At 60.3% G+C, this 113,892-nt stretch carries 107 protein-coding genes and 1 pseudogene (1 of these 108 only partly in view); 63 read left to right on the forward strand and 45 right to left on the reverse strand.

Features of this window, described 5'->3' with window-relative positions; genetic code table 11:
* From BLQ55_RS32310 to BLQ55_RS21855, 11 genes and pseudogenes are all read left to right on the forward strand, one after another.
* A pseudogene (locus BLQ55_RS32310) lies at positions 1–265 on the forward strand (IS481 family transposase); the annotation flags it as partial.
* 19 nt (positions 266–284) lie between these two features.
* Entirely contained in the window at positions 285–623 is a 339-nt protein-coding gene (locus tag BLQ55_RS21805; RefSeq protein WP_092256933.1) for a DOPA 4,5-dioxygenase family protein, read from the forward strand.
* A gap of 449 nt (positions 624–1,072) precedes the next feature.
* On the forward strand, positions 1,073–2,380 hold the full coding sequence (locus BLQ55_RS21810) for a CitMHS family transporter (RefSeq protein ID WP_092200058.1): 1,308 nt from the start codon (positions 1,073–1,075) through the stop codon (positions 2,378–2,380).
* Positions 2,381–2,455: 75 nt separating this feature from the next.
* A complete protein-coding gene (locus BLQ55_RS21815; protein ID WP_092200061.1) occupies positions 2,456–3,223 on the forward strand; it encodes a TerC family protein in 768 nt (255 codons plus the stop codon).
* A 325-nt stretch (positions 3,224–3,548) separates the two neighbouring features.
* A complete protein-coding gene (locus BLQ55_RS21825) occupies positions 3,549–5,207 on the forward strand; it encodes a Na/Pi cotransporter family protein (protein WP_092256937.1) in 1,659 nt (552 codons plus the stop codon).
* 184 nt (positions 5,208–5,391) lie between these two features.
* Positions 5,392–6,774: a M16 family metallopeptidase gene (locus tag BLQ55_RS21830; RefSeq protein ID WP_092256940.1), complete on the forward strand. Its 1,383-nt coding sequence runs from the start codon at positions 5,392–5,394 to the stop codon at positions 6,772–6,774.
* 197 nt (positions 6,775–6,971) lie between these two features.
* Positions 6,972–7,997, forward strand: coding sequence for a DUF5924 family protein (locus BLQ55_RS21835; protein ID WP_092256943.1), 1,026 nt, complete (start codon positions 6,972–6,974; stop codon positions 7,995–7,997).
* Positions 7,998–8,049: 52 nt separating this feature from the next.
* Positions 8,050–9,198 carry an ABC transporter permease gene (locus BLQ55_RS21840; RefSeq protein ID WP_092256946.1) on the forward strand — a complete coding sequence of 383 codons (1,149 nt, stop codon included), beginning with the start codon at positions 8,050–8,052 and terminating at the stop codon, positions 9,196–9,198.
* A complete protein-coding gene (locus BLQ55_RS21845) occupies positions 9,192–9,998 on the forward strand; it encodes an ABC transporter ATP-binding protein (protein ID WP_092256950.1) in 807 nt (268 codons plus the stop codon). Before BLQ55_RS21840 ends, BLQ55_RS21845 begins: the two co-directional genes overlap by 7 nt.
* Position 9,999: 1 nt before the next feature.
* The gene (locus BLQ55_RS21850; RefSeq protein WP_092256953.1) at positions 10,000–10,938 is read left to right on the forward strand and encodes an MlaD family protein; all 939 of its coding nucleotides are present in this window, start codon (positions 10,000–10,002) and stop codon (positions 10,936–10,938) included.
* Positions 10,935–11,567, forward strand: coding sequence for an ABC-type transport auxiliary lipoprotein family protein (locus BLQ55_RS21855; protein ID WP_092256956.1), 633 nt, complete (start codon positions 10,935–10,937; stop codon positions 11,565–11,567). The genes BLQ55_RS21850 and BLQ55_RS21855 overlap by 4 nt, the downstream gene beginning before the upstream one ends.
* 5 nt (positions 11,568–11,572) lie before the next feature.
* Here the strand turns inward: BLQ55_RS21855 and BLQ55_RS21860 are convergent, their stop codons facing one another.
* From BLQ55_RS21860 to BLQ55_RS21880, 5 genes are all read right to left on the reverse strand, one after another.
* Positions 11,573–12,802 carry a nucleoside recognition domain-containing protein gene (locus BLQ55_RS21860; RefSeq protein WP_092167832.1) on the reverse strand — a complete coding sequence of 410 codons (1,230 nt, stop codon included), beginning with the start codon at positions 12,800–12,802 and terminating at the stop codon, positions 11,573–11,575.
* Between the two features lie 317 nt (positions 12,803–13,119).
* Positions 13,120–14,451, reverse strand: coding sequence for a glutamate/aspartate:proton symporter GltP (gltP, locus tag BLQ55_RS21865; RefSeq protein ID WP_060739872.1), 1,332 nt, complete (start codon positions 14,449–14,451; stop codon positions 13,120–13,122).
* Positions 14,452–15,153: 702 nt separating this feature from the next.
* Positions 15,154–15,618 (reverse strand): inhibitor of vertebrate lysozyme family protein, encoded by a 465-nt coding sequence (locus BLQ55_RS21870; RefSeq protein WP_092200082.1) that lies wholly within the window; start codon positions 15,616–15,618, stop codon positions 15,154–15,156.
* A 2-nt stretch (positions 15,619–15,620) separates the two neighbouring features.
* Complete coding sequence (locus BLQ55_RS21875; RefSeq protein WP_003177151.1) at positions 15,621–15,785, reverse strand: DUF1328 domain-containing protein; 165 nt, start codon at positions 15,783–15,785, stop codon at positions 15,621–15,623.
* 80 nt (positions 15,786–15,865) lie between these two features.
* Positions 15,866–16,150 carry a hypothetical protein gene (locus BLQ55_RS21880; RefSeq protein ID WP_092200085.1) on the reverse strand — a complete coding sequence of 95 codons (285 nt, stop codon included), beginning with the start codon at positions 16,148–16,150 and terminating at the stop codon, positions 15,866–15,868.
* A 438-nt stretch (positions 16,151–16,588) separates the two neighbouring features.
* Between BLQ55_RS21880 and algB the strand changes: the two genes are divergently transcribed.
* The gene (gene algB / locus BLQ55_RS21885; protein ID WP_053126909.1) at positions 16,589–17,935 is read left to right on the forward strand and encodes a sigma-54-dependent response regulator transcription factor AlgB; all 1,347 of its coding nucleotides are present in this window, start codon (positions 16,589–16,591) and stop codon (positions 17,933–17,935) included.
* A gap of 10 nt (positions 17,936–17,945) precedes the next feature.
* Complete coding sequence (locus BLQ55_RS21890; RefSeq protein WP_092200088.1) at positions 17,946–19,736, forward strand: ATP-binding protein; 1,791 nt, start codon at positions 17,946–17,948, stop codon at positions 19,734–19,736.
* Positions 19,737–19,754: 18 nt separating this feature from the next.
* Here the strand turns inward: BLQ55_RS21890 and BLQ55_RS21895 are convergent, their stop codons facing one another.
* The 7 genes from BLQ55_RS21895 to BLQ55_RS21925 form a co-directional block, all read right to left on the reverse strand.
* Positions 19,755–21,368 carry an EAL domain-containing protein gene (locus BLQ55_RS21895; protein WP_092200539.1) on the reverse strand — a complete coding sequence of 538 codons (1,614 nt, stop codon included), beginning with the start codon at positions 21,366–21,368 and terminating at the stop codon, positions 19,755–19,757.
* 75 nt (positions 21,369–21,443) lie between these two features.
* Entirely contained in the window at positions 21,444–22,223 is a 780-nt protein-coding gene (locus BLQ55_RS21900; RefSeq protein WP_092256958.1) for an N-acetylmuramoyl-L-alanine amidase, read from the reverse strand.
* Positions 22,224–22,326: 103 nt separating this feature from the next.
* Positions 22,327–24,411, reverse strand: coding sequence for a GGDEF domain-containing protein (locus tag BLQ55_RS21905; protein ID WP_092256960.1), 2,085 nt, complete (start codon positions 24,409–24,411; stop codon positions 22,327–22,329).
* Positions 24,408–25,286, reverse strand: a complete 879-nt coding sequence (locus BLQ55_RS21910; RefSeq protein ID WP_092200097.1) for an endonuclease/exonuclease/phosphatase family protein — start codon at positions 25,284–25,286, stop codon at positions 24,408–24,410. The genes BLQ55_RS21905 and BLQ55_RS21910 overlap by 4 nt, the downstream gene beginning before the upstream one ends.
* 15 nt (positions 25,287–25,301) lie before the next feature.
* Positions 25,302–25,943, reverse strand: a complete 642-nt coding sequence (locus tag BLQ55_RS21915) for a thiol:disulfide interchange protein DsbA/DsbL (RefSeq protein ID WP_092256963.1) — start codon at positions 25,941–25,943, stop codon at positions 25,302–25,304.
* A gap of 187 nt (positions 25,944–26,130) precedes the next feature.
* Positions 26,131–26,742, reverse strand: a complete 612-nt coding sequence (locus BLQ55_RS21920; RefSeq protein ID WP_092200103.1) for a c-type cytochrome — start codon at positions 26,740–26,742, stop codon at positions 26,131–26,133.
* A 46-nt stretch (positions 26,743–26,788) separates the two neighbouring features.
* Entirely contained in the window at positions 26,789–27,079 is a 291-nt protein-coding gene (locus tag BLQ55_RS21925; protein ID WP_038980343.1) for a c-type cytochrome, read from the reverse strand.
* Between the two features lie 191 nt (positions 27,080–27,270).
* On the opposite strand from BLQ55_RS21925, the gene yihA reads away from it, so the two are divergent.
* Positions 27,271–27,912 (forward strand): ribosome biogenesis GTP-binding protein YihA/YsxC, encoded by a 642-nt coding sequence (gene yihA, locus BLQ55_RS21930; protein WP_003196227.1) that lies wholly within the window; start codon positions 27,271–27,273, stop codon positions 27,910–27,912.
* 439 nt (positions 27,913–28,351) lie between these two features.
* Here yihA and polA read toward each other — a convergent pair whose 3' ends face one another.
* Positions 28,352–31,120 (reverse strand): DNA polymerase I, encoded by a 2,769-nt coding sequence (gene polA, locus BLQ55_RS21935; protein WP_092256995.1) that lies wholly within the window; start codon positions 31,118–31,120, stop codon positions 28,352–28,354.
* Positions 31,121–31,194: 74 nt separating this feature from the next.
* On the opposite strand from polA, the gene BLQ55_RS21940 reads away from it, so the two are divergent.
* Both BLQ55_RS21940 and BLQ55_RS21945 read left to right on the forward strand, forming a co-directional pair.
* Positions 31,195–31,482, forward strand: coding sequence for a DUF2782 domain-containing protein (locus BLQ55_RS21940; RefSeq protein WP_018602771.1), 288 nt, complete (start codon positions 31,195–31,197; stop codon positions 31,480–31,482).
* A gap of 59 nt (positions 31,483–31,541) precedes the next feature.
* Positions 31,542–32,492: a homoserine kinase gene (locus BLQ55_RS21945; RefSeq protein ID WP_092200109.1), complete on the forward strand. Its 951-nt coding sequence runs from the start codon at positions 31,542–31,544 to the stop codon at positions 32,490–32,492.
* Between the two features lie 175 nt (positions 32,493–32,667).
* Here the strand turns inward: BLQ55_RS21945 and znuA are convergent, their stop codons facing one another.
* The gene (gene znuA, locus BLQ55_RS21950; protein WP_092257135.1) at positions 32,668–33,597 is read right to left on the reverse strand and encodes a zinc ABC transporter substrate-binding protein ZnuA; all 930 of its coding nucleotides are present in this window, start codon (positions 33,595–33,597) and stop codon (positions 32,668–32,670) included.
* A 66-nt stretch (positions 33,598–33,663) separates the two neighbouring features.
* On the opposite strand from znuA, the gene zur reads away from it, so the two are divergent.
* From zur to BLQ55_RS21970, 4 genes are read left to right on the forward strand one after another with little or no spacing between them, the layout of a single operon-like run.
* Entirely contained in the window at positions 33,664–34,146 is a 483-nt protein-coding gene (gene zur, locus BLQ55_RS21955) for a zinc uptake transcriptional repressor Zur (RefSeq protein ID WP_092200115.1), read from the forward strand.
* A complete protein-coding gene (gene znuC, locus BLQ55_RS21960; protein ID WP_092256998.1) occupies positions 34,146–34,928 on the forward strand; it encodes a zinc ABC transporter ATP-binding protein ZnuC in 783 nt (260 codons plus the stop codon). Before zur ends, znuC begins: the two co-directional genes overlap by 1 nt.
* The gene (gene znuB / locus BLQ55_RS21965; protein ID WP_092200121.1) at positions 34,921–35,709 is read left to right on the forward strand and encodes a zinc ABC transporter permease subunit ZnuB; all 789 of its coding nucleotides are present in this window, start codon (positions 34,921–34,923) and stop codon (positions 35,707–35,709) included. Before znuC ends, znuB begins: the two co-directional genes overlap by 8 nt.
* Positions 35,710–35,746: 37 nt before the next feature.
* A complete protein-coding gene (locus tag BLQ55_RS21970; protein ID WP_092257001.1) occupies positions 35,747–36,460 on the forward strand; it encodes a PA5502 family lipoprotein in 714 nt (237 codons plus the stop codon).
* Between the two features lie 143 nt (positions 36,461–36,603).
* Here the strand turns inward: BLQ55_RS21970 and katE are convergent, their stop codons facing one another.
* Positions 36,604–38,820 carry a catalase HPII gene (gene katE, locus BLQ55_RS21975; protein WP_256326636.1) on the reverse strand — a complete coding sequence of 739 codons (2,217 nt, stop codon included), beginning with the start codon at positions 38,818–38,820 and terminating at the stop codon, positions 36,604–36,606.
* A gap of 186 nt (positions 38,821–39,006) precedes the next feature.
* Between katE and BLQ55_RS21980 the strand changes: the two genes are divergently transcribed.
* The 5 genes from BLQ55_RS21980 (at position 39,007) to BLQ55_RS22000 (ending at position 42,819) form a co-directional block, all read left to right on the forward strand.
* A complete protein-coding gene (locus BLQ55_RS21980; protein ID WP_092257008.1) occupies positions 39,007–40,014 on the forward strand; it encodes a methionine ABC transporter ATP-binding protein in 1,008 nt (335 codons plus the stop codon).
* A complete protein-coding gene (locus BLQ55_RS21985) occupies positions 40,014–40,688 on the forward strand; it encodes a methionine ABC transporter permease (RefSeq protein WP_003196204.1) in 675 nt (224 codons plus the stop codon). The genes BLQ55_RS21980 and BLQ55_RS21985 overlap by 1 nt, the downstream gene beginning before the upstream one ends.
* Positions 40,689–40,767: 79 nt before the next feature.
* The gene (locus BLQ55_RS21990; protein WP_092257011.1) at positions 40,768–41,541 is read left to right on the forward strand and encodes a MetQ/NlpA family ABC transporter substrate-binding protein; all 774 of its coding nucleotides are present in this window, start codon (positions 40,768–40,770) and stop codon (positions 41,539–41,541) included.
* Between the two features lie 218 nt (positions 41,542–41,759).
* Positions 41,760–42,317 (forward strand): hypothetical protein, encoded by a 558-nt coding sequence (locus BLQ55_RS21995; RefSeq protein WP_143011768.1) that lies wholly within the window; start codon positions 41,760–41,762, stop codon positions 42,315–42,317.
* 127 nt (positions 42,318–42,444) lie between these two features.
* A complete protein-coding gene (locus BLQ55_RS22000; RefSeq protein ID WP_083569132.1) occupies positions 42,445–42,819 on the forward strand; it encodes a lysozyme inhibitor LprI family protein in 375 nt (124 codons plus the stop codon).
* 148 nt (positions 42,820–42,967) lie between these two features.
* Here BLQ55_RS22000 and BLQ55_RS22005 read toward each other — a convergent pair whose 3' ends face one another.
* Complete coding sequence (locus BLQ55_RS22005; protein ID WP_092257017.1) at positions 42,968–43,663, reverse strand: glutathione S-transferase; 696 nt, start codon at positions 43,661–43,663, stop codon at positions 42,968–42,970.
* Positions 43,664–43,813: 150 nt separating this feature from the next.
* Between BLQ55_RS22005 and BLQ55_RS22010 the strand changes: the two genes are divergently transcribed.
* The 3 genes from BLQ55_RS22010 to BLQ55_RS22025 all read left to right on the forward strand — a co-directional run bounded on the left by BLQ55_RS22010 (position 43,814) and on the right by BLQ55_RS22025 (position 46,473).
* Positions 43,814–44,377 carry a TetR/AcrR family transcriptional regulator gene (locus BLQ55_RS22010; protein ID WP_092200139.1) on the forward strand — a complete coding sequence of 188 codons (564 nt, stop codon included), beginning with the start codon at positions 43,814–43,816 and terminating at the stop codon, positions 44,375–44,377.
* Positions 44,378–44,541: 164 nt separating this feature from the next.
* Positions 44,542–45,666, forward strand: a complete 1,125-nt coding sequence (locus tag BLQ55_RS22015; protein ID WP_092257020.1) for a GGDEF domain-containing protein — start codon at positions 44,542–44,544, stop codon at positions 45,664–45,666.
* Positions 45,667–46,053: 387 nt separating this feature from the next.
* The gene (locus tag BLQ55_RS22025; protein ID WP_003196182.1) at positions 46,054–46,473 is read left to right on the forward strand and encodes an organic hydroperoxide resistance protein; all 420 of its coding nucleotides are present in this window, start codon (positions 46,054–46,056) and stop codon (positions 46,471–46,473) included.
* Positions 46,474–46,546: 73 nt separating this feature from the next.
* Here the strand turns inward: BLQ55_RS22025 and BLQ55_RS22030 are convergent, their stop codons facing one another.
* From BLQ55_RS22030 to BLQ55_RS22055, 6 genes are all read right to left on the reverse strand, one after another.
* Positions 46,547–47,335 carry an SDR family NAD(P)-dependent oxidoreductase gene (locus BLQ55_RS22030; protein WP_092200148.1) on the reverse strand — a complete coding sequence of 263 codons (789 nt, stop codon included), beginning with the start codon at positions 47,333–47,335 and terminating at the stop codon, positions 46,547–46,549.
* Positions 47,336–47,536: 201 nt separating this feature from the next.
* Positions 47,537–48,079, reverse strand: a complete 543-nt coding sequence (locus tag BLQ55_RS22035) for a 3-demethoxyubiquinol 3-hydroxylase (protein ID WP_256326637.1) — start codon at positions 48,077–48,079, stop codon at positions 47,537–47,539.
* 100 nt (positions 48,080–48,179) lie between these two features.
* Positions 48,180–48,863 (reverse strand): hypothetical protein, encoded by a 684-nt coding sequence (locus BLQ55_RS22040; RefSeq protein WP_256326638.1) that lies wholly within the window; start codon positions 48,861–48,863, stop codon positions 48,180–48,182.
* A 318-nt stretch (positions 48,864–49,181) separates the two neighbouring features.
* Positions 49,182–49,907, reverse strand: coding sequence for a hypothetical protein (locus tag BLQ55_RS22045; RefSeq protein WP_092200154.1), 726 nt, complete (start codon positions 49,905–49,907; stop codon positions 49,182–49,184).
* 348 nt (positions 49,908–50,255) lie between these two features.
* Positions 50,256–51,143 (reverse strand): lysophospholipid acyltransferase, encoded by an 888-nt coding sequence (locus tag BLQ55_RS22050; protein WP_092200157.1) that lies wholly within the window; start codon positions 51,141–51,143, stop codon positions 50,256–50,258.
* A 43-nt stretch (positions 51,144–51,186) separates the two neighbouring features.
* On the reverse strand, positions 51,187–51,744 hold the full coding sequence (locus tag BLQ55_RS22055; RefSeq protein WP_060739899.1) for a DNA-3-methyladenine glycosylase I: 558 nt from the start codon (positions 51,742–51,744) through the stop codon (positions 51,187–51,189).
* An 81-nt stretch (positions 51,745–51,825) separates the two neighbouring features.
* On the opposite strand from BLQ55_RS22055, the gene glyQ reads away from it, so the two are divergent.
* The 4 genes from glyQ to BLQ55_RS22075 all read left to right on the forward strand — a co-directional run bounded on the left by glyQ (position 51,826) and on the right by BLQ55_RS22075 (position 56,228).
* Positions 51,826–52,779, forward strand: coding sequence for a glycine--tRNA ligase subunit alpha (gene glyQ / locus BLQ55_RS22060; RefSeq protein WP_003177094.1), 954 nt, complete (start codon positions 51,826–51,828; stop codon positions 52,777–52,779).
* Positions 52,776–54,830: a glycine--tRNA ligase subunit beta gene (glyS, locus tag BLQ55_RS22065; RefSeq protein WP_092257027.1), complete on the forward strand. Its 2,055-nt coding sequence runs from the start codon at positions 52,776–52,778 to the stop codon at positions 54,828–54,830. The genes glyQ and glyS overlap by 4 nt, the downstream gene beginning before the upstream one ends.
* 3 nt (positions 54,831–54,833) lie before the next feature.
* Entirely contained in the window at positions 54,834–55,367 is a 534-nt protein-coding gene (gene gmhB / locus BLQ55_RS22070; RefSeq protein WP_060739901.1) for a D-glycero-beta-D-manno-heptose 1,7-bisphosphate 7-phosphatase, read from the forward strand.
* Positions 55,368–55,448: 81 nt separating this feature from the next.
* The gene (locus BLQ55_RS22075; protein WP_092200166.1) at positions 55,449–56,228 is read left to right on the forward strand and encodes a lysophospholipid acyltransferase family protein; all 780 of its coding nucleotides are present in this window, start codon (positions 55,449–55,451) and stop codon (positions 56,226–56,228) included.
* A 190-nt stretch (positions 56,229–56,418) separates the two neighbouring features.
* Here BLQ55_RS22075 and BLQ55_RS22080 read toward each other — a convergent pair whose 3' ends face one another.
* Entirely contained in the window at positions 56,419–57,933 is a 1,515-nt protein-coding gene (locus tag BLQ55_RS22080) for a sensor histidine kinase (protein WP_092257030.1), read from the reverse strand.
* A 233-nt stretch (positions 57,934–58,166) separates the two neighbouring features.
* Here BLQ55_RS22080 and BLQ55_RS22085 point away from each other — a divergent pair, with 233 nt between their 5' ends.
* A complete protein-coding gene (locus BLQ55_RS22085) occupies positions 58,167–58,901 on the forward strand; it encodes a response regulator transcription factor (RefSeq protein ID WP_092257033.1) in 735 nt (244 codons plus the stop codon).
* Positions 58,902–58,952: 51 nt separating this feature from the next.
* Here the strand turns inward: BLQ55_RS22085 and gabP are convergent, their stop codons facing one another.
* The 5 genes from gabP to dnaA all read right to left on the reverse strand — a co-directional run bounded on the left by gabP (position 58,953) and on the right by dnaA (position 66,859).
* Positions 58,953–60,347 carry a GABA permease gene (gabP, locus tag BLQ55_RS22090; protein ID WP_092200174.1) on the reverse strand — a complete coding sequence of 465 codons (1,395 nt, stop codon included), beginning with the start codon at positions 60,345–60,347 and terminating at the stop codon, positions 58,953–58,955.
* 305 nt (positions 60,348–60,652) lie between these two features.
* A complete protein-coding gene (gene gyrB, locus BLQ55_RS22095; protein ID WP_072407669.1) occupies positions 60,653–63,070 on the reverse strand; it encodes a DNA topoisomerase (ATP-hydrolyzing) subunit B in 2,418 nt (805 codons plus the stop codon).
* A gap of 5 nt (positions 63,071–63,075) precedes the next feature.
* The gene (gene recF / locus BLQ55_RS22100; RefSeq protein ID WP_003196148.1) at positions 63,076–64,179 is read right to left on the reverse strand and encodes a DNA replication/repair protein RecF; all 1,104 of its coding nucleotides are present in this window, start codon (positions 64,177–64,179) and stop codon (positions 63,076–63,078) included.
* A gap of 7 nt (positions 64,180–64,186) precedes the next feature.
* Positions 64,187–65,290 carry a DNA polymerase III subunit beta gene (gene dnaN, locus BLQ55_RS22105; RefSeq protein ID WP_003196145.1) on the reverse strand — a complete coding sequence of 368 codons (1,104 nt, stop codon included), beginning with the start codon at positions 65,288–65,290 and terminating at the stop codon, positions 64,187–64,189.
* Between the two features lie 39 nt (positions 65,291–65,329).
* Positions 65,330–66,859 (reverse strand): chromosomal replication initiator protein DnaA, encoded by a 1,530-nt coding sequence (gene dnaA / locus BLQ55_RS22110; RefSeq protein ID WP_092257036.1) that lies wholly within the window; start codon positions 66,857–66,859, stop codon positions 65,330–65,332.
* A gap of 567 nt (positions 66,860–67,426) precedes the next feature.
* Between dnaA and rpmH the strand changes: the two genes are divergently transcribed.
* The 5 genes from rpmH (at position 67,427) to mnmE (ending at position 71,352) form a co-directional block, all read left to right on the forward strand.
* On the forward strand, positions 67,427–67,561 hold the full coding sequence (rpmH, locus tag BLQ55_RS22115) for a 50S ribosomal protein L34 (protein ID WP_003213577.1): 135 nt from the start codon (positions 67,427–67,429) through the stop codon (positions 67,559–67,561).
* Between the two features lie 16 nt (positions 67,562–67,577).
* Complete coding sequence (rnpA, locus tag BLQ55_RS22120) at positions 67,578–67,979, forward strand: ribonuclease P protein component (RefSeq protein WP_218130119.1); 402 nt, start codon at positions 67,578–67,580, stop codon at positions 67,977–67,979.
* Entirely contained in the window at positions 67,972–68,217 is a 246-nt protein-coding gene (gene yidD / locus BLQ55_RS22125) for a membrane protein insertion efficiency factor YidD (RefSeq protein WP_010465488.1), read from the forward strand. Before rnpA ends, yidD begins: the two co-directional genes overlap by 8 nt.
* 2 nt (positions 68,218–68,219) lie before the next feature.
* Positions 68,220–69,902 (forward strand): membrane protein insertase YidC, encoded by a 1,683-nt coding sequence (yidC, locus tag BLQ55_RS22130; protein ID WP_092257039.1) that lies wholly within the window; start codon positions 68,220–68,222, stop codon positions 69,900–69,902.
* A gap of 79 nt (positions 69,903–69,981) precedes the next feature.
* Complete coding sequence (gene mnmE / locus BLQ55_RS22135) at positions 69,982–71,352, forward strand: tRNA uridine-5-carboxymethylaminomethyl(34) synthesis GTPase MnmE (protein WP_092257042.1); 1,371 nt, start codon at positions 69,982–69,984, stop codon at positions 71,350–71,352.
* Positions 71,353–71,388: 36 nt separating this feature from the next.
* On the opposite strand, the gene BLQ55_RS22140 is transcribed toward mnmE, so the two are convergent.
* The 3 genes from BLQ55_RS22140 to BLQ55_RS22150 all read right to left on the reverse strand — a co-directional run bounded on the left by BLQ55_RS22140 (position 71,389) and on the right by BLQ55_RS22150 (position 75,392).
* Positions 71,389–73,824 carry a TonB-dependent siderophore receptor gene (locus BLQ55_RS22140; RefSeq protein ID WP_092257045.1) on the reverse strand — a complete coding sequence of 812 codons (2,436 nt, stop codon included), beginning with the start codon at positions 73,822–73,824 and terminating at the stop codon, positions 71,389–71,391.
* 117 nt (positions 73,825–73,941) lie between these two features.
* Entirely contained in the window at positions 73,942–74,886 is a 945-nt protein-coding gene (locus tag BLQ55_RS22145) for a FecR domain-containing protein (RefSeq protein WP_092257048.1), read from the reverse strand.
* The gene (locus tag BLQ55_RS22150; RefSeq protein WP_092257052.1) at positions 74,886–75,392 is read right to left on the reverse strand and encodes a sigma-70 family RNA polymerase sigma factor; all 507 of its coding nucleotides are present in this window, start codon (positions 75,390–75,392) and stop codon (positions 74,886–74,888) included. The genes BLQ55_RS22145 and BLQ55_RS22150 overlap by 1 nt, the downstream gene beginning before the upstream one ends.
* A 552-nt stretch (positions 75,393–75,944) precedes the next feature.
* Here BLQ55_RS22150 and mnmG point away from each other — a divergent pair.
* The 18 genes from mnmG (at position 75,945) to BLQ55_RS22240 (ending at position 93,781) form a co-directional block, all read left to right on the forward strand.
* A complete protein-coding gene (gene mnmG, locus BLQ55_RS22155; protein WP_092257055.1) occupies positions 75,945–77,843 on the forward strand; it encodes a tRNA uridine-5-carboxymethylaminomethyl(34) synthesis enzyme MnmG in 1,899 nt (632 codons plus the stop codon).
* Between the two features lie 5 nt (positions 77,844–77,848).
* The gene (gene rsmG, locus BLQ55_RS22160) at positions 77,849–78,484 is read left to right on the forward strand and encodes a 16S rRNA (guanine(527)-N(7))-methyltransferase RsmG (RefSeq protein ID WP_176814237.1); all 636 of its coding nucleotides are present in this window, start codon (positions 77,849–77,851) and stop codon (positions 78,482–78,484) included.
* A gap of 18 nt (positions 78,485–78,502) precedes the next feature.
* Positions 78,503–79,300: a ParA family protein gene (locus tag BLQ55_RS22165; protein ID WP_003207100.1), complete on the forward strand. Its 798-nt coding sequence runs from the start codon at positions 78,503–78,505 to the stop codon at positions 79,298–79,300.
* 9 nt (positions 79,301–79,309) lie between these two features.
* Complete coding sequence (locus BLQ55_RS22170) at positions 79,310–80,182, forward strand: ParB/RepB/Spo0J family partition protein (RefSeq protein ID WP_003187197.1); 873 nt, start codon at positions 79,310–79,312, stop codon at positions 80,180–80,182.
* Between the two features lie 148 nt (positions 80,183–80,330).
* Positions 80,331–80,738 (forward strand): F0F1 ATP synthase subunit I, encoded by a 408-nt coding sequence (locus tag BLQ55_RS22175; protein ID WP_053126821.1) that lies wholly within the window; start codon positions 80,331–80,333, stop codon positions 80,736–80,738.
* 16 nt (positions 80,739–80,754) lie between these two features.
* Positions 80,755–81,624 carry a F0F1 ATP synthase subunit A gene (gene atpB / locus BLQ55_RS22180; RefSeq protein WP_058542464.1) on the forward strand — a complete coding sequence of 290 codons (870 nt, stop codon included), beginning with the start codon at positions 80,755–80,757 and terminating at the stop codon, positions 81,622–81,624.
* A gap of 131 nt (positions 81,625–81,755) precedes the next feature.
* The gene (atpE, locus tag BLQ55_RS22185; RefSeq protein WP_003097235.1) at positions 81,756–82,013 is read left to right on the forward strand and encodes a F0F1 ATP synthase subunit C; all 258 of its coding nucleotides are present in this window, start codon (positions 81,756–81,758) and stop codon (positions 82,011–82,013) included.
* Between the two features lie 58 nt (positions 82,014–82,071).
* Entirely contained in the window at positions 82,072–82,542 is a 471-nt protein-coding gene (locus BLQ55_RS22190; RefSeq protein WP_047230097.1) for a F0F1 ATP synthase subunit B, read from the forward strand.
* A gap of 12 nt (positions 82,543–82,554) precedes the next feature.
* Positions 82,555–83,091, forward strand: coding sequence for a F0F1 ATP synthase subunit delta (locus BLQ55_RS22195; protein WP_060739913.1), 537 nt, complete (start codon positions 82,555–82,557; stop codon positions 83,089–83,091).
* A gap of 21 nt (positions 83,092–83,112) precedes the next feature.
* A complete protein-coding gene (gene atpA, locus BLQ55_RS22200) occupies positions 83,113–84,657 on the forward strand; it encodes a F0F1 ATP synthase subunit alpha (RefSeq protein ID WP_024777788.1) in 1,545 nt (514 codons plus the stop codon).
* A gap of 50 nt (positions 84,658–84,707) precedes the next feature.
* The gene (gene atpG, locus BLQ55_RS22205) at positions 84,708–85,568 is read left to right on the forward strand and encodes a F0F1 ATP synthase subunit gamma (protein ID WP_072343713.1); all 861 of its coding nucleotides are present in this window, start codon (positions 84,708–84,710) and stop codon (positions 85,566–85,568) included.
* Between the two features lie 27 nt (positions 85,569–85,595).
* The gene (gene atpD / locus BLQ55_RS22210) at positions 85,596–86,972 is read left to right on the forward strand and encodes a F0F1 ATP synthase subunit beta (protein ID WP_003187186.1); all 1,377 of its coding nucleotides are present in this window, start codon (positions 85,596–85,598) and stop codon (positions 86,970–86,972) included.
* A 45-nt stretch (positions 86,973–87,017) separates the two neighbouring features.
* Positions 87,018–87,443, forward strand: coding sequence for a F0F1 ATP synthase subunit epsilon (locus BLQ55_RS22215; protein ID WP_072407653.1), 426 nt, complete (start codon positions 87,018–87,020; stop codon positions 87,441–87,443).
* A gap of 114 nt (positions 87,444–87,557) precedes the next feature.
* Positions 87,558–88,925, forward strand: a complete 1,368-nt coding sequence (gene glmU, locus BLQ55_RS22220; protein WP_092200204.1) for a bifunctional UDP-N-acetylglucosamine diphosphorylase/glucosamine-1-phosphate N-acetyltransferase GlmU — start codon at positions 87,558–87,560, stop codon at positions 88,923–88,925.
* Between the two features lie 207 nt (positions 88,926–89,132).
* Positions 89,133–89,909, forward strand: a complete 777-nt coding sequence (locus BLQ55_RS22225; protein WP_060739917.1) for a DeoR/GlpR family DNA-binding transcription regulator — start codon at positions 89,133–89,135, stop codon at positions 89,907–89,909.
* A 1-nt stretch (position 89,910) separates the two neighbouring features.
* Positions 89,911–91,743, forward strand: a complete 1,833-nt coding sequence (gene glmS, locus BLQ55_RS22230) for a glutamine--fructose-6-phosphate transaminase (isomerizing) (protein ID WP_092200207.1) — start codon at positions 89,911–89,913, stop codon at positions 91,741–91,743.
* A gap of 330 nt (positions 91,744–92,073) precedes the next feature.
* Entirely contained in the window at positions 92,074–92,532 is a 459-nt protein-coding gene (locus BLQ55_RS22235) for a helix-turn-helix domain-containing protein (protein ID WP_092200210.1), read from the forward strand.
* Positions 92,525–93,781, forward strand: a complete 1,257-nt coding sequence (locus tag BLQ55_RS22240) for a type II toxin-antitoxin system HipA family toxin (RefSeq protein ID WP_092257061.1) — start codon at positions 92,525–92,527, stop codon at positions 93,779–93,781. The genes BLQ55_RS22235 and BLQ55_RS22240 overlap by 8 nt, the downstream gene beginning before the upstream one ends.
* A gap of 377 nt (positions 93,782–94,158) precedes the next feature.
* Here the strand turns inward: BLQ55_RS22240 and BLQ55_RS22245 are convergent, their stop codons facing one another.
* From BLQ55_RS22245 to BLQ55_RS22270, 7 genes are all read right to left on the reverse strand, one after another.
* Positions 94,159–94,587 carry a periplasmic heavy metal sensor gene (locus BLQ55_RS22245; RefSeq protein WP_170847581.1) on the reverse strand — a complete coding sequence of 143 codons (429 nt, stop codon included), beginning with the start codon at positions 94,585–94,587 and terminating at the stop codon, positions 94,159–94,161.
* Positions 94,584–94,877 (reverse strand): hypothetical protein, encoded by a 294-nt coding sequence (locus tag BLQ55_RS32235; RefSeq protein ID WP_170847582.1) that lies wholly within the window; start codon positions 94,875–94,877, stop codon positions 94,584–94,586. Before BLQ55_RS32235 ends, BLQ55_RS22245 begins: the two co-directional genes overlap by 4 nt.
* Complete coding sequence (locus BLQ55_RS22250) at positions 94,874–95,449, reverse strand: sigma-70 family RNA polymerase sigma factor (RefSeq protein WP_092257064.1); 576 nt, start codon at positions 95,447–95,449, stop codon at positions 94,874–94,876. Before BLQ55_RS22250 ends, BLQ55_RS32235 begins: the two co-directional genes overlap by 4 nt.
* A 15-nt stretch (positions 95,450–95,464) precedes the next feature.
* Entirely contained in the window at positions 95,465–96,019 is a 555-nt protein-coding gene (locus tag BLQ55_RS22255; protein ID WP_092257067.1) for a hypothetical protein, read from the reverse strand.
* 196 nt (positions 96,020–96,215) lie between these two features.
* On the reverse strand, positions 96,216–97,130 hold the full coding sequence (locus BLQ55_RS22260; protein WP_218130118.1) for an alpha/beta hydrolase: 915 nt from the start codon (positions 97,128–97,130) through the stop codon (positions 96,216–96,218).
* A 93-nt stretch (positions 97,131–97,223) separates the two neighbouring features.
* Positions 97,224–97,931 carry an NUDIX hydrolase gene (locus BLQ55_RS22265; protein ID WP_092257070.1) on the reverse strand — a complete coding sequence of 236 codons (708 nt, stop codon included), beginning with the start codon at positions 97,929–97,931 and terminating at the stop codon, positions 97,224–97,226.
* The gene (locus BLQ55_RS22270) at positions 97,921–98,478 is read right to left on the reverse strand and encodes an adenylyltransferase/cytidyltransferase family protein (RefSeq protein WP_092257073.1); all 558 of its coding nucleotides are present in this window, start codon (positions 98,476–98,478) and stop codon (positions 97,921–97,923) included. Before BLQ55_RS22270 ends, BLQ55_RS22265 begins: the two co-directional genes overlap by 11 nt.
* A 180-nt stretch (positions 98,479–98,658) precedes the next feature.
* Between BLQ55_RS22270 and BLQ55_RS22275 the strand changes: the two genes are divergently transcribed.
* The 4 genes from BLQ55_RS22275 to nudK are packed head-to-tail and all read left to right on the forward strand — an operon-like array spanning position 98,659 to position 102,019.
* Entirely contained in the window at positions 98,659–99,306 is a 648-nt protein-coding gene (locus BLQ55_RS22275; RefSeq protein ID WP_092257076.1) for a nicotinamidase, read from the forward strand.
* 9 nt (positions 99,307–99,315) lie between these two features.
* On the forward strand, positions 99,316–100,545 hold the full coding sequence (gene pncB, locus BLQ55_RS22280) for a nicotinate phosphoribosyltransferase (protein ID WP_092257079.1): 1,230 nt from the start codon (positions 99,316–99,318) through the stop codon (positions 100,543–100,545).
* Position 100,546: 1 nt separating this feature from the next.
* The gene (nadE, locus tag BLQ55_RS22285) at positions 100,547–101,380 is read left to right on the forward strand and encodes an ammonia-dependent NAD(+) synthetase (RefSeq protein WP_092257082.1); all 834 of its coding nucleotides are present in this window, start codon (positions 100,547–100,549) and stop codon (positions 101,378–101,380) included.
* 42 nt (positions 101,381–101,422) lie between these two features.
* The gene (gene nudK, locus BLQ55_RS22290; protein ID WP_092257085.1) at positions 101,423–102,019 is read left to right on the forward strand and encodes a GDP-mannose pyrophosphatase NudK; all 597 of its coding nucleotides are present in this window, start codon (positions 101,423–101,425) and stop codon (positions 102,017–102,019) included.
* On the opposite strand, the gene ftrA is transcribed toward nudK, so the two are convergent.
* Positions 101,976–103,001 carry a transcriptional regulator FtrA gene (gene ftrA, locus BLQ55_RS22295; protein WP_092257089.1) on the reverse strand — a complete coding sequence of 342 codons (1,026 nt, stop codon included), beginning with the start codon at positions 102,999–103,001 and terminating at the stop codon, positions 101,976–101,978. The two genes, nudK and ftrA, sit on opposite strands and share 44 nt — an antisense overlap.
* A 131-nt stretch (positions 103,002–103,132) precedes the next feature.
* On the opposite strand from ftrA, the gene BLQ55_RS22300 reads away from it, so the two are divergent.
* On the forward strand, positions 103,133–104,122 hold the full coding sequence (locus BLQ55_RS22300) for an aspartate-semialdehyde dehydrogenase (RefSeq protein ID WP_092257092.1): 990 nt from the start codon (positions 103,133–103,135) through the stop codon (positions 104,120–104,122).
* A gap of 53 nt (positions 104,123–104,175) precedes the next feature.
* Here BLQ55_RS22300 and BLQ55_RS22305 read toward each other — a convergent pair whose 3' ends face one another.
* A complete protein-coding gene (locus BLQ55_RS22305) occupies positions 104,176–106,389 on the reverse strand; it encodes an LTA synthase family protein (RefSeq protein ID WP_256326639.1) in 2,214 nt (737 codons plus the stop codon).
* Between the two features lie 274 nt (positions 106,390–106,663).
* On the opposite strand from BLQ55_RS22305, the gene BLQ55_RS22310 reads away from it, so the two are divergent.
* Together BLQ55_RS22310 and BLQ55_RS22315 are read left to right on the forward strand one after the other, a co-directional pair.
* Positions 106,664–107,566 (forward strand): LysR family transcriptional regulator, encoded by a 903-nt coding sequence (locus BLQ55_RS22310; protein ID WP_092200242.1) that lies wholly within the window; start codon positions 106,664–106,666, stop codon positions 107,564–107,566.
* Positions 107,567–107,691: 125 nt separating this feature from the next.
* Positions 107,692–108,318, forward strand: a complete 627-nt coding sequence (locus BLQ55_RS22315) for a glutathione S-transferase family protein (protein ID WP_092200245.1) — start codon at positions 107,692–107,694, stop codon at positions 108,316–108,318.
* Between the two features lie 161 nt (positions 108,319–108,479).
* On the opposite strand, the gene BLQ55_RS22320 is transcribed toward BLQ55_RS22315, so the two are convergent.
* The 5 genes in view from BLQ55_RS22320 to BLQ55_RS22340 are tightly spaced (each overlapping or abutting the next) and all read right to left on the reverse strand, a layout consistent with a single transcriptional unit that may run on beyond the window.
* Positions 108,480–109,610 (reverse strand): glycosyltransferase family 4 protein, encoded by a 1,131-nt coding sequence (locus BLQ55_RS22320; protein ID WP_092257099.1) that lies wholly within the window; start codon positions 109,608–109,610, stop codon positions 108,480–108,482.
* Entirely contained in the window at positions 109,611–110,741 is a 1,131-nt protein-coding gene (locus BLQ55_RS22325; RefSeq protein WP_092257105.1) for a glycosyltransferase family 4 protein, read from the reverse strand.
* Entirely contained in the window at positions 110,732–112,099 is a 1,368-nt protein-coding gene (locus tag BLQ55_RS22330) for a glycosyltransferase family 4 protein (protein ID WP_092257108.1), read from the reverse strand. The genes BLQ55_RS22325 and BLQ55_RS22330 overlap by 10 nt, the downstream gene beginning before the upstream one ends.
* Positions 112,096–113,361 (reverse strand): ABC transporter ATP-binding protein, encoded by a 1,266-nt coding sequence (locus BLQ55_RS22335; protein WP_092257111.1) that lies wholly within the window; start codon positions 113,359–113,361, stop codon positions 112,096–112,098. Before BLQ55_RS22335 ends, BLQ55_RS22330 begins: the two co-directional genes overlap by 4 nt.
* Positions 113,361–113,892: the 3' portion of an ABC transporter permease gene (locus tag BLQ55_RS22340; RefSeq protein ID WP_092257147.1), read on the reverse strand. It continues 266 nt past the right edge of the window; 532 of the gene's 798 nt are visible here — the last part of the coding sequence; the start codon falls outside the window, past its right edge; the stop codon is at positions 113,361–113,363. The genes BLQ55_RS22335 and BLQ55_RS22340 overlap by 1 nt, the downstream gene beginning before the upstream one ends.

The raw sequence follows: 113,892 nt of genomic DNA on the forward strand, positions 1-113,892 counted from the left end.
ACCCTCCACTCGAGCTTATCCGGAGAAGCTACCGGAAATGGGGTATGCGAGCCACATTGAGTGTTACCTGGCAGATGGTAGCGGAATTATTAATCGAGCCGGTCTGCGGATATACGTGGGGAATCTGCTCAGGCATCAGAACATTGGAATGGAGATGATCAAGGACGGGGTATGGAATGTGATCTTCGGTCCGGTGATCCTAGGTCACGTCAATGCCAGGGACGCAAAGAACGGCTATGTTTCAATAAAAGTGTCACCTATGTGAATGCACTTTTTTGTAACCCATGTGGTTGTCCCGTACATACCACGCCCACGTGTATTTCGACGCCAGCACACTCGACCAGGCGCGGGCCCTGTGCGAAGAAGCGGCGCGGCTGTTCCCGCTGAAAATGGGCCGTGTCCATCAACGCCCGGTCGGCCCGCACCCGGACTGGAGCTGTCAGTTGGCGTTCGATCCGCAGTACATCGGCGTGGTCCTGCCGTGGCTGGCGCTGAATCGCAAGGGTCTGGTGATTTTCCTGCACCCGGAGACCGGCGATGACCTGACGGACCACACCGAGCATGCGATCTGGATGGGCGCGGTACGGCCGTTGAATCTTTCAGCGTTCAAGGCAAGCACCTGATTGCTTTGCATGGACCAGAGACATGGTTCTGTGACGAGGGGATTTATCCCCGCTGGACTGCGCAGCAGGCCCAAAGGAACAGAATGCACTCTCCAGATAGTGCAGGATGACGGGTTTCGGGGCCGCTTCGCGCCCCAGCGGGGATAAATCTCCTCGCCACAGGAGTGCTGCTCGACAGGTCATCATCTACGGCTCGTCGCCCATTTACCCTGCGAAAGCTTGCTGAAAGCTAGCGCGATTAGGATCACCTCACTTCCGGCAAAAGACCGGTCGGCCAAAAGCGAGTTTTCAAGGCTCGTTCGGCCCTTTTAACAACAACAATGGTGATTCTGATGTCCGCTGCTACCCGTCCCGCCGCACCCACTCCATCCGTCCCCCTCGTGCTTTGCATTTCGCGCTGACCTGTCCGGTTCGTCTTTCATAGCCGCGCTACGCCTGGAGTATTCCCCATGCTGACTTTCCTTGGCTTCGCCATGGTCATCACGTTCATGTTCCTGATCATGACCAAGCGCCTGTCCGCGCTGATCGCCCTGATCATCATCCCGATCCTGTTCGCCCTGTTCGGTGGCTTCGCGCCGAAGATCGGCCCGATGATGCTCGAAGGCATCACCAAGCTCGCCCCGACCGGGGTGATGCTGATGTTCGCGATTCTGTATTTTGCCCTGATGATCGACTCCGGCCTGTTCGACCCGGCCGTGCGCAAGATCCTCAAGCTGGTCAAGGGCGACCCGTTGAAAGTTTCGGTCGGTACCGCCGTTCTGGCGCTCGTCGTTTCCCTCGATGGTGACGGCGCGACCACTTACATGATCTGCGTGGCCGCGATGCTGCCGCTCTACAGCCGCATCGGCATGAGCCCGCGCATCATGGCCGGCCTGATCATCCTCGCCGGTGGCGTGATGAACATGACCCCGTGGGGCGGCCCGACGGCCCGGGCGGCCAGTGCGCTGCATGTGGACCCGTCCGACATCTTCGTGCCGATGATTCCGGCGATGCTGGCCGGTGTCGTGGCGATCCTGGCGATCGCCTACATGTACGGCAAACGCGAACGCGCACGCCTGGGTGAACTGCACCTGGCCGGCGACGAGATCGACCACAGCGAAATCAGCGTGTCCCAGTTCCCGGATGCCCGTCGTCCGAAGCTGATCTGGTTCAACGGCGCGCTGACCCTGGCCCTGATGTGCACCCTGATCGCCGGCCTGTTGCCGCTGCCGGTGCTGTTCATGGTGGCCTTCAGTATCGCGATGATCGTCAACTACCCGTGCCTGCAACAGCAGAAAGACCGCGTCGCGGCGCACGCCGGCAGTGTGTTGGCGGTGGTCGGGCTGATTTTCGCCGCGGGGATCTTCACCGGCATCCTGTCCGGTACCGGCATGGTCGACGCCATGTCCAAGAGCCTGCTGGCGGTGATCCCGGATTTCCTCGGCCCTTACCTGGCGGTCATCACTGCGCTGGTGAGCATGCCCTTCACTTTCTTCATGTCTAACGACGCATTTTATTACGGGGTGTTACCGGTTCTCGCCGAGGCCGCCAGCCATTACGGCATCACCGCCGTCGAAATGGCCCGTGCCTCCATCGTCGGCCAGCCCGTCCACCTGTTGAGCCCGCTGGTTCCGTCGACCTACCTGCTGGTAGCCTTGGCCGGGATCGAGTTCGGCGATCACCAGCGCTTTACCTTGAAGTGGGCAGTACTGGTTTGCCTATGCATAATGTTTGCCGCCTTGCTGATGGGGATTTTTCCGCTGTTCAGCACTCTATAAAAGCAACGCTCGCTGTGCCGTGCCTGTCTGACAAGAAGGCGCGGCTCGGCCTAACACTCGCTCAAAGGAACTCACATGGAATGGCTGACCAACCCGGAAATCTGGGTTGCCTTCTTTACCTTGACCGCCCTGGAAATCGTCCTGGGCATCGACAACATCATCATGATCTCGATCCTGGTCAGCCGCATGCCCAAGCACATGCAGGCGCGCACCCGGATCTTCGGCCTGGCGCTGGCCATGGTCACGCGGATCCTGTTGCTGCTGTCCATCACCTGGGTCATGCGCCTGACGGCGGATTTGTTCGAAGTGTTCGGCCAGGGCATCTCAGGTCGCGACCTGATCCTGTTCTTCGGTGGCCTGTTCCTGCTGTGGAAAAGCTCCCAGGAGATGTACCACGCGCTGGAAGGCGAAGATGAAAGCAACGACGAACCTTCGGGCAAGGGCGGCAACTTCATCTACACCATCATCCAGATCGCGATCATCGACATCGTGTTCTCCCTGGACTCGGTCATTACCGCGGTTGGCATGGTCTCCCATGTACCGGTGATGGTTGCCGCCATCGTCGTTGCCGTACTGGTGATGATGCTGGCTTCGGGCACCATCAGCTCGTTCATCGACAAGCACCCGTCGCTGAAGATGCTGGCGCTGTCGTTCCTGCTGGTGGTCGGTACCGTGCTGATCGCCGAGTCGTTCGACGTGCACGTGCCAAAAGGCTACGTCTACTTCGCCATGGCGTTCTCCCTGGCGGTGGAAGCGGTCAACATCAAGATGCGCACCGCGATCGCACGCAAGCGCAAGCAGCAGGATCCGGTGAAACTGCGCAAGGACGTACCGGGTCAGTAACGGCACAGGGGCAATGAATGAAGGGGCTCTTTGGAGCCCCTTTTTCATGCCCCAAGAAAGGCCGGTGCGCACAACCCTGTGGGAGCGAGCTTGCTCGCGATAGCGGTCTGTCAGCCAAAGAAGATGTTGAATGTCAGGGCCCCATCGCGAGCAAGCTCCCTCCCACAGGGGCTGCGGGGTGTTTTTTATGACAGTTTTGTTTCAAACGATTCTTTAGCTGTGCAATGCTGGCGCCCGAACCATTCGCCAACTACAGCTTAAGTACAAGAAAGAAGCATGTGGCATCGTCAATTTGTTCCTTTGGAACGCTAACAGGGGGCCTCTCATGCTGACCCTGCTGAATTTGCTCTCCGCCGTGGCCCTGCTGATCTGGGGCACGCATATCGTGCGTACCGGCATCTTGCGGGTCTACGGCTCGAACCTGCGCCATGTCATTGGCCAGAACATGTCCCGGCGCTGGCTGGCGTTTATCGCAGGGATCATGGTCACGGCCATGGTCCAGAGCAGCAACGCCACGGCCATGCTCGTCACCTCGTTCGTTGGCCAGGGCCTGATGGCGCTGACGCCGGCCCTGGCGACCATGCTGGGCGCCGATGTCGGCACCGCACTGATGGCACGGGTGCTGACCCTCGACCTGTCGTGGCTGTCGCCGCTGCTGATTTTCCTCGGGGTGATTTTTTTCCTCTCGCGCAAACAGACCCGCGTCGGGCAAATGGGCCGGGTCAGTATCGGCCTGGGCCTGATCATCCTGGCCCTGCAATTGATCGTCGAAGCCGCCGCGCCCATCACCCATGCCCAAGGCGTGAAAGTGATCTTCGCCTCGCTGACCGGCGACATCCTGCTCGATGCGCTGGTCGGCGCGCTGTTCGCGATGATTTCCTATTCCAGCCTGGCCGCCGTGCTGCTGACCGCGACGCTGGCCGGTGCCGCGGTGATCAGTCTGCCGGTGGCCATCGGCCTGGTGATCGGCGCCAACATCGGCAGCGGCGTATTGGCGTTCCTCAGCACCAGCATGCAGAACACCGCCGGACGCCAGGTGGCGCTGGGCAGCCTGATGTACAAGCTGATCGGGCTGTTGTTGATCATTCCGGTGCTCGATCCGCTGGTGGGCTGGCTCGACAGCCTGGATTTCAGCCCCCAGGAAACGGTGATCGGTTTTCATCTGCTCTACAACACCGTGCGATGCCTGGTGCTGCTGCCCAGCGTCGACCCGATGGCCAGGCTCTGTAGCTGGCTGCTGCCGGAACGGCCCGAGACCAACGGCACGGCCAAGCCCCGCCACCTGGACCCCACGGCCCTCGCCACCCCGAGCCTGGCGCTAGCCAACGCGGCCCGTGAAACCCTGCGCATTGGCGACCTGATCGAAAACATGCTCGAAGCCATGCTGGACGTGCTGCGCGGCCAGCAGACCGCGGTGACCCAGGACGTGCGACGCATGAGCGATGACGTCGAGGCGCTGTGCAGTGCAATCAAGTTGTACATGGCGCAAATGCCCCGTGAAGACCTCAGCGAACAGGACAGCCGCCGCTGGGCCGAGATCATCGAACTGGCGATCAACCTCAAGCTGGCCAGCGACCTGATCGAGCGCATGTTGCGCAAGGTCCAGCAGCAGAAGACCTCGCAGCGCCGTTCCTTTTCCGATGTGGGCCTGGAAGAGTTGGCGGGGCTGCACAGCCACCTGATCGCCAACCTGCGGCTGGGGTTGTCGGTATTCCTCAGCGCCGACCGGGAAAGCGCCCGCCAGTTGCTGCGTGAGAAACGTCGTTTTCGGGCGCAGGAACGGCGCATGGCCCATGCCCATGTCAGCCGCCTGCAACGCAAAGTCGTCCAAAGCCTGGAGACCAGTTCCCTGCACCTGGAGCTGATTGCCGACATGAGGCGCCTCAATTCGCTGTTTTGCGGCAGCGCCTATGTGGTGCTGGAGACGGCCGAGATCGGTGCGCTGGCGGCGGATGAAATTTCCGACATTACCCATTCGCCTTGAACAACTGGCGCATTGGTCAGTCAGTAACAATGGCTCGGGCCTGAAACCGTTCAGCGGCCCGCCTGCTCCCGTTGTCATGAATACTGCGTAGATTCGATAGGGGGAGCGAGCCAACTCCGGGCGCGATCCGCCGATGACGCCTGCCCGGCACCATGGACCTTCACCCAGCCGCCAGGAAGCCCCTATGCGTTGTCTGTTGCTCGCCTTTCTTTTGCTCGGCTCGCTGCCCGTGGTTGCCCTGGACCGGTTCCAGGTCGAAGGCTATACGCTGCCCAACGGCATGCAGCTGATGCTCAAGCCCGGCACCGAACGCGGGCATGTGGCGATCCGGCTGGTGGTCGGCGTGGGCCTGGACGACTTCAGTTGCGCCGACAAGGAACTGCCGCACCTGCTCGAACACCTGCTGTTCAGCGGCGTCGACGACAGTGGCGAAGGCGGTCTGGAAGAGCGCATGCAGGCCTTGGGTGGCGAATGGAATGCCTTCACCAGCAACGCCGACACCACGTTCGTCATCGAGGCGCCGGCGCGCAATCAACGCAAGGTGCTGGACCTGCTGCTGACGCTGTTGACCCGCACCCGTATCGACGAAAAAGCCCTGGAGGCGGCCAAGCGGGTGGTGGAGCGCGAGGACGGTGGTCACTACACCCACCTGCAACGCTGGCTCGATCACCAGGACCTGGGCCACAAGGCCAGCAACCAACTGGCGGTCGAGTTGGGCCTGCGCTGCGCGGAACGGGCCGAGGTCCAGCGCCATACCCTCGCCCGCCTCGAACAAGTGCGCAAGGCCTGGTATGCGCCGAACAACATGACGCTGATCGTGGTCGGGGATCTCGACCGACTGCTGCCCGCCTACCTGGAACGCGCCTTTGGCGAACTCGAGCCGGTGGAGCCCAGTGCCCACGAGGCGCTGCCGCAGATCCGCTACAAGGCGGTCACCAAGCGCAACCTGATCCGTGGCCTGGCCGGCGACAGTGCCAAGCTCCACTGGCTGTTCCCGGAACCGGTGCTGGACGAGCAGCATGACGAAACCTTCGACCTGCTCAAGGACTACCTGGATTGGGCACTTTATCGCCAACTGCGCCTGGCCCGCGGCCTGTCCTACGGGCCGTGGACCGAGCGCGAAGTGTTCGGCGGCGTCGGCTTCTTCAGCCTGAATGCCGACCTGTCCCGCGAAGACCTGCCCGAAGCCGAACAGGCGCTGGAAGAACTGCGCCAGACCTTGCTCAAGGATGGCCTCGACCCCGCCAGTTTCGTGCGCATCAAACGCGCGGCCATCGCCCATCAGTCCTGGGCGGTTCAAGGTAACAGCGCGCTGGCCGACTACTACTGGGGCGCCTTGGGCGACTACGAAGACGGTCGCTTCGCCAACCCGGCCGTGCGCCTGCAGGAGGTGAGCCTGGAACAGGCCAACGTGGCCCTGCGCGAACTGCTCAAGGATCCGGGTTACCTGCGCATCGAGAAGCCGTTGCTCAGTGACGATGAGCTCGTCTGGGGGCTGGGCGGCTTGCTGGGGTTGTTGCTGCTCGGATTGGTGGTGTGGCAGGTACGCCGACAACGTAAGAGCTGACGAGTGCAACGAGGCTGCGATCTTTCCGCTGGCATTTGAGGTGCAAGCGAAAGATCAGAAGATCGCAGCCTTCGGCAGCTCCTACAGGGTAGTGCGGCGTTTCGCTAAATTCCCTCACCACAAGAGTGCTCGTCACATCGATGTCCTGGCGATACTCTGTCAGGGATATTTCCCACGACTTACTGTGAAACTACCGAATGCAAAACCTGACGGTGTATATCCAGCGCATCCTTGAATTGATGAAGCGCTATCCAGGGGTCATTGCGCTCGGTGGTTTCATCTCCGGGGTCGGCAGTTTCATGCTGGTGGACCGCCAGCAGGGCCTGGCGACCTGGATCGCCATCATGATGCTGGTGAGCTGGCTCTGGCTGATGGTCGAGAACAGCATGACCCGGCTGTTCACGCGGATTTTCAAACGGGAGATCCCCCAGCCGCTGTTGCGCTACGCCACGCAGATGATCCACCAGGAAAGCCTGTTTTTCGTCCTGCCGTTTTTCTTCATCACCACCACCTGGAACAGCAGCCAACTGATTTTCACCGGCCTGCTGAGCATCGCGGCGCTGATTTCGATCACCGATCCGCTGTACTACAAATGGCTTGCACCGCGGCGCTGGGCGTTCCTGGCGTTGCACACGCTGACGCTGTTCGCCGCCCTGCTCACCGCGTTGCCGGTCATCCTGCACCTGACCACCGACCAGAGCTTCAAGCTGGCCCTGGGCATTGCCATGCTGCTGTCGTTTCCCAGCCTGGCCTCGATCTTCCCGATCCGCACCGTACGCAACGCCCTGGCCATCCTGTGTATCACCGTCGGGATTGGCGCCGCCGGCTGGGTGCTGCGCTCCTGGGTGCCGCCAGCGACATTGTGGATGACCGAGGTGGCGATCAGCACCCAACTGGAAGACCGCACCCCCGGTGCCAGCCTCAAGGAAGTCAGCGCCGCCCAGATCCGCGGCAACGGCCTGTACGCCTACACCGCGATCAATGCGCCACGTGGGCTCGACGAGCGGATCTATCACGTCTGGCAGTTCAACGGTAAGGAAGTGGATCGCATCGCCCTGGACATCCATGGCGGGCGCAAGGAAGGCTATCGCGCCTGGACACACAAACAGAATTTCCCGGACGACCCGACCGGCAAATGGCAGGTGCGGGTGCTGACGGAAAATGGCCAGATGATCGGTGTGCTGCGTTTCAACGTGAGCGCCGCTGCACCCGAAGCAAAATGATGACGATTGTGCTATCAGGTAGCGCTGTTCAAGCCGAACGAGCATGGAGCTTATGACCCCCAGCCCCCACATGGGCAGTGCCCGACTCGACACGTCCGGCTCGCCGGCGCAGCTGTGGATCAGCGGCGACTGGACGCTGGCCCATTACCCCCAGCTCAAGCGCCTGGGTGAATCGCTGCGCGGCCAGTACGACGAAAACACCCGGATCGACCTCAACGGCCTCGGTGCCCTCGACACCGCCGGGGCCTCGTTACTGGTGGAACTGCTGGGCTCCGAACGGCTGGGCAAGACCACCGAACACCCGGACTGCAGTTTGCCGGCAGCCGAGCGCGCGTTGTTGCAGACGGTGTACTGCTCGCTGACGGATTTCTGCGTACCGGACAAAGAACCGAAAGTCAGCGTCGTGACCCAGTTGCTGACGCGCATCGGTCGCGCCGTGGAGAAGGTCTGGCAGGACACCCTGCAATTGCTCGGTTTTGTCGGCCTGATCCTGGAAACCCTGGCCCGCGGGCTGTTTCACCCGCGGCGCTGGCGCATTACGCCAATGGTCGTGCACATCGAGCAGACCGGCCTGGACGCGGCACCCATCGTGGCCTTGCTGACGTTCCTGGTGGGCGCAGTGGTGGCCTTTCTCGGGGCGACGGTGCTGGCGGATTTCGGCGCCAGTATCTTTACCGTGGACCTGGTGGCGTTCTCGTTCCTGCGGGAATTCGGCGTGTTGCTGACGGCGATTCTCATGGCGGGCCGCACCGCCAGCGCGTTCACCGCGCAGATCGGCTCGATGAAGGCCAACGAAGAAATCGACGCGATCCGCACCCTTGGCCTCGACCCCGTCGAGCTGCTGGTGTTGCCGCGGGTGCTGGCCCTGCTGGTGGCGCTGCCCATACTGACGTTCGTGGCCATGCTCTCGGGCATCATTGGCGGCGGTGTCGTGTGTGCGCTGTCGCTGGGCATCTCCCCGGCCATGTTCCTGTCACTGCTGCAATCGGACATCGGTGTGCAGCACTTCGTGGTGGGGATGGTCAAGGCGCCGATCTTCGCCTTCCTGATCGCTGCCGTGGGCTGCCTGGAAGGCTTCAAGGTCAGCGGCAGCGCCGAATCGGTCGGGGCCCACACCACCTCCAGCGTGGTGCAGTCGATTTTCGTGGTGATTGTGCTGGATGCCGTGGCCGCGCTGTTTTTCATGGAGATGCAATGGTGAGTCCGGCTTCCCGACCGCCCGCCGAGGCAGTGATCCAGGTGCGTGGCCTGTGCAATCGCTTTGGCCGCCAGAGCGTGCATGAAAACCTCGACCTGGACGTCTACAAGGGCGAGATCCTCGCCGTGGTGGGTGGCTCCGGCAGTGGCAAGTCGGTGCTGCTGCGCAGCATCGTCGGCTTGAACCAGCCCAGCGAGGGTTCGGTGCGGGTGTTCGGCCAGGACTTGCCGAGCCTGTCCCAGGAGCAGCGTTCGCGGGTGGAACGGCGCTTTGGCGTGCTGTTCCAGAAAGGCGCGCTGTTTTCGTCCCTGACCGTGACAGAAAACGTCGCCCTGCCCCTGATCGAGCACGCCGGCCTCAGTCGGGCCGATGCCGAACACCTGGCGGCGGTGAAACTCGCCCTGGCCGGGCTGCCGCTCTCGGCCGCGGACAAGTACCCCGCCTCGCTGTCCGGCGGCATGATCAAGCGCGCCGCCCTCGCCCGTGCGCTGGCCCTGGACCCGGACATCCTGTTTCTCGACGAACCCACCGCCGGCCTCGATCCCATTGGCGCGGCGGCGTTCGACCAGTTGATCCTGACGCTGCGCGACGCCCTGGGCCTGAGCGTATTCCTGGTCACCCATGACCTGGACACCCTCTACACCATCACCGACCGGGTGGCGGTGCTGGCGCAGAAAAAAGTGCTGGTGGCCGATGTCATCGACAAGGTGTCGGAAACCGACGACGCCTGGATTCATGAATACTTTCATGGCCCTCGCGGCCGCGCGGCTTTATCCGCCGCTACACAGTCCAACGAGGTTTGACATGGAAACCCGAGCCCATCATGTGCTGATCGGCCTGTTCACCGTCATTGTGGTGGTCAGCGCCCTGCTGTTCGGCCTCTGGCTGGCCAAGTCCAGCGTGGACAGCGAGTTCAAGGATTACGAAGTGGTGTTCAACGAGGCCGTCAGCGGCTTGTCCAGGGGCAGCTCGGTGGAGTACAGCGGCATCAAGGTCGGCGACGTGGTGAACCTGCGCCTGGACCCGAACGACCCGCGCCGGGTGCTGGCGCGGGTGCGCTTGAGCGGTGAGACCCCGATCAAGCAAGACACCCAGGCCAAGCTGGCGCTGACCGGCATCACCGGCACCTCAATCATCCAGCTCAGCGGCGGCACGCCCCAGAGCCCGCCATTGACCGGGCACGACGGCGAACCGCCGGTGATCATCGCCGCGCCCTCGCCGATCGCCCGCCTGTTGAACAACAGCGATGACTTGATGACCAGCATCAACCTGCTGCTGCACAACGCCAATGAGGTGTTTTCCTCGGACAACGTCCAGCGCCTGAGCAATACCCTCGATCATCTGGAGCAAACCACCGGGGTCATCGCCGATCAGCGTGGCGATATTCGCCAGGCCATGCAGCAATTGGCCTCCGTCGGCAAACAGGCCAGCGCCACACTGGAGCAGACCACGGCGTTGATGCGCAATGCCAATGGGCTGCTCAACGACCAGGGCAAACAGGCCTTCGGCAGTGCCGGCCAGGCCATGGATTCTCTGGCCCGCAGCACGGCGACCCTCGACAAACTGCTGAACGACAACCGCGATTCGCTGAACAACGGCATGCAGGGCCTCAATGCCCTGGCACCAGCCGTGCGCGAGCTGCGGGAAACCCTGAGTGCCCTGCGCGGTATATCCCGACGCCTGGATGCCAACCCCAGCGGCTATTTGCTGGGTAATGACAAGGACAAGGAATTCACGCCATGAAACCGTTCCATCGATTCGTCTGTCCGGGCCTGGTGCTGGCGGGGTTTATCCTGTTGGCCGGTTGTTCGATCCTGCCCAAGGCCGAGCCTTCGGACATCTATCGCTTGCCCGCCGCCCAGGCAGCGGCCTCCGCCGGCACGCCGGTGAGCTGGTCGTTGCGCCTGGCCAGCCCGCAGGCCAGCGAAGTGCTCAACAGCCCGAAAATCGCGGTCATTCCCCAAGGCAACCTGTTCAGCAGCTACGCCGCCTCGCGCTGGAGCGACCCCGCCCCGGTATTGGTGCGCAACCGCCTGCTCGACGGCTTTGCCCAGGACGGGCGGGTCCGGCTGTTGAGTGTCGCTGACAGCAACCTGCAAGCCGACCTGGAGCTGGGCGGGCAATTGCAGGCGTTCCAGACCGAGTACCAGGGCAGCGCCGCCAGCGTGGTGGTTCGCCTGGACGCGTTGCTGGTGCGAGGGTTCGACCAGCGCATCCTGGCCAGCCGCCGTTTCGAAGTGCGCCAGCCATTGAACGACGTGAAGGTGCCAGCGGTGGTGGACGGGTTTGGCCGGGCCAGCGACCGGCTGACCGTAGAGGTGGTGAACTGGACGTTGGAGCAGGGCCAGCGTTTCGCAACGCCGGCCCCCTGAAGGCCTCAGCCAAAGAACCAGTAGCAGACCCCGATCGCCGACAGGACGCCCGCCAGTTCGGCCAACAGCGCGCAACCCACGGCGTGGCGCGCCCGCTGGATGCCCACGGCGCCGAAGTACACCGCCAGCACGTAGAACGTGGTCTCGGTGCTGCCCTGGATAGTCGCCGCCACCAGGGCCGGGAAGCTGTCCACGCCGGAGGTCTTCATGGTCTCGATCAGCATTGCCCGGGCGGCGCTGCCGGAGAACGGCTTGACCATGGCGGTCGGCAAGGCATCGACGAACCGCGTATCCCAGCCGGCCCATTGCACCAGGTGCCGGATGCCGTCCAGGCCGAAATCCAGCGCCCCCGACGCCCGCAGCACGCCGACGGCGCAGAGCATCGCCACCAGATACGGCAGCAGGTTCTTGGCAACGTCGAACCCTTCTTTCGCGCCCTCGACGAAGGCCTCGTACACCTTGACCTTGCGCAGCGCGCCCACCACCAGGAACAGGATGATCAGGCCAAACAGGGTCAGGTTGCCGAGGATCGATGACAACCCCGCCAGGGCCGTGGCCGAGAGCGTCGCCAGCAGCGCCATGAAGCCGCCCAGCGCCAGCGCCCCCGGGATCAGGTAGGCCAGCACCACCGGGTCCCAGAGGCGCAGGCGCTGCATGAATGCCACGGACAACAACCCCATCAGGGTCGAGCCGCTGGTGGCGATCAGGATTGGCAGGAACACCAGGGTCGGGTCCGGCGCGCCTTGCTGGGCGCGGTACATGAAGATGGTCACCGGCAGCAGCGTCAGCGACGAGGCGTTGAGCACCAGGAACAGAATCTGCGCATTGCTGGCGATGGTCGGGCTGGGGTTGAGGTCTTGCAGGGCACGCATGGCCTTGAGGCCGATGGGGGTGGCCGCGTTGTCCAGCCCCAGGCCGTTGGCGGCGAAGTTGAGGGTGATCAGGCCGATGGCCGGATGGCCGGCCGGCACTTCCGGCATCAAGCGCAAAAACAGTGGGCCGAGGGCCTTGGCCAGCCAGTCGACGATGCCGGCCTTTTCGGCGATGCGCAGGAAGCCCAGCCAGAGGGTCAGGGTGCCGAACAGCAGGACCATGACCTCCACCGACAGCTTGGCCATGGCGAAAATGCTTTCCACCATGGCCGCGAAGATCCCGGCGTTGCCACCGATCAGCCACTGCGCCAGCGCCGACACGGCTGCCACGATAAAGAAGCCAAGCCACAGGCCATTGAGCATCGGTCAAATCCCCCGGAAGATGCGGCGAATGATAGCGGGGCTGGCAGAAACGACAAACCCCGGATTTCTCCGGGGTTCGCTTGGCGCTGCGCAGGGACTACCAAAAGTCCTATGGCAGAAAATCCTGTGGGAGCCAGGGTTGTTCAGAATCTCTGCGCCTGACAAAAATTCCTGTGGGAGCGAGCTTGCTCGCGATTGCGTCGGATCAGTCAGCATGGATGTTGGCTGACACTCCGCAATCGCGAGCAAGCTCGGCTCCCACAATGGCCGGGGTTGTTCAGGCACTTGGCTGCTGGCCCAAACTCCCACAATGGATCTCAATGGCTGGAAGGTTCTCCCGCCGGCAGCGGCTCCTTGCTGCGCCAGTGCGGCAAGGAGTTCCAGTAGCGCTGGCCCTTGGCATCGTCGTACATGCCTTCCCAACGGGCGATGACCAGCACGGCCAGGGCGTTGCCGATGACGTTCAGCGCGGTACGGGCCATGTCCATGATGCGGTCGACACCGGCGATGAAGGCCAGGCCTTCCAGGGGAATGCCCACGCTGCCCAGGGTGGCCAGCAACACCACGAACGACACGCCCGGTACGCCGGCGATGCCTTTGGAGGTGACCATCAGGGTCAGCACCAGCAGCAATTGTTGGCTGATGGACAGGTCGATACCGTACAACTGGGCGATGAAAATCGCCGCGATGCTCTGGTACAGGGTCGAGCCGTCGAGGTTGAACGAATAACCGGTGGGCACCACGAAGCTGCAGATGGCTTTCGGAGCGCCGTAGGCTTCCATCTTCTCGATCACCCGCGGCAGTACGGTTTCGGAGCTGGCGGTGGAGTAGGCCAGCACCAGCTCATCCTTGAAGATGCGCATCAGCTTGAGCACCGAGAAGCCGAACAGACGGGCGATCAGGCCCAGCACCACGAAGGCGAAGAAGGCGATGGCGACGTAAACCAGGATAACCAGTTTCGCCAGCGGCAGCAGGGATGCGAAGCCGAAGTTGGCGACTGTCACCGCGATCAGGGCGAACACACCGATTGGCGCATATTGCATGATCATGTGGGTGACCTTGAACATGCTTTCCGACACGCCCTGGAACATCTTCACCAGCGGTTCGCGCAGGTCCGATTGCAGGCTGGACAGGCCCAGGCCGAATAGTACGGAGAAGAAGATGATCGGCAGCATCTCGCCACGGGCGACCGCTGCGAAGATGTTCGACGGGATCAGGTTGAGAATGGTCTCGATGAACGCATGCTCATGCTGGACTTCAGCGGCGGTGGCCTGGTACTTGGAAATATCCACCGTGCCCAGGGTGCTCATGTCGATGCCGCTGCCCGGCTGGAAGAAATTGGCCAGCAGCAGGCCGACGACGATGGCGATGGTGGTGACGATTTCAAAATAGAGAATGGTCTTGAGGCCGATACGCCCGAGTTTCTTCGCGTCACCGACCCCGGCAATACCGACGATCAGCGAGGAAATCACGATCGGGATCACGATCATCTTGATCAGACGGATAAAGATGTCGCCCGCCGGTTGCAGCACATTGCTGATCCACCAGGCCTTTTCGGCACTGAAATGGTTGAGCAGCGCGCCCAATGCAATCCCGAGCACCAGACCGATGAGGATCTGCCAGGCGAGGCTTAGTCGTGCCTTCTTCATATCGTTACCCTTACTTCAGTTGGACTCGGGCAGTGGCGCGAACGGCTCGTCGCTGACGAAAAGACATTTGCGCCACCGCCCCCGTATAAGGTCACCCCGAGCGCATGAGCGGCTTACTGGCAGGCGAAAAAAGGCGCAACTATTGCGATGCCAGGGGGGCTCGTCTAATGCCGTAAACGCCTACCCTATGCCGAATCGGCATGAGAATTTCCAAACGAAACCCGCATTACGAGCGGTTCGAATGCGACATTCTTGCTGGCATAAGTGCCGTGAACCGGCCATTTCAGCGTAGCCGGGCTTTTTCTTCCAGGCGTGAGGAGTCGATGAAACGGCAACGGATCGAGACGCGACCCAGGAGTGAAATCGTCTCGGTATTCTCCGATATACGGTCAGGGAAAGGGCAATAAATTGGCCGAAGGAGACAAAATGCCGCATCGCGGCCTGCTTGCGACGCCAGCATCGAGCAACCGCTCTGGGCATGCATGGTGTGAGACGAAGCTCTACGCAAGTTCGCCAAGCCGTGAGGGCTTTGCGAACTTGCGTCGCAGCTTTTACCTGACCCGGCCCTTTCGCAGGCACCCCTTGTGCCCGTAGGTCACTCCGACGCCCATCCGCCAGAACGTCCCAGCCCCTTGGTCATGCACGGGCCCTCCTCGGGCTGTGCAACAGGGAAAAGCAAGGCTGCTTTTCCCATTTTCAAAATCAGTACCAGTTCGGGTCTTTCTTGAGTTGTTCCATTAACAGTTTTTGCATACCTTCATCGGGATCACCGAGAAAACGGTAGTCGGCATGACGGGTCGGCGACTTGTCAGCCGGCAGTCCGGCGGGGACTTCCACCAACATGGCGTAGGCCTCGTCCTTGTCGAAACTGAAGGCGACGATCAGCCGCTTGCTGCGACACGTGGCCTGGGTTTCGCACAGCGGCCCCACCAGGTACTTGTCGCCGTCCTCCTCGACAGCATTCATCTGTTCCGAATCGCCTGACAGGTTCATCACCCATTCGGGCAGGCGTTCTTCTTTTTTGACGACATGCTGCCAAGTCTCGCGGTATTGCGGGTCCGCCTCCAGCAACTGGTTGGCGCGCATTTGTCCGTCATTGGCAGCCATTGCCACGGCACTGCCGCCCAGCAACAGGGCGGCGGCCAGTCCTTTGAATGAAACGCTCATGGTCAGCCTCGGCCACGACGGCCAAAGAAGAAGGAAGCGATGAACATCACCAGGAACACGACAAAGAGAATCTTGGCGATACCCGTGGCGGTGCCTGCGATACCACCGAAGCCCAGTACGGCGGCGATGATGGCAATGATCAGGAAAGTAATTGCCCAGCTCAACATGGTGATTCTCCTTACGCTTTTCTATTTAGTGAGGGTCTCGCGGTGATGGTTCCGGCACAGTGGACGACCGGTACATCGAGTTAAAACACCCAACGCTCTTCACGCGGCATATCGGTCACTGGCTGAGCCTGATCGACATCCATCATGCGCATGGAAGCGGAGGCTTCTGCGACGCTGACGGCGGTGAAATGGGTTTGTGGGGCACGGTAAATGGACACCTGTGGCGCTTCTGGCTGTTGACGTTCATGCCAGAGCAACCATTGCTGGCCAATCACGAGCGTGACCAGTAAGGCCAGTGCAGCCCATAAGCCCTGCTGGACGTTCAAGGAAGAGAGTCGAAACTGCACGGCACATTGACGATTCATCCTGAAATTCCTCCCCACCCGGGTGTGGTGATCTGGTTGAGGCGCTCTCACGCCACGTTGACCAAAGCATTGCAGTCGGCGTGCCAGGATTTTTTAAGAGTTAAATCCCTTTAAAATCAATTAGTTAATAAATGATTGAGAGACATGGGGAACGCATCCTGCACGATGGCCCACGCGCACGTCGTGCGTATTGCACGAATGGGAAGGAAAAGGCGTAAGGTTGTTTTGGAATTTCCTGTCAGACGCAGCCGTCGGAATCAGCGATGCGAACCGTCCGACCCTTACGAACAAGAAAAAAAGGAACTCAAATCAGTCTTTTAGGAGTCACACGTCCACAGAGGCAGCTTCGATGGGTAATATCCCCTCAGAATCGACCATGCAACTTGCCCGATTTTTCTGACACTAACCCACATCATTCATTAAAGGAGCGTAGGAAAAATGGAATCTGCCACTGAGCACCAAGGCCGCATTCTGCTGGTAGACGATGAGTCCGCCATCCTGCGTACGTTCCGTTACTGCCTGGAAGACGAAGGGTATACCGTCGCCACCGCTAACAGCGCCGCCCAGGCCGACACACTGCTGCAACGCCAGGTGTTTGACCTGTGTTTTCTCGACCTGCGCCTGGGGGAGGACAACGGCCTGGATGTCCTGGCACAAATGCGCATCCAGGCGCCCTGGATGCGGGTCGTCATCGTCACCGCCCACTCGGCCGTCGACACCGCAGTCGATGCGATCCAGGCCGGGGCCGCCGACTACCTGGTCAAGCCTTGCAGCCCGGATCAACTGCGACTGGCCACCGCCAAGCAATTGGAAGTGCGCCAGCTGTCGGCAAGGCTCGAAGCCCTGGAAGGGGAAGTACGCAAACCCAAGGACGGTCTCGATTCCCATAGCCCGGCGATGAAGGTCGTCCTGGAGACCGCCCGCCAGGTCGCCAGCACCGACGCCAATATCCTGATCCTCGGCGAATCCGGTACCGGTAAAGGTGAGTTGGCCCGGGCGATCCATGGCTGGAGCAAACGCGCGAAGAAGTCCTGCGTCACCATCAATTGCCCGTCGCTGACCGCCGAATTGATGGAAAGCGAATTGTTCGGCCACAGCCGTGGGGCCTTCACCGGCGCCAGCGAAAGTACCCTGGGACGGGTCAACCAGGCCGACGGCGGTACGCTGTTTCTCGACGAGATCGGCGATTTTCCCCTGACGTTGCAGCCCAAGTTATTGCGCTTCATCCAGGACAAGGAATATGAGCGGGTAGGGGACCCGGTCACTCGCCGCGCCGACGTGCGGATTCTCGCCGCCACCAACCTCAACCTCGAGGACATGGTGCGCGACGGGCGCTTTCGCGAAGACCTGCTGTATCGCCTGAACGTCATCACCCTGCATCTGCCACCGTTGCGTGAGCGCGCCGAAGACATCCTGACCCTGGCCGACCGCTTCCTGGCCCGTTTCGTCAAGGAATACGCACGCCCGGCCCGGGGCTTCAGCGACGAGGCTCGCGAAGCGCTGCTAGGCTACCGATGGCCCGGCAACATTCGCGAACTGCGCAACGTGGTCGAGCGCGCCAGCATCATCTGCCCGCAGGAAAAAGTCGAAATCAGTCACCTGGGCATGGCCGAGCAGCCAGTCAACAATGCCCCGCGCATCGGTGCCGCACTGAGCCTCGACGAGTTGGAAAAGGCCCACATCGGGGCAGTACTGGCCACGGCTGACACGCTCGATCAGGCGGCCAAGACCTTGGGTATCGATGCCTCCACGCTGTATCGCAAACGCAAGCAGTACAACCTGTGAGCGACACCTTATGAAACTTGCGATGAAGCTGCGTACACGGCTGTTTCTCAGTATTTCGGCCCTGATCACCGTGGCATTGCTGGGATTGGTGCTTGGCTTGGTCAGCGTCATGCAAATGGCCAATACCCAGGAACAATCGGTACGCGACAACTTCATCCTGTTGGACCTGGGTCTCAAGCTGCGCCAGACCCTCGGCGATCAGTTGATCATCATGCTCGACGACAACCCCGACCTGGCCGCTCTGGAGGCGTCCGAGCGGCAATACCTGGCGTTGATCGACCAAGGGATCGCCCACGAAAGAAAGCTGGACAACACGGCCACCAGCTTCAGCAGGGCCAAGGCCGACTACGTTGAGTTTCTCGAGGCCTTCACCGCGTCTCGCCAGCAACCGAGACAGCTCACGGGCATCAAGGACCTCACCGAAAAATTCAACGTGCTGCGCAATGGACTGATCGAAGGTTATCGCCAGGCCCTGACCAAGATCGGTGAAACCCAGGACCGCGCGCGCGAACGCGCCTTGTGGATTTCCGGGCTGCTGGGGCTGGTGGGGTTTGCGGTCCTGGTCATCGGTTTTATCACGGCCCATGGCCTTGCCCGGCGTTTCGGCGCACCGATCGAGGCGCTGGCCGCAGCGGCGGATGACATCGGCCAGGGCAATTTCGAGGTCACGCTGCCCGTTTCTTCCGCCGCCGAGTTGAATTTGCTGACCCGTCGTTTCGGGGTCATGGCCCAGGCACTGCGCGAACATCAGGCCACCAATGTCGATGAACTGCTCGCCGGCCAGCAGCGTTTGCAAGCGGTGCTCGACAGTATCGACGACGGCTTGCTGATGATCGATCGCCAAGGCCAGCTGGAGCACCTCAACCCGGTGGCCCAGCGTCAATTGGGCTGGGATGAGGCGCGCCTGGGCCAAGGGCTCGGCGAGGCGCTGGGACGCCTGGAGCTGGATGAAGAATTGCACCTGGTGCTGCGCGGCGGAACCCTGGAGCGAGCGCCGGAAGACCTGACCATCGAGGTCGATGGCGAGTCGCGGGTGCTGACCTACAGCCTCACGCCGGTCAGCCACACCCAGGGCCACATCCTCGGCGCGGTCATGGTGCTGCATGACGTCACCGAACAGCGCGCCTTCGAACGGGTGCGCAGCGAGTTCGTCCTGCGTGCCTCCCATGAGCTGCGCACGCCAGTGACGGGCATGCACATGGCCTTCGGCCTGCTGCAGGAGCGCCTGCACTTCCCGCCGGAGTCCCGCGAGGCCGACCTGCTCAACACCGTCACGGAAGAAATGCAGCGGCTGATGCAACTGATCAACGACCTGCTGAATTTCTCTCGCTACCAGAACGGCCTGCAAAAGCTGACCCTGGCGCCTTGTTCCATCGACGACCTGTTGGAAGAGGCCCGGCTGCGGTTCGCCGAGCAGGCCCAAGCCAAGGGTATCGAGCTGCTGGTGGCGATCCAGGGCCCATTGCCGCGGCTGCATGCCGACGCTGCGCAACTGGACCGGGTGCTCGATAACCTGATCGACAACGCCATGCGCCACACCGGCGAAGACGGCCAGATACGCCTGCAGGCCCGACGCCACGGCGAGCGGGTGATCATCAGTGTCGAAGACAACGGTGAAGGCATTGCCTACGGCCAACAGGGAAGGATCTTCGAGCCTTTCGTCCAGGTCGGACGCAAGAAGGGTGGCGCCGGCCTCGGTCTGGCCCTGTGCAAGGAGATCGTCCAGCTCCACGGTGGACGCATGGGCGTTTATTCAAGGCCGGGGCAGGGCACGCAGTTCTACATGGCGCTGACGGTCTGAGCGCAAGGCCTGGGGAACCTAGGCTTCATCATCAAGGCGACGCCCACGCAGGCGTCGGCCACGGGTAATCAATTCGATGAGCTGGACCGCGCTGAGGGCATGGGCGAACAGCCAGCCCTGGCCGAACCTCACCCCTTCGCTGCTCAAATAAGAGGCCTGGGCTTCATGCTCGATGCCTTCGGCGATCACCTTGAGCCGCAGCGCGTGAGCCATGCGGATGATGTGCGGGGCCACGCCGCTGCTGGCGGCATCGTGACCCAAGGCGTCGATGAAGGCCTTGTCGATCTTCAGGCAGTCCACCGGCAGGGTTTGCAGGTAGGCCAGGCTGCAATAACCGGTGCCAAAATCGTCGATCAGCACCTGATGCCCAACGTCGCGCAGTGATTGCAGGTTATCCCGGGCAACCAACACATCGATCAGCCCGCGCTCGGTCACTTCGAAGGCAATCTGGTGCGCCGAGACCCGATGCAACGCCAGCAGGCGAGCTATCACTTCGCCAATACGCGGCACCATCACATCGCAGGCCGCCAGGTTCACCGAGATATACAGCTGCGGATTGGCCCGCAGCAACTGGCCCAATTGATCGAACAGCCGCTGCAGCACGAAATCGGTGATCTGGCGGATCTGCCCGGTGTTTTCGGCCATCGGGATAAACAAGTCCGGGCTGGTCAGGGTACCGTCCGGTCGTCGCCAGCGCAGCAAGGCTTCGGCACCGACGCAGTTGCGGCTGTCCAGGTCGAAAATCGGCTGGTACAGCACCTGCAATTCACCGCGCCGGATGGCCCCGTGCAGTTCGGCGTCCATGGACTGGCGATGGCGCGCCAGCAGAAACACCTGGAAACCAATCCCCAGGCCCAGCACCAGGCTGATGGGCAACATCCACCAGGCATAGGCCGGCACCTTGAAACCGTTGCGCTGGGCGATCAGCACCAATTGATATTCCGGGCTGTCGGTGGGCATCCGATAAATCAGCTGGGTCTGCGTCACCTGCAAGGCATTCTGGCTTTTCGGTGGCCAAGGCTTTGTGGGCGGCCAGTATTGTTGGGTACCCAACACGGGAATCGCCCGCGTGCCGTGATCCAGGACCACCAGCAGGCTGCTGCCCGGTGGCAGGTCGACCACGTCGGCCAAATGCCCCCGGGAGGTGGCGACTCGGAAATTGCCACGGCCCAGCATCAACGCAGCGCGGTCTTCGTTGGGTTCGGTGGTGGTATTGAGCCAATAGCTGTAGGTCGGACCTCGAAGATCGGGCGGACGGGCCACCGACAACCCGCTTTGGCGCGGACGATTGGAGCAGACGCCGCTGCCATCGATGTACACCGCCTCATAAACGAAACGGTAATTGAAGCTGACTTCTCGCAAGGTCGCGATCATGTCATCGTCGCAGCCGCGCAACGGCTGGTTTTGCAGGTCATCGAGGCTTTCACGCAATTGCCCGAAAAGCTGTTCCAGCCGTTGCAGAAAGCGCTCGCCCTGGGCATTCATCTGGTCGCTTTCCCGCTGCTGGATCTGCTCCACGACCACGAACAGACTGCCCGTCAGCAGTAGGAGCGTACTCAGGGCAGCCGCCATCATCGCCAGGAACAAGGGGCGATGAAGCCAGCTCTGTAAGGTTTCGCGCGCAGCCGTCATCATGGGTAATCCGAAAGTTACCAATGAGTTATAGCTTCTGATTTGAATTTGGCCCGATTCGTCGGACGGGCGTCATTATTTTGTCTGGTTGAGTACCTGCAGAATCGCCGCGCTTTGCGGGTCCGGCATGCCATCGAAGCGAGTCGGCCGATAGTGCATCTGAAAAGCGGCCATCACGTGGTGGGTGGCTACGTCCCATTCGCCGGTCTGGGGCGTCGGGTAGCCCAGACGGGCCAGCTCGGCCTGGAACCAACTGGCAGGGGGTAGCTGCGTGGCGAAGAAAACCTGCTGGCGTGCGACGGCCTGTTCATCCGGCCAAACCCCCAGGCCCGCTTGCGCCAGACGCTTCCAGGGGAACAGCGGCCCCGGATCGAGCTTGCGCAGAGGCGCGATGTCGCTGTGGCCGATGATGCTGCGCGGGCTGATCCCGTTGCGCTGGATGATGTCCTTGAGCAAGACGGTCAAGGCCTGGACCTGAGCTTCGCTGTAGGGATACCAGAGGCGCCCGGTGGGCGTGTCGACGAAACCCGGATTGACGATTTCGATGCCGATGGAACTGGAATTGAGCCAGGTCCGGCCTTCCCATTCACTTTCCCCGGCGTGCCAGGCGCGCCGGCTTTCATCCACCAGCTTGTAGATCGTCGCGTCTTTATCGTCGCCAATCAGGTAATGGGCACTGACTTCGCCATGGGTCAGCAGGGCCAGCGAACGCTCCAGGGACGCCGAGGTGTAATGCACCACCACGAATTGAATGCGGTTGTCATGGTTGACGGAGGGGTGACGGGTGTCGAACCGAGGGCCGCTGGTGCAGCCGGCCAGGATAAATATAGAAACAATAAGCGAGAAAAATTTCATGGCGGAAGGCATTACGCGCTGGAAGTAATGCAACAGTGTAACGTATCGCCCCGCGATGATCCGGTACGTGGGACGATATTAAACAAATTGGAACAATTAGCCCTCAGCCCAGCTCCACGCGGTTGCGTCCGGCATTTTTGGCCCGGTACAGCGCCTGATCGGCTCTTTTAAGCACCGAATCGCTGTGTTCGCCCGGCTTGAAGGCCGTCATGCCCACCGAGACCGTCACCGTCACCGGTTCGCCCTTGAAATGAAACGGGCAGGCTTCGATGGCCAGGCGCAGCGCCTCGGCCAGCTTGGCGCCAGCCGCCAGGGGGGTATCCGGCACCAGCAGGACAAACTCCTCGCCACCAAAACGCGCAATGAAATCGCCGCCACGCAGGCGTTTGCGCAGGACCGAGGCGATCAGTTTCAACACCCGGTCCCCGGCCAGATGGCCGTAGTTGTCATTGATGCGCTTGAAATGATCGAGATCGAGCATGGCCAGCAGCAAGCTGTTGCCGTGCTGCTGCCACTGGACGACTTCATGCTCCAGACGCTCGGACCAGGCGGCGCGGTTGGGCAACCCGGTGAGCGGATCGACCAGCGCTTTCTGCCGCTGTTCCTCGAGATTTTCCCGCACGACCTGGGCGTCCTGCTCCATCAGCGCGACGCGATCGGCCAGGCTTTTCAGGCGCGTCGAGACTTCCTGCTCGCGTTGATCACGTTGCCGGCGGTGCTGGTCCATTGTCCCGAGCAAGCCTTCGAGGTGATTCTCAAGCACCTGCTTGAGGCCTTCCAAGTCATCGGCTTGTTGCACGCTGCTTTGCAGGCCGTCCACCTGTTCGCGAATCTGGGTGTCCATTTCCCGGGAGGCCGAAAGGTTGTCGGCATGGTCTTCACTGGCGGCCTGCAGGCTGCTCTGGAAGGACTCGAGACGATCGTTGAGGCGTTGCAGGTACGCTTCGAACTCATGCTGGCCGGTGTCGGTGATGGCCAGCATCAATACCGCCAGATCATCGAGGATCGGTAGCAGTTCATACCAGTTCAAGCCATTTCGCAACCGCTCACGCATGGCTTCGGCTTGTGGCCGATGACGCTCTGGCAAGGTCAGGTCGCCCAACAGGCCCAGCAAAGTGTCTTCGATGTGCTTGGCGACCGAGCTGTAGGACGGTTCAGGCGAGTCGGGCAGGGCGTATTGGGCGTCAGCCACATCGGCGGCGGTCAAGGGCGCGGGCGCGTCAGGCTCGGCTTCTGCTGGAGGTGCCGAGGGGGCGGAGAGGGCCTGTGGCGCCTCCTCGGGCATCAGCTCGTCGGGATTTTCCAGGGTGGGTGCCGCTACCGGGAGCTCGTCGGCGACGACCAGCGCGGGCAAGGGGACTGGCTCGGCGGCTTCGTCCGGCTCGTCGATCGGCTGAGCCTCTTCGGCTGCTGGTGCCAGGGCGGGCGCCGGCGCGGGTTCGGCCTGCGGCGTAACCTGGCCGACCGGTTCGGGCGTTACCTCCAGCGTGGGTGCTTGCTCCGCTACCGACGGTGCTGGTGCTGGTGCTGGTGCTGGTGCTGGTGCTGGTGCGACGGATGCTGTGTGAACTGCCGGCTCAACGACTAGCGGCAGGGACGTGTCTGCCGCGGGCGCCACGCTGACCTGGGCAGGCTCGTGAGGCTGGGGCGGCGCGTCCTCATGGCCTTGGCCACCAAACAGCCGTTGCAGCAATCCAGGGCGGCTCGGTTCGACAGGGGCGTCCAGAACCCTCAGGGCCTTGCCTTGCAAACCGCTCAATTCGCTGAGCAGCAGCGGAATCTCCCGGGCCTGGCCGACCCGCTCTTCCAACTGCTTGGAAAATTTCTTCAGGGGCCGGCTGACTTCCTTCGGCAGCGGCAGGCTTTGCAATTGGGCCACCAGGGCCGTCAATGCAGTGCTCATCTGCTCGATGCGGGTTTCGCGGCGCTGCTCGGAATCGAGTACGGCTTTTTCCAGGCGCGGCAGCAGGGCGGCGAGGCCGGCGTCCATGTCATCGGTGCGCACCACCTCGCGCATCTCTTTCATGCATTGGTCGACGACCCGATCAGTGCCCTCGGCGGCCAGTGTGCTGCGCACCAGGCCACGACGCAGCAAGTCGAGCCGAGCATCCCAACGGCGTTCGAGCTTTTCCTGCTGCTCGATGCTCTTGAAGTATTTCTCTCTCCAGCGTTCGGCTTCGTCGCTCATTCATCGGATCCGCGAGGGGCAGTACTCAGCGCGGGGAATGCATCGACCGTGAGCGAACCCGGCAAACGAATTTCTACCGCGACCGGCAGGTGATCGGAAATAGGTTGGGCCAACACCTCGACGCGTTCGAGGGTCAGGGTCGGGCTCAACAGGATATGGTCCAGGCAACGCTGGGGACGCCAGCTGGGGAATGTCGCCTCCAGTTGTGGTGCGAGCAGACCGAGATCGCGCAGGGGCGAGGTCTGCAGCAGGTCGTTGGCGTGGGTGTTCATGTCACCCATCAGTATCTGGTGCTTGTAGCCGCCGATCAGCTCGCGAATGTACGCCAGCTGCATCGTCCGGGTACGCGCCCCGAGCGCCAGGTGCATCATGACCACAATCAGCGCTTCCGGACCTTCGCCGAAACGCGCGAGAATCGCCCCGCGTCCCTTGGGGCCCGGCAGCGGATGGTCCTCGATCGCCCAGGGACGCAAACGACTCAACACGCCATTGCTGTGCTGGCCGAGACGTCCGAGGTTGCGATTGAGTTGTTGGTACCAGTAGGGGAAGGCACCCAATTGGGCCAGGTGTTCCACCTGATTGACATAGCCTGACCGCAGGCTCCCGCCGTCGGCCTCTTGCAGGGCTACCAGGTCGAAGTCCTTGAGCAGGTCGCCGATTTTCTGCAAGTTGCCGGCACGCCCGGTGTGCGGCAGCAAGTGTTGCCAGCCGCGGGTCAGGTAATGCCGGTAGCGTTCGGTGCTGATGCCCACCTGGATATTGAAGCTGAGCAGCCGCAAGCGGCTGTCGCCAGGCAGGCCCGTGGACGTGACATGGTGCTCGTTGACCCGTGGTTCATGCAGGCCAACGATGCGTTCGCTACTCCAGCGGGCCATGGGCGTGGGCCGCGCTTAGTTGGCGGCAGCCTTGGTGGCCGCTCGCTCTTTGGCGATCAGTTGGTCGGCCAGTTGCAGCGCTTCATTGGCGCCGCCGGCGGAGCCGATGTCAAAGCGATATTTGCCGTTGACGATCATGGTCGGCACGCCCGTGATCTCGTACTTCTTCGCCAATTCCTTGGCCTTGTTGATCTGGCCCTTGATGGCGAAGGAGTCGAAGGTGGCCAGGAATTTATCCTTGTCCACGCCTTGGGTAGCCAGGAAGTCCGCCATGTCTTGTTTGTCGGTCAGCTTCTTGTGTTCTTTCTGGATCGCGTTGAAAACCGCTGCGTGAACCTGGTGCTCGACGCCCATGGCTTCGAGGGTCAGGAACATCTGGCCGTGAGCGTCCCATGGGCCACCGAACATGGCGGGGATGCGGACGAAGTTAACGTCCGACGGCAGCTTATCGACCCATGGGTTGATGACCGGTTCGAACGCGTAGCAATGCGGGCAGCCGTACCAGAACAACTCCACGACTTCGATCTTGCCAGGCTCTGCCACCGCAACGGGGTTGGTCAATTCGACATAGGGGGCGGCGGGCTTTTCAGCCGCTTGGGCAGTCATGCCGAACAGGCTGGCGGCGACGAGCGCGGCGCTGATGATCAGATTACGCATGCTTTACTCCTGGACAATGAGGGGGCCTCGCAAGACCTGCTTCTTAAGACAGACCGTAGCGGGTTCAGTTTCTCTAGTGTAACGGTAGCGGCCACAAAAAAGGGCGGCCAAAGCCACCCTTTTGATGCTCGCATCGACAGATTAATCGAGCGTTAACGTTGCAAGAGGTGTATCCCCTCCAACGCCCTTAGTGCAAGCCCTGGATGTAGCTGGAGAGGGCCGCGATATCTTCGTCACTCAGCTTTTTGGCAATGCTCTGCATGGGCTTGGTGTCGCCATCGTTGGTCCGGCCGCCTTCTTCTTTGCGGAAGTCGGTCAGTTGCTTGCCAACGTACTGGGCATGCTGGCCGCCCAGATGTGGGAAACCGGCAGCGGCGTTGCCTTTGCCATCCGGGGAATGGCAACCGGTGCAGGCTGGCAAGCCTTTGTCGAGGTTGCCGCCGCGGAACAGCGCTTCACCGCGAGCCACGAGTTTTGGATCGGCGGCGCCGACGCTGCCCTTCTGGCTGGCGAAATAGGCCGCGATGTCCGCCAGGTCCTGATCGCTCAGGTTGGTCAGCAGGCCGGTCATTTCCAACACCGTGCGCTTGCCGGACTTGATGTCGTGCAGTTGCTTGTTCAGGTAACGCTCGCCCTGGCCCGCCAGTTTCGGAAAGTTGGGCGCCATGCTATTGCCATCCGGGCCGTGGCAGGCCCCGCATACGGCCGCTTTCGCCTGACCGGCAGCGGCATCGCCAGCGGCGTGGGCTACGCCGGATATCCCCAAGGTCAACAGCAGACTCACGATCAGTTTGTTCATCAGCTAATCCAACTACGGCTAAGGGTTAAAGAGTTATGGACCGGGTTTACTCGCTCATCCAGTGGATGATGGCTCGGTAATCCTCGGCACTGCAGTCCATGCACAAACCACGCGGCGGCATCGCCTTGAAACCCTGGGTCACGTGTTGCACCAGCGTCTCCATACCTTTCGCCAACCTCGGCGTCCAAGCTTCCTGATCACCCTTGCGGGGCGCCATGGGGAGTTGGCCGGAATGACAGGCACCACAAACACGGTTGTACACAGCTTCCGGATCCTGTGTAGCCTGAGCGCTGTAAAGCGGCATCAAGACACCGGCAGCTAGCAGCCATTTCGTCATAAAACGACCTTTTCAGGGTTGGGAACGAGCTGCGTTCTAATGCGCAATTTCGGTCGGTCGCTCCCGTGAGCTTCATCCTACGCTGGGACAAAGCGCACACAAAATCTGCGGCATTATATACTGGCGTCACTGAAACGGAAACGACACAGCTTGCCGCGTCCATTCCCGACGCCGCCCACATCGGAAATCCCATGCAACTGAAGAACCCCATCCTTGGCCTGTGCCAACAGTCCACCTTCATGCTCAGCGCCGCCAAAGTCGATCAATGCCCAGACGACGAAGGCTTCGAAGTGGCTTTTGCCGGGCGTTCCAATGCCGGCAAATCCAGCGCGCTGAACACCTTGACCCATGCGAGCCTGGCGCGCACCTCGAAAACCCCGGGTCGCACGCAGCTCTTGAACTTCTTCAAGCTAGACGATGAACGGCGTTTGGTCGACCTGCCCGGCTACGGCTACGCGAAAGTGCCGATCCCGCTCAAGCAACACTGGCAGCGCCACCTGGAAGCGTACCTGGGCAGCCGCGAGAGTTTGAAAGGCCTGATCCTGATGATGGACATCCGCCATCCGATGACCGACTTCGACCTGTTGATGCTCGATTGGGCGGTCGCCAGCGGCATGCCGATGCACATCCTGCTGACCAAGGCCGACAAGCTCACCTACGGCGCGGCGAAAAATACCTTGCTCAAAGTTCAGTCGGAAATTCGCAAGGGCTGGGGCGACGCGATCACCATCCAGTTGTTCTCGGCGCCCAAGCGCATGGGCCTGGAGGAAGCCTACACAGTGCTGGCCGACTGGATGGAATTGGCGGACAAGGGCAGCGAAGAGGCCGAATAAGCCAAATCGCAAGCAAAAAAAACCCCGGACTTCTTATGGGGAGGGGGAAGTTCGGGGTTCAAGTTCCGGACCGCTAGGGCGGGGTCCAGATATCTGCCAACACTTAACACAACATAGGAGCATTGAAGGGCTTCACCAGCCATTCAAAGTCTCTGAGTGGCGATTCACGGGTTTAGTTCAGATTATTTTTGGAAATAGCCTTAGGAATTTTCCGAACTAAAGACATCGACCCTGGATTTTCAGTGAGCCAATGTGGCATGGGGTGGTTGGGCCGACGCTATCGCGAGCAAGCTCGCTCCCACAGGGAATGGGTGTCGGGCTCGGTATTCGGCTCGACACAAAACCCATTGCGGGAGCGAGCTTGCTCGCGATGACCATCTTTCATTCCCCCGCAGAGGCATCGGCCGCCAGAAGGGTCCTCGACCTCAGGGCTTGGGAATCAGTGCGCCTCGTCCCAGTTATTGCCCACGCCCACTTCCACCAACAGCGGCACGTCCAGCGTGGCCGCGGTGCTCATGTGCTGGCGGATTTCTTCGCGCACCTGATCGACCAGGTCTTCACGCACTTCCAGCACCAGTTCGTCGTGGACCTGCAGGATGACCTTCGCATCCAGCCCGGACGCCGTCAGCCAGCGATCCACGGCGACCATGGCTTTCTTGATGATGTCGGCCGCCGTGCCCTGCATCGGCGCGTTGATGGCGGTGCGCTCGGCGCCTTTGCGCAGGGCCGGGTTTTTCGCGTTGATGTCCGGCAGGTACAACCGGCGACCGAAAATGGTTTCGACAAAACCTTGCTCGGCCGCCTGGGCGCGGGTGCGTTCCATGTACGCCAGCACACCTGGGTAGCGGGTGAAGTAGCGGTCGATGTAGGCCTGGGACTGCTTGCGATCGACGCCGATCTGCTTGGCCAGGCCGAACGCGCTCATGCCGTAGATCAAACCGAAGTTGATCGCCTTGGCGCTGCGGCGCTGGTCATGGGTAACCGCGCCCAAGTCGACGCCGAACACCTCGGCCGCCGTGGCCCGGTGCACGTCCAGGTCATTACGAAACGCATGAAGCAACCCTTCGTCCTTGGCCAGGTGCGCCATGATCCGCAGTTCGATTTGCGAATAGTCCGCCGCCAGCAGCTTGTAGCCTTTCGGCGCGACGAACGCCTGGCGGATGCGTCGGCCTTCGGCCGTGCGAATCGGGATGTTCTGCAGGTTCGGGTCGATGGATGACAGGCGCCCGGTCGCGGCGACGGCCTGCTGGTAATTGGTGTGGACGCGGCCGGTGCGGCTGTTGATCTGTTCCGGCAGGCGATCGGTGTAGGTGCTCTTGAGCTTGCTCAGGGAGCGGTACTGCATCAGCACCTTGGGCAGCGGGTAATCCTGCTCCGCCAGCTCGGCGAGCACCGCTTCGGCGGTGGACGCCTGGCCCTTGGCGGTTTTGCTGAGCACCGGCAAGCCGAGCTTTTCGTACAGGATCACGCCCAATTGCTTCGGCGAACCCAGGTTGAATTCCTCGCCGGCGATGGCAAACGCCTCACGCTCCAGTGCCACCAGTTTCTCGCCCAACTCGACACTTTGCACGCCCAGCAGGTTGGCATCGACCAACGCCCCCTGGCGCTCGATGCGCGCCAGGACCGGCATCAGCGGCATTTCGATGTCATTAAGCACCGGGCCCAGGCTTGGCGTGGCGGCCAGCCTTTCCTGCAAGGCCTGGTGCAGGCGGAAGGTCACGTCGGCGTCTTCGGCGGCGTAAGGGCCGGCCAGTTCCAGGGAGATCTGGTCGAAGGTCAGTTGCTTGACCCCTTTGCCAGCGATGTCCTGGAAATCGGTCTTGCTCTGGCCCAGGTACTTGAGCGCCAGGCTGTCCATGTCGTGGCGGGTCGCGGTGGAGTCCAGCACGTAGGATTCGAGCATGGTGTCGAAGGCGATGCCCTGGACCAGGATGCCGTTGTTCTGGTCGCCGCCGATGGCGCAGTTGGCCAGGATGTTGGTTTCGAACTTGGCGTGCTGGCCGATCTTGAGCTTGTTCGGGTTTTCCAACAGCGGTTTGAGCGCCGTGAGCACCGTGTCGCGGTCCAGTTGCTCCGGCACGCCCATGTAGGAGTGGGTCAGCGGGATGTAGGCCGCCTCGAAAGGGGCCACGGCGAACGACAGGCCGACCAGTTGCGAATGCTGGGCATCACCGCCGTTGGTTTCAGTGACAAAAGCGAACAACGGCGCCTTCTCCAGTTTCGCCAGCCACGCCTCGAAGCGCGCCTGCTCGAGAATGACCTCATACTTGGCCTCGGCGGCACCGGGCTGTTCTTCGGCCACTTCGACGATCTCCTGGCCGGCACGCTTGGCGTCCCGCTGGTTTTCCTCGAACCAGCTCTTGAACTCCAGCAACGTGTACAGCTCGGCCAGCTTCTCGTGATCGGGTGCGCCCATTTGCAGGTCGTCAAGGCCGATGTCCAACGGCACGTCGGTCTTGATGGTCGCTAGCTCGTAGGAAAGAAACGCCATTTCCTTATGCTCTTCGAGCTTGGCGGCCAAGGTCTTGGCACCACGGATCGGCAAGGTGGCGACGATGTCCAGTTGCGCGTACAGCTCGGTCAGGCCGCCATTGACGCCCACCAGCAGGCCGGAAGCGGTCTTCGGTCCGATGCCCGGAACGCCCGGGATGTTGTCGGACGAATCGCCCATCAGCGCCAGGTAATCGATGATCTGCTCTGGAGCGACGCCAAACTTCTCCTTCACGCCAGCCACGTCCAGGGCGCTACCGGTCATGGTATTGACCAAGGTAATGTGCCCGTCGACCAACTGCGCCATGTCCTTGTCGCCGGTGGAGATCACCACCGGGCGGTCGGCCGCCGCGCTGCTGCGGGCCAGGGTGCCGATCACGTCATCGGCTTCGACGTTGTCCACGCACAGCAGCGGGAAGCCCAGGGCCTTGACGCTGGCATGCAGCGGCTCGATCTGCACGCGCATGTCGTCGGGCATGCTCGGGCGGTTGGCCTTGTATTCGGCGTACAGCGCATCGCGAAATGTCCCGCCCTTGGCGTCGAACACCACGGCGAACGGACTGTCCGGATACTGCTTGCGCAGGCTCTTGAGCATGTTCAACACGCCTTTGACCGCACCGGTCGGCAGGCCTTTGGACGTGGTCAGCGGTGGCAGCGCGTGAAAGGCGCGGTACAGATAAGAAGAACCGTCCACCAGGACGAGGGGGGCTTGGCTCATGAGCAGGATCAACCTTTTCGGCGGGTCCGGGGCTAGAATAGCGGGACCGTTGACGACAAAGGGACAAGGTTATCATGCGTACACTAAATCGCCTGTTACTGGCTGGCTTGTTTGCAATCACCCCGTTGGCCGTCATGGCAGCGGATGACGCACCCTCGGCGGACCCGGATGTCACCATCCGCACCGAAGGCGATAAAACCATTCAGGAGTATCGGCAAAACGGATTTTTGTACGCGATCAAGGTCACGCCCAAGAACGGCAAGCCTTATTTCCTGGTACGCGCCGATGGCACTGATGCAAACTTCATCCGCTCGGACCAGCCGGATATGCTGATCCCTTCGTGGAAAATCTTTGAGTGGTAGCCCCACTCTGCACTTCAACCGGCGCCCGCTGAAGGGCGCCCGTACTGGCAGTTTTAACCATGTCTGTGTTCACGCCCCTGGCTCGGCCCGAGCTGGAAACCTTTCTCGCCCCTTACGGGCTTGGCCGTCTGCTTGATTTCCAGGGGATCGCCGCCGGCAGCGAAAACACCAATTTCTTCATCAGCCTGGAGCAGGGCGAATTCGTCCTGACCCTGGTCGAGCGCGGCCCGGTGCAGGAAATGCCGTTCTTCATCGAACTGCTGGATGTGCTGCATGACGCCGACCTGCCGGTGCCTTACGCCTTGCGCACCACCGACGGCGTCGCGCTGCGGGAACTGGCGGGCAAGCCGGCGCTGTTGCAACCGCGCCTGGCGGGCAAGCACATCAAGCAGGCCAACGCCCAGCACTGCGCCCAGGTCGGGGAGTTGCTGGCGCATCTGCACTTGGCGACCCGCGACAATATGATCAAGCGCAAGACCGATCGCGGCCTGGACTGGATGCAGGAGGAGGGCGCCAAGCTGCTCTCGCACCTCGACGCCGAGCCGCGTCGGCTGCTCGAAACGGCGCTGGATGAAATCGCGCAGCAGAAGGTTGGCATCCTGGCGCTGCCGCGCGCCAACATCCATGCCGATCTGTTCCGCGACAATGCGATGTTCGAAGGCACGCACCTGACCGGCTTGATCGACTTCTACAACGCCTGCTCCGGACCGATGCTGTATGACGTCGCCATCGCCTTGAATGACTGGTGCTCGGATGACAGCGGTGTGCTCGATGGTCCCCGGGCGCGGGCTTTACTGGGTGCCTATGCGGCGCTGCGGCCGTTCACCGCCGCCGAGGCCCAGCTATGGCCAACCATGCTGCGCGTGGCGTGCGTGCGATTCTGGCTGTCGCGGTTGATCGCCGCCGAGTCGTTCGCCGGGCAGGATGTGTTGATTCACGATCCGATGGAGTTCCAGCAGCGCCTGGCGCAGCGGCAGACGGTTCATGCGTTGTTGCCGTTCGCCCTGTAACAGCAGGCAAGCGCGAAGCGGGCTGTTCTTGTGGCGAGGGGATTTATCCCCGCTGGGCTGCGAAGCAGCCCCATGCTTTGGATCTGGCGGACCGCGGTGGAAGATATTTCTTGGGGGCCGCTGCGCGCCCCAGCGGGGATAAATCCCCTCGCCACAGGTTTGTGCATCGACGGGGTTACAGCGACTCCAGGCACCCCGCCAGATCATTCCCCAACTTCTCCAACAACTGCTCATACCCTTGCGCCGTCGCCGGGGTATAGCCGCCCAGTGCATCCAGTTCCGCCAGTTTCACCGGCAACCCGGCCACCAGGGTTTCGGCCAGGCGCGGGCGCAACGGCGGTTCGCTGAAGACGCAGGTCTTGCCCACCGCTTGCAAGCGCGTGCGCATCGCTGCCACATGCTGGGCGCCAGGCTGGACTTCGGCGGCCACGGCGAACACCCCGGCGTGCTTGAGGCCGTAGTTGTCTTCGAAATAGTCGAACGCTTCGTGGAACACGAAATACGGTTTGCCGGCGACCCCGGCCAGACGCGTCTTGAGGCGCGCGTCCAAGGCGTCGAGACGCTGGTTGAAACCCGTGAGGTTGCTCTGGTAGCGGGCCGCATTCGCCGGATCCGCCGCGCTCAGGTCAGCCGCCATTTTCGCGGCGATCACCCGCGCATTGTGCGGAGATAGCCACAGGTGGGCATCCACGGTGCCGGGTCGGTGGTCGTGATCGTGCTCATCGCCGTCATGGTCGTCGTCCTCGTGGGACGCGCTGTCCTGGGCGAAGTGACGCAACTTGAGCCCCGGCAGCGCCTGCACCGCGACCGACGGCAGCGTACGACCGTTCAACACGCGCGGCAGGAAACCTTCCATGTCCGGTCCAATCCAGTACAGCAGGTCCACCGACTGCACCTTGCGCACGTCCGATGGCCGCAACGCATAGTGATGCGGCGAAGCCCCTGGCGGCAGCAACACTTCCGGGACGGCCACGCCGTCCTGCACGGCGGCGGCAATCAACTGCAACGGCTTGATGCTGGTGAGGACCTTGACGTCGGCCTGGGCCGGGCCGATCAGTAGAAAACCTGCGATAAAAGCGACAAAGAGCGAAAAAAATCGGGACACGATGACCACTCGAAGAGGCGAGAACGGGTAACATAATAACGTCTCTCACTAAACTCGTCGCTGCCCATGCCTATTACGCCCCTTGCCAGTCGTCCCCACGATCACTCCCACTGCGTGCACACCGCGCTGTCCGAGGCCGACGCCATCTGCGCGCGCCAAGGGTTGCGCCTGACCGCCCTGCGGCGGCGCGTGCTGGAATTGGTCTGGCAAAGCCACAAGCCGCTGGGCGCCTACGACATCCTCGCCGTACTCAGCGAACAGGACGGCCGCCGTGCCGCGCCGCCGACGGTCTACCGGGCGCTGGATTTCCTCTTGGAAAACGGCTTGGTGCATCGCATTTCGTCGCTGAACGCCTTTGTCGGCTGCAACCATCCGGAGCACGCCCACCAGGGCCAGTTCCTGATCTGCCGCGAATGCCACGCCGCCATCGAGCTGGAACAGAAGTCCATCAGCGATGCCATCATCGCCAGCGCCAAGGACGTCGGCTTCGTGGTCGACACCCAGACCGTCGAGGTGGTCGGTCTCTGCTCCGGCTGCCAGGGGGCCTGATGAGCCATCCGTTGATCCGCCTCGAGCAGGTGGCCGTGACGTTCGCCGGGCAGAACGTGCTGGACAACATTCACCTGAGCGTCGAGCCGGGGCAGATCGTCACCCTGATCGGCCCCAACGGCGCCGGCAAGACCACCCTGGTGCGCGCCGTGCTGGGTTTGCTCAAGCCCGACAGCGGCAGCGTCTGGCGCAAGCCCAGGTTGCGGGTCGGCTACATGCCGCAAAAACTTCACGTCGATCCGACGCTGCCGCTGTCCGTACTGCGCTTCCTGCGCCTGGTGCCGGGCGTGGACCGCGCACGGGCCTTGGCCGCGCTCAACGAAGTCGGCGCCGAACAGGTGATCGACAGCCCGGTGCAAAGTGTCTCCGGGGGCGAGATGCAACGCGTGCTGCTGGCCCGCGCCCTGCTGCGCGAGCCTGAATTGTTGGTGCTCGACGAGCCGGTGCAAGGGGTCGATGTGGCGGGGCAGGCCGAGCTGTACAGCCTGATCACGCGCCTGCGCGACCGCCATGGCTGCGGCGTGCTGATGGTGTCCCACGACTTGCACCTGGTGATGAGCACCACCGACCAGGTGGTCTGCCTCAACCGCCACGTCTGCTGTTCCGGGCATCCCGAGCAGGTCAGCGGCGACCCGGCCTTTGTCGAGCTGTTCGGAAAAAACGCACAAAGCCTGGCGATTTATCACCACCACCATGACCACGCCCATGACCTGCATGGCTCGGTGGTCAGCGCCCCTTCCGCTTCCAATCATGTTCATGGAGATGGCTGCAAGCATGGCTGATTTTCTGTTGTACGCCCTGCTCGCAGGCCTGGCACTCGCCTTGGTCGCCGGCCCCCTGGGTTCGTTCGTGGTCTGGCGGCGCATGGCCTATTTCGGCGACACCTTGTCCCACGCCGCATTGCTCGGCGTGGCCTTGGGGTTCCTGCTGGATGTCAGCCCGGCGGTAGCCGTGACCGTCGGTTGCCTGCTGCTGGCGGTGGTCCTGGTGACCCTGCAACACCGCCAGCCGCTGGCGTCCGACACGTTGTTGGGCATTCTCGCGCCGAGCACCTTGTCCCTCGGGCTGGTGGTGCTGAGCTTCATGCATGACGTGCGCATCGACCTGATGGCCTATCTGTTCGGCGACCTGCTGGCGATCAGTCCGACAGACCTGTCGTGGATCCTGGGCGGTAGCGCGGCGGTGCTGCTGTTGCTGGTGGCGCTCTGGCGGCCATTGCTGGCCGTCACCGTGCATGAAGAGCTGGCCCGGGTCGAAGGCTTGCCTGTACTGGGTTTGCGACTGGCGCTGATGCTACTGATTGCGGTGGTCATCGCCGTGGCGATGAAAATCGTCGGTGTGTTGCTGATTACGTCTTTGCTGATCATCCCGGCGGCTGCGGCACAGCGTCACGCCCGCTCGCCCGAGCAGATGGCGCTCGGCGCGAGCGTGCTGGGCATGCTCGCGGTGTGTGGCGGCTTGGCACTTTCCTGGTTCAAGGACACCCCGGCCGGACCATCGATCGTGGTCAGCGCCGCTGCGTTGTTTCTGCTGAGTTTTGTCCTGCCTCGTCGAGGGGTGTAGACTTGCTCGCTTTTTGCGCAAATAGAGAGTCGCAGGAATGAAGCCGTTCGCCTCCCGTTATCTGCTCCTTGTCGCATTTTCCCTGCTGCTGGGCGCTTGCCAGAGTACACCGCCGGTCACCCAGGCTCCCGATACGCGGGGCCCGGCCATCGCGCAGCTCGAGCAAAGCCTGGCCAGCAATGAATTGGCCACCGCTGAAGACCAGATGGCCGCCTTGCAAGCCCAGTCGCCCGAAGACCGGTCGCTGGAACCCTACCAGCGGCAGCTGGCCGAGGCGTACTTGCGCCGCAGCCAGATCGATTTGCAAAAAGGCGACGTAAACGCCGCAGCCACCGCCCTGAGCCGTGCCCGGGCATTGATGCCCAAGGCCCCGGCCCTCACCGGCGAGGTCAACAGCGCCATTGCCGAAGCTCGCAAGGCCGACCTGGAAAAAGCCGAGGCCGACCTCAAGGCCGCCGAAGCCAAGCCGGTCGCCAAAGTGATCGACCCGAGCGCCGAGAGCACCACCGTTGCGCTTAATATCGGCGATATCCAGAAAATGCGGCGCCAACTGGACGCCATTGCCGCTGATGTGGTGAATTATCAGTGTGACGTCAGCATCCAGGCGCCGCGCACCGATGATTATCCTTGGCTGGCGACTTTGCTGACCAAGCGGGTTAAAAAGCTTGATCCGGGGTTTGAACTGAATCTACGCAAGCAGACCCTGCGCAATGTGCCGGCGCAGATGGTGCTGACACCGCGCAAGCCTTAACAGCATCGTCGGAACGCCGCCCGGAGCAAGCTCGCTCCCACATTGGAGCTAGGGTGATCACAGTTTAGTGATCGACACCTAACCCTGTGGGAGCGAGCTCGCTCGCGATAGCGTCCTACCGGCAACCAGCCTCTTTCAGACACTCAAGCTGGAATCGCCTTCGCCTTAGGTTCCCGCGCCCACACCCGATGCTGGGCAATCGCATCGAAGAACGCCTGGAACTTGCCAGCATCCGCGTCAGGAATCAGCCCCGCATCCGCCTCCAGTTTCAACAACACCAGTAACTGCCGCGCTTCGCCATTCAGCGCGATGGCCTTCAGGTGCTTGTAGGCTTCCAGCAGGTAATGCAACGCCACACCATCGCCGCTCAAGGCCTTGATCGATTCCGCGCCACCCGGTACGAACACCGCGTCGAAGGCAATCGACGGCAACCCTTCCATGGACGCATCCACCGCCAGTTCCTGCCCATCGGCCGTCGTGACCGGTGCCGAGGTCGGCCCCAGCACTTTGGCGTGGGCGCCTTCGGCCTCCAGGGCCTGCTTGAGGGCATCGATGATCGCCCCATCGACACCGTTGGCCACCAACACCGCCACTTTGCGCGTCTTGATGTCGCCGGACAGCAGGTTCGCCTGGCTCAAGGCCGGGGACTCCTCCAGCGAGGGTTTCGGCACATCGACGGTGCCGGCGGTAGGCGCCGGTAACCCCAGGTTCTTGGCGACCCGCCCGGCCAGTTCCAGGTCGATGTTGGCGAGAATCTCATTGACCTGCCGCGCCCGGATGAACTCCCGCTCCACCTTGCCCAACTCAAAGCTGTAGGCGGCGATGATGTGCTCTTTTTCGTGGGGGCTCATGCTCTTGTAGAACAACCGCGCCTGGGAGAAATGGTCGGCGAACGAATCGCTGCGTTGGCGGATCTTGTGGGCGTCGATACGCTCTGGATAACTTTCGAAGCCGCCGTCTTCCGGGCCGGGCGGGGTTTCCTTCGGCCAACCGCCGTCGATGGAGTTCGGCTCGTAGGACGCGCGTCCCTTGTCGATAGTGGTGCGGTGCATCGCATCGCGCTGACCGTTGTGCACAGGCGTGATGGCCCGGTTGATCGGCAGCTCATGGAAATTCGGCCCACCGAGTCGGCTGATCTGCGTATCGGTGTAGGAAAACAGCCGACCTTGCAGCAATGGGTCGTTGGAAAAGTCGATGCCCGGCACGATATGCCCGGGGCAGAACGCAACCTGCTCGACTTCGGCGAAGAAGTTGTCCGGGTTACGGTTGAGCACCATCTTGCCCAAGGGCGTGATGGGCACCAGCTCTTCAGGGATGATCTTGGTCGGGTCGAGCAGGTCGAAGTCGAACTTATGCTCGTCTTCCTCGGCGACGATCTGCACGCCGAACTCCCATTCCGGGTAGTCGCCCATCTCGATCGACTCCCAGAGATCGCGACGGTGGTAGTCGGTGTCTTTACCCGCCAGCTTCTGGGCTTCGTCCCACACCAATGAACACGTCCCGGCTGTAGGGCGCCAGTGGAATTTGACGAAGCTGCTTTTGCCTTCGGCGTTGATCATGCGGAAGGTGTGCACCCCAAAACCCTGCATGGTGCGTAGGCTTTTTGGAATGGCCCGGTCAGACATCGCCCAGATCACCATATGAGCCGATTCCGGCACCAGCGAGACAAAATCCCAGAACGTGTCGTGGGCCGAGCCGCCTGTAGGAATTTCGTTATGGGGCTCGGGTTTTACCGCGTGGACAAAGTCCGGAAACTTCACCGCGTCCTGAATGAAAAACACCGGCATGTTGTTGCCCACCAGGTCGAAGTTGCCTTCGTCGGTGAAGAACTTCACCGCGAAGCCGCGCACGTCCCGCACGGTGTCGCCGGAACCCCGCGGACCTTGCACGGTGGAAAAGCGCACGAACACCGGGGTTTTCTTGCTCGGGTCCTGTAGAAAACCAGCCTTGGTCAGCGCCGAATGCGCTTCATAGCTCTGGAAGTAGCCATGGGCGCCGGTCCCGCGGGCGTGAACGATGCGTTCAGGGATGCGTTCATGGTCAAAATGCGTGATTTTTTCACGCATGATGAAGTCTTCCAGCAGCGAAGGCCCACGGGGGCCGGCGCGCAGGGTGTTCTGGTTATCGGCGATCTTCACCCCCTGATTGGTGCGCAACGCCTGTTCGGTGGCGTCGGAACGGAACTGTTCCAGGCTTTCGAGCTTGGCGTTGGTGTTGCCGCGATCCAGGGTGTCGGTCCCGGCCAGTTGGCTCTTGTTGACCGTGGGCTTCTTGGTACTCATCAGGCATGACTCCTCTTTACGTTCCTCGCCGTGGCCAGGACTCTTGAGTTCGACGCCGCAGGCACATGACCTCGGCATTTCGAGTGGCTTAATGAGTGACCGACGCCGTTTGGCCGTGTTCCTTTTTTATGTCCTTTGATCGCGTTATTGCCAAATGACTGGTCCGATCGCAAATAAATGCTAAGAACCTCTATACGGACAGGCTAAAATGCGCGCCCGGCTAACCGCTGATCCTTTTCCAACGCGCCCCACAAGGTTCGCTACGTGATCGAGTTTCAAGACGTCCATAAAACCTACCGAGTCGCCGGTAGGGATATCCCCGCCCTGCATCCGACCAGTCTGACGATTGAGAACGGTCAGGTCTTCGGCCTGATTGGCCATTCCGGTGCGGGAAAAAGTACCCTGCTGCGCCTGATCAATCGCCTGGAAGACTCCACTGGCGGCAAGATCATCGTCGACGGCGAAGAAGTCACCGCCCTGGACGCCAGCGGCCTGCGGCGTTTCCGTCAACAGGTCGGAATGATCTTCCAGCACTTCAACCTGCTGGCGTCCAAGACCGTGGCCGACAACGTGGCGCTGCCGCTGACGCTGGCGGGTGAATTGTCCCGCAGTGAAATCGACCAGCGCGTCGCCGAGCTGCTCGCCCGCGTCGGCTTGTCCGACCACGCCAAGAAGTACCCGGCGCAGCTGTCCGGCGGCCAGAAGCAGCGCGTCGGCATCGCCCGCGCCCTGGCGACCAAACCCAAGATCCTGCTGTGCGACGAGGCCACCAGCGCCCTCGACCCGCAGACCACCGCCTCGGTCCTGCAACTGCTGGCGGAAATCAACCGCGAGCTGAAGCTGACCATCGTGCTGATCACCCATGAAATGGACGTGATCCGCCGCGTTTGCGATCAAGTGGCGGTGATGGACGCTGGTGTGATCGTCGAGCAAGGCCCGGTGGCCGAGGTGTTCCTGCACCCCAAGCACCCGACCACCAAGCGTTTTGTCCAGGAAGACGAGCAGATCGACGAAAGCGAACAGCGCGACGACTTCGCCCACGTGCCTGGACGCATCGTGCGTCTGACGTTCCAGGGCGACGCGACCTACGCGCCATTGCTCGGCACCGTCGCCCGGGAAACCGGTGTGGACTACAGCATCCTGGCCGGTCGCATCGACCGCATCAAAGACACCCCCTACGGGCAACTGACCCTCGCCATCACCGGCGGTAACATGGAGGCGGCGTTCGCCCGCTTCACCGCGGCCGATGTCCACATGGAGGTGCTGCGCTAATGGAACTGTTGAGTTCGTTCTTCTCCAACATTGACTGGCTGGAAATCTGGCTGGCCACCGGCGACACCTTCCTGATGCTGTTCGGTTCGCTGCTGTTCACCGTGCTGCTCGGCTTGCCCCTGGGTGTGTTGCTGTTCCTCTGCAGCCCGCGCCAGTTGCTTGAGGCCCGCGGTGTGTACGCGCTGCTGTCGCTGATCGTGAACATCCTGCGTTCGCTGCCGTTCATCATCCTGTTGATCGTGATGATCCCGTTCACGGTATTGATCACCGGCACCTCCCTGGGCGTGGCCGGCGCGATCCCACCGCTGGTGGTCGGCGCGACACCGTTCTTCGCCCGCCTGGTGGAAACGGCCCTGCGCGAAGTCGACCGCGGCATCATCGAAGCGACCCAGGCCATGGGCGCCACCACGCGGCAGATCATCGTCAATGCCTTGCTGCCGGAAGCCCGTCCAGGCATTTTTGCCGCGATTACGGTGACAGCGATTACGCTGGTGTCCTACACGGCCATGGCCGGTGTGGTCGGCGCCGGTGGTTTGGGCGACCTGGCGATCCGCTTCGGCTACCAGCGTTTCCAGACCGATGTGATGGTGGTCACGGTGGTGTTGCTGCTGGTGCTGGTCCAGGTGCTGCAAACCGTGGGCGACAAACTGGTTGTGCATTTTTCTAGAAAATAAGGCCTCGCGGCCAATAAACCATGAGCCGGCCATTCGCTGGCAGGCGCCAAGAGCAGGCGCCTCACAAGGAGTTAGCTGAATGAAAAAACTACTGGTTGCCTTCGCTGCCGCCGCAGCGTTTTCCGCCCACGCCGCCGACACCCTGACCGTCGCGGCCACACCGGTGCCGCACGCGGAAATCCTCGAATTCGTCAAACCGGCCCTGGCCAAAGAAGGCGTCGACCTGAAGGTCAAGGTCTTCACCGACTACATCCAGCCGAACGTACAGGTCGCGGAAAAGCGCCTGGACGCCAACTTCTTCCAGCACCAGCCGTACCTGGATGAGTTCAACAAGGCCAAGGGCACCCACCTGGTGAGCGTGGCCGGTGTGCACCTGGAACCCCTGGGCGCGTACTCCAGCAAGTACAAGAAGCTCGACGAACTGCCAGGCGGCGCCAACGTGGTGATCCCGAACGACGCCACCAACGGCGGCCGTGCGCTGTTGCTGCTGGCGAAGGCTGGGGTGATCAAGTTGAAGGATTCGAACAACATCCTGTCGACCACCAAGGACATCGTTGAGAACCCGAAGGATCTCAAATTCCGTGAGCTGGAAGCGGCGACCATTCCGCGAGTGCTGACCCAGGTGGATCTGGCGTTGATCAATACCAACTATGCGCTGGAAGCCAAGCTTGATCCTTCCAAGGATGCGCTGGTTATCGAAGGTAGCGACTCACCGTATGTGAACATCCTGGTGGCTCGTGAGGATGACAAGGACAGTGAGGCGATGAAGAAGCTGGTTGCGGCGCTGCACACGCCGGAAGTGAAGGCTTTTATTCTTGAGAAGTACAAAGGCGCGGTTTTGCCGGCGTTTTGAGCTGATTAGGTGGTGAAAAAACGGGGCTGCGTGGGAATGCAGGCCCGTTTTTTTTGCTCGGAGGTATGCGGCATTAAGGAAAGCCCAGCGGGAGCAAGCTCCCTCGCCACGAATGTTTGACCGGCCCCCGCTCAATGCCTGTTAACTGCTTGTCTTTCGGTCCGTAAAGGGGGACGGAAGGCAGAGTAAACTTGCCCCTTTCTTATCCGACTGCACTCATGAATTCATTACGCGAAGACAATCGAAAGCGCTTGATACGACTCATCGACCAGATCCCTGTCGATGAGAACCCCGAGGGTTGGACTCATATTACTTCGATAGCCGTCGGTGGGCTGCTATCGGTTGGGTTTTCGCAAAAAGGTCCCTACTTGCTGGTCGTCTCAAGCTCGGGGCGGAGTGTTGTGCACTGCGACACAGGAGAAAAAATTGAGCGCGACTATGAAGAATATGCAGGCTTGAGCGAGCTCGGCTTGCATTGTCAGGGCATTGGCGTGATCGCCGATGAAGTCATACCGCTGTGTGGCATTCAGGGCGGTGGCTTGCCAACCGGCAACATCGCCGGGGAAGGACTGGAGTTGGTTTCCCCGGATTGGCCTGAAAACAGTCTTATTCTGAGCAAACCCTTCAAAAATGCGCTGATTGAAGGTCATCAAGCGGATTGCACGGTGATCTACAGGGACCACGTGAGGGCGTTCGGATTCTCCTGGTGTGGGAACTACATCGTTGCGGCGTGCAGCAGCGACTTCGATCTTTGGTCGAGAAAGTCAAAGTTGTGACGAAAGGCCGTCGCCGGCAGCGCGGCGGCCAAGGGCGTTGCAGTTCTGCTTCATTGTTCAACAACCCCCATGATAAATTCCCCGCCGCGACCTCTAATCAATAGAGGGCATTCAGGGAGAGAAGTAAGTGATCAAGTCTTTGTTGGTTGGGACATTGCTGGCAATGGCATCAGCATCGGCATCTGCGATGAGTTGCGATAATCCTAGAAACGCCTATGACAGGACCTATTGCGCGTCGCTGAAAATGGTTCAGTCGGATCAGGAAATCAACGAGCAGTACAAGAAGACGATGAGTGCCCTGAACCCGGATCAAAAGAAAAAAGTGAAAGCCGCTCAGATCCAGTGGATCAAAAATCGTGACAGCGCCTGTTCCAACGATGGCCTGCTCTACCTGGACTGTGCCAATGAGAAGACCGAGGCGCGTATCGTCATACTCAAAGCTGTCGAGCGCGAGTGCCGTGCTGCCGGTTGCGACGACGCCAAGCTGTCGCAAGTCGAGTAACCCGTAAACAACGTCGGGCTTGCAGTCGTATCCCTCGAAAACCCGACGTAAAGCGTCGGGTTTTTCTTTGGTGGGTTCACCTGCTATCGCGGCTCAACTCGCCCTTGCCCCTTCTTTCATGCCTGACGCAGGCTGGTCATGATCAGTGCTACGCAGCACCACGCTCGACCATGGCACGCCATGCCTGGACGCTAGAGCGTTCCTGCATCCTGGCGTGCCAGGCTCGCAGTGCGGCACATTCTTCAGGCACGGGGAGTTGCACCAGCGAGGCGAAGATCATGCCGCCCAGTACCGCAATGTCGGCCATCGAAAACTTATCGCCCGCCACAAAGGCCTGGTCCTTGAGAAGGTTGTCGAAATAGCGCATGCCCCTGATCGCCTTATCGCGCATCCGGGCGCCCCACTCGGCATTCTGGTACAGCTCGACATCGGGGCCGAGGCCCGGCGTGGCATGGTGGAAGTACACGCTGACGGCGTCGAGAAACTCGATCTCGGCACGTTTGGTCATCATATGGATGATGCCTTTTTCAACAGGCGTTTCGCCCGTCAGCGTCGGATGACCGTCCAGGCTATCCAGATACTGGGTAATCGCCGTGCACTCCGCGATCCGCGTCCCATCGTCCAGCTCCAGCACGGGCAGTGTCCCGGAGTAATTGATGGCCAGGAACTCGGGGTTCTTGTGCTCACCGGCCCAGAGATTCACCGGTATGAATTCGATGTTCGGCAGCAATCCTTTTTCCGCCAGCGCAATGCGCACTCGGGCGGGGTATGGGCCGTTGAACCAATCGTAGATTTTCATCGTAGGAACAGTGGGAACATCAACGCGCTGTTGTGAAGAAGTCATGACTCGAGTACCTGCCTGTCAATTGGTAGGTAAATACTGAGCCGCCAATTCAGTGCTGTCAATCCCCTACCTGACAATTGGCAGGTATACACATCTGCGCGTAGAATCGCGGTTACCTGAGTGAGTCGAATTTCGAAATGAGGCCGCAACGTGAACGAAAATGCTCGAGAAGCCATCTTGGCGGCAGCGAAAGCCGCTGCCCAACTGCACGGTTACAGCGGAATCAATTTCCGTAGCATTGCCGACCAGGTGGGCATCAAGAACGCCAGCATTTACTACCACTTTCCGAGCAAGGCAGGCCTGGCTGCGGCGGTTGCCGAACGCTACTGGCAGGATGCGCTGCGCATGCTCGAAGAGATACGCGCCGCCCATACCGATCCAAAGGCGTGTGTACGGCTGTACCCCTCCATTTTTCGAAAGTCGCTTGAGGACGGCAACAGGCTTTGTCTGTCCAGCTTCATGGCAGCCGAATACGAAGACCTTCCCGATGAAGTGTCGCGAGAGGTCAGGGCTTTTGCGGACGTTAACGTGACGTGGCTCGCCCAGGTGCTGGCGGATGCGGGAACAGGCAGCGCAGAAGAATGTGAACGCCGAGCCCGCGCCATTTACACCGCTGTTGCGGGTGCTCAGTTAATCGCGCGGACTCGGGCGGATGTCGGCCTGTTCGATGATCTGATTTTGAGCTACCGGGAAGCAGGATTGATTCCAGCCTGATCCTGTAAAGCAGATGATGCCGTTTGACTGTAGGAATGGTGGGAGCAAGCTCCCTCGCCACGGGGTTTTGGTTCAATCGGGGCCGTAGGTGTAATTCAGTTGTTTGCGTTGGTGGCAGGGTGCCACAATCGCCATTTTAGTTGCATCACGATCAGGTGGATCAAATGGATGGCCCAAGATCTCGGAACGGCCAAGCTTTTTTCATAGCCGAGCAGGTGCGAACTGATCGACTGCAGCAACTGTTTCGCCAATCCGTTTCTGCGGTTTTCGGCAGTTACCTGGCTGCCATCATGCTGAGTGGGCTGTGTTGGGATCGGTTTGAGCACAGCGCTATTCTTTGGTGGTTGGGCATCCTGACCGCATCGACGTTGTTGCGTATCGCGATGTTCGTCGCCTATTTTCGCAGCGCCGAAAGTGAGCGTACGCCTCAGCGCTGGGAGCGCAGATACTGGGTCACGCTGGTGTTATCCGCCAGCATCTGGGGCGGCGGTGCATTTGTGGTCATGCCGGCGGGCGATCTGCTGTCCCAGGCGTTGGTCATGCTGTTTACCGTCGGCATGACCGTCAGCGCGGTGTCATGCTACTCGGCCTACCGCGATATGACGCTGGCCTCCATTGGCCTGGTGCTGTTTCCATGCACCGTCTGGCTGCTGTTTCAACCGTCCCCGATCCAAGTTGGCATGGCCCTTTCGATCTTGGTGTTCGCGGCATTTGCGGCCCGCGCCACGCACAAAATGTCCCAGGCACTGGAAATCGCCTTTCGTCTTACCCGTGAAATGGAGCAGGCGAACAGCATTTCAACCCGCGCCGCACAAACCGATGAACTGACCGGCCTGAAGAGTCGGCGGGCTTTTTTCGAGCATGCCCAGCGGCTTTATGACGAATGCAAGAGCAACCGGTTAGGGTTGTGCGCCGTCATGTTGGACATGGATCACTTCAAGCACATCAACGACACCTACGGCCATCAGGTCGGGGATCAGGTTTTGCGCGAGATGGGGATGGTCATCAGTTCGTCGTTTCGGGCGACGGACATTCACGGCCGGCTGGGTGGGGAAGAGTTCGCCATTCTGCTTCCGGACACGTCCATCGAGGTCGCCACCCAGATTGCGGAACAGCTCATCGATACGATTGCGGGTTTGATGATCGAGCCTGTTCACTGCATAACCGCCAGCCTTGGCGTCGCGTCGACGGAGGCCTGTAACAAGGATCTTCATAGCTTGATGAACGATGCGGATAAAGCCCTGTATCGGGCGAAGGCGTTGGGGCGCAATCGAGTGGCTGTTGCTTAGTCGGGTTGGCTCTGCATCATTGGCCAGAATTTGATCAACCCCACCTTTACGTCATATTCCAGAAGCGGAACGCGGAGCGTCCCCCGGCGGCGTTCCCACTCGGGAGCGTGGGAACCCTGAACGCCCTCTCTCCAAAGGCCTGCAATCGCCTGGGCATTGATCCCTCTGGCTTCTCCTTGGTTCACCTCGCGGCGAGTGTTCTTGCCCTGTACTGAAAATAATTTCCTTTTAATATCAATCGGTTAATTAAAAGTTGATCATTTCTTGAAAATTTATCTTGCGCGCAAAGTATTTGAGCGTTAATTTTATCACAACTGATTAGCGCACAAACATTTAGCGCAAAGCAAAACAAACACTCGATCAGCCCATTCAGCAAGAGGAAACACCATGAACGTTCTCTATACCGCAGTCGCAACTTCCACCGGTGGCCGTGATGGCCGTGCTGTTTCCAGCGACAAGATTCTCGACGTAAAACTGGCCACGCCAAAAGCCTTGGGTGGTGCCGGTGGTGAAGCCACCAACCCTGAGCAGCTATTCGCTGCCGGCTACTCGGCCTGCTTCATCGGTGCACTGAAGTTTGTCGCCAGCCAGAGCAAACGCAGCATTCCTGCCGACGCTTCGATCACCGCACACGTTGGCATCGGCCAGATCCCTGGCGGTTTCGGTCTGGACATCGACTTGCACATCAACCTGCCAGGTCTGGATCAAGCCGATGCTCAGGCGCTGGTCGACGCGGCTCACCAGGTTTGCCCGTACTCCAACGCGACACGCGGCAACGTTGACGTCCGATTGCACGTCACCGTCTAACTCACTTCACCCACGAATAAAAAACGCCGCTTATCTCTCATGAGGAAGCGGCGTTTTTTTGCGTCACAGGTTCCTAAACGATGCTATCCACCACACCCCCATCAACACGCAACGCCGCCCCCGTGGTGGCCGAGGCCTGCTCCGAGCTGGCGTAGATAATCATGTTGGCGACCTCCTCGACGCGCGCCGCGCGCTGGATGATCGAGGTGCTGCGGTGCTGGTTGACGAAATCCGCCGCCACCTTTTCCAGGCTTTCCCCGCTGCGCTCCACATCTGCCTGGAGCATCTGGGCAACCCCTTCGGAAAGCGTCGGCCCAGGCAACACCGAGTTCACCGTCACGCCCGTGCCGGCGAGTCGCTTGGCCAGGCCGCGAGCGATGGACAGTTGGGCGGTCTTGGTGAAGCCGTAATGGATCATGTCGGCAGGAATGTTCACGCCCGATTCCGACGAGATAAACACGATCCGTCCCCAACCGCGCTCGACCATGCCTTGCGCGTAAGCCCTGGAAACCCGCACGCCCGACATCACGTTGGTTTCGAAGAAGCGCTGCCATTCGCTGTCCGGCGTTTCGAAAAAGTCTTGTTGTTTGAAAATGCCCAGGTTGTTGATGACGATATCGAAGCTGGGGTATTTGGCGATCAGTGCCTGGCAGCCTGCCTCGTTGCTGAGGTCGCCAACAAAGCCTTCGGCTTTGGAAGCGAGGCCGCCCAGGCGCTGCAACGCATCCTGCACGCTGCTGTCGCTGCGGCCATTGAGGACCACGTTGGCACCGGCTTCGAGGAAGCCTTTGGCGGTGGCAAAACCGATGCCGCTGGTGGAACCGGTGACTAAAACGTGACGGCCAGTGAAGTCGATTTTCATGGGAGGAACTCCTTGAGTCATGGACCAGAGGGCTGTGCGATGTTTTTGGCTGACGGTCGTTCGACCAAGGGCTTAATCATGGACGCGATTTAGACTTTGCGCCTCCTTGTGGGCATTAACGGCTGACCGCTTTCGCTCAGAAGGGAGCAGTCGTCTATCTACTTGCTGGTGGGGGAAGGCCAGTCGATCTTTGCGCCTTTGCTAAGAACGCATACCCATCCATATCACGGCTTCAGTCCAAGCGATCACCATCGGTGCCAGCGCTCTGAACCAAGGATCGTTTGCATCAATCTGCGCTGCCGAATGGTCATGATGGTGTTGTTCTTCTTCCACGATCGAAGCGATGGCCGCCACTGCGTACGGATCGATATCGCCCAGAACCTGAAGTTGGTGGGCCAGGTGTTTAAGCACCACACTTTCAACCGCGACGGTGGTGGCAAGAATGGCTTTACGGCCGCAGAGGCCAGTGATCAGTCCCAACGCCAAGCCGCCCATCCCGCACAGCCAGTAACTGCGGCAGCGGGGATAGTTGCGACGTTGCAGTTCCGCGAAGAAGACGGCCCGGTGACGGCGCTCGTGGGAAAGAAACTCCCTGAGCTCACCCACCATATCCGGGAAGAAAAGCCGGGCCATGGTCAACTGACCGCTGTAGATACAGATCGCGCCATGCTCACCTGCATGGTCAACCTTCATCATGCAATTGCCGAGGTCTGTTTCGTTCGCCAGGACGTCTGGTGCATTCACAATGGACTTGCCTTGTTCGAGTGGATGGGCTTTTAGCCGGTCATTGGATCAGGGGCTGAAAGAAACTCACTGGGCGCCGTCAAGCAGGCTCTTACAGAACCTAGGGGTAGCGGTACGATTTGCCAGACGAAGGCTGCGTTCCTTTGATGGCAACGACTGGAGCACGTAGTTCGGGTCGCGTGATGTCATAGACCTGAAGTTCACACCCTTCGCCCCGATCAACAAAGACGAACTCCACCAGATAGACTTTTTGCTTCTCGGGAATAAAGGTAATAGCGATCGGCCCACAGCTGTAATACGACGAGACCGTCGGATTGGCGTTTACCTTTTTCTCGTACTTGTTCTTCGACTGGTTGAAAACGTGGTCTTCGTTGTAAAGCGTCCGATAACCCGGTGCCGGAATCTGATGACTGATCGTCGACGACCCGACCACTTGCAAAGTCTGGCCAGGATCAGCCTGCATTTCCAACTGGGGAAAATGCTTGAAGACCGCGCTGTTAAGACGGTTGAACCATCCACCGGCTTTACTGTGAAACGGTTCGACCACTGTTCCGAGTTGATCCGGACGTGTATCCGGGTCATTGCCTCGGACCACTTCAAAATCTATTGGATAGGCCACATCGCCAAATGCCTGCATGATCACTTTGGCGTGTTGATCATCCACGGTGGCCTTCTTCTGCTCCAGCATGATGCCATCTGTCCAGAGTGTCGGCGCAGAGCTGCGAGAATCGAAAACGCAGCCGCATAACCCCAAAGATAGAACCATCGTGACAACTGTCTTCACTGCGCTTCCTTGCATCTTGTCACCCAGGGCTTGTACGAAAAGTCGCCGAGCGGCGATCAGGCAAGGCGAAAACAGGCGAGGAAGCGGAGTTTACTGGTTGTAAATGAGCATTCCGAGCCTGTTTTCAACGCAGCATGATCGTCGCGCAGGCACTTTACGTACAAGGCCTAGGAAAGGGGTCGACGAAGTTATTAGGGGCCAGGTAGGGCGGCGTGGCTACTTTAAGAACTTACAGACCCGCAGAATTCCAGATAAATGGTCAGGGTTAGAGCGCTCGTTGCAGTTGTATTGGATTTCGGCAGCAAACTCCCTCGCCATTCAGGCCTGCGCGCTGAATCGCTGTGCAGCACGCCGTTCAAGCATCGCGGCTTCCGTCTCTTGGGTCGCCAGTTCGCCTTTGTGCGCCAGTTGATTGAAGAACAGCCCGTCCGAAAACTCCTGGGGCGGCACCGAGCCGGAGCGCTTGAGCAGCGGTGCCAGGTCGATGGTGCTGGCGAAGTTTTCCTTGGTCAGGTTGTAGCGGCCCAGGTAGCTGCCAGACCAGGGCGAGTCGGCATCCACCATGTCGATGGAAGCGTCGCGGAAGGCGCTGGCTGCGGTTTTCAAGTCATTGGATTCATTGAGCAGATCGGTGAGGCGCTGGGTCTCCGAGGTGCTGAGCTGCCCGGCGGTGTTGAGCACTTTCAGCTTGCCATCGGCCTCGACGGTGAAGCCGTATTTCTTGCTGGCCAAATCCGGGTGGGTCGCCGACAGCTGTGACTGGAATGCCTCGAAGGAGGTTTTCAACGTGTTTTTCGCGCTCTCGGTGATCGCGACATAGCGAGGAAAATCTGGCGATTGGGAGCGACCGACCCAGGTGGTAATGGCCACCAGCGGTTGCTCCACGGTCTGGGTTTCTTCACTGGGATGGTAGATGGCCGCTGGGCCAGCGCTTGCCAGTTCTTTTACAGAGCCTGTTGGTGGATGAGTGACCAACGTCTGATCGGAGCGGGTGAGGTGGGTGTTGGCGGGTGCAATAGAGGCAGCGCTAAGGGAGAGTTCCATTTCATCGGTCCATGATTGGCGGATACATCGGGTTATCGACAGCCGGGGACCGAGCTTTAGGATGAGAGATGGCGTGGGGTGAGGTCAGTTAGTTATGTGGCGGCTGTTAGGGCGCTATCACGAGCAAGCTCGCTCCCACAGGAATTTATGTTGGACGCAATGTCTGTAAACAGCCCGGCAAACGGTGGGAGCGAGCTTGCTCGCGATAGCGGTGGGTCTGCTTGCAGCGATGGCGAGTGTGCCGTCGTCATCGCGAGCAAACTCGGCTCCCACATAGGGACTTGGGTGCTCACAGATCCTGCATTCACCACAAATCCCAAACCCCCGCTCATATGAAGCAACAGATTTTCAGTACCACCGCGCCTCGCCCGGCGGGCGCTTCTTGAAGCGTTTCATGCTCCACATGTACTGGCTCGGGTAGGCCCGCACGTAGCGCTCCACCACTTGGCTCATGGCGGCGCAGGCGGTTTCGGTGTCGGTGCTGTACATGGCCTCTGGCGCGGCTTCGAGGATGACTTTGTAGCCGGAGCCGTCCGGCAGGCGCAGGGCGTGAAGGAAGACGCCGACCGCCTTGCCGCCGGCGAGCATGTTCGGCACGAATTTGCTGGTCAGGGCCTGGGTGGCGAAGAAGGGCACGAAGATGCCGGCGGATTCGGCCGGTTCCGGGTCGGCGGGGATGCCCACCTGGCCGCCCTTGCGCACTTCCTTGATGACGCTCAGGATGCCTTCCTTGGTGGAGGCCGCGACTTTGTTGCCCAGTTGCACACGTTGCTTTTGCAGCAATTCATCCACCGCCTTGAGCTTGGGCGGGCGGTAGAAAATGATCGGTTTGCACTGGCTGCAATAAAAGTGGTTGAGCACTTCCCAGTTGCCCAGGTGGCTGGTGATACCCACCACGCCTTTACCGGAGGCCAGGGCTTCTTTCAGCACCTCCAGGCCTTCGACTTCGCGCACCAGGTCGATGGAGCGCTGGGCCGGCCAGATCCAGGCACAGGCGCTTTCGGTCAGGGATTTGCCGATGTCCTTGAGGCTCTGGCCCACCAGGCGTTCGCGCTCGGCCGGGTCCATCTCGGGAAAGCACTTGGCGAGGTTGATCCGCACCACGTCGCGGGAACGGTTGGGAAATTTCCACATGAGCCAGCCAATCGCCGAGCCCACCGCCTGCACCGCTCGCCAGGGCAGCAGCGCAAACAACCGCAGAGCGCCGACCAGCAAGGCGCCTTTCAACTTATCCACAGGTCACTCCTGAATGTATGGGCCGTGTTGCGAGCCGGCTATTCTAACCGCCGTTTACCAACTCGGCGTAGCGGTCGCAGTCCTGGGTGTGGTCCATGACCATGCCCGAGGCCTGCATCAAGGCGTAGCAAATGGTCGGCCCGACGAAAGTGAACCCGGCTTTTTTCAGGCCTTTGCTCATCGCCAGTGCCTCGGGCGTGATGGCCGGCACTTCGCTGCGGTCCTTGAAATGGTTGATGATGGGTTTGCCGCCCACGAACGACCAGAGGAACGCCACCGGATCTTCCAGCGCCAGCCAGGCCTGGGCATTGCGGCGGGCGGCCTTGAGCTTGAGGCGGTTGCGGATGATGCCCGGGTCGAGCATCAGCTCATCGATTTCCGCGTCGCTCATCTGCGCCACGCGCTGCACATCGAAGCCGTACAACACTTCCCGGTAGCGCTCGCGTTTGCGCAAAACGGTGATCCAGGACAGCCCGGCCTGGAACCCTTCGAGCAAAAGCAACTCGAACAAACCCTGCGCATCGCGCAGCGGCGTGCCCCACTCCTGATCGTGATAAGCCATGTACAACGGATCGTCAGAACACCAAAAGCAGCGTGGCATAAGGCTCCAGGGGGCGTGCGCACGAACGAATCGGGTATACTCCCGCTCTTTAAATCGCAGCCCAAGAAACAGGTGAATTTCGTGAGCCAGCCTACGCCAGCCGTGCGTACCTTCCAAGACTTGATCCTCGCCCTCCAGCAATACTGGGCCGAGCAAGGTTGCGTGGTACTTCAGCCCTACGATATGGAAGTAGGCGCCGGCACTTTCCACACTGCCACGTTTCTGCGTGCCATCGGCCCGGAAACCTGGAACGCCGCTTATGTGCAGCCCAGCCGCCGCCCGACTGACGGCCGCTACGGCGAAAACCCGAACCGCCTGCAGCACTACTACCAGTTCCAGGTGGTCCTGAAGCCGAACCCGGAAAACTTCCAGGAACTGTACCTGGGCTCCCTCAAGCACGTCGGCCTCGACCCGTTGGTGCACGACATTCGTTTCGTCGAAGACAACTGGGAATCGCCGACCCTGGGCGCCTGGGGCCTGGGCTGGGAAGTCTGGCTCAACGGCATGGAAGTGACCCAGTTCACCTACTTCCAGCAGGCGGGCGGCATCGAGTGCTACCCGGTCACCGGCGAGATCACCTACGGCCTCGAGCGCCTGGCGATGTACCTGCAGGGCGTGGATTCGGTCTACGACCTGGTGTGGGCCGACGGCCCGTTCGGCAAAGTGACCTATGGCGACGTGTTCCACCAGAACGAAGTGGAGCAGTCGACCTACAACTTCGAACACGCCAACGTCGAGAAGCTGTTCGAGCTGTTCGATTTCTACGAGAGCGAAGCCAAGCGCCTGATCGAGCTGGATCAGCCGCTGCCGTTGCCGAGCTATGAAATGGTGTTGAAGGCGTCCCATACCTTCAACCTGCTGGACGCACGCCGGGCGATTTCCGTGACCGCGCGCCAGCAATACATCCTGCGTGTACGCACCCTGGCGCGTTCCGTTGCGCAAGCCTACCTGCTGGCCCGTGCCAAGCTGGGCTTCCCGATGGCGACCCCGGACCTGCGTGATGAAGTGTTGGCTAAGCTGGAGGCTGCACAATGAGTGCTCAAGATTTTCTGGTTGAACTGGGCACCGAAGAACTGCCACCCAAAGCCCTGAACACCCTGGCCGATGCGTTCCTGGCCGGTATCGACAAAGGCCTGCAAGCCGCCGGCCTGAGCTACGAAGCCAAACAGGTGTACGCCGCGCCGCGCCGCCTGGCCGTGCTGATCACCGCCCTGGCGACCCAACAGCCGGACCGCAACATCAACCTCGACGGCCCGCCACGCCAGGCCGCGTTCGATGCCGACGGCAACCCGACCCAGGCCGCCCTGGGCTTCGCCAAGAAGTGCGGCGTGGACCTGAGCGAAATCGACCAGAGCGGTCCGAAGCTGCGCTACAGCCAGAGCATCAAGGGCAAGCCGACCGCCAGCCTGTTGCCGACCATCGTCGAAGACTCCCTCAATGACTTGCCGATCCCCAAGCGCATGCGCTGGGCCGCGCGCAAGGAAGAATTCGTACGTCCAACCCAGTGGCTGGTGATGTTGCTCGGTGACCAGGTCATCGATTGCACGATCCTGGCCCAGAAGGCCGGTCGCGACTCCCGCGGTCACCGCTTCCATCATCCCCAGAGCGTGCGCATCACCTCGCCGGCCAACTACCTGGCCGACCTGCGTGCCGCCTACGTACTGGCCGACGCCAACGAGCGGCGCGAGCTGATCAGCAAGCGCACCGAAGAGCTGGCCACCCTGCAGGAAGGCACCGCCATCGTGCCGGCCAACCTGCTGGACGAAGTGACCGCGCTGGTGGAATGGCCAGTGCCGCTGGTGTGCTCGTTCGAGGAACGCTTCCTCGAAGTGCCGCAGGAAGCACTGATCACCACCATGCAGGACAACCAGAAGTACTTCTGCCTGCTGGACGCCGAAGGCAAGTTGCTGCCGCGCTTCATCACGGTTGCCAACATCGAAAGCAGGGACCCGCAGCAGATCATCGCCGGTAACGAAAAAGTCGTTCGCCCGCGCCTGACCGATGCCGAGTTCTTCTTCAAGCAAGACAAGAAACAGCCCCTGGAAAGCTTCAACGAGCGCCTGCGCAACGTGGTGTTCCAGGAAAAACTCGGCAGCGTCTACGACAAGGCCGAGCGCGTTTCGAAACTGGCGGCGTTCATCGCCCCACGCATCGGCGGCGACGCCCAGCGTGCGGCCCGTGCCGGCATCCTGTCCAAATGCGACCTGTCCACCGAGATGGTCGGTGAGTTCCCGGAGATGCAAGGCGTGGCCGGTTACTACTACGCCCTCAACGATGGCGAGCCGCAGGACGTGGCCCTGGCGCTGAACGAGCAGTACATGCCCCGCGGTGCCGGCGCTGAGCTGCCAACCACCCTGACCGGTGCGGCCGTGGCGATCGCCGACAAGCTCGACACCCTGGTTGGCATCTTCGGCATCGGCATGCTGCCCACCGGCAGCAAAGACCCGTATGCCTTGCGTCGTGCGGCCCTGGGCGTGTTGCGGATCCTGATCGACAAGCAATTGGACCTGGACCTGAACGACGCCGTGGCGTTCGCCGTCAACGCGTTCGGTGGCAAGGTCAAGGCTGCCGGCCTGGCCGATGCGGTGCTGGAATTCATCTTCGACCGCCTGCGTGCGCGTTATGAAGATGAAGGCGTCGACGTCGCCACCTACCTGTCGGTACGAGCCCTGAAACCGGGTTCGGCCCTGGACTTCGACCAGCGCGTACAAGCGGTGCAGGCCTTCCGCAAATTACCGGAAGCCGCCGCGCTGGCAGCGGTGAACAAGCGGGTATCGAACCTGTTGGGCAAGGCCGAAGGCAACATCGCGGCCACCGTCGAAGCCAAGTACTTCGACAACGCCAACGAGTTTTCCCTGTACTCGGCGATCCAGCAGGCGGACCAGGCGGTCCAGCCAATGGCGGCGGCGCGTCAGTACAGCGAAACCCTGGCACGCCTGGCGGCACTGCGCGAACCGGTGGATGCGTTTTTCGAGGCGGTGATGGTCAACGCCGAAGATGCCAAAGTACGGGCCAACCGTTACGCGCTGCTGGCGCGTCTGCGTGGGCTGTTCCTCGGCGTCGCCGATATTTCGTTGCTGGGGTAACGCTTGAAACTGCTGATTCTCGATCGGGACGGAGTGATCAATCACGACTCCGACGCTTACATCAAATCGGTGGAGGAGTGGTTGCCGCTGCCCGGTTCGATCGAAGCCATCGCGCAGTTGAGCAAGGCCGGCTGGACGGTGGCGGTCGCCACCAACCAGTCGGGCATTGCCCGCGGTTATTATGACCTCACCGTCCTGGACGCCATGCATGAGCGCCTGCGCGCCCTGGTGGCGGAACAGGGCGGGGAAGTCGGCTTGATCGTCTATTGCCCGCATGGGCCGGACGACGGCTGCGATTGCCGCAAGCCCAAGCCGGGCATGTTGAAAACCATTGCCGCGCATTACGATGTGGCCTTGGCAGGTGTGTGGTTTGTCGGTGACAGTCTCGGTGACCTGGAGGCGGCCAAGGCCGTCGATTGTCAGCCAGTTTTGGTAAAGACCGGGAAAGGCGAGAAGACCCTGGGCAAGACCCTGCCGGTGGGCACCTTGATTTTTGACGACCTGGCGGCGATTGCCGCTGAACTTATCCACAATTAGAGCTCCCAAGACAACCTGATCAAGGACTGTTCGGGAAGCGCTTGAACAAGGCGGGCATTGCCCGCAACGGTAAACGCCGCTATGTCGATATTGCAGGCCATCAGAAGCTTTCTCTTTTACCTGCTGCTGGGCACCAGCTCCTTGCTGTGGTGCACCCTGAGTTTTTTTATCGCGCCGTTCATGTCGTTCAAGGCGCGCTATCGTTTCATCAATGTGTACTGGTGCCGTTGCGCACTGTGGCTGAGCAAGGTGTTCCTGGGCATCCGCTATGAAGTGAAGGGTGCCGAGAACGTGCCGGACCGGCCCTGCGTGATCCAGTCCAACCACCAGAGCACCTGGGAGACGTTCTTTCTCTCGGCCTATTTCGAGCCGTTGAGTCAGGTCCTCAAGCGTGAGCTGCTGTTCGTACCGTTCTTTGGCTGGGCCATGGCCATGCTGCGCCCGATCGCCATCGATCGCGACAATCCCAAAGTGGCGCTCAAGCAAGTGGCGAAAAAGGGCGACGAACTGCTCAAGGACAACACTTGGGTGCTGATCTTCCCCGAGGGCACCCGTGTTCCTTACGGGACGATTGGCAAGTTTTCCCGCAGCGGTTCCGCATTGGCGGTGAACGCGAACCTGCCGGTGCTGCCGATTGCACACAATGCCGGCAAATTCTGGCCCAAGGCAGGTTGGATCAGAACACCAGGCGTCATCACCGTGGTGATCGGCGCGCCGATGTATGCCGAAGGCACTGGCCCCCGCGCCATCGCCGAGCTCAATGACCGCGTACAGGCCTGGAATGAACAGGCACAACGGGAGATGGGCTCGCTTCCTCCAGGCCCTGTCGCGGAAGTCTCCACGGAACAAGCCGCTGTTTGAGATCTGTGGATAACCTGTGTACCGTTTTTTCGAAATCCGTTGCTTTTATGTCGTAACCATATGTTTTTTATACATATTTCCTAAACACATAAAATCCACGTTCAGGTGCATAAGTTTTTATAGCAGCAAAAAATCCCAGCCTTCGGGGATTGGGTACATCCCGTAGGAGTTGCCGAAGGCTGCGATCTTCTCAACCTTCCAATAACGGGAAGCGCAGGCTGAACGTCGTGCCTTTACCCACCACGCTACGACACTCGATTTTCCCCTCGTGATGGTCAACCACGGCCTTGACCATCGATAATCCCAGGCCAATTCCATCGACCCCGTGGGCCGAGGAAAACCGTCGGTACTGACTGAACAGGTCCGGCAGTTCTTCGGCGCTGATGCCCTTACCTTGGTCGGCGACATTGCAGATCAACCAACCCGAGATGCAATGAACCTGCAGGGAAATGCAGGCGTCGGGGGGGCTGTACTTGATGGCATTTTCCAGCAGATTGAACAGGGCACGGGTCAATAACGATTGATCCGCCCTCACCATAGCGTCTTCATCCTCTATTTCGTGAACCAACTGGATACGCTTTGCCTGGGCGATGGGCAGCGCCTGATCGAGCACGTCCAACACCAGCATGGCGAACAGCGTCGGCTGGAATTGATAGGCCTCGGATTCGGCCTTGGCCAGCTGTACGAAACCCTCGGTCAGGTCCAGGGCCCGCCGTACCTGGCGTTCGATCTGGTCGAACAGTGGATGATCGCCACCGGCCTGATGCCGCTGCACATCGAGCAGCGCAAGGATTGCCGAGTGAGGGGCGCGCAAGTCATGGGAGAGGAACCGCAGCATGACACTGCGCTGCTCTTCCGCCTCACGTTCGGCGCTCAGGTCCGTGAGGCTCAGCAACCAGCCAATCGGCGCATCGCCATCCACCGGCAACAGCGCAGCCCGTTCCAGGCGCAAGCTACGCTCGCGAATGTCGCGAAACTCCACCAGGGGCAATGTGGATAAGCGGTGATGCGCCCCGTGCTCCAGCCCCGGATAACCCAGTTGCCCAAGGTGCTCCAGCACATCGCCGCCCGCCAGCCCATGGCCGAACAGCTCGCGGGCCTTTCGATTACCCAGCAGCAGCTTGCCGTGGGGATCGCTGATCATGGTTGCCACCGGCAAGTATTCCAGGCCGTCGGCAATGAAGCGCCGGGTGTCGCGGGTTCGGCTCATGGCTTGTTCCAGGGCCATGATCTGACCCTGTAAACGGTCACTACCGGTGTAGGAGGCGCGGCGACGCTCCGGGAAGACCTTGGGCTCGGCGTCCAGGCGTGCCAGTTCCCAACCGAAGTAGGCCAACACCACGCTCAGCCGTCGCCAGTTCCAGATCAGGTAGCCGAACATGATCCCCAGCACACTCGCCATGGGCGACCACCACCACCCTCGCGCGCCCAGCATGGCGCTGATCAACAGGGCCAGGCTCATACCACCCACCGTTGTCCACAGGGCCAGGCGCGGGCGCAACAGCAGCAAGCCCAACACACAACCCACCAGGCATACGGACAGCAACGCGGCGCCTGAATGACCTGTGGATTGGCTGCTCAATGACAACAAGGCCGTCAGCGGCAACAGCAGCAGACTTATCCACAACCACTCCCGCACCAACTGTCGAAACAACCGCTGAACCTGGGTAGGTTCACGACTTTCACGGCGACGCTGGTTACTCATAGGCCTCCTGGCCGAACTCAAGGACTGTGGATATTCTCACTGGCCTGCCTAAGTCGACAGGCTTGAAAGCCCACGACTATAACGGACTCGATGGGTGGCGCGCTGCTGCCTTTCCCTCTGTGTCGCGAGCCGGTATTGTCGCAGCCAGCGACAGGTCAATGAATCAGCCACTGGCTGCCTTTCATTGCCACCTGAAGATGTCCGTTACTCTCGAGATCAAGGAATCGCATTCCATGCGTGTCGCCATACTGGACGATGAACCGGCCGAGTTGCGCCGGGTAGAACAGACGCTGCAGCAAATCCCCGGCAGAGGCGAGCAAGCCTGGACCCTGCACAGTTTTGAACGAGGGGAAGACTTGTTGCGACAACTGCGGCGGGAAACCTTCGACTTGTTGATCCTCGACTGGCAACTGCCCGACATCAGCGGGCTTTCATTGCTGCGCTGGACCCGCGAGCACATGGATTCGCCACCGGCCGCCATCATGCTGACCAGCCGCGACGGTGAGCACGACATCGTCCAGGCCCTCAACACCGGTGCCGACGACTACGTGAGCAAACCCTTCAGGCCCAACGAGCTCAAGGCCCGGGTCACAGCCGTGCTGCGCCGTCACAACCTGCAACGCGCGCCCGCCAGCGACGTGCTGGTGTTCAACGACCTGGCGTTCGACGACGCCGAGCTGACCATCACCCGCGCCGGCATCCCCATCAGCCTGACCGAACGGGAATACCGCCTGGCCCGGTGCCTGTTCGCCAACCTGGGCCGGCCACTGTCCCGGGAATACTTCTACGAACGCTTCTGGACCCACGAGGAAATGACCTCGTCCCGCCCCCTCGACACCCACATCTATCGCCTGCGCAACAAACTCGGGCTGACGGCGGATCGGGGTTGGCAGTTGCTGACGATCTACGGCTATGGGTATCGGTTGGAGAGTGTGGTGGCGGGGAATGAGGCGTCTGTCGCGAGCTAGATATTGGATGCATCCGTGGCGAGGGGATTTATCCCCTCGCCACAACAGGTATCACCCGATCGTCGGTACCAGGCTTCCTGCTTTTGCGATCCGACGACGCTGTACCAACACGCCGGATATCACCACCAGGACACTCAGCAGGCCGGTCGCGAGGATCTCCACGCGATGGGCTTCCTGGAACAGCATGATGGTCAAGGCGCCGACGATGAAGACAATCACCGCGTAGGTCAGGCCGGGAAACAGCCACATGCTGAAAGCGATTTTTTCACCGCGAGCCATGCGTTGTTTGCGCATACGCAACTGCGAAATCGCAATGACCAGGTACACCAGCAACGCAATGGCGCCAGAGCTGGCCAGCAGGAATTCGAAGACCGCCGCCGGTGCCACGTAGTTGGCGAACACCGCCAAAAAAGCCGCACCGGTCGACAGCATCACCGCCCAGTGAGGCGTGCCGCTCTTGTTGGTGCGCTGGGAAACGGCCGGCGCATCACCGCGCTTGCCCAACGAGAACATCATGCGCGAAGCCGTGTACAACGCCGAGTTCAGGCAGCTGGTGACCGCCACCAGGACCACGATATCGACGATCAGCTTGGCATTGGGGATGCCCATGCGCTCCAGCACCGTCTGGTAGGAGCCGACACTGGCCAGGAGCGGGTCGTTCCATGGCACCAGGGCGACAACGATGAAAATGGAAACGAGATAGAACAAGCCAATCCGCCAGATCACCGAGTTGGTTGCCTTGGAAATCTGCTGGCCTGGGTTCTTCGATTCGGCCGCGGCGATGGTCACGATCTCGGTGCCCATGAACGAAAACATGGTGGTCAGGATCGCTCCCAACACCGCGCCCATGCCGTTGGGCAGGAAGCCCTGAGTGTCGAACAGGTGCGAAACACCGCTGACCTGGCTGGTTGGCAGAACACCGAATATCGCCATCAGACCCAGCCCGATGAAGCCGATGATCGCCACCACCTTGACCAGGGCGAACCAGAATTCGAACTCTCCGTAATTCTTCACACTGAACAGGTTGGTGACCGTCAGCAGCAGGGTGATGACCAATGTGAAGACCCAGATCGCCACGTTCGGGAACCAGGCGTGCAGGATCGTTGCAGCGGCGTTGGCCTCCAGCGGAATCACCAGGACCCAGAACCACCAGTAGAGCCAGCCGATGGTGAAACCCGCCCAATGACCAATCGCCCGGTCCGCATATGTCGAGAAGGACCCCGTGTCCGGCGACGCCACCGCCATTTCGCCCAGCATCCGCATCACCAGCACCACCAGGGCACCTGCGGCAGCGTAGGCCAACAACACGGCCGGACCGGCCGCTGCGATCGCATGGCCGGAGCCGACGAACAGACCGGCGCCAATCACACCGGCTATGGAAAGCATCGTCACATGACGGGGCTTGAGCCCTTGCGCCAGATTATCGGAAGTTTGCGTACCGCTCATTGAGACTACCCTTGGCATTTTGATTTATTCGTACCACCTCGACCCATCGCTTTCTGTAAATTTAAAAAAACGATGTGTAAGTTATTAAACACGCAAGTTTTGCGCCAGGAAATCCAAAGTCCCCGGTATCCGGGGCCTTCATCCAATTCCTAACCCATTGACAATGAAGGCTTTATGCCAGGGTGTTACCCAGTTACCCCATTCGTGACCGTTGGGTCTTGGAAGGATTGGGTATTTTTCCAGCGTAAAAAAAAGCCAACGCATGTGCGTTGGCTTTTTTGCTGGAGCAGGGTGCGGCAGAAGGATCAGAAATCCAGGTTGGACACCGCCAACGCATTGCTCTCGATGAAGTCACGACGAGGCTCGACCGCATCACCCATCAGGGTGTTGAAGATCTGGTCCGCGCCAATGGCGTCTTCGATGGTGACTTTCAGCATCCGGCGCGAGCTTGGGTCCATGGTGGTTTCCCACAGCTGATCCGGGTTCATTTCACCCAGACCTTTGTATCGCTGGATGGTGTGGCGCTTGGTGCTTTCCGCCATCAGCCATTCAAGGGCTTCCTTGAATTCGGTCACGGCTTTCTTGCGCTCACCCCGTTGGATGTACGCACCTTCGTCCAGCAGCGTGCTCAGTTGCGCGCCAAGGGATACGACGGTCTTGTAGTCGTTGCTGCCGAAGAAGTCGCGGTTGAAGGTGACGTAGTTCGACAGGCCGTGGGAGATCAGTTCGACCTCCGGCAGCCAGACGTTACGCTCACGGTCTTCGCGCAGGCTGGCTTTGTAGACCAGGCCGGATTTTTCGACGGTGCGCAGGCGTACTTCGTACTGGGCCAGCCAATCCTGCATCGCTGCGTGATCGGACAATTGCTCCAGGCTCACGGCAGGCAGGTAGATGAAGTGCTCGGTCAGCTCCTGTGGGTACAGGCGCGACAGGCGCTTGAGGGTCTTCATCACCAGGCGGAAGTCGTTGACCAAGCGCTCGAGGGCTTCACCGGAAATACCCGGGGCGTCTTCGTTCAGGTGCAGGCTCGCGTCTTCCAGGGCCGACTGCGTCATGTACTCTTCCATGGCGTCGTCGTCTTTGATGTATTGCTCTTGCTTGCCTTTCTTGACCTTGTACAGCGGCGGCTGGGCGATGTAGATATAGCCGCGCTCGATCAGCTCCGGCAACTGACGGAAGAAGAACGTCAGCAGCAGGGTGCGGATGTGCGAACCGTCGACGTCAGCATCGGTCATGATGATGATGTTGTGATAGCGCAACTTGTCGATGTTGTACTCTTCGCGGCCAATGCCGCAGCCCAGGGCGGTGATCAAGGTGCCGACTTCCTGGGAGGAAATCATCTTGTCGAAGCGCGCCTTCTCGACGTTGAGGATCTTGCCCTTGAGCGGCAGGATGGCTTGGGTGCGACGGTTGCGGCCCTGCTTGGCGGAACCGCCAGCAGAGTCACCTTCCACCAGGTACAGCTCGGACAGGGCAGGGTCCTTTTCCTGGCAGTCGGCCAATTTGCCCGGCAGGCCGGCGATGTCCAGCGCGCCTTTGCGGCGGGTCATCTCACGGGCCTTGCGCGCGGCTTCACGGGCACGGGCGGCGTCGATCATCTTGCCGACCACCAGCTTGGCTTCGTTCGGGTTCTCCAGCAGGAAGTCGGAGAAATACTTGCCCATTTCCTGTTCGACCGCAGTCTTCACTTCGGAAGACACCAGCTTGTCTTTAGTCTGGGAGCTGAACTTCGGATCCGGCACCTTCACCGAAATGATCGCCGTCAGGCCTTCGCGGGCATCGTCGCCGGTCGTGGCGACTTTATGCTTCTTCGCCAGGCCTTCCTGTTCGATGTAGTTGTTCAGGTTACGGGTCAGTGCCGAACGGAAGCCCACTAAGTGGGTACCGCCGTCGCGCTGCGGAATGTTGTTGGTGAAGCACAACAGGTTCTCGTTGAAGCTGTCGTTCCACTGCAGGGCGATTTCCACGCCGATGCCGTCTTCACGCTGGATGTTGAAGTGGAACACCTGGTTGACCGGGGTCTTGTTGGTGTTCAGGTATTCAACGAACGCACGCAGGCCACCTTCGTACTTGAACAGCTCTTCCTTGCCGCTGCGCTCGTCCTTGAGGACGATGCCGACACCAGAGTTGAGGAAGGACAGTTCGCGAATCCGCTTGGCCAGGATGTCCCAGCTGAAGTGGATGTTCTTGAAGGTTTCGCTCGACGCCTTGAAGTGGATCTGGGTGCCGGTGGACTCGCTGTCGCCAACGATCGCCATCGGTGCCTGGGGCACGCCATGGACGTAGGTCTGTTCCCAGATCTTGCCACTGCGGCGCACCGTGAGAACCAGCTGTTCGGACAGCGCGTTCACCACCGATACACCTACGCCGTGCAGACCGCCGGAGACCTTGTAGGAGTTATCGTCGAACTTACCGCCCGCGTGGAGGACGGTCATGATGACCTCGGCGGCGGAAACGCCTTCCTCTTTGTGCACGTCTACCGGGATACCACGGCCGTTATCGCGAACGGTGATGGACTCATCCGGGTGGATGATGATGCTGATGTCGTCGCAATGGCCGGCGAGGGCTTCGTCGATGGAGTTGTCGACCACCTCGAACACCATGTGGTGCAGACCGCTGCCATCGTCGGTGTCACCAATGTACATACCGGGACGTTTGCGTACGGCATCCAGGCCTTTCAGCACTTTAATGCTCGTTGAGTCGTACGTATTTTCTTCGCTCAATGCCTTCACTCCCGATGGTCGTGGGTCTGGGTGATACGGCCCTGTTCCACGTGGAACAGGGCGACTGGCGTTTCCGTCTGCCAGCCTTCCCTCAATAATTCGTGATCTACACAGGTGATGAACACCTGGCAGCGTAAGTCTTCCAGCAAGCGGCACAACGCGCGGCGGTGGGCTTCGTCCAGCTCGGACGGCAAATCATCCACCAGATAAATACACTGACCGCGCCGGGCCTGGCTGACCAGATGCCCTTGGGCGATACGCAAGGCACACACCACTAGCTTCTGCTGCCCCCGGGACAAGATGTCCGCGGCGTTATGTGCACCCAATCTGAGGCGCAAGTCAGCGCGTTGTGGTCCAGCCTGGGTATGGCCCATCTGCTGGTCCCGCTGCAGCGAGCCAGCCAACACGGTGCTCAGTTCCCGGTCCTTGTCCCAGCCTCGGTAATAGCTGAGCGTCAGGCCCTCAAGCTCAACCAGTTCGCTCAAGGTCTGCTCGAAGACCGGTTTCAAGGCTTTGATGTAAGCGCGGCGGTATTCATCGATTTCAGCGCTGGCCTGGCACAGTTCCCTGTCCCAAACCGCTTGCGAAACGGCGTCAAGTGTACCATGTCGCAGCCAAGAGTTTCGCTGGCGCAGCGCCTTCTGCAGGCGTTGCCAAGTCGTCATGAAGCGCGGTTCTACGTGGAACACGCCCCAGTCGAGGAATTGCCGGCGAATCTTCGGCGCGCCTTCCAGAAGGCGGAAGCTGTCCGGGTTAATCAGCTGCAACGGCAGGATCTCAGCCAGCTGTGCAGCGCTGCGGGCGTTCTGCCCATCGATGCGGATCTGGAATTCCCCTTGCCGGTCCCGCGAGATCCCCAGGGCGCTATGGCCACCTTCCGCCAGTTCGACCTGCCCGAACACCGTGCACGCCAGTTGATCGTACTGGATGACCGGTAGCAGACGAGTGCTGCGGAACGAACGGGCAAGCCCGAGCAGATGCACGGCCTCCAGGACGCTGGTTTTGCCGCTGCCGTTGGCGCCGTAAAGGATATTGATGCGGGGGGAAGGGGAGAAGGTCACCGGGTGCAGATTGCGCACCGCGGTGACCGAGACGCGACTTAAGGACATTTAGCGACTACAGACGCATCGGCATGACAACGTAGGCCGAATCGTCGTTATCGGACTCTTGCACCAGCGCACTGCTGTTGGAGTCAGACAGGATCAGACGCACTTGCTCGGTGGTCATCACGCCCAGCACGTCGAGCAGGTAGCTGACGTTGAAGCCGATTTCCAGGGAGCCGCCGTTGTACTCAACGCCTACTTCTTCTTCCGCTTCTTCCTGCTCCGGGTTGTTCGCCTGGATCTTCAACTGCCCGTTGGCCAGTTGCAGACGAATGCCGCGGTACTTCTCGTTGGACAGGATCGCGGTACGGCTGAAGGCTTCGCGCAGGGCCTGGCGATCGCCCAGGACCAGCTTGTCACCGCCTTTTGGCAGCACGCGCTCGTAGTCTGGGAACTTGCCGTCCACCAGCTTCGAGGTGAAGGTGAACTCACCGGTGGTGGCACGGATGTGGTGTTGGCCCAACACGATGCTGACGTTGCCGTCGGGCTCGGTCAGCAGACGGGCCAGCTCCAGGATACCTTTACGCGGCACGATCACTTGGTGGCGATCCGGCTGACCGATATCGGCCTGCATCGAGCACATGGCCAGGCGGTGACCGTCGGTGGCAACGGCGCGGATAACGCCGGCCGACACTTCCAGGAGCATGCCATTGAGGTAATAACGCACGTCCTGCTGGGCCATGGCGAAACTGGTGCGTTCGATCAGGCGACGCAACTTGCTCTGGTCCAGGCTGCAGGTCAGCGAACCCGGGCCTTCTTCAACGGTCGGGAAATCGTTGGCGGGCAGTGTGGACAAGGTGAAGCGGCTGCGACCGGCCTTGACCACGAGCTTCTGCTCATCGACCTTGATGTCGATCAGCGCGTCGTTGGGCAGGCTCTTGCAGATGTCCATCAGCTTGCGCGCCGGCACGGTGATGGAACCCGGATCGGCCGGTTCCTCAAGTTGCACACGACCAACCAGCTCGACTTCCAGGTCGGTACCGGTCAGCGACAATTGCTGGCCTTCGACAACCAGCAGCACGTTGGAAAGTACCGGCAAGGTCTGGCGGCGTTCGACGACGCCTGCGACCAGTTGCAGGGGTTTCAACAGGGCTTCGCGTTGAATGGTGAAATGCATGGTCTAGTCCCTTGCCTTAATAAGCTGCGCTGGTGGTCATCAAGTGGTCAGTGTACGCAGCAGGTTCTTGTAGTCCTCGCGGATGTCCGCGTCGGATTCCTTAAGTTCGTTGATCTTGCGGCACGCGTGCAGCACGGTGGTGTGGTCGCGTCCGCCAAACACATCGCCGATTTCCGGCAGGCTGTGGTTGGTCAGTTCCTTGGACAGGGCCATGGCCACCTGGCGCGGACGTGCCACCGAACGCGAACGGCGTTTGGACAGCAGGTCGGAGATCTTGATTTTGTAGTATTCAGCAACCGTTCGCTGAATGTTATCCACAGAAACCAACTTGTCCTGAAGCGCCAACAGGTCCTTCAAGGATTCGCGAATCAGCTCGATGGTGATGTCACGGCCCATGAAGTGCGAATGGGCGATGACCCGCTTGAGGGCACCTTCGAGTTCACGCACGTTCGAGCGGATACGCTGAGCGATGAAGAATGCCGCGTCGTGAGGCAGCTCGACCTTGGCCTGGTCGGCCTTCTTCATCAGGATCGCGACCCGGGTCTCCAGTTCCGGCGGCTCGACGGCCACCGTCAGGCCCCAGCCGAAACGCGACTTGAGGCGTTCCTCGAGGCCTTCAATCTCTTTCGGGTAGCGGTCACTGGTGAGGATGACTTGCTGTCCGCCTTCAAGCAATGCGTTGAAGGTGTGGAAAAACTCTTCCTGGGAACGTTCCTTGCGGGCGAAGAACTGAATGTCGTCGATCAGCAAGGCGTCCACCGAACGGTAGAAGCGCTTGAATTCGTTGATGGCGTTCAGTTGCAGCGCCTTGACCATGTCGGCCACGAAACGCTCGGAATGCAGGTACACGACCTTGGCATTCGGGTTCTTCTTTAATAGATGGTTGCCCACGGCGTGCATCAAGTGGGTCTTACCCAAGCCGACGCCGCCATAAAGGAAGAGCGGGTTGTAACCGTGCTTGGGGTTGTCCGCGACCTGCCAGGCCGCCGCGCGGGCCAGTTGGTTGGACTTACCTTCGACGAAATTCTCGAAGGTAAAGGTCCGGTTCAGGTAGCTGGTGTGCTTGAGCGCACCTTCGACCTGGACGGTGCGCTGTTCGGCCCGCACCGGAGCCTGCTGGGAGCTGGCACCGGCCATGGGGTCGAAGCTGTCCCGGGAAGGCTCTTCGCTGACTTCGGCGACTTTTTGCGTGTTGCGTTTGCTCGGGGCAGGCGCGGGCGCCGGGGCGGCGTGGTTGTTCACGGGGGCCGGGGCAGCAGCCTGCTGGGCCTGTGACGCCGCGGCGGCCAGCGGCGCATTGGGCGCGGCGCGGGGTGCCGAACTGCGTTTGCTGCCTATTAATAAGGACAACGCAGGCGCCATGCCATTGCCGTGCTCGTCGAGCAGTTCCATGACCCGGCCCAGGTACTTTTCGTTGACCCAGTCGAGAACGAAACGGTTCGGTGCATAGACACGCAACTCGTCGCCTTCGGCTTCGACCTGTAGTGGACGGATCCAAGTGTTGAATTGTTGGGCAGGCAGCTCATCGCGCAAAAGCTCCACGCACTGCTGCCAAAGTTCCACTGACACGGATATCCCCTAAGTTGAAAGCCGGTGAGGCAAAAACAAGCGGCCATTGTAGCGAGCAGACGTGCACTTATCCACACGCAGGTTGCTCATTGCCCATGATTTATCAATGCGTTAACCGAGAGAAAGACGACCGACGGTCGGTGGATAAGCTCTGTGGATAACCGAGCCTGGGGTCGTTGCACAAGTGGGGGCGAAACTCGGTGGATAACCGCCCTGTGGATAACAGGCCATTCCACCCACAGCTTATCCGACAGCGCAGCACAGGCTGGCCACTGCTTTCCCCTGTAGTTGTCATTCTCTGTACATGGCGGATTACAAGGCCTTGGCATGGTTATCCACAGACAGGTGGCAGCCTTGCTTTTATAAGCTTTACAGAAAAGCTTTAAATAATTCCCTTCTTTATTTCTATATCTAGCGCTGTGTGATGAATCCGTCGAAAGGGGCTGGATATCTATTTAAAGGAAACGCTGGTTGGAAATTGACCTAGAGGCTTGCTTTCTCTAGAATCCCCGGTCTCTTAAAACGGGGGCCATTCCGGCCCGTTGTGGACGAACCAGGTAACACGACATGAAACGTACTTTCCAACCAAGCACTATCAAACGCGCTCGTACCCACGGTTTCCGTGCTCGCATGGCTACCAAGAACGGTCGTGCCGTCCTGTCGCGTCGTCGCGCCAAAGGTCGTGCGCGTCTGGCAGTTTGATAATCCGGCACTGGAGGTGAGTCAGGACTTCAGTCGGGAAAAGCGTCTGCTTACACCCCGGCATTTCAAGGCAGTCTTTGACTCCCCTACCGGCAAGGTTCCGGGGAAAAATCTCCTGCTCCTTGCGCGCAACAACGATCTCGATCACCCCCGACTAGGGCTGGTTATCGGGAAAAAGAGCGTCAAGCTCTCCGTTGAGCGCAATCGCCTCAAACGTCTGATGCGCGAATCGTTTCGCCTGAACCAGGATTCACTGGTTGGATGGGACATCGTTATCGTCGCGCGCAAAGGTTTGGGTGACGTAGAAAACCCCGAATTGATTCAGCATTTCGGCAAGCTCTGGAAACGTCTGGCGCGCAACAAGCCAGTACCGGCAGTCAACACCGAAACTGTAGGGGTAGACAGTCCCGATGCGTAAACTGGCACTCGTTCCGATCCAGTTTTATCGCTATGCCATTAGTCCTTTGATGGCCAGTCACTGTCGTTTCTACCCCAGTTGTTCCTGCTACGCGTACGAAGCCATAGAAAATCATGGCCTACTGCGCGGTGGCTGGCTGACCTTTCGTCGTTTAGGTCGCTGTCATCCGTGGAATCCCGGCGGTTACGACCCGGTTCCGCCTATCCCTACCTCCCGTTCTTCTTCGATGGCCGAGTAATCATGGATATCAAACGCACGATCCTGATCGTCGCCCTGGCAATCGTGTCCTACGTCATGGTCCTTAAATGGAACCAGGACTATGGGCAGGCTGCCCTGCCGACTCAGAATGTTGCAGCCAGCAATACCGCACCGAGCCTGCCGGATGCCCCCGTTGGCAACAATGCTGCCAGCAATGACGACGTCCCACGCGCGGCAAGCGATACCAGCGCGCCTGCCGAAGCCCCTGTGGCCTCAAGCAAAGATCTCATCCAGGTCAAGACGGACGTGCTCGAGCTGGCAATCGATCCACAAGGTGGTGACGTCGCCCAGCTGAAGCTGCCGCTGTACCCGCGTCGCCAGGATCATCCGGACATCCCGTTCCAGTTGTTCGACAACGGTAACGAGCGCACCTATCTGGCCCAAAGTGGCCTGATTGGTAGCAACGGCCCGGATTCGAACCCGGCCGGTCGCCCGGTCTACTCTGCCGAGAAGAAGACTTATCAACTGGCTGACGGTCAGGACCAATTGGTCGTGGACCTGAAGTTCAGCAAGGACGGTGTCAACTACATCAAGCGTTTCACCCTGAAACGCGGCCTGTATGACGTCACCGTCTCTTACCTGATCGACAACCAGAGCACCCAGCCTTGGTCCGGTGCGATGTTCGCGCAACTCAAGCGTGACGCCAGCGACGATCCTTCCTCCAGCACCGCCACCGGCACCGCGACTTACCTGGGCGCCGCCCTGTGGACAAGTTCGGAGCCGTACAAGAAAGTGTCCATGAAGGACATGGACAAGGGCCAGCTCAAGGAAACCGTACAAGGTGGCTGGGTTGCCTGGCTGCAGCACTATTTTGTAACAGCCTGGATCCCGCAGAAGGGCGACAGCAATGTTGTCCAGACGCGTAAAGACAGCAAGGGCAACTTCATCATCGGTTACACCGGCCCGACATTGACTGCCGCGCCAGGTGCGAAAGCCGAAACCAGCGCCATCCTGTATGCCGGCCCAAAAAGCCAGGCAGTGCTGAAACAGTTGTCCCCAGGCCTGGAACTGACCGTCGACTACGGTTTCCTGTGGTTCATTGCCCAGCCGATCTTCTGGCTGCTGCAACATATCCACAGCATCGTGGGTAACTGGGGCTGGTCGATCATTTTCCTGACCATGCTGATCAAGGGGATCTTCTTCCCATTGTCGGCCGCCAGCTACAAATCCATGGCACGCATGCGTGCAGTGGCACCGAAACTGGCCGCCCTGAAAGAACAGCATGGCGATGACCGGCAGAAAATGTCCCAGGCCATGATGGAGCTGTACAAGAAAGAGAAGATCAACCCGCTGGGTGGATGCTTGCCGATTCTTGTGCAGATGCCAGTGTTCCTGTCGCTGTACTGGGTGTTGCTGGAAAGCGTGGAGATGCGTCAGGCACCGTTCATGCTGTGGATTACCGACCTGTCGATCAAGGATCCGTTCTTCATCCTGCCGATCATCATGGGCGCGACCATGTTCATCCAGCAGCAACTGAACCCGACGCCTCCGGACCCGATGCAGGCGAAGGTCATGAAAATGATGCCAATCATCTTCACCTTCTTCTTCCTGTGGTTCCCGGCGGGTCTTGTGCTGTACTGGGTTGTGAACAACGTGTTGTCCATCACTCAGCAGTGGTACATCACGCGTAAGATCGAAGCGGCGACCAAAAAAGCCGAGGCGTAACTTGCTCTGTGGATAACCACACAAAACGCCCCCTAGTGGGGCGTTTTGCTATCTGTCACTTTTGTCTGGATACCGGTTTATGAGCGCACCGCGTGAAACCATCGCCGCCGTCGCCACCGCCCAAGGTCGCGGCGGTGTCGGCATCGTCCGTATTTCGGGGCCCTTGGCCAGTGCCGCGGCCAAGGCTATCAGCGGTCGTGAACTCAAGCCGCGGTTCGCCCATTACGGCCCGTTTTTCAGTGATGACCAGCAGGTGCTCGACGAAGGGCTGGCCTTGTATTTCCCCGGGCCGAATTCGTTCACTGGCGAAGATGTGCTGGAACTGCAAGGCCACGGTGGCCCGATCGTGTTGGACATGCTGCTCAAGCGCTGCCTGGAATTGGGTTGTCGACTGGCCCGGCCGGGGGAATTCAGCGAACGGGCGTTCCTCAACGACAAGCTCGACCTCGCCCAGGCCGAGGCGATTGCCGATTTGATCGAAGCCAGTTCTGCACAGGCTGCGCGCAACGCGTTACGTTCCCTGCAGGGCGCGTTTTCCCAGCGTGTGCATAACCTCACCGAGCAATTGATCGGCCTGCGGATCTACGTCGAGGCCGCGATCGACTTCCCGGAAGAGGAAATCGACTTCCTCGCCGATGGCCACGTGCTGAGCATGCTCGATAAAGTGCGCGACGAGTTATCCACAGTACTGCGCGAAGCCGGGCAGGGTGCCTTGTTGCGCGATGGGATGACTGTGGTGATCGCTGGACGACCGAATGCCGGCAAATCCAGCCTGTTGAATGCCCTGGCCGGCCGCGAGGCGGCGATCGTCACCGAGATCGCTGGCACCACCCGGGACATTCTCCGCGAACATATCCACATCGACGGCATGCCGCTGCACGTGGTGGATACGGCTGGCTTGCGCGACACCGAGGACCAGGTGGAAAAGATCGGCGTCGAACGCGCACTCAAGGCCATCGGTGAAGCCGACCGGGTATTGCTGGTGGTGGATGCCACCGCACCGGAAGCAGACGATCCCTTTGCCTTGTGGCCGGAATTCCTCGAGGTCCGCCCGGATCCGGCGAAAGTCACCCTGATTCGCAACAAGGCCGACCTGACCGGGGAATCGATTGCCCTGGAAGTCAGCGCTGACGGGCACGTGACCATCAGCCTGAGCGCGAAGTCGGCGGGTGAAGGCCTGGAGCTGCTACGCGAGCACCTCAAGGCCTGCATGGGCTACGAGCAGACCTCGGAAAGCAGTTTCAGCGCTCGCCGGCGGCATCTGGAAGCCTTGCGCCATGCCAGTGCCGCCCTGGAACACGGTCGCGCTCAACTGACTTTGGCCGGTGCCGGCGAACTGCTCGCCGAAGACCTACGCGAGGCCCAGCATGCATTGGGCGAAATCACCGGCGCTTTCAGCTCTGATGATTTGCTGGGACGCATCTTTTCCAGCTTCTGCATCGGCAAATGAAAAAAAGGCTGTGGACAATTTATCCACAGCCCTTTTTTACCAGTTATAGGAAACCGTGCCGAGCAGCGTTCGATCTTCCCCCCAGTAGCAGCGCCCCGCATCGTTGCATCCCGACACATATTCCTTGTCGAACAGGTTTTTTGCATTCAGGTCGACGCTCCAATGGGTGTCGATATGGTAGCCAATGGCGGCGTCCACCAGGGTGACGTCGCCGGCATCGAGTTTTCCATACAGGGTGGGCGAGGTGTAGGCGAATGCACTGTCGAAGTAGCGCATGCCACCTGCCACATACAGGCCCTTCAGGTCACTTTCGAGGAAGCGGTATTTCGCCCAGACAGACGCCTGGTTTCGTGGCACGCCGGTCATCTGGTGTCCTTTTACCAAAGAGGTCGCCGCATCCTTGGTGACCCGGGCATCGGTGTAGGTGTAGGCGGCCGTGACATTCAGACTGGGGGTGAGATTGCTATTGAGCTCCAGCTCCAGGCCTTTGGCGCGGCTTTCACCCACCTGGCGATAGGTGGACGTGGTGGCGTCGAAGTACGTGTCGTCCTTCTTGCGCAAATCGTAGACGGAAGCGGTGAAGGCAGTATCCCATCCATTGGGCTCGTACTTGAGGCCGACTTCGTACTGGCTGCTGGTAATCGGCTCGAGGGGGGTGCCAGCGTTGGAAATCTGCTGCACCGGGACGAACGCCGTCGAGTAACTGACGTAAGGCGTCATGCCGTTGTCGAACTGGTACATCAGCCCACCCTGGTAGGTGAACTTCTTGTCCTTTGAGCTGAGGTTCCCTGCGCTGGCGACCTTGTCACGGAAATCGCTGTCGACCCAATCCTGGCGCCCGCCAAGCAGGAACAACCAACGGTCGTACTTGCTTTGCAGCTGTGTATAAACTCCTTTCATCTGTTGTTCGAGCAGGGTGTTTTGCACGGCGATCGGCGTCTGTGGATCGCCGATGTACACAGGATCGTAGATATCCACAGGCCCTACAAATCCGGCGTTCCAATCCTGATTGAACGAGGTGCGGTCATAACTGGCACCGAACAACAGGGTATTTTCCAGGCCACCGACTTTGAATTTGCCCTCCAACTGGTTATCCAGGGAATACACCATCGATTTGTTGAAACGGTCATAAGCGGTGACGTTCACGCGGCGGCCGAAGCCGCCATTGTTCAAATTGCCGGGCCAGGTTTCGTGGCGGGTGATGCGTGACTGCAGGTAGCGCGAATTCTGGCGGAACTGCCAATCGTCATTGAAGCTGTGACTGTATTCGTAGCCGGTGCTCCAGGTTTCTCGCTCGAATGTGTTCCAGTCCGGATCGCCGAGCATGGTGTCCTTGGATAACTGACCGTTCGGGTTGCTCAGCAGCGTACCGGCGGCCGGCAGCCCGAGCTCCATGTTGGTGTGATCCTTCTGATAGTTGGCCAGCAGGGTCAGCGTGTTGAAATCATCGAAATCAAGCGTCAGGGAGGGCGCGATGTAGAGGCGGTCGTCCGGGACATGGTCGGTCTGGGTATCCGCGTTACGGCCCAACATCACGATCCGGCCCTGGATGTTGTCGTTCTCGGCGAGCGGCCCGGAGACATCCACACCCAGCTGGCGTCGGTTGTGGGAGCCGTAGCCCAGCTGGACCTCACCTTGTGGCACGGCAGTCGGGCGCTTGCTGACGAGATTGACCAGGCCACCCGGCGCGTTCTCACCGTAAAGCAGCGAGGAAGGCCCGCGGAACACCTCGACCCGCTCCAGGCCGTACGGCTCCGAGCTGGTGTCGTAGCGATTACCCTGGACTCTCAGGCCGTCGCGCAGCAGACCATAACCGTAATCCGTGGCGTTGAACCCGCGAATGTAGAACAGGTCCCCGGCCAGGCTATCGCCGGCGGCGAAAGGCGGGGCAAAGATTCCAGGGACATAACCCAAGACATCGGTCAGGGTCTGGGACTTCTGGTCTTTCATGCGCTGGCCGGTGACCACCGATACCGAGCGCGGCGTTTCCGACAAAGGCGTGCTGGTTTTCGTGCCGATCCGGCTGTTTTTCGCCTTGTAGCCCACATCAGCGCTGTAATCCAGGTCCATCGGATTGGCCGCCGACGCACTGATGCTCGTGGGTGCCAATTCGATCGAGGCGTTCGCCGGCAACGCGAACAGGGTATAGCTGCCAGGTGCCTGAGCCACGGCCTGGAGTCCCGAGCCTTGCAACAATTGCGCGAATCCCTGTTCAACGGAGTAGTCGCCGGTCAATCCCGGGCTACGCATCTGGCCGGTCTGTCGAGGAGAAAATGAGAGGATGACATTGGCTGTCGCGGCGAACTGGCTCAGGACGTTGTCCAGCGAGCCGGCGGCAATGGCGTAATGTTGCGTGGCGGTGCTGGCAAAAGCGTTGGAGGCGACCAGCAGGCCGCTTGCGGCACCCGTCATCAACAGGCTGTAGGCGATGCAATGCTGGGATAAACGTTGGCGAAACGTAGGAAGGCGCATGAGGGTAAGCCCTGGAGGTTGGCAAAGAGCCGCGTTATCGCGATTACCTGAAGGGCCGGATCAGCACAAAAAAAGATAACCCTGTGGCCTGTTTATTTTCCTGTCTCCGGATTTTTCTCAATCCACCCGTGTGATCGATACCCAATACCGGGTGAAATACCGAACCTGAATGGGTAACGACGCCTGGAGGTTGGCCAATACGGCATCCGTGGAATCCAGGCGTAACGTACCGGACACGCGCAGATGCCGTGCCCGCTCCTGACATTGCAGAACACCGGGGCGATAACGCCCCAGCTCTTCAATGACGTCACCCAGGGGCGTATCGATGACGATGAGCTGGCCGCTCACCCACGCCGCCTGCGAGGACGGGTAGACGTGGATGGCCCCCATGCCCTGACCGTTGAAATCAGCCTGCTCACCGGCTTCCAGGATACCGACGCTGCCCAAGGCCCCACCTGGCGCCACGCTGACCCGATCCTCCAGCACGCCCACCCGGGTCGCGTCGGACAGTTGGCGTACAGTGAATCGCGTGCCCAGCGCCTCGATGCGACCATCACCAGTTTCGACGAAAAAGGGCCGCGCGTCCTGGCGCTTGCCGGTCTGGACCAGGATTTCCCCGCTGATCAAGCGGATCAATCGTCGATGCGCATCGAACGAAACATCGATGGCTGTCTCGGTGTTGAGATGAACCCGGCTACCGTCCGCCAGATCGAGGGTGCGACGCTCACCCACTGCCGTTTTGTAATCGGCCCAGACCGAGGTCAACCGCGTGTGCTCCTGGAGATTCCACCCCACATAACCCGTGCCGGCCAGCAGCAACAGCAGCTTGAGCATTTGCCGTCGGTGTTGCCCGGTGCTCAATGCACGCCGTGAAAGGGCTTGAGGCAACGTACCGAGATGGCGTTGCAACTGTTCGATCTGCTGCCACGCGGCCTGGTGGGCAGGGTCGCTGTCGAGCCAATCCTGCCAAGCCAGGCGCTCGGCGTGCGTAGGGGATTGGTCCTGGAACTGCACGTACCAACTGGCAGCCGTTTCGAAGACTTTGCGATCCGGGGCCGGCATCAGCGTTCGGCCATGACCAGTGCGCATTCGGTGAGCGCGCGCACCATGTGCTTTTTCACAGTGGTCAGGGAAACCTTCAATTGCAGGGCGATCTGTTGATAAGTCAGCCCATCGATCTGCGACAGCATGAAAATTCTCTGGGTCCGTGTTCCCAATCCCGCCAAGGCTTTATCCACAGCGACCAGCGTCTCGATGATCAATGCCTTGTCTTCTTCACTGATCGCAGTGGCTTCGGGGCGCGCTGAAAGGGATTCCAGGTAGGCCGCTTCGATAGCGTGCCTTCTATAGCGATCAATCACCAAGCCTCGCGCGACCGTGGCCAGGTAATCCCGCGGTTCGCGAATCTGTACGGCATTGCGTGCTCCGAGGATCCGCACAAAGGTGTCATGCGCAACATCAGCGGCATCGCAAGCGTTATGCAACTTGCCCTTGAGCCACCCGTACAGCCACGAGTGATGTTGCTCATAAATTTGCTCGATGGCAGCGGTGTGGGAAGACAGAGGCATAGTGGGGGAGGCGTTAATGATAATAGCTATTATTAGCCTCTGTTACGTTTTCTCACAATAGGCCTTCGCCTCGTCCAGGTTTTCAGCCGTAGCCGGGTGCAACGCTCTTCGCAAGGTGCTCGAAAAGCACGATTAAGCCCTGTGAATAACTGCCCCTGAGATCCGTTGATAACCCTCCTTGAAAACCGAGGATAATCCCCTCTGTGGATAACTACCTCATTCATCCACAGGCTTACACCGGTTATCCAAGCCCCTCAATGCCACATGACCACAGGGTTTTGAATCCATGTACACAACGTAAATAAAGGCCTACAGGATGTTATCCACAGATAGGTAGGGCAGTAAGAATAAACATAAAAACAAAGGTTTTATAAATTTCTTTCTTTTTTATTTTTTTAACCGCGAGTTCTCCACAGCTGGTTAAATTTTGTGCAAAGGGTTCTTTAGAAAGGACGAAGTCCCTATACTTGCCGACCTGGCTCGAAAAACGCCCAGGGCCAGACTCAAAACCTATTTCCGAATTACCTGAATAAAGCAGGCACGAGGTGCGTGGTGGATTTCCCTTCCCGTTTTGAAGTGATCGTCATCGGCGGCGGTCATGCCGGTACCGAGGCAGCACTTGCATCAGCGCGCATGGGGGCAAAAACCCTGTTGCTGACGCATAACGTGGAAACCCTCGGCGCCATGAGCTGCAACCCTGCCATTGGTGGCATTGGCAAAAGCCACCTGGTCAAGGAGATCGACGCCCTTGGGGGCGCGATGGCCGTGGCCACCGATAAGGGCGGCATCCAGTTTCGCGTATTGAACAGCCGCAAAGGCCCCGCCGTTCGCGCGACTCGTGCCCAGGCCGACCGAATCCTGTACAAGGCCGCTGTCCGTGAAATCCTGGAAAACCAGCCGAACCTGTGGATATTTCAACAAGCGGCCGATGACCTGATCGTCGAACAGGATCAGGTACGCGGTGTCGTGACGCAGATGGGCCTGCGTTTCTTCGCCGATTCCGTGGTGTTGACCACCGGGACCTTCCTCGGTGGACTTATCCACATTGGTTTGCAGAATTTTTCCGGCGGTCGCGCTGGTGATCCGCCGTCGATCGCCCTGGCCCAGCGCCTGCGTGAATTGCCGCTGCGTGTCGGTCGGCTGAAAACCGGTACGCCACCGCGTATCGACGGTCGGTCTGTGGATTTCTCGGTGATGAGCGAGCAGCCTGGCGATACGCCGATCCCGGTCATGTCGTTCATGGGCAACAAGGAACAGCATCCACGGCAAGTCAGTTGCTGGATCACCCACACCAATGCCCGCACCCATGAAATCATTGCGGCGAACCTCGATCGTTCGCCGATGTATTCCGCTGCCGGTGAAATCGAAGGCATCGGCCCGCGTTATTGCCCGTCGATCGAAGACAAGATCCATCGCTTTGCCGACAAGGAAAGCCACCAGGTCTTCATCGAGCCGGAAGGCCTGACCACACACGAGCTGTACCCGAACGGAATCTCCACCTCCCTGCCGTTCGATGTGCAGCTGCAGATCGTGCAATCGATTCGCGGCATGGAAAACGCCCATATCGTTCGCCCCGGCTACGCCATCGAATACGACTATTTCGACCCGCGTGACCTGAAGTACAGCCTGGAAACCAAAGTCATCGGCGGCCTGTTCTTCGCCGGGCAGATCAACGGCACCACCGGTTACGAAGAGGCCGGCGCCCAAGGGTTGTTGGCCGGTGCCAACGCGGCACTGCGTGCCCAGGGCAAAGACAGCTGGTGCCCGCGCCGCGATGAGGCATACATCGGTGTGCTGGTGGACGACCTGATTACCCTGGGTACCCAGGAACCGTATCGGATGTTCACGTCCCGCGCCGAATATCGCCTGATCCTGCGTGAAGACAACGCCGACCTGCGCCTGACCGAGAAAGGTCGCGAGCTGGGTCTGGTGGATGACGTGCGCTGGGCCGCTTTCTGCACGAAACGCGAGCGTATCGAGCTGGAAGAGCAACGCCTGAAAAGCACCTGGGTTCGTCCCGGTACCGAGCAGGGCGATGCCATCGCGGCGAAATTCGGTACGCCGCTGACCCACGAATACAACCTGCTCAACCTCTTGAGCCGTCCGGAAATCGATTACGCCGGGCTGGTGGAAGTGACCGGCCAGGGCGCGGAAGATCCGCAGGTGGCCGAACAGGTCGAGATCAAGACCAAGTACGCCGGTTACATCGACCGCCAGCAGGATGAAATCGCTCGCCTGCGCGCCAGCGAAGACACCAAGCTGCCTGTGGATATCGATTACACCGGCATTTCCGGCTTGTCGAAAGAAATCCAGAGCAAGCTCGGTGCGACCCGTCCAGAGACCCTGGGCCAGGCCTCACGCATTCCCGGCGTCACGCCGGCGGCGATTTCCCTGTTGATGATTCATTTGAAAAAACGCGGCGCGGGCCGCCAGTTGGAGCAAAGCGCTTGAGTTCGATGGTCACCTCGCAACACGCTGAAGAGTTATCCACAGGTGCCCGTGAACTCGGCGTCAGCCTGACCGAAGTCCAGCACGCGCAATTGCTGGGTTATCTGGCGCTGTTGATCAAATGGAACAAGGCCTACAACCTGACCGCCGTGCGCGATCCGGATGAAATGGTCTCGCGGCATCTGCTCGACAGCCTCAGCGTCATGTCCTTCATCGAAAACGGTCGTTGGCTGGATGTCGGCAGTGGCGGTGGCATGCCGGGAATCCCCCTGGCGATCCTGTTTCCCGACTCGCAAGTGACCTGCCTGGACAGCAACGGCAAGAAAACCCGCTTCCTGACCCAGGTCAAACTCGAACTCAAACTGGATAACCTGCAAGTTATCCACAGCCGCGTCGAAGCGTTCCAGCCTGCCGAGCCGTTCAACGGGATCATCTCCCGGGCGTTCAGCAGCATGGAGAACTTCAGCAACTGGACTCGCCACCTGGGCGACGCCGGTACGCGCTGGCTGGCAATGAAGGGCGTTCATCCGGCCGATGAGCTGGTAGCATTGCCGGCAGACTTCCACCTCGATAGCGAACACGCCTTGGCCGTACCCGGTTGCCAAGGCCAACGCCATCTGCTGATACTGCGCCGCACGGCATGATTGGGAACACAAGCAAGAATGGCTAAGGTATTCGCGATAGCGAACCAGAAAGGTGGTGTGGGCAAGACCACCACCTGCATCAACCTCGCAGCATCCCTGGTCGCGACCAAGCGCCGGGTGCTGTTGATCGATCTCGATCCACAGGGCAACGCCACCATGGGCAGCGGTGTGGATAAGCATGGCCTGGAAAACTCCATCTACGATGTCCTGATCGGCGAATGCGATCTGGGCCAGGCCATGCACTTCTCCGAACATGGCGGTTATCAACTGCTGCCGGCCAACCGTGACCTGACGGCGGCCGAAGTGGTGCTGCTGGAAATGCAGATGAAGGAAAGCCGCCTGCGCAGCGCCTTGGCGCCGATCCGGGAAAACTACGATTACATCCTGATCGACTGCCCGCCGTCGCTGTCGATGCTGACCCTCAACGCCCTGGTGGCCGCCGATGGGGTCATTATCCCCATGCAGTGCGAGTACTTCGCCCTGGAAGGGTTGAGCGACCTTGTGGATAACATCAAGCGCATCGCCGAACTGTTGAACCCGGACCTGAAGGTCGAAGGCCTGTTGCGGACCATGTACGACCCGCGCCTGAGCCTGATGAACGATGTCTCGGCCCAGCTCAAGGAACATTTCGGCGAGCAGCTCTACGACACCGTCATTCCCCGTAACATCCGTCTGGCCGAAGCGCCGAGCTACGGCATGCCGGCCCTGGCCTACGACAAACAATCCCGTGGTGCGCTGGCTTACCTGGCCCTGGCGGGCGAGATGGTTCGTCGTCAGCGCCGCAACCCACGCACCGCTGCAGCCCAGCCAACTTAAGGAAACCCCATGGCCGTCAAGAAACGAGGTCTCGGACGTGGACTGGATGCACTGCTCAGCGGTCCGACTGTCAGCTCGCTGGAAGAACAGGCCGTACAGGCCGACCAGCGCGAGCTGCAGCACTTGCCCCTGGACCTGATCCAGCGCGGCAAATACCAGCCGCGCCGGGACATGGACCCGCAGGCGCTGGAAGAATTGGCCCAATCGATCAAGAGCCAGGGCGTGATGCAGCCGATCGTGGTCCGGCCGATCGCCAATGGACGCTTCGAGATCATCGCCGGTGAACGTCGCTGGCGCGCCAGCCAGCAGGCCGGCCAGGAAACCATCCCGGCGATGGTCCGCGATGTGCCGGATGAAACGGCCATCGCCATGGCGCTGATCGAGAACATCCAGCGTGAAGACCTCAACCCGATCGAGGAAGCGGTGGCCCTGCAGCGCTTGCAGCAGGAATTCCAGCTGACCCAGCAACAGGTCGCCGAGGCGGTGGGCAAGTCCCGCGTGACCGTGGCCAATCTGCTGCGCCTGATCGCGTTGCCGGAAGTCATCAAGACCATGCTGTCCCATGGCGACCTGGAAATGGGTCATGCCCGGGCATTGCTCGGTTTGCCGGAAAATCAACAGGTTGAAGGGGCGCGACACGTTGTCGCACGCGGCCTCACCGTGCGCCAAACCGAGGCACTGGTTCGCCAGTGGCTCAGTGGCAAACCGGCACCTGTCGAGGCACCCAAGACCGATCCGGATATCGCCCGCCTCGAACAACGCCTGGCCGAGCGCCTGGGCTCTGCGGTGCAGATTCGCCACGGAAAGAAGGGCAAGGGCCAATTGGTGATTGGTTATAACTCCCTCGATGAGTTGCAAGGTGTCCTTGCACACATTCGCTGAAACAATTGCTCTTGTAGCGCGCAGTCGGAAATCACTACCTGACAGTTGAATAGGGGCAGAACCGCCCCTATACTCTGCGCGCATTTTGTCGGCACAAATTATGCCAAGTTATTGAATTATGGCGGCCGACTATTGGAGAGCAAAAGCGATGGAAACCCGCACGCCAAACCGCTTGCCGTTCCATCGTCTGGCAGTTTTCCCGGTTCTGATGGCTCAATTCACCGTCGTACTGATCGCCACATTGGCGCTCTGGCAATGGAAAGGAGTCGTCGCCGGATACTCAGGCCTTTGCGGAGGCCTGATAGCCTTGCTTCCCAATATTTACTTCGCTCACAGGGCCTTTCGGTTTTCCGGCGCCCGAGCAGCCCAGGCTATCGTCCGGTCTTTTTATGCCGGCGAGGCGGGGAAACTGATTTTGACGGCAGTGCTGTTTGCACTGACGTTCGCAGGTGTGAAGCCATTGGCGCCGCTGGCTGTATTCGGCGTCTTCGTGCTGACCCAACTGGTCAGCTGGTTCGCTCCCCTGCTAATGAGAACAAGACTTTCGAGACCTTAGGGCGTTTGAGGCAACCATGGCAGAGACAACCGCTTCGGGCTATATCCAGCACCACTTGCAGAACCTGACCTTCGGTCAGCTACCCAACGGCGGCTGGGGTTTTGCCCACACCGCAGCAGAAGCCAAGGAAATGGGCTTCTGGGCTTTCCACGTCGATACCCTCGGCTGGTCGGTCGCACTGGGCCTGATTTTCGTTCTTCTTTTCCGCATGGCGGCCAAGAAGGCGACCTCCGGTCAGCCAGGTGCACTGCAGAACTTCGTTGAAGTACTGGTCGAATTCGTCGATGGCAGCGTGAAAGACAGCTTCCATGGCCGCAGCCCGGTGATCGCGCCGCTGGCACTGACCATCTTCGTCTGGGTGTTCCTGATGAACGCCGTCGACCTGGTACCGGTCGACTGGATTCCCCAACTGGCCATCCTGATCTCCGGTGATCAGCACATCCCGTTCCGCGCCGTGTCGACCACCGACCCGAACGCGACCTTGGGCATGGCGTTCTCGGTTTTCGCACTGATCATTTTCTATAGCATCAAGGTCAAGGGCATCGGCGGCTTCATCGGCGAACTGACCCTGCACCCGTTCGGCAGCAAGAACATCCTCGTTCAGGCCCTGCTGATTCCGGTGAACTTCCTGCTGGAATTCGTGACCCTGATCGCCAAACCGATTTCTCTGGCACTGCGTCTGTTCGGCAACATGTATGCCGGCGAACTGGTGTTCATCCTGATCGCTGTGATGTTCGGCAGCGGCCTGCTCTGGCTCAGCGGCCTGGGTGTAGTTCTGCAGTGGGCGTGGGCTGTGTTCCACATCCTGATCATCACCCTGCAGGCGTTCATCTTCATGATGCTGACCATCGTCTACCTGTCGATGGCGCACGAAGAAAACCATTAAGGCCAGTCTCGACTAGTCTGATGTCCTTCCCGGTCAAACGGGAAGGAGCCCGAACCGGGCTGAGAAACGATTTGTTTTACCGCTTTAATCTAAAAAACCTAAACCATACGACGTAAAAGTCGGGAGGAAAGATGGAAACTGTAGTTGGTCTAACCGCTATCGCTGTTGCACTGTTGATCGGCCTGGGCGCACTGGGTACTGCAATTGGTTTCGGCCTGTTGGGCGGCAAGTTCCTGGAAGGCGCAGCGCGTCAGCCAGAAATGGTTCCAATGCTGCAAGTCAAAATGTTCATCGTGGCCGGTCTGCTCGACGCCGTGACCATGATCGGTGTTGGTATCGCGCTGTTCTTCACCTTTGCGAACCCGTTCGTTGGTCAAATCGCTGGCTAATTACTCGGATGTCTCGAGTAGATTGGTGTGATGGACAACGTAACTGCGAGGTGTTGGCGTGAACATTAATGCGACCCTGATTGGCCAGTCCGTTGCGTTCCTGATTTTTGTACTGTTCTGCATGAAGTTCGTATGGCCTCCGGTCATTGCGGCATTGCACGAACGTCAAAAGAAGATCGCTGATGGTCTGGACGCTGCCAGCCGTGCAGCTCGCGACCTGGAGTTGGCCCATGAGAAAGTGGGTCAGCAACTGCGCGAAGCGAAAGCTCAGGCAGCTGAAATCATCGAGCAAGCCAAGAAACGCGGTACCCAGATTGTCGACGAAGCCCGTGAACAGGCTCGCGTCGAAGCTGACCGTGTGAAGGCTCAGGCTCAAGCCGAGATCGAACAGGAACTCAACAGTGTCAAAGACGCGCTGCGTGCCCAAGTGGGTGCTCTGGCCGTTGGCGGTGCTTCGAAGATCCTGGGTGCCACAATCGATCAAAACGCGCACGCAGAGCTGGTAAACAAACTGGCTGCTGAAATCTAAGCGAGGGCGATCATGGCAGAACTGACCACGTTGGCCCGACCTTACGCTAAGGCGGCCTTCGAGCACGCTCAGGCCCACCAGCAACTGGCCAATTGGTCAGCCATGCTCGGCCTGGCAGCAGCGGTGTCGCAAGACGGCACCATGCAGCGCGTGCTCAAGGCCCCGCGACTGACGAGCGCAGAAAAGGCCGCCACGTTCATTGACGTGTGCGGCGACAAGTTCGATGCCAAGGCACAGAATTTCATCCATGTCGTTGCCGAAAACGACCGTCTCCCGCTTCTGCCGGAGATTGCCGCTCTTTTCGACCTGTACAAGGCCGAGCAAGAGAAATCGGTAGACGTGGAAGTCACCAGTGCTTTTGCATTGAACCAAGAACAGCAAGACAAACTCGCCAAGGTTCTCAGTGCACGACTCAACCGGGAAGTGCGCCTGCAAGTCGAGGAAGACAAGTCCCTGATTGGGGGCGTTGTAATCCGCGCCGGCGACCTGGTTATCGATGGCTCGATTCGCGGCAAAATCGCGAAACTTGCCGAAGCATTGAAATCTTGAGTTTGAAGGGGCAGCAGAGCAATGCAGCAACTCAATCCTTCCGAAATAAGTGAAATTATCAAGGGCCGCATCGAAAAGCTCGATGTGACCTCCCAAGCCCGTAACGAAGGCACTGTCGTCAGCGTATCTGACGGCATCGTGCGGATTCACGGTCTGGCCGACGTCATGTACGGCGAGATGATCGAGTTTCCGGGCGGCGTCTACGGTATGGCCCTCAACCTGGAGCAAGACTCTGTAGGTGCCGTGGTACTGGGCGCATACACGACGCTGGCTGAAGGCATGAGCGCCAAGTGCACCGGCCGCATCCTCGAAGTTCCGGTAGGCAAGGAACTGCTGGGTCGCGTTGTCGACGCACTGGGTAACCCTGTTGACGGCAAAGGTCCGCTGAACAACACCGAGACCGACGCGGTCGAGAAAGTTGCTCCAGGCGTGATCTGGCGTAAGTCGGTAGACCAGCCTGTACAGACTGGCTACAAGGCTGTCGATGCCATGATCCCTGTCGGCCGTGGCCAGCGTGAGCTGATCATCGGCGACCGTCAGATCGGTAAGACCGCTCTGGCGATCGACGCGATCATCAACCAGAAAAACAGCGGCATCTTCTGCGTCTACGTGGCCATCGGTCAGAAGCAATCGACCATCGCCAACGTGGTTCGCAAGCTGGAAGAGAACGGTGCACTGGCTAACACCATCATCGTTGCCGCCAGTGCTTCCGAATCGGCCGCACTGCAGTTCCTGGCACCGTACTCCGGTTGCACCATGGGCGAATACTTCCGCGACCGCGGTGAAGACGCGCTGATCGTTTATGACGATCTGTCCAAGCAAGCAGTGGCCTACCGCCAGATTTCCCTGCTGCTGCGCCGTCCACCAGGCCGTGAAGCCTACCCAGGCGACGTGTTCTATCTCCACTCCCGTCTGCTGGAGCGCGCATCCCGCGTTTCGGAAGAGTACGTAGAGAAGTTCACCAACGGCGCAGTGACTGGCAAGACCGGTTCCCTGACCGCGCTGCCGATCATCGAAACCCAGGCTGGCGACGTTTCCGCGTTCGTTCCGACCAACGTGATTTCCATCACCGACGGTCAGATCTTCCTGGAATCGGCCATGTTCAACTCGGGCATCCGTCCTGCTGTGAACGCCGGTGTTTCGGTATCCCGTGTGGGTGGTGCCGCTCAGACCAAGATCATCAAGAAGCTGTCCGGTGGTATCCGTACCGCCCTGGCCCAGTACCGTGAACTGGCGGCATTCGCCCAGTTCGCTTCTGACCTGGACGAAGCGACCCGTAAGCAACTTGAGCATGGTCAGCGCGTTACCGAGCTGATGAAGCAGAAGCAATACGCACCAATGTCGATCGCTGACATGGCGCTGTCGCTGTATGCCGCTGAGCGTGGGTTCCTGACTGACATTGAAATCGCCAAGATCGGCAGCTTCGAACAAGCGCTGATCGCTTTCTTCAACCGCGATCACGCCGATTTGATGGCCAAGATCAACGTTAAAGGTGACTTCAATGACGAAATCGACGCTGGCCTCAAGGCCGGTATCGAGAAGTTCAAGGCCACCCAAACCTGGTAAGCCGCAGCGGGAGCCGCAAGGCTCCCGCTTGCTAACCTGATAGGTGTTACATGGCAGGCGCAAAAGAGATTCGCAGTAAGATTGCGAGCATCAAAAGCACGCAAAAGATTACCAGCGCCATGGAAAAAGTGGCGGTCAGCAAAATGCGCAAGGCACAAATGCGCATGGCTGCTAGCCGTCCTTATGCGGAGCGCATCCGCCAGGTGATTGGTCATCTGGCCAACGCCAACCCGGAATACCGCCACCCGTTCATGATCGAACGCGCCGTCAAGCGCGTCGGTTACGTTGTGGTGAGCAGTGACCGTGGTCTGTGCGGTGGCTTGAACACCAACCTGTTCAAGGCCCTGGTCAAGGACATGGCGGTAAACCGCGAACAAGGCGTCGAGATCGATCTGTGCGTGGTCGGTAGCAAGGGTGCGGCTTTCTTCCGCAACTTCGGCGGTAACGTCGTCGCTGCTATCAGCCACCTGGGTGAAGAACCGTCGATCAACGACCTGATCGGCAGCGTCAAGGTGATGCTGGATGCTTACCTGGAAGGCCGGATCGACCGCCTGTCCGTGGTATCCAACAAGTTCATCAACACCATGACGCAACAGCCGACCGTGGAGCAGTTGATTCCACTGGTGGCGACCCCGGAACAGGAACTCAAGCACCACTGGGACTATCTCTACGAACCGGATGCCAAGGAGCTGCTCGACGGCTTGATGGTCCGCTACGTGGAGTCGCAGGTCTACCAGGCGGTGGTCGAGAACAACGCAGCTGAACAAGCGGCGCGGATGATCGCGATGAAGAACGCTACCGACAACGCCGGTGATTTGATCAGCGATTTGCAGCTGATCTACAACAAGGCGCGTCAGGCTGCGATCACCCAAGAGATCTCGGAAATCGTCGGCGGCGCTGCCGCGGTTTAACGGTTCAAATATTCAGAGGATCCAGCTATGAGTAGCGGACGTATCGTTCAAATCATCGGCGCCGTTATCGACGTGGAATTCCCACGCGACAGCGTACCGAGCATCTACGACGCCTTGAAGGTTCAAGGCGCCGAAACCACCCTGGAAGTTCAGCAGCAGCTGGGCGACGGCGTGGTTCGTACCATTGCGATGGGCTCCACCGAGGGCTTGAAGCGCGGTCTGGACGTCAACAACACTGGCGCAGCCATCTCCGTACCGGTCGGTAAAGCGACCCTGGGCCGGATCATGGACGTACTGGGCAACCCGATCGACGAAGCTGGCCCGATCGACACCGAAGAACGCTGGGGCATTCACCGTCCTGCGCCAACCTTCGCTGAACAGGCTGGTGGCAACGAACTGCTGGAAACCGGCATCAAGGTTATCGACCTGGTTTGCCCGTTCGCCAAGGGCGGTAAAGTCGGTCTGTTCGGTGGTGCCGGTGTAGGCAAGACCGTAAACATGATGGAACTGATCCGTAACATCGCCATCGAGCACAGCGGTTATTCCGTGTTCGCCGGTGTGGGTGAGCGTACTCGTGAGGGTAACGACTTCTACCACGAGATGAAGGATTCCAACGTTCTGGACAAAGTGGCACTGGTCTACGGCCAGATGAACGAGCCGCCGGGAAACCGTCTGCGCGTAGCCCTGACCGGCCTGACCATGGCCGAGAAGTTCCGTGACGAAGGTAACGACGTTCTGTTGTTCGTCGACAACATCTACCGTTACACCCTGGCCGGTACCGAAGTATCCGCACTGCTGGGCCGTATGCCTTCGGCAGTAGGTTACCAGCCGACCCTGGCTGAAGAGATGGGCGTGCTGCAAGAGCGCATCACTTCCACCAAGCAAGGCTCGATCACCTCGATCCAAGCGGTATACGTACCAGCGGACGACTTGACCGACCCGTCGCCAGCGACCACCTTCGCCCACTTGGACGCCACCGTCGTTCTGTCCCGTGACATCGCTTCCCTGGGTATCTACCCAGCGGTAGATCCACTGGACTCGACTTCGCGCCAACTGGACCCGAACGTGATCGGCCAGGAGCACTACGACACCGCTCGCGGCGTCCAGTACGTGCTGCAGCGTTACAAGGAACTGAAGGACATCATCGCGATCCTGGGTATGGACGAGCTGTCGGAAGCCGACAAGCAGTTGGTAAACCGTGCTCGTAAGATCCAGCGCTTCTTGTCGCAGCCGTTCTTCGTGGCTGAAGTCTTCACCGGTGCCTCGGGTAAATACGTTTCCCTGAAAGACACCATTGCTGGCTTCAAAGGCATCCTCAACGGTGACTACGACCACCTGCCAGAACAAGCGTTCTACATGGTCGGCGGCATCGAAGAAGCGATCGAGAAAGCCAAGAAACTGTAATCCCGGCGCCCGGCAACGGGCGCTAATTTAGGTTGAGGCAATCAGATGGCTATGACAGTCCATTGCGATATCGTCAGTGCGGAAGGGGAAATCTTCTCCGGTCTGGTCGAGTTTGTGGTTGCGCACGGTGAGCTGGGTGATCTTGGTATCGCCCTGGGTCACGCACCGCTGATCACCAGCTTGAAGCCAGGTCCGATTACTCTGACCAAGCAGGGCGGGGAAAGGGAGGTGTTCTACATCTCCGGTGGTTTCCTCGAGGTTCAGCCGAACATGGTCAAGGTCCTTGCCGACACTGTGCAACGTGCTGCCGACCTGGACGAAGCCTCCGCTCAGGAAGCCGTCAAGGCTGCCGAGAAGGCTCTGAACGAAAAAGGCGCAGACTTCGACTACGGTTCTGCTGCCGCACGTCTGGCCGAGGCCGCAGCCCAGCTGCGTACCGTCCAGCAGATCCGCAAGAAGTTCGGCGGCTAAGCCGTCTGCTTCCTGTGCGATTGATTAAAAAGGGTAGCCTCGGCTACCCTTTTTTCTTTTCCCCTATTCATTACCTGGTCGCAGCCGCTGACCACCCAGGATTGGTAGCCAGTCATGTCTCTTGAAATCGTTATCCTCGCGGCCGGCCAAGGCACCCGCATGCGTTCGGCGTTGCCCAAGGTCTTGCACCCGGTCGCCGGCAATTCCATGCTCGGTCATGTTATCCACAGCGCGCGGCAACTTGATCCACAGCGCATTCACGTGGTCATCGGCCACGGTGCCGATGCGGTACGCGAACGCCTGGCGGCGGATGACCTGAATTTCGTACTGCAGGACAAACAACTGGGTACTGGTCATGCCGTGGCCCAGGCCGTGCCGTTCATCACGGCCAATACGGTGCTGATTCTCTACGGCGATGTGCCGCTGATCGAAGTCGAGACCTTGCAGCGCCTGCTCACGCACGTCGCCCCACAGCAACTGGGCCTGCTGACTGTCGAGCTGGATGACCCCACCGGTTACGGCCGCATTGTGCGCAACGCCGACGGCCAGGTGACGGCGATTGTCGAGCAAAAGGACGCCAGCGAAGCCCAGCGCGCGATCACCGAGGGCAACACCGGGATCCTGGCTGTGCCGGCCGAGCGCCTGGGCGACTGGATGAGTCGTCTGTCGAACAACAATGCCCAGGGCGAGTACTACCTGACCGATGTGATTGCCATGGCGGTCGCTGACGGGCTGGTGGTGGCTACCGAGCAACCGCTGGACGCCATGGAAGTGCAGGGCGCCAACGATCGTCGGCAACTGGCCGAGCTGGAGCGCCACTATCAATTGCGCGCCGCCCGCCGCCTGATGGCCCAGGGCGTGACCTTGCGCGATCCGTCCCGTTTCGATGTGCGCGGTGAAGTCAGCGTGGGTCGCGACGTGGTCATCGATATCAACGTCATCCTCGAAGGCAAGGTCGTCATCGAAGACGACGTGATCATCGGCCCGAACTGCGTGATCAAGGACAGCACCCTGCGCAAAGGCGTGGTGATCAAGGCCAACAGCCATCTCGAGGGCGCGGTCATGGGCGAAGGCAGCGACGCCGGCCCGTTCGCGCGGTTGCGCCCAGGCTCCGTGCTGGAAGCCCGTGCCCATGTGGGTAACTTCGTCGAACTCAAGAACGCTCATTTGGGCGAAGACGCCAAGGCTGGCCACCTGACCTACCTGGGTGACGCTGAAGTCGGCGCCCGCACCAACATTGGCGCCGGCACCATCACCTGCAACTACGATGGCGCCAACAAGTGGAAAACCGTAATGGGTGACGATGTCTTCATCGGCTCCAACAACTCCTTGGTGGCGCCTGTGGATATCTCCAGCGGTGCGACCACGGCGGCCGGTTCGACCCTGACCCAGAATGTGGATAACGGCCAATTGGCGGTGGCGCGCGCGCGCCAACGCAACATCGACGGTTGGAAGCGGCCGGAAAAAATCAAGAAACCCTAAAGTTATCCACAACCCCTGTGGGAGCGGGCTAGCTCGCGATAGCGGTGTATCAGGTAAAGCTGTATTGCCCGGTCTGACCCCTTCGCGAGCAAGCTCGCTCCCACAGTGATGAGAGGATTTCTGAATTTTTCTCCAGGCGCCTTGACGATGCCGCTGCAATAGGTTTTGATTGCTTACGTTATCTTTCGAATCGAAACTTAAGCCGCCATGTCGAAACGCAATACGCCACAGCGCCGCCACAACATCCTTGCTTTGCTCCAAGAGCAGGGCGAGGTCAGTGTGGATGAGCTGGCCAAGCGCTTCGAAACCTCTGAGGTTACGATTCGCAAGGATCTCGCCGCCCTGGAAACCAACGGCCTGCTGCTGCGTCGCTACGGTGGCGCGGTGCCGATGCCGCAGGAGTTGGTGGCCGATAACGGACAAACCGTCTCCAAGTACAAACTCGCCATTGCCCGGGCCGCGGTGAAGCGGATCCGCGAACACGCGCGCATCATCATCGACAGCGGCAGCACCACCGCCGCCATGATCCCTCAACTCGGCCAACAGCCAGGCCTGGTGGTGATGACCAATTCCCTGCATGTCGCCAACGCCTTGAGCGAACTGGAGCACGAGCCGGTGCTGTTGATGACCGGCGGCACCTGGGACCCTCACTCCGAGTCGTTCCAGGGCCAGGTGGCCGAGCAGGTTCTGCGTTCGTACGACTTCGACCAGTTGTTCATCGGCGCCGACGGCATCGATCTGGTTCGAGGTACCACCACCTTCAACGAACTGCTGGGCTTGAGCCGCGTGATGGCTGAGGTTGCCCGGGAAGTGATCGTGATGGTGGAGGCCGACAAGATCGGCCGCAAGATCCCCAACCTGGAGCTGCCGTGGAGCAGCGTCCATACCCTCATTACCGATGATCGCCTGCCCGTAGAGGCCCGCGATCAGATTCAGGCCCGCGGCATCACCGTGATCTGCGCGCCTGTCAGCCAGGAGAAATAGCATGTGTGGAATTGTCGGCGCCGTTGCTGAACGCAACATCACAGCAATCTTGCTCGAAGGCCTCAAGCGCCTGGAATACCGCGGCTACGACAGCGCCGGTGTGGCGGTGTTCACCAACGACGAGAAGCTCGAGCGCATGCGTCGTCCGGGCAAGGTCAGCGAGCTGGAACAGGCGCTGGACGCCGAACCGCTGCTCGGTCGCCTGGGTATCGCCCACACCCGTTGGGCCACTCATGGCGCGCCGTGCGAGCGTAACGCCCACCCGCATTTCTCCGGCGATCTGGCGGTGGTGCACAACGGCATCATCGAAAACCACGAAGCCCTGCGTGAACAGCTCAAGGCGCTCGGTTATGTGTTCACTTCCGACACCGACACTGAAGTCATCGCCCATCTGCTCAACCACAAGCTCAAGGACCTGGTGGACCTGACCGTGGCCCTCAAGGCCACCGTCAAGGAACTGCACGGTGCTTATGGCCTGGCGGTCATCAGCGCGAAACAACCTGATCGCCTGGTCGCGGCCCGCAGCGGCAGCCCATTGGTGATCGGCCTGGGCCTGGGGGAAAACTTCCTGGCTTCCGATCAGTTGGCGCTGCGTCAGGTCACCGACCGCTTCATGTACCTGGAAGAAGGCGATATCGCCGAGATTCGCCGCGATAGCGTGCAAATCTGGAACATCGACGGCAAAGCCGTGGAGCGCGAGACCGTTCAGTACCGCGACGGTGCCGAAGCCGCCGACAAGGGCGAGTTCCGCCACTTCATGCTCAAGGAAATCCACGAACAACCGGCCGTGGTGCAGCGCACCCTGGAAGGCCGCATGAGCCAGAGCCAGGTGCTGGTCCAGGCGTTCGGTCCACAGGCGGCCGAACTGTTCGCCAAGGTGCGTAACGTGCAAATCGTCGCCTGTGGCACCAGCTATCACGCCGGGATGGTCGCCCGTTACTGGCTCGAAGAACTGGCCGGTATTCCGTGCCAGGTCGAAGTGGCCAGTGAGTTCCGTTACCGCAAGGTGGTGGTGCAGCCGGACACCTTGTTCGTCACCATTTCCCAGTCCGGGGAAACCGCCGACACCCTGGCGGCCCTGCGCAACGCCAAGGAATTGGGTTTCCTCGCCAGCCTGGCGATCTGCAACGTCGGCATCAGCTCGCTGGTGCGCGAGTCCGACCTGACCCTGCTGACCCAGGCCGGCCGTGAGATCGGCGTGGCGTCGACCAAGGCGTTCACCACGCAACTGGTGGGCTTGTTGCTGCTGACCCTGTCCCTGGGCCAGGTCCGCGGCACGCTGGGCGAGGGCGTCGAGGCCAAACTGGTGGAAGAACTGCGCCGCCTGCCGGCCCGCCTGGGCGAAGCCCTGGCGATGGACAGCACCGTGGAAAAAATCGCCGAGCTGTTCGCCGAGAAAAACCACACCCTGTTCCTCGGGCGCGGCGCGCAATTCCCGGTGGCGATGGAAGGGGCCTTGAAGCTCAAGGAGATCTCCTACATCCACGCCGAGGCCTACCCGGCCGGTGAACTCAAGCACGGTCCGCTGGCGCTTGTGGATAACGACATGCCGGTGGTCACCGTGGCGCCGAACAACGAGCTGCTGGAAAAGCTCAAGTCCAACCTGCAGGAAGTGCGCGCCCGTGGCGGCCAGTTGATTGTCTTTGCAGACGAACAAGCCGGCATGACCAACGGTGAAGGTACCCACGTGGTGCACATGCCGCACATCCACGACATCCTGTCGCCGATCCTCTATACCATCCCGTTGCAACTGCTGTCGTACTACGTCGCGGTGCTCAAGGGGACGGATGTGGACCAGCCGCGTAACTTGGCGAAGTCTGTGACGGTGGAGTGAGTCGTCTCCAAGAGCCAGGCTTCTTGGTGATCCTAGGTAATGAATCTGGTCGGGTTTAGCACTGCTAAACCCGTCATTCGTCCAGCCGCATCGGTCCCTACACATGGCTGACACCTTGATGGTCTCAACCCTTCACTGAACAGCTGAAGAGAAAACCGACCTGACATCTGCGCTGATCCTTTGAGAGACCAAAATTTGGCTTGAAGGTATTTTTTGATTTTCTTTGAGGATTTGAAAAAATACTTTCACATTTTCTCGTTAGGGGCAGATACCAACCCTCTATGTGCTAGTATTTTTTCAAATCCTCAAAGAAATTGAAAAAATACTGCCATGCCGAAAAAAACAGCACCTCTTATGCCATCCGCTGAGCGGCTCCTGCGCCAGCTTGGCGAACGGATCGAGCTGGCTCGTAAGCGCCGCAAGATCACTGCGGCGCAAATGGCTGCGCGGGCGGGCATGAGCGCTCCCACGTTGAGGGCGCTGGAAAGTGGCAGTCCTGCTGTGACCATCGGGGCCTACGTTTCGGTATTGGTAGCCTTGGGGTTGGAGAAGGACCTTGAATTGCTCGCTCGTACGGATGAGTTAGGCCGTGATCTGCAAGATGCTGAATTGAAAGGGCGTTCTGCAGTCGAGCACATCAAGCCAAAAGTACGGCTGCCCCAGTTTCATTGGGACAATCTGGTCAGCGTCTCGGCAAAAGAAAACAGTTCTACCTCACCAGCCGCTGACACTCGAAGCCAGACAAGCTCTGAACTGGCTAAGAAGCTTTTAGGGGACGACGATGCCTGAAAGGATTTTCGTCTACGCAGACTGGGCTGAAACAGCACCCGTACTGCTTGGAACCCTTCATTCCCGCAGATTGGCAGGCTCCGAGCGTATGGAGTTCGAGTACGCGCGGGCTGTTCTTCAAACCCTTCACACTCAGATTGCGATCGACCCTCGGATTCAGCCTTATGAAGGGCGGCAATATCCAACGAGAAATTGCTTTGGGTGCGTATCGGACTCCTCGCCTGATCGATGGGGGCGACTGCTGATGGATCGTCGCTTGGAGCGGGATAAAAGGGCAGGAGTCGTACCGCAGGACGCACGGCTGTTTGACTCGGACTATCTCATCGGGGTTCACGACGCCTACCGGGTAGGGGGACTGCGTTTCAAAGTCGAGGAAGAAGGAGCGTTCCTTGACGACCATGTGGAGCATGCCGCTCCCCCGATGGCCCGCATGCGTGAGCTTGAAGAGGCTTCGCGTCGATTTGAAGCTGGAGAGGATCGGGGGGCTCAGGGTCAGGACTGGATTCGAATGCTCATTGCTCCAGGTGGCTCGCTGGGTGGAGCGAGGCCCAAGGCAAGTGTAGTAGATGACGATCACGCGCTCTGGATAGGAAAATTTCCCAGTAATAGAGACACCCACGACGTGGGCGGCTGGGAGATGGTCGTCAACACATTGGCCCAAGGCTGTGGGCTCTATGTGGCTGAAGGAAAAGCGCAACGGTACGCGAGTGAGTACCACTGTTTCATGGTTAAGCGCTTTGACAGAACAGCAAAGGGTGGTCGGCTGCACTTTGCTTCAGCGATGACCCTGACGGACCACCAGGATGGTGATGGGCATGAGACAGGGGCCAGTTACCTAGAGATTGCAGAGGTATTGGTCAGGGAGGGGGCCGCTGCCGACGTGGATCTTCCCGAGCTTTGGCGAAGAATTGTCTTTAACATGCTGGTTTCGAACACTGACGATCATCTACGAAACCATGGCTTCCTACTGGAGCCTGGGCGCGGCTGGCGTCTTTCGCCTGCGTATGACATGAACCCTGTCCCTGGTGACACTGGCTTGAGGCTCAACGTTTCAGAGGCCGATAACGCCATAGACCTTGATCTGGCAATGAGCGTGGCCGGTTATTTCCGCGTCTCCGCTGACGATGCCAGACAAACCATCGAGAGGTTCCAGGGCGTCGTCAGCAAATGGCCCAGGGTCGCGCGCTATCTGGGCATCCCAAGCAATGAGCAGCAGCGGATGGCGCCAGCATTTGCGCTTGCTGGCTGAAAAAGGCGCTAGGTTCTGTACGAAATTGATCTGGAAACCTGGATGATCGATTCCACGGCGGTACGCGCAACCCGGGCCTCTTCTGGTGCTGTGACAATGTTTATTTATCCTGCACACTCTGGGTGTCGATTTGGAATAAAGTTTGTCCGTGGTCTGACGTCCAGGGCTGGACGTCAAGCCCTTCAGGACACGGCATCCCCTGAGGGCAGGATCTGTTCACCTGTATCCAAATCCACTCATCGAGGTCGACGTCCAGTGTGCTCGAGCGGTTGGTAGCGTGGCGCACCTGAATTCATCTGCTCGCTGCGCTTGGCAAACTTCAATCGTTTGAGCTGTGCAATCTTGTGAGTCAGTTTCTCGATGACCGCAGCACATTCCTACGGTCCCTCACGCATAAATTGCCGTCTCTGTTCGGGCGGCAATGTTTCCGCTATGTCCAACAACATCACCTGGGCTGCCGTTTGCAGTTGCACGGTGGCTTCGCGTTGTTTGGCGAAGCTGGTTTGTACCTGTTGCCTATCAATGGTGTCGGCGCTCAGTTGGTCAAGTATGACTTGTCGATTGCTGCGTGCTTGCGCCGCCAGCTTGCGCAAGCCGGGCGCGTGTTGGCTGATAACGGCGCGAACGTCCTGACGTTGCTCGTCGGGTAAACGCAGCACCTTGCCAATCAGTTCCCTCACCGGCTGGTTCTGCCCCAGTTCGAGGAAGGGCACTGCGTTAGGGCGGCTTAGCAGCCAGCCGCCGAGAAAGGCGTTAACGCCGAGGGAAAGCAGCAGGGCGCCGCTCAGTAGCCAGGTTTTGTTCATCGCTCGTCTGTCCATAACAGGCCGCCCATGACGTGGGCAGCGATTTGCATATCGTCGTCGGTCGCAGGCGTCGCCCAGTGGCCAGCCAACACGCCCAGCGCTGCGCACAAGGCCAGGCCGGCGACTTTCACTGGCCACCCATAGCGCCATCGGTGCACGGCGCGATACCACGGCTGGCGTTGCGGCTGAGCTGTGGCGGCTTGCACGATGCGCGCGGCTAAACCATGGGGCGGGCGTGGGAGGGGTTGATTGGCCAGTTGCTGGCGCAGCTCGTCGTCGGCGTCGTTCATCGCTGTTTATCCTCGTGGCACGGGCTCAAGCCTTTGGGCAGCCAGCGCCGCAGTTGTTGGCGGGCACGCCCGAGCAGGCCCTCCAGCGCTTTAGGGTGCAGGCCCATTAATGCAGCGGCTTGTGTGTTGCTGTGTTCGTCGAAGTAGCAGAGCAGTACCGCCATGCGTTGTTTTTCCGGCAGGCGTTGCACGACTTGTTGAATCTTCGCGGCTTCACGGGCGCGCTCGACAGTAGCGGCGGTTTCGGTCTTGGGGTCGAGCAACTCGTGCAGCAGGCTGTCGATATCCTGCTCAGCGCGATGTTTATGTCGACGCAGATTGTCCAGGCAAAGGTTGACCACAATACGCTGCAACCATGTAGAGAACTGCGCCCGGCCGGGTTGCCAAATGGCGGCATGGGTCCATACCCGCGTGAACGCCTCCTGGGCAATGTCTTCGGCGTCGGTCTGCTGGGCAAAAAAACGCCGGGCAATGGCGTAGGCGCGCGGCAGGTGACGCGTCACCAACGTGGCAAATGCATGCTGGTCGCCTCTGGCAATGGCGATCATTAGCTGCTCGTCGGTGGGCGTCATGGCGTGGGCAGCGCCTTAAGGTGTGGGGGTGACGGTGATGCTGCCCGAGCGGGTATTGCCTTGGCTACCGGTTACACTGCGGTTAAGCGTGTTACTGACTTGATCGTAGCTGTAACTGGCGTCACGACTGAGGTTTTTACCTGCGGCTGTGGTCACCTCAGTTTGCCGGTTCGCCGTGCCATCGGTGCGACTGGTCTGCTGATTGAAGGTTCCCGTATTGCCGTTGGCGCCGGTATAGGTGCCGCTATTCTGGCCATCGGTTCGAGTGCCTTGCACGGTGCGCGTATCACCGTTGGCAGCGGTGGTGGAACGGTTGAACTGGCCGCTGACCGGGTCGTATTGACGGATGCTGGAGCGGGTAACGGTTTTGCCATCGGCGCCGGTAACCGTTTGCTGGCGATTTAACCCGGCACCACGCTGACCGCTGACAGTGGTTTGATAAGTACCGCTGTGGCCACGGCTGGTGGAAAAACCACCGCTGCGCTGGCGTTCAGCGGCTTCGCTGGCGGCGGTGCACAGCAAGATCAGACACAGTAGAGCGGGTACGGTGGTGAACAATGGACGGCGCATGGAAAACCTCGAGGTGCTGGGAAGGATCGAGGCTTAAACGCCGAACTGATCAAATCCCCTGCGTTTATTTTCGTTGCCTGTGCTTAACGCAAAAACGCACGGCGGCTTTGGCAAACTGGGATTGCAGGAAACCGCTGGCCATCGTTGCACCTCATTGATAGGCGCTACACGCAACGCGGCGCCAGTGCACGTGTCGCTAGCGGCCCAAGCGCTTATCCACGTCGGTATCCAGTCTCGCCATAAAGCGTTCAACCTCCTCGGTGTAGGCGCCGGGGGTGCCGAGCAGTTGGTTGATTTCCTTATGGGTCATGTCTTGCTCCAGCACGCTGACGCTGACGGTTAGCGCGGTGGCATGGGTGGCAAACAGGTGCGCCTGCTCGCAGGCTACGTCGCGTCGGGTGGAGCACACAGCGAGCATTGGCGTCGCGCCATTCGCCAGTACGTAGGATGGCGAGGTTTGTTGCCAGTAGGTGGGGTCGCTGCCGAAGGCTTCGTCGTAGAAGCGCATATGCCGCGCTTGCATGATCTTTTCCACGTCCAGTGCGGCGCTGTCCAATGCGACGGTGCCGAGCCACGGTTTGACGCCTTGGGCGGCTGCCAACGAGGGGGAGGCCGCCAGGAGCGCGACCAGATGCGCTCCAGCCGAATGGCCCATGACGATCACATGGTTAGCCGAACCGCCCCAACTTGCGGCGTTGGCTTGCGTCATTGCTAGCGCCTTTGCCACTTCCTGGGCTTGTTGCAGGGGCTTGGTGTCCGGCAGCAGCGGGTAGTTGGCGCAGACGAAGATAAACCCCTTTGCCACCCAGCGGCTGACCTTATTGGCCACCACTTGCTGGGCGGTTTTGTCGCCGGTTCGCCAGGCGCCGCCATGCACCATAAAAATGATCGGGGCATTGCTGGGCTTGCGGGGCAGGTAGACATCCAGGCGTTCTCGGGTGTTGGGGCCGTAGGGGAGATCTTTTAGTAGCCTAGCGCCGGCGGGGAGCTTCAGTGGGGCGCTGTCTTGCTGGCGTTCGGCGCGGCGCTCTTTGATGGCGTCCATCAAAGGGCCAGCGAGGGCGATTTCCGACAGCAAGAGAAGGGCGCAGACGCGAAGGATGAATGACATACAAGGCTCCGAGTGGATAGGGCAGTGCTTATACGTTGTGGTCCACTTAACACCTGCGAATAATCATCAGCATTTGCGCTGGCCCGCTAAGCCCTATTCCAGAAAACAACGATCAAAAAGGTAAACGCTGGCCGGCTTGAGGTTTTCCACCGTGCGTTGCGGGCGGCCGCCGTCGCCGCTTTTCTTGCGGCCGGTTTCCTGTAAATAACCCGCCTCGGTCATCTTCAGCAAACGCTGGCGCATGCTGGTCTTGAGCACCGGGCGGTCGAGTACCACGGAGAAAATACTCACCGCTTCCGGTGCGCTGAATTCCGGGCCCAGGAACATCAGCGGCAGGCTGCTGTAGAGGGCCTTGGACAGCAATCGCTCCTGGACGGCGGCCACCAGGCTGTTGTGGTCGAAAGGGAGTTTGATCGAGGCGTCGGCGACATCCTTGAGGGGAAAAAAACCCTGGTGTTCGGCGAGCTGGACCGCCTCGCTGACAATCGCCAGGTAGAACGTCGAGGATGACCAGCAGCGTGGGTCGCGGAACGCGTCGCCGACGGTGCCGACCTGTTCGATCCAGGCCAGCGGCAGGCCCACTTTGCTCGAGCTACGCAGGCGCTCCACGGCGTCGTTCAGCGTGAGATCTTCGACGCCACCATTGACCACGATCCCGGGTAGCGCCCAATGGCCGGCGAATGGCTCGGCTTCCCGTCGGTTCAGGAGGATTTCCAGCGCCTGGGTCTCCCGGCAGAAGCGCAGCACACAGAGGTCGATGGTGTGCAGGTAACCGCGGGCGGGGGCTGTGCTAGTGGGCATGTCGATTTCCGTGGGTAGCGTAAAGGTCATAGTTTAACGGGTTCATGCCGGGGGCCATCCAGTGGGTGGGAAGCGGCTCGCCCAAGGCCAGTCGTTCGCGAACCAAGGTGCTGCGCACGTGGATCTTTTCCTCCATGCGAAGGATGGAAAAACGCTCCAGCAGTTCCTGCCCGCGATAGAAGGTCGGCAGCTGATCCGCGACATCCTGGCCCACCACCAGCGCGATCCGCTTGCCGTCCAGAGCCAGGCTGTCGGCGAGATGGGTGAGGAGGGTGTAGCTGTAGATCGCGCCTTCAACGCCGCGGGCCACGACCTGTTCCACCCGGCTTGCACGCACTTCGGCGCGGCACAGCGGCTGAACGTTCTCGACGATCGATTCCAGCCAGTTCAGGCGCACCTCGTAGTCGACCATCTGCTTGCCGTAGGGATGCCGCAGGCTTGGGACCACCAGCACGCGCCTGGCTTGGCATGAGGCCTCGATCATCACCTGGGCATGACCGGCGTGAGGGGGATTGAAGGCGCCGCCATAAAGGGCTATCTCGAACATGGCTCATCCTCTTTTGGTACATGACATGTACTCTATCAGTAAAATCTTTTCTTTGGGAACCTGCTTCTGTCGTGCCATTTGGATTGGATAGAAAGAACGCATAAAAAATATTTTCTACGAATGCTTGTTATGAAAGTACACCTTGTGTACTCTCGTGGCCATGAAGAGGAGAAACCCAGCATGAACAGCCTGACCCGGAAAACCGCTTCCTTCGATGTCGATGCGCAAAAGAGCTTCACGCCGCTATGCCCCGATGAGCTTCCGGTGCCGGGCGGTGACCAGATTGCCGGTGAGCTGAATTTCATCGCGTCCCTGGCCAGCCTCCGTATCGGCAGCAAGGACGCCCATTCGCCCCTGGCCCCGTGGGTGGTCGCCGATCACGCACAGATGTTCGTGCCCACCGGGCTCGAGCACGCCGACATCACCTGGGTCAGCCACTGCGTCCCTGGTACCGAAGGTTTCGCCCTGCTGGATCAACTGCCGACCCCCTACGACTACGACTATTTCATCTGGAAGGGTGTCGAGCCGGATTTGCACCCGTACGGCGCCTGCTACCACGACCTGCACGGCAAGCTGTCCACCGGGGTGATCGAATACCTGAGGGGCCTGGGTGTCGAGCAGGTCATTGTCGGCGGGCTGGCGCTGGATTTCTGCGTCAAGACCACCGCTCTGCAACTGGCCGCCGCCGGCTTCAAGGTGATCGTTCACCTCCCGGCCTGCCGGGCCATCAGTGAGGAGGGCGCCCTTCAGGCCATCCAAGACATGCAGCAAGCGGGGATCTCGGTTGCCGCGACCCGCGAAGAAACCATCCGCCTGGCAAACGCATAAGGAAAAGACATGGACAGTGCATTCGATCCAAGCAGCGGCACCATCCAGAGTCTTCTGGATACCGACTACTACACCTTCACCATGATGCAGGCGGTCTTGCACCAGCACCCGAATGTCGAGGTGGAATACCAGTTCATCGTGCGTTCCAAGGAGCGGCTCGGTCACCTGATCCCGGACATTCGTGTCGAACTGGAGAAGCTCGCCGGGTTGCAGTTGCGCGAGGGGGAGCAGCGGTTTCTGTTCAACAAGCGTTTCCGTGAGTACCTGACCCCGGACTTCGAACAGTTTCTCGGCCTGTTTCGCTTCAATTTGCGCTACATCCACGTTTCGGAAGTCGATGGCCAACTGCACATCCGCGTCCGTGGGCCGATGCTGCACTGCATCATGTTCGAGCAACCGGTATTGGCGATGGTCAGCGAACTGCGCAACCGCGAGAAATACCCCGAGGTCGAGTTGGCCGACGTCACCCGCAAGCTGTACCAGAAGTTCGAATGGCTGGAGAAAAATGCCAGTCGTGAAGAACTTGCCGAGTTTCGCGTTTCAGACTTCTCCACCCGGCGGCGGCTGTCGTTCAGGGCCCAGCGTGAAGTGGTGAATGTGATGCGCAGCGATTTCCCTGGGGTCTTTGTCGGCACCAGTAACGCTCACCTGGCGTACGAGTTCGATCTGCCCCTGATCGGCACCATGGCTCACCAATGGCTGATGGTGCACCAGCAACTCGGGCGCTTGCGCGAGAGCCAGAACGCGGCGTTGGAAAATTGGGTGCGCGAATATCGCGGCCGCCTCGGTATTGCCCTGACGGACTGCATCAGCACCGACTTTTTCCTCAAGGATTTCGACCTGTACTTTGCCAAGCTCTATGACGGCCTGCGCCAGGATTCCGGTGATCCGATCGTCTGGGCCGACAAGGTGTTGGGGCGCTACCAGGAACTGGGCATCGATCCACGCACCAAGGACCTGATGTTCTCCGATGGCCTCAACTTCGAAAAGTGCCTGCCGATCCTGCGTCATGTTCGTGGCAAGGCCAAATTCGGTTTTGGCATGGGCACCAGCCTGGCTTGCGATGTCGACGGTGTCGAACCGCTGAGCATCGTCATGAAACTGGTGCGGGTCCACGGCGAACCGGTGGTGAAGTTCTCTGACGACCCGATCAAGAACGTCTGCGAGGATGCCTCGTTTCTGCGGTACGCCGCCCAAGTGTTCAACGTCGCCCTGATCAATCCACAGTTGGGAGCTTGATATGACTTCGTTTCAGCAAGAGAGCATTGCCCGGGAACTGGGCATCGACCGCCAACTCACACGGGGCGGCGAAGCAACCGAGATTGCCCGCCGCGTCGAGTTCATAAAGCAGATCGTGCGCGAGTCGGGTTGCCAGTCCCTGGTCCTGGGGATCAGTGGCGGCGTCGACTCCCTCACCGCCGGCCGCCTCTGCCAGTTGGCGGTGGAGCAACTGCGGGGTGAGGACTACGCGGCGCGGTTTATCGCCGTCCGGCTGCCATACAAGGCCCAGGCCGATGAGCAGGACGCCCAGGCTTCCCTGGATTTCATCCGGCCGGACGTGATCACCACCAGCAACATCGCCGCGTGTGTCGACGGGCTGATGGGCAGCCTCGCCATCGATGGCTTGCAGCCTTCGGCCGAACTCACCGACTTTGCCAAAGGCAACGCCAAGGCCCGGGCACGGATGCTGGCGCAATACGCCATTGCCAATCTGAGCGACGGGTTGGTGGTGGGCACCGATCATGGGGCAGAGGCGGTGATGGGGTTTTTCACCAAGTTCGGCGACGGCGCGTGCGACCTGGCACCTTTGTCTGGGCTGACGAAGACCCAGGTGAGGTTGTTGGCCGACGCGATGGGCGCCCCCGCGCACCTGGTGCGCAAGGCGCCGACCGCGGACCTGGAAGACCTGGCGCCCGGCAAGTTGGATGAAGTGGCGTATGGCTGCAGCTACGAGGAAATCGATGCGTACCTGATGGGCCAAGAGGTGTCGCCCCAGGCGCGGCAGATCATTGAACGCGCCTACCTCAAGACAGCCCACAAACGCGCGTTGCCACGCGTGCCTGCATCGTTGTAATAGAGTTCTAATGGGACCTTTGGCCTTGAACGGAGCGGGTAAATGACACAGGCAATCAGCATCAAGGATCGCGTACGCATCAAGCACGTCGAAGTCCTCTCGGACGATTGGTACGTGCTGCGAAAAACCACCTATGACTACCTCGGCCGCAACGGCCAATGGCGCGAACTGACGCGCGAGACCTATGACCGGGGCAACGGCGCCACCATCCTGCTGTACAGCAAGGCCAAGCAAACGGTGGTGTTGACCCGGCAGTTTCGCTTCCCGGCCTTCGTCAACGGGCACGATGACCTGTTGATAGAAACCTGCGCCGGCCTGTTGGACAACGACGACCCGCACACCTGTATCCGCAAGGAAACCCAGGAGGAAACCGGCTACATCATCCAGGACGTGCGCAAGGTGTTCGACGCCTTCATGAGCCCGGGCTCGGTGACTGAGCGGGTGCATTTTTTCGTCGGCGAATATTTCGACGAAGACAAGCAGCACGAAGGCGGCGGCCTTGAAGCCGAGGGCGAAGAGATCGAAGTGCTGGAACTGTCCCTCGACCAAGCCTTGGGCATGATCGAGACCGGTGAGATCTGCGACGGCAAGACCATCATGTTGTTGCAGTACGCCAAGCTGCATCGCTTGCTGGATTAGCCCAGGCTTGCTGTGGGCGGACCGCACCTCTGCCGAATCTTTCGCGATAGGCGGTGGGCGGCAAACCGACGGCGTTCCGGAACGCCGCCCGGAAACTCTCCACCGACCGATAGCCGCAGGCCTGGGCGATGCCGGCCATGCTCTGGTCGGTGCTTTCCAGCAGCTCCCGCGCCCGATTCAAGCGCTCTTGCTGCAGCCAGGTCTTGGGCGGCAGGCCGGTGGTTTCGACGAAGCGCCGCAGGAAGGTGCGCTCGCTCATGGCGACGCGGGCGGCCATGTCGCCGACGCTCAGGGGCTGATCCAGATGCTCGCGAAGCCACTGCAGGATGCGGGTCAGTTCGTTGCGTGGCGACTTGCTCACGGGAGCGACGATGAACTGGGCCTGGCCCCCGGTCCGTTGCGGCGCCATGACCAGGCGACGGGCCACGGAGTTGGCGATATGCGTGCCGAAGTCCCGGGCAATCAGGTGCAGGCAGGCGTCGATGCCCGCTGCACTGCCGGCTGAGGTGATCAATGGCCCGGAATCGACATACAACACGTTCGGGTCGACCTTGATCAGCGGGAATCGCTCGGCCAGTTCTGCGCAGAATTGCCAATGGGTGGTCGCGCTCTTGCCGTCGAGCAGCCCGGTGGCGGCCAGGGCAAATACCCCCGAGCAAATCGACAGCAGGCGTGCGCCGCGGGCGTGGGCGCGGCGCAGTGCTTGTAACAGCGCTTCAGGGGGCGCTGCATGGTGGTTGCGCCAGCCGGGGATGATGATGGTTCGCGCGCTGTCCAGTGCTTCGAGCCCCGCGTCGACGGCGATCCGAAGGCCGCCCAGCGCATGCATCGGTCCTGGATCGACGGCAACGATTTGATGGTCATACCACGCTACATTCAGCTCCGGACGAGGCAGGCCGAAGATCTCCAGGGCGATACCAAACTCGAATACGCACAGGCCTTCATAAACGAGGATCGCCACGGTTCCGGGGTGAGCGTGCATTTGGCGTGATTCCACCGTTTGTTGTCTTGCGCTGCACTGTAGCGGACGGGCCCGTCTCCCTACAATCGATCGCAGGCAATCAGGAAAACCAAGACGGTTAAGCCTTTGCAGAGGTGGATAAGGGACGCGAAATGAAGAAAGTCGCCGTGGTGGGCTGCACCGGTGCAGTGGGCATGACCATGCTGCAATTGCTTGAAAATACCGATTACAAAGTGGTCTGCATGGCCTCTGGCCGTTCGGCGGGCAAGCGTTTGAAGGTGGGTCAGGTCGAGCACCTGATCGAAGCCTTTTCGGTCGAGGGTTGCGCCTCGTGCGATATCGTCTTCCTGTGTGTCTCCGGGGCCTTCGCCCTGGAGTATGGCGAGCGTCTGGCTGAAAACGCCTACGTCATCGATAACTCCTCGGCCTTCCGTTATCACCCGGCGATTCCGCTCCTGGTACCGCCCATCAACGGTCAGCGTTACAAGGGCGAAAAACTGATCGCCAACCCCAATTGCTCCTCGGCCATTGCGCTGATGGTGCTGGGGCCGCTGCATCAGGCCTTCGGGTTGGAGAGCGCAATCATTTCCACTTATCAGGCGGCCAGCGGTGCGGGGCAGCCGGCGATGCTGGAACTGCGAGAGAAGGCCAAGTCCTTCAGTGATTATGGCGACCGCGATGACAGCGAGCACTTCGCCCATAACCTGGCCTTCAACGTGATTCCCCAGGTCGACTCGTTCGAAGCCAATGGTTACACCCGTGAAGAAATGAAAGTGGTCTGGGAATTGCGCAAGGTGCTCGATGAACCGACGTTGGCGATCAGTACGACCGCGGTCCGGGTGCCGACCTTGCGTTCCCATGCCGAGAGCCTGAGCCTGCGGTTCAACACTCCCATCCAGTCGCTGGAGCAGGTGCGCGAGCTGTTACGCAGCGCACCGGGGGTTGAAGTGGTGGATGAGCCCGAGTTCGGCGCTTATCCGATGCCCATGACGTCCACCTACAAGCATGCGGTGGAAGTCGGGCGGATTCGCTACAACCTGATCTACGGCGAGCACGGGCTGGACCTGTTCATCAGCGGCGATCAGTTACTGCGGGGGGCGGCATTGAACGCATTCGAAATCATGCAATTGATCAAGTCTTGATCAAGCCTGGGCCCGAACATTGGAACGCGCAGCCATGGCTGCGCGTTTTTTGTTCAACTGGATTGGGCCTCGCTGTCTTCCTGCATATCGTCCAGGTATTGCGGCTGGTCCGTCTGGTCCGGCAGTTCGGTCACGACGCTGAAGTCGCTGATCTCGATGGCGCCGACGCCATGGCCGAGCAGATGGAAGGAAAACGCCTTGCGCTGCTGTGGGTTGTCGAAACTGATGTTCATCACCAGCGGCTGGTCGGGTGTCACCGCCACCTCGGTCGGCAGGTCCATCGACACATCCTGCTCGAACTCCTTGGCCTTGAGGGAAATGTAGGCGGCATGGTCTGCCTCCACCGCGCGGATGGTCAGGCTGACGCGGGTCTGTGAACCCTTGGGCATTTCCAGGTATTGGGCACCGATCAGGTTATCGGTCCAGTCGTTGGTGACCTGGGCCGGCAGCGGGATTTTATCGGCGCTGCCGAACTGGTAGTGCTGGTTCAGGGGCGTGCGCATCAGGGTCTGGTCCAGGGCCGTGGCCCGGGCGCTGATCAATCGGGCGCGCTGGCCGCTGTATTGTCCGCCGTAGGTGGCGCGGTCGGCGATGAAACCTTCGCTGCTGTAGTAACGGCAATGCTGGAGGAAATCGCATTCGGTGAATGTGCCCTTGCCGTCGTGGTAGCGCAGCTTGCCGTTGGTGAACGACATGATTTCCCGGCCCGTCGGGTAGTCCCTGAACATCGAGCGACCGGACAACGACGTGGGCACCGTGAAGCCGAAGTAATCGAGGATCGAGGCGGTCAGGTCCACATGGCCGTAGGTGCCTGACTTGATCCGGGGCAACGGTTCCGGCGCCAGCGTCAGGTTGAACCCCCAGGACGAGGCCAGCCGCACATCGTCGATGCCATGGGATTCGTCCGAGGTGATGACCACCAGGGTGTTGTCGAGGATGCCCTGGCGCTCGAGGCCTGACAGGAAGTTGTCCAGCGCATCGTCCAGGTAACCCACCGCTGCCTGCTTGGCGGTGTCGTAGCGTTGCAGGTAGTCATCCGGTGCCGAGTACGGCTGGTGGGTGCCCACGGTCAGCAGGGTCAGCATCCACGGTTTGTCCGCCTGCTGCAGTTGTCCGACGTAATCCAGCGCGCCTTCGAAGAAGGTCTTGTCGTCCTTGCCCCAGGGAAACTCCAGGTAGGCAGGCCGGGTGAACCACTCCATGCCCAGGGTCGTGTCAAAGCCGATGTGCGGCATGATCCGGTCCTTGGCCATGAACCGCAGGCCCGCGCCCTGGAGGAAATGCGTGGAAAAGCCGTTCTGGCGCAACTGGGCCGGCAGGCAGGCCTGGTTGCGCTGGGTCTGGTTGAGCATTTCGACGCCTTTGGGCGTGCCGTCGTCGAGCTTGTCGTAGTCGCCACACAGCATCGCGTACAACCCACGAATGGTCTGGTGGCTGTGCAGGACGTAATCGGGAGTGTTCATGCCACGCTCGGCCCAGGCGCTGAGATTGGGCATCAGGTTTTCCTGATAGCGGCTGTTCAGGGCTTGGCGGTTGGCACTCACGTAGGCGCCGGGAATGCCTTCCAGGGCGATGACCAGAACGTTGCGCGCACGCCCCGGTTCGGCCAGCAGCCTGTTGCCATCGAGGTCCAGGCGGGTCAGCCCCGCCATGGGCGGGGCGGGGTCCACGGCGTCGCCGTCGAGCCATTGCCGGGCTTGGTCCTGCCCGGCGGCGATACCTGCGGTGACGAGTTGGTGAGGCAGGTTGAACACGTTCCATTGGTCCGCTTCACTGGGACGCCAGGCTTGCAGCGCGCCATGGCTCAGCAGGAGCAACACGGGCACGGCCCAGGCGTGGCGAGGCAAGCGTGGCGCCCGGTGTGGGCGACTGGTCCATTGGGTCATCAGCCAGAGCGCCAGCGCGGCCAACTGGACCGCGGCCAGCCACGGATGGGCGAAGCCGCCGCTGGTGGAGTTTTCAACGAACTGCGGGTCGGTCAGGTAATGAATGTCCGAAGGATTGGGCATCCGCCCCACCGCACTGACCAATTCGATGCTGGCCAGCGTCAATGCGCTCCAGGCCAGCAATACCGGCAGTACCAGCCACCAGGGGCGACGGTAAAGCAACGCGATCAGTAACCCACCGATGCCCAGGTCCGACAGATAGCCCAGCGGGTCGGACCAGCCCAGGGCGAGACGCAGGCCCATGGGAACGAGTAATACGCAGCCGATCAGGGTGATGAGGGCGGCGCGGGGGTGGGTTGAAGCGCGATAAATGATATTCACGAGAAACGGGCCTTTCAGTTGAAGCCAATCCATTGAACGACATACCCACCCTGTGGGAGCGAGCAAGCTCGCTCCCACAGAAGGTGCTTCCTTCGGTCATGAAACTGTCATGAGGCGGGATGGTACCAAGGGCCATCGCCGCTGGTCCGGCCAATGTCCCGGTGTCCGGCTGCGCTAGGCTGTGGTTCACTGGCGCAGGCCTCTACAATGGCGGCGCAGCGCTGCTTTTGAGGCGCGCGGAAAACTTGTATCAGGATTTCTCATCGGGGGATGGATGGACAGGTTCCAGGAAATGCAGGTTTTTCTCGCCGTGGCCCAGGAGTCGGGGTTTTCGGCGGCGGCGCGACGCCTGGGCCTGTCGGCGGCCAGTGTCACGCGGGCGGTGGCAGGGTTGGAACAACGCATCGGCACGCCATTGCTGGTGCGCACCACCCGCAATGTGTACCTGAGTGAAGCCGGTCAGCGCTTTCTCGAGGACTGCCGGCGGATCCTGAGCGATTTGCAGGAAGCCGAGGATTCGGCGGCCGGCAGCCACGTCCAGCCCCGTGGGCAATTGACGATCACCGCGCCGGTGCTGTTCGGCCAGTCGTTCGTCACGCCGCTGCTGGTGGATTATCTGCATCGGTTCCCCGAGGTCAGCATCAACGCTTTGTTGTTGGACCGCACGGTCAGCCTGGTGGAGGAGGGCATCGACGTTGCCCTGCGCATTGGCGAGCTGCCGGACAGCAACCTGCACGCGGTGCGGGTCGGTGAAGTACGGCGAGTGGTGTGCGGCTCCCCGGACTTCTTCGCACGCCACGGGCGGCCCCGGCATCCGGATGACCTGGAGCGAATGCCCGTGGTCGCGTCGTCGGCCATTGGCCAGGTCAAAAGCTGGACCTTCATCGACTCAGGCCAAGCGTTGGCCGTCCGGCCCGTGCCCAGGCTGGTGGTGACGGCTAACCAGGCGGCGATCACCGCCGCTTGCCAGGGGTTGGGGATGACGCGAGTCCTGTCTTACCAAGTGGCGGGCAACGTGGCCGCCGGCGAACTGGAAATCGTCCTGGCCGATTTCGAATTGCCGCCTCTGCCGATCCATGTGGTGTACCAGGGCGGACGTAATGCGCCGGCGCGGGTCCGCAGTTTTGTCGATTTTGTCGTCAGCGCATTGCGCGAACATCCGGCCTTGAGCGACTGATGTATTGTTTCTCTTGCTGAAATAATGGATTGCGTTTCTGGGTGATTCTCTTGTTTTGGCCCGGAGCGGAAGATGACCCCATCGACGCCGTTGTGCTGATGGCGTCACTTCCTGCGGAGTCGACCATGAACCCTATCAAGCACTATCACTTCCCGCTGTCCGGCCATTCCCATCGCGTTCAATTGATGCTTTCGTTGCTCGGGCTACCGGTCGAAGAGGTCTTCGTCGACTTGGCCAAGGGCGCGCACAAACAGGCGGACTTCCTCGCGCTCAATGCGTTTGGCCAGGTACCGGTCATTGACGATGACGGCGTGGTGCTGGCGGACTCCAACGCGATCCTGGTGTACCTGGCGCACAAATATGGCAAGGGCCGCTGGCTGCCCACCGATCCAGTCGGCGTCGCGCAGGTGCAGCGCTGGTTGTCGGCGGCGGCCGGGCCGATCCATGCGGGGCCGGCCACGGCACGACTGATCACGGTGTTTGGCGCGGCCTACAACGCCGAGGACGTGATTGCCCGTTCCCACGCTGTGCTGAAAGTCATTGATCAGGAATTGAGCCGTCGTGATTTTCTGGCGGGTGATACGGCGACTGTCGCGGACATCGCCGGCTACAGCTACATCGCCCACGCACCGGAAGGCAATGTGTCGTTGGAGGACTATGCCCATGTGCGGGCCTGGCTGGCGCGGATCGAAGCCTTGCCCGGGTTCGTGGGCATGCCGCGTACGGTTGCCGGGTTGCAAAAGCACGCCTGAGCATTTGAATGGGGCGCTGTTTGACGGGGGCGCTTGCTCCCGCTGGGTTGCGCTGTAGGAGCTGCCGAAGGCTGCGATCTTTTGATTTTGATCTTTCGCTCGCGACTCAATGGTCTGGGACAAGATCGCAGCCTCGTTGCGCTCGACAGCTCCTACGGGCCCTAGGCGTAGGAAAGCGCCTTTTCCTCCAGCAGTTCCTCGTACAACTGCACCCACTTTTGGCCCATCTCTTCGGAGGTGAACAACTGGCGGTAACGGGCTTCGGCCTTGACGCCCATTGCCTGGGCCTGAGCCGGGTTTTCCCACAGGGTGCGCATCGCCTCGCGGAAAGCCTCGGGGTTACTGGGTGGCACCACCAGGCCGGTTTCGCCGTGGATGTTGATGTAGCTGGTGCCGGTGCCGATTTCGCTGGAGATCATCGGCTTGCCGAACATCGCGCCTTCGAGCAGGGAGATGCCAAAGGCTTCGGAGCGCAGGTGCGAAGGAAACACGATGGCATAACTCAGTTCCAGCAGCGCAACTTTGTCTTCGTCCCCCAGGCGCCCGAGGAAATGCAGGTTACGCAGGCCCAGTTTCGTGGCCTGGGCATGCAGTTGTTTTTCCAGTGGGCCGGCGCCCAGGATGACGACGGGGTAATCCACGCCTTTGAGGGCGTCGAGCAGAATGTGCAGGCCTTTGTAATAACGCATCACCCCCACGAACAAAAAGAAACGCTCGCCCAGTTTTGCCTTCCACTGCGCCATGCGCTCGGCGTCAGGCTGTGGATAACTGCTCTTGTTCAGGCCGTAGGTGATGATTCGCGTCTTGGCGCTGTATTCCTTGAGCACATCGCTGGTGTGAACATAGTTCGGCGAGGCCGCGACGATACGGTCGGCGCCGCCCAGGAAGCGTCGCATCAGCGGGCGATAGAGCTTGAGCAGGTGCCGTTGGCGAACGATGTCCGAATGGTAGGTCACGACGTAGGGTTTTTTCACGGCACTGCAAAAGTGCACCAGGTCCATGAACGGCCAGGGGAAGTGGTAGTTGATCACATCCGCTTCGGCGGCCAGCTCACGGAATTTCTTGAAAACGCTGTAGGAGAAACCGGTGGACGCCAGTTGGAAGTCCATTCGGGCTTGGTGGACGATATGTTGTTGGATCTTGACCGGCTCGGGGGCCGGCTGCCCACTCAGGGCCAACACAGTGTTATCGATACTCAACCGGTCAGTACTGTCACATAACTGGAAGATGACCTGTACGATGCCGCCCATGGAGTCAGGCAAATAGGTTTTGTAAAAGTGCAGGACTCGCATTCAACCTCCCAAGACCTGGCGATACGCGTGGGCAGTCACCTGCGCACAGCGCTCCCAGGAAAACAGCGCGGCCTGTTGTAACCCCGCTTCCCGACACGCCTGCCAGTGCAGGCGATCGTCAACCAACCGCTCCATGGCGTCGCGCATGGCATGCGGATCGTCGGGTTCACAATAGATCCCGGCCGGCCCGGCCACTTCCGGCATCGCCGAGCAGCGGGTAGTAATCACCGGCGTGCCGCTGGCCATGGCCTCGAGTACCGGCAGGCCAAAGCCTTCATAGTGTGATGGGAAAACCAATGCCCGTGCCCCCGCCAATAGCTGGGCGACCTGTTCGTCAGGCAGGTAACCCGCCAGACAAGCATGACCGCCGGCCAGGGCGCGTTTCAACTCATCATTGAGCTGCGCCTGTTGCCATCCGCTCATTCCTACAATGAACAAAGGAAAGGCCTGACGCAGGGATTCGGGAAGCCCGGCGTGGGCGCGCAGGGCCAACGACAGGTTCTTGCGTGGCTCCAGGGTGCCGACACAGAGGAAATATCGGCCATGCTCCAGGCCATGGGCCTTGAGCACGGCGTCGATCGCTTCCGGTTCGCGCGGGTGGAAACGTGCCGCGATCCCCAGTGGCGCGACCCTCAGGCGCTCGGCGGGCAGGCCGAAATACTGCTGGGCTTCATCGGCGATGAACTGCGAGTCGGTCAGGATCAGCTGCGCCTGTTCCACCGCGCGGCTGAGTCGTCGCTCGATTTCCTTCAGGCGTGCCGGTGGTTGCGTCTCGGGGTAGCGCAGGTGAGTAAGGTCATGGAGGGTGATCACCGTCGGCCCTTCGAAGGCCAGCGGCCAAAGGCTTGGTTCGTGATACAGGTCGATAGCCTTTGAACGGCCCTGATCGAAGCGTTTCTGCTCCAGCCAGCGCCGCGCCTGGTAGGCCCCCGGAACCCGTCGCAGCAAGGGGCTCAGCCTTGAATAGCCAGGCTTGGCCGTTGGCGGCAATTGCGGGCTCCAGCCCCAACCGTGGAACAGTGACAATTGTACATCCGGCTCCTGGGTCAAGGCCGTCGCCAGTTCCGCCACGTAGTGGCCGATGCCGGTGCGTGGCGCCTGGAGAATGCGCGCGTTGAGGGCTATCCGCATGCTGTTTCCCGGTCGACGATGACTTCGTTAACGTGGCCCTCGATCCTTTCTACCAGTTGCGCACTGGCTTGGCGCCAACTCAGCCATTGCCATTGATCCAGGTTGCGCCTGGCCGGGAATACCCCGGTGTGTTCCATGTCGATGACCAGGTTCGCCAGGCTTTGGGGATCGTCGAGATCGAAGTAGGTCATGAAGTCACCGCCGATTTCCCGAAACACCGGGATATCGCTGCCCATCGCCGGCAAGCCGCGTTGCATGGCCTCCACCAACGGCAGGCCGAAGCCCTCCACGTAGGACGGGAACACCAGCGCGGTGGAGTGTCGATAGGCGTGTTCCAGGCTTTGGTCCGCCAGGTGGTTGAACATGAACAGGCGGCTGCCGAGCTGTGGATGACGCTGGATACGCTCGATCAGCGCTTCGCATTTCCAGCCGATTTTCCCGACGATGCATAACCGTGCTTGTGAACCGGCGGCCCAGGCCCGCTCGAACGCATCGATCAGGTAGGCGTGGTTTTTGCGCGGTTCGATGGTGCTGACCATCAGGAATACCGGCTCGGGGCGATTGAACAGCCGCAACAAGCCCGGGTCGACGGGTTGTGTGGTATCGATCAGGTCCAGTTCGCTGCCCAAATGGAAATAGTCGAACCAGCGCTCGCGCACCTGTTGCTCGCCAACACGCCGGACCATTTCCTGGCGAAGCTGGTCGCGGATGGTGGTGGAGATGGCGATGTAGCCGTCGGCGGTGCGGGCAATCCAGTCGAACCAATGGTTGAACACCTTGACCAGCCCGGCGTCGCAGAATTGCGGATGGGTCAGTGGAATCAGGTCATAGATCACCGAGATGATCCCGACGCCATCACGCTTGAGCTGTTCGGCCAGGGGAAAGAAACCTGAGTGCCAGGAAGAGTCCAGCAACACCAATTGATCGCCGGCTCGATGTGCCAGCGGTACGCTGCGCGCCGGGGCAGGCTTGCGTTTGAGCAGACGATCGAGGATTCGAATGGGGAGGCTCAGGCACCCCAGGGCGAACAGTCGGCAAGCAACGTACAAGAAGCGGCGTGCCCAGACCGAATGGCTGAAGGGGCGCCGCCGTTCGAGGGTCCGCTGCCTGAGCCAGAACAGATTGGCGAACTGGACCAAGCGTGCTCGCAGGCCGGCCAGATCCCACCCATTCGTGGGCAGGGGAGCCAGGCTTATCACTTCATACAGCTTGCCCTGCAGCATCACCACGGGAATGCATTCGCGGTCCTGGTCCTTGGCCGGCAATTCGCGAACGACGTTGCGTACCACTCGCTGAATGCCGGAGTTGTCATTCGGGTGGTCGTATACGTAGGTGCAATCCACCAGCAAGCGGCTCATGGCAACTCCTTTTGCGGCAACGCCTCGACGGCCGTCTGGCTCGAACGCTGGATACTGGTCCGGGCCTGGAGCCAGGAACAGCCGACGAAATCCTCCTGGCGATTATTGATGACGTGAAACACCAGCCCGTAGTCGCGCCATTCGAAATTACGGTCCAGGTGCGAGTCCAGTCGCGACAGGCTGAGCGCGACGGAGTAATTGCCCTTGCCCAGGCGCATGTCGAAACTGAAACGGAAGGTGATCTGTTCGCCGGCCTTGAGGTCGGTCACGGCTTTGTCCTGGCGATGGGTGTTGATGCCATACATGGGCTGGCCAAGGCGGTCCTTGATCAAAAAACCCAACACCAGCCGCTCGATGTCCTGGCGGATTTCAACCCGTACTTGCAACACCATCGGCTGGCCGATCTCGGCGACTTCCACCGACTGCCCCTGGCTGTTGAGCAATTGCACATCGACGATGCCGGCCTCGCCGGTGCCGGAGATCGTGCGTATCTGGCCGTTGGCGAGCATCTCCTGGCGAACCACCTGGCCCTCGCGCTGGGCCAGCATCGCGTTGTAATAATCCATCACCTCTTCCGGCTTGCCGCGCATGGCCATGCGCCCGTGTTCGAGCAGGATGGCGGTGTCGCAGATCGACTGGATCGCCGAGCGATCGTGGGACACGATCAGCAGCGTGGTACCGGCTTTGCGGAAACTGCGGATGCGCTCGAAGCTCTTGTGTTGGAAGTAGGCATCGCCCACCGACAACGCTTCGTCGACGATCAGGATGTCCGGGCGTCGGGCGGTGGCAACGCTGAACGCCAGGCGCATCTGCATGCCGCTGGAGTAGGTGCGTACCGGCTGGTCGATGGCCTCGCCGATTTCGGCGAACCCTTCGATCTCGGGCATCAATGCTTCGATTTCGTCCACGTGCATACCCAGCAACTGACCGGCCATGAACGCATTCTGGCGGCCGGTAAAGTCTGGATGAAAGCCCATGCCCAGTTCCAGCAGCGCGGCGACGCGGCCTTGCAAGTGGATGTGGCCGCAGGTGGGTTGGGTGGTGCCGGTGATCATCTTGAGCAAGGTGCTTTTGCCGGCACCGTTGACCCCGACGATGCCGACGGCTTCCCCGGGCTGGATCTCGAAGTCCACACCTTGCAGGATCCAGTGCAGTTGATGGCGCTGGCGAGAAAAGGGGACCAACCACTCGAACAGCCGGCTCCAGCGGTTTGGATACTGCTTGTAGGCCTTGCCCAGGCCGGTGACGCGCAAATGTCCCATCAGAGTTCATCCACCATTTCACCGCCGCGTCGGCGAAACATGCGCAGGCCCAAGGCACACAACAACAGGGCCACCACCAGCAACGGCACCAGCGAACTCCAGACCGGCCACTGATTATAGAGAAACAGGTTCTGGTAGCTCTGCATCAGGGCGGTCATGGGGTTGAAGGCGAGCAGTCGCTGGATCGATGGCGGCAGGATCGTCATCGGGTAAACGATCGGCGTGAGCCAGAACCAGAATTGCAGGCAAATGCCGAACAACTGCCCAACATCGCGGAAAAACACATTGAGGATCCCCAGCAGCATGCCTAGCCCGGCGGCGAACATCACTTGCAGGGCCAGCAGCGGCACCAGGGCCAGCAAGGTCATGCCTGGCCAGCGTCCGGTGATCAGCAGGAAACCGAGAAAGAGCCCGAGGATGATCGCGAAGTTGATCCCCGCGTTGAACAGCACGATCACTGGCAGGCAGATCCGCGGGAAGCTGATCTTTTTCAGCAGGTTGGCGTTTTCCAGGAACATGCCCTGGCTGCGG

The sequence above is a fragment of the Pseudomonas sp. NFACC13-1 genome (assembly GCF_900104425.1).
Taxonomy (GTDB): domain Bacteria; phylum Pseudomonadota; class Gammaproteobacteria; order Pseudomonadales; family Pseudomonadaceae; genus Aquipseudomonas; species Aquipseudomonas fluorescens_AA.

Coding starts and splice junctions, on each gene's coding strand:
- gltP (WP_060739872.1), bottom strand. CDS start 14,451: ATGAAGAAGGCACGACTAAGCCTCGCCTGGCAGATCCTCATCGGTCTG.
- atpG (WP_072343713.1), top strand. CDS start 84,708: ATGGCAGGCGCAAAAGAGATTCGCAGTAAGATTGCGAGCATCAAAAGC.
- BLQ55_RS21835 (WP_092256943.1), top strand. CDS start 6,972: ATGCAAAACCTGACGGTGTATATCCAGCGCATCCTTGAATTGATGAAG.
- yidC (WP_092257039.1), top strand. CDS start 68,220: ATGGATATCAAACGCACGATCCTGATCGTCGCCCTGGCAATCGTGTCC.
- BLQ55_RS22335 (WP_092257111.1), bottom strand. CDS start 113,361: ATGGGACATTTGCGCGTCACCGGCCTGGGCAAGGCCTACAAGCAGTAT.
- BLQ55_RS21925 (WP_038980343.1), bottom strand. CDS start 27,079: ATGACGAAATGGCTGCTAGCTGCCGGTGTCTTGATGCCGCTTTACAGC.
- polA (WP_092256995.1), bottom strand. CDS start 31,120: ATGAGCCAAGCCCCCCTCGTCCTGGTGGACGGTTCTTCTTATCTGTAC.
- BLQ55_RS21890 (WP_092200088.1), top strand. CDS start 17,946: ATGAAACTTGCGATGAAGCTGCGTACACGGCTGTTTCTCAGTATTTCG.
- BLQ55_RS21940 (WP_018602771.1), top strand. CDS start 31,195: ATGCGTACACTAAATCGCCTGTTACTGGCTGGCTTGTTTGCAATCACC.
- nudK (WP_092257085.1), top strand. CDS start 101,423: ATGACACAGGCAATCAGCATCAAGGATCGCGTACGCATCAAGCACGTC.
- BLQ55_RS21945 (WP_092200109.1), top strand. CDS start 31,542: ATGTCTGTGTTCACGCCCCTGGCTCGGCCCGAGCTGGAAACCTTTCTC.
- BLQ55_RS21825 (WP_092256937.1), top strand. CDS start 3,549: ATGCTGACCCTGCTGAATTTGCTCTCCGCCGTGGCCCTGCTGATCTGG.
- BLQ55_RS21845 (WP_092256950.1), top strand. CDS start 9,192: ATGGTGAGTCCGGCTTCCCGACCGCCCGCCGAGGCAGTGATCCAGGTG.
- BLQ55_RS22315 (WP_092200245.1), top strand. CDS start 107,692: ATGAACCCTATCAAGCACTATCACTTCCCGCTGTCCGGCCATTCCCAT.
- rsmG (WP_176814237.1), top strand. CDS start 77,849: ATGGTCACCTCGCAACACGCTGAAGAGTTATCCACAGGTGCCCGTGAA.
- BLQ55_RS21995 (WP_143011768.1), top strand. CDS start 41,760: ATGAATTCATTACGCGAAGACAATCGAAAGCGCTTGATACGACTCATC.
- pncB (WP_092257079.1), top strand. CDS start 99,316: ATGGACAGTGCATTCGATCCAAGCAGCGGCACCATCCAGAGTCTTCTG.
- BLQ55_RS22265 (WP_092257070.1), bottom strand. CDS start 97,931: ATGCCCACTAGCACAGCCCCCGCCCGCGGTTACCTGCACACCATCGAC.
- BLQ55_RS21850 (WP_092256953.1), top strand. CDS start 10,000: ATGGAAACCCGAGCCCATCATGTGCTGATCGGCCTGTTCACCGTCATT.
- katE (WP_256326636.1), bottom strand. CDS start 38,820: ATGCCGAGGTCATGTGCCTGCGGCGTCGAACTCAAGAGTCCTGGCCAC.
- mnmE (WP_092257042.1), top strand. CDS start 69,982: ATGAGCGCACCGCGTGAAACCATCGCCGCCGTCGCCACCGCCCAAGGT.
- BLQ55_RS22055 (WP_060739899.1), bottom strand. CDS start 51,744: ATGCCACGCTGCTTTTGGTGTTCTGACGATCCGTTGTACATGGCTTAT.
- nadE (WP_092257082.1), top strand. CDS start 100,547: ATGACTTCGTTTCAGCAAGAGAGCATTGCCCGGGAACTGGGCATCGAC.
- BLQ55_RS21870 (WP_092200082.1), bottom strand. CDS start 15,618: ATGAGCGTTTCATTCAAAGGACTGGCCGCCGCCCTGTTGCTGGGCGGC.
- BLQ55_RS22245 (WP_170847581.1), bottom strand. CDS start 94,587: ATGAACAAAACCTGGCTACTGAGCGGCGCCCTGCTGCTTTCCCTCGGC.
- BLQ55_RS22005 (WP_092257017.1), bottom strand. CDS start 43,663: ATGACTTCTTCACAACAGCGCGTTGATGTTCCCACTGTTCCTACGATG.
- BLQ55_RS22325 (WP_092257105.1), bottom strand. CDS start 110,741: ATGCGGATAGCCCTCAACGCGCGCATTCTCCAGGCGCCACGCACCGGC.
- algB (WP_053126909.1), top strand. CDS start 16,589: ATGGAATCTGCCACTGAGCACCAAGGCCGCATTCTGCTGGTAGACGAT.
- BLQ55_RS22275 (WP_092257076.1), top strand. CDS start 98,659: ATGAACAGCCTGACCCGGAAAACCGCTTCCTTCGATGTCGATGCGCAA.
- glmS (WP_092200207.1), top strand. CDS start 89,911: ATGTGTGGAATTGTCGGCGCCGTTGCTGAACGCAACATCACAGCAATC.
- BLQ55_RS21805 (WP_092256933.1), top strand. CDS start 285: ATGTGGTTGTCCCGTACATACCACGCCCACGTGTATTTCGACGCCAGC.
- yihA (WP_003196227.1), top strand. CDS start 27,271: ATGCAACTGAAGAACCCCATCCTTGGCCTGTGCCAACAGTCCACCTTC.
- BLQ55_RS22270 (WP_092257073.1), bottom strand. CDS start 98,478: ATGTTCGAGATAGCCCTTTATGGCGGCGCCTTCAATCCCCCTCACGCC.
- BLQ55_RS21815 (WP_092200061.1), top strand. CDS start 2,456: ATGGAATGGCTGACCAACCCGGAAATCTGGGTTGCCTTCTTTACCTTG.
- BLQ55_RS22235 (WP_092200210.1), top strand. CDS start 92,074: ATGCCGAAAAAAACAGCACCTCTTATGCCATCCGCTGAGCGGCTCCTG.
- dnaN (WP_003196145.1), bottom strand. CDS start 65,290: ATGCATTTCACCATTCAACGCGAAGCCCTGTTGAAACCCCTGCAACTG.
- BLQ55_RS22255 (WP_092257067.1), bottom strand. CDS start 96,019: ATGCGCCGTCCATTGTTCACCACCGTACCCGCTCTACTGTGTCTGATC.
- znuC (WP_092256998.1), top strand. CDS start 34,146: ATGAGCCATCCGTTGATCCGCCTCGAGCAGGTGGCCGTGACGTTCGCC.
- BLQ55_RS22195 (WP_060739913.1), top strand. CDS start 82,555: ATGGCAGAACTGACCACGTTGGCCCGACCTTACGCTAAGGCGGCCTTC.
- BLQ55_RS21900 (WP_092256958.1), bottom strand. CDS start 22,223: ATGAAATTTTTCTCGCTTATTGTTTCTATATTTATCCTGGCCGGCTGC.
- BLQ55_RS21910 (WP_092200097.1), bottom strand. CDS start 25,286: ATGGCCCGCTGGAGTAGCGAACGCATCGTTGGCCTGCATGAACCACGG.
- BLQ55_RS22025 (WP_003196182.1), top strand. CDS start 46,054: ATGAACGTTCTCTATACCGCAGTCGCAACTTCCACCGGTGGCCGTGAT.
- BLQ55_RS22165 (WP_003207100.1), top strand. CDS start 78,503: ATGGCTAAGGTATTCGCGATAGCGAACCAGAAAGGTGGTGTGGGCAAG.
- BLQ55_RS32235 (WP_170847582.1), bottom strand. CDS start 94,877: ATGAACGACGCCGACGACGAGCTGCGCCAGCAACTGGCCAATCAACCC.
- BLQ55_RS22260 (WP_218130118.1), bottom strand. CDS start 97,130: ATGTCATTCATCCTTCGCGTCTGCGCCCTTCTCTTGCTGTCGGAAATC.
- BLQ55_RS21915 (WP_092256963.1), bottom strand. CDS start 25,943: ATGCGTAATCTGATCATCAGCGCCGCGCTCGTCGCCGCCAGCCTGTTC.
- atpD (WP_003187186.1), top strand. CDS start 85,596: ATGAGTAGCGGACGTATCGTTCAAATCATCGGCGCCGTTATCGACGTG.
- BLQ55_RS22310 (WP_092200242.1), top strand. CDS start 106,664: ATGGACAGGTTCCAGGAAATGCAGGTTTTTCTCGCCGTGGCCCAGGAG.
- BLQ55_RS21895 (WP_092200539.1), bottom strand. CDS start 21,368: ATGACGGCTGCGCGCGAAACCTTACAGAGCTGGCTTCATCGCCCCTTG.
- BLQ55_RS22240 (WP_092257061.1), top strand. CDS start 92,525: ATGCCTGAAAGGATTTTCGTCTACGCAGACTGGGCTGAAACAGCACCC.
- rpmH (WP_003213577.1), top strand. CDS start 67,427: ATGAAACGTACTTTCCAACCAAGCACTATCAAACGCGCTCGTACCCAC.
- BLQ55_RS22015 (WP_092257020.1), top strand. CDS start 44,542: ATGGATGGCCCAAGATCTCGGAACGGCCAAGCTTTTTTCATAGCCGAG.
- BLQ55_RS21920 (WP_092200103.1), bottom strand. CDS start 26,742: ATGAACAAACTGATCGTGAGTCTGCTGTTGACCTTGGGGATATCCGGC.
- BLQ55_RS22145 (WP_092257048.1), bottom strand. CDS start 74,886: ATGCCGGCCCCGGATCGCAAAGTCTTCGAAACGGCTGCCAGTTGGTAC.
- BLQ55_RS22140 (WP_092257045.1), bottom strand. CDS start 73,824: ATGCGCCTTCCTACGTTTCGCCAACGTTTATCCCAGCATTGCATCGCC.
- glyS (WP_092257027.1), top strand. CDS start 52,776: ATGAGTGCTCAAGATTTTCTGGTTGAACTGGGCACCGAAGAACTGCCA.
- BLQ55_RS21810 (WP_092200058.1), top strand. CDS start 1,073: ATGCTGACTTTCCTTGGCTTCGCCATGGTCATCACGTTCATGTTCCTG.
- BLQ55_RS21990 (WP_092257011.1), top strand. CDS start 40,768: ATGAAAAAACTACTGGTTGCCTTCGCTGCCGCCGCAGCGTTTTCCGCC.
- BLQ55_RS22330 (WP_092257108.1), bottom strand. CDS start 112,099: ATGAGCCGCTTGCTGGTGGATTGCACCTACGTATACGACCACCCGAAT.
- BLQ55_RS21875 (WP_003177151.1), bottom strand. CDS start 15,785: ATGTTGAGCTGGGCAATTACTTTCCTGATCATTGCCATCATCGCCGCC.
- ftrA (WP_092257089.1), bottom strand. CDS start 103,001: ATGCACGCTCACCCCGGAACCGTGGCGATCCTCGTTTATGAAGGCCTG.
- BLQ55_RS22075 (WP_092200166.1), top strand. CDS start 55,449: ATGTCGATATTGCAGGCCATCAGAAGCTTTCTCTTTTACCTGCTGCTG.
- BLQ55_RS22225 (WP_060739917.1), top strand. CDS start 89,133: ATGTCGAAACGCAATACGCCACAGCGCCGCCACAACATCCTTGCTTTG.
- BLQ55_RS22215 (WP_072407653.1), top strand. CDS start 87,018: ATGGCTATGACAGTCCATTGCGATATCGTCAGTGCGGAAGGGGAAATC.
- atpE (WP_003097235.1), top strand. CDS start 81,756: ATGGAAACTGTAGTTGGTCTAACCGCTATCGCTGTTGCACTGTTGATC.
- BLQ55_RS21985 (WP_003196204.1), top strand. CDS start 40,014: ATGGAACTGTTGAGTTCGTTCTTCTCCAACATTGACTGGCTGGAAATC.
- BLQ55_RS21855 (WP_092256956.1), top strand. CDS start 10,935: ATGAAACCGTTCCATCGATTCGTCTGTCCGGGCCTGGTGCTGGCGGGG.
- BLQ55_RS22030 (WP_092200148.1), bottom strand. CDS start 47,335: ATGAAAATCGACTTCACTGGCCGTCACGTTTTAGTCACCGGTTCCACC.
- znuB (WP_092200121.1), top strand. CDS start 34,921: ATGGCTGATTTTCTGTTGTACGCCCTGCTCGCAGGCCTGGCACTCGCC.
- BLQ55_RS21840 (WP_092256946.1), top strand. CDS start 8,050: ATGACCCCCAGCCCCCACATGGGCAGTGCCCGACTCGACACGTCCGGC.
- gabP (WP_092200174.1), bottom strand. CDS start 60,347: ATGAGCGGTACGCAAACTTCCGATAATCTGGCGCAAGGGCTCAAGCCC.
- BLQ55_RS21880 (WP_092200085.1), bottom strand. CDS start 16,150: ATGAATCGTCAATGTGCCGTGCAGTTTCGACTCTCTTCCTTGAACGTC.
- BLQ55_RS22320 (WP_092257099.1), bottom strand. CDS start 109,610: ATGCGAGTCCTGCACTTTTACAAAACCTATTTGCCTGACTCCATGGGC.
- BLQ55_RS22175 (WP_053126821.1), top strand. CDS start 80,331: ATGGAAACCCGCACGCCAAACCGCTTGCCGTTCCATCGTCTGGCAGTT.
- atpB (WP_058542464.1), top strand. CDS start 80,755: ATGGCAGAGACAACCGCTTCGGGCTATATCCAGCACCACTTGCAGAAC.
- zur (WP_092200115.1), top strand. CDS start 33,664: ATGCCTATTACGCCCCTTGCCAGTCGTCCCCACGATCACTCCCACTGC.
- BLQ55_RS22085 (WP_092257033.1), top strand. CDS start 58,167: ATGCGTGTCGCCATACTGGACGATGAACCGGCCGAGTTGCGCCGGGTA.
- glmU (WP_092200204.1), top strand. CDS start 87,558: ATGTCTCTTGAAATCGTTATCCTCGCGGCCGGCCAAGGCACCCGCATG.
- BLQ55_RS22300 (WP_092257092.1), top strand. CDS start 103,133: ATGAAGAAAGTCGCCGTGGTGGGCTGCACCGGTGCAGTGGGCATGACC.
- BLQ55_RS22150 (WP_092257052.1), bottom strand. CDS start 75,392: ATGCCTCTGTCTTCCCACACCGCTGCCATCGAGCAAATTTATGAGCAA.
- BLQ55_RS22250 (WP_092257064.1), bottom strand. CDS start 95,449: ATGACGCCCACCGACGAGCAGCTAATGATCGCCATTGCCAGAGGCGAC.
- yidD (WP_010465488.1), top strand. CDS start 67,972: ATGCGTAAACTGGCACTCGTTCCGATCCAGTTTTATCGCTATGCCATT.
- atpA (WP_024777788.1), top strand. CDS start 83,113: ATGCAGCAACTCAATCCTTCCGAAATAAGTGAAATTATCAAGGGCCGC.
- BLQ55_RS21970 (WP_092257001.1), top strand. CDS start 35,747: ATGAAGCCGTTCGCCTCCCGTTATCTGCTCCTTGTCGCATTTTCCCTG.
- BLQ55_RS22170 (WP_003187197.1), top strand. CDS start 79,310: ATGGCCGTCAAGAAACGAGGTCTCGGACGTGGACTGGATGCACTGCTC.
- BLQ55_RS21905 (WP_092256960.1), bottom strand. CDS start 24,411: ATGAGCGACGAAGCCGAACGCTGGAGAGAGAAATACTTCAAGAGCATC.
- BLQ55_RS22045 (WP_092200154.1), bottom strand. CDS start 49,907: ATGGAACTCTCCCTTAGCGCTGCCTCTATTGCACCCGCCAACACCCAC.
- BLQ55_RS22080 (WP_092257030.1), bottom strand. CDS start 57,933: ATGAGTAACCAGCGTCGCCGTGAAAGTCGTGAACCTACCCAGGTTCAG.
- BLQ55_RS21860 (WP_092167832.1), bottom strand. CDS start 12,802: ATGCTCAATGGCCTGTGGCTTGGCTTCTTTATCGTGGCAGCCGTGTCG.
- recF (WP_003196148.1), bottom strand. CDS start 64,179: ATGTCCTTAAGTCGCGTCTCGGTCACCGCGGTGCGCAATCTGCACCCG.
- BLQ55_RS21830 (WP_092256940.1), top strand. CDS start 5,392: ATGCGTTGTCTGTTGCTCGCCTTTCTTTTGCTCGGCTCGCTGCCCGTG.